Here is a 115,343-nt window from a genome sequence, read left to right as displayed (position 1 = left end):
TCATGGAATAGACATAAAGGAAAGAAGGGGAAATCCGTGCGTACGTGGATGGAAAAGCTATTTCACTTGCGCGCTTACGACACGACGTTTCAAAGGGAACTCATCGCCGGATTTATTGGCTTTGTCACCATTGTCTACATTGTTGCCGTAAACGCTTCGATTTTAAATGATGCTGGAATACCGATGGAAGCAGGCATTCTGGCGACTGTATTGACGGCATTTATCGGGTCACTTCTTATGGCCTTTTGGGCAAATGCTCCGATTATTCTGGTTCCCGGAATGGGGATCAACGCCCTGTTTACGTTCACGTTATGCCAATCGATGGGCCTCACTTGGCAGGAAGCATTAGCTGCAGTTTTTGTTTCGGGTCTGATCTTTACTGTGATTGCCTTTACCAAGGCTGCGACGATATTGTCCAATGCGATTCCCGCTTCGCTAAAAGAAGCGATTACTGTAGGGATTGGGTTGTTCTTGACCTTCATCGGTCTGCAAAAAGGCGGGCTGATCGTCATGAATCCGTCTACATTTGTTGCGCTGGGTGACTTGTCCAGCCCGCATGTGATCGTCACGCTGATTACTTTGATTGTTACGTTGATTTTGTTTGTTCGCAATGTGCCGGGCAACTTCTTGATCGGAATTACGGTTGGTACAGGACTTGGCTTTTTGTTCGGGATTGTCGAGCCAGGAGGAGGAGGATCGTTTTCGTTTGCGGATTACGGAAGCGTATTTGCGGGTCTTTCCTTTTCTGCCATTTGGGCGTTGCCATTTTGGATCGCGACCTTCTCATTGGCGATGGTCATCGTCTTTGAAAATATTGGCTTGATTCATGGGCATACCTCGATGCTTGGACAGCCGGAGAAGTTCGGCCGCTCGCTGCAAGCAAATGCGTTGTCGGCTGCCATCTCTGGCATTTTGGGAACCAGTCCGACGGTTTCGACAGTGGAGACCGCGGCAGGAATCGCAGCAGGAGGAAGGACGGGACTGACCGCACTTGTAACAGGTACCTTGTTCCTGCTCTCGCTCGGTTTGCTTCCTGTCATCAAAATGATTCCGGATGGAGCCATTGCCCCGGTGCTCATCATCATTGGCGCATTGATGCTGCAAAATGTACAGAATATCAATCTGAAGGACTTCTCGGAAGGCTTCCCTGCCTTTTTGATCATCGCGATTATCCCGTTGTCCTACAGCATTGTAGATGGAATTGCGTTTGGATTCGTGGCGTATCCGCTTATGAAGCTCGCATTGGGCAAACGTCGCGAAGTGCCTGCGCTCATGTACGTCATCGCCGGATTGTTCTTGCTGAATCTCATGCTGCCGATATTCACATAAAAGAGTAGTTTTCCCTCGACTTGAGTCGGGGGTTTTTTTGTTCTGTTCTCTAGAAAGTGGTGCAAGGATTGTGAAATAATGGATGGAAATTTCAGAGAACAGGAGGCCTTTCCATGATCCATGAGATGACGTTTCAATTGCGTACTTCTAATTTCACCAAAGGACAAGCCTGGTACCAGAGCTTTTTGCAAAGAGAGCCGGATTTTGTTCCACATGAAGGATTTGCTGAGTGGGAAGTACTGCCTGGGTGTTGGCTGCAGCTGGCAGAGGGGATACCAGCGGAAGGAAGCGGTCCGGTGCGATTTGCCGTGGTCGATATCGAGTCGGAAAGAGAAAGACTGATCAACGAGCTTCAAATCGAGCGGTTTGAGATTTTCCAACGCGAAGAAGTGCCGGTCAAGTGGGGGACGTTTGCCGATCCATGGGGGAATCGCATTGGTCTTTTCGAGTACCTGGATCCAGCTGAAAAAGAGGAGAAGCAAAAAAGACTTGAGAAGCTGAGGTGAAAAAAGAGAATGGTTTTGCCTCGTAAAAACTCAATAAAACGAAAACAATCCCTTTGCCAATGAGAGTGGCAAAGGGATTGTTCGTGGAGAGAAGCGTATGAATTATCGTTTTACCAGCGTAAACGCTTGTTTTACTTGGTCCAGAGACATCATCAGAGGGATGAATTTCTTCCCTTCTTTGCTTGCTGGATCAAATACCGTATCTTGTGGCAAGCTTGCTACATAAACCGTGTTGGTTGCTTGGTTACGTGCAATTTCGGTGCCGACTGGCGGCTCGTCCGGGTTGTTCAGTTTTTTCCAGTCATTCAGGTCAAACGCGGTGATAACCACAACAGGTGTACGATCTTCCGCTTTGTCAGCATTGAAAATGAAGCGGGTTACACTGTTTGCTTCTGGCAAGTATTCGTCTGCATTTGGTCCAGTTTTTTCCTCAACAAGGATGTTGCCGTTCCAAGATTTTGGACCTTTAAAAGCAAAGGCAGAGTCTTGGCTTTTGAAAGTATCATGATAGACTTCGAGTGGTTTTACAGCTGGTTCGAAGTTGGCACTCATCAATTCCCATTTGGTTTGGTTCCACTTCCATTTGGATTTGAGGTAGCCGCGAACATCTGCATTGTAATCACCAGTCAGACGCTCTGTGCCTTCCAGTACATAGAGACCATTTTTGTTTAGATCGATTGGTTTCAGTTCTACGAAGTCCGCTCCGACTACACCCGCTTTGTTTTTATCCAGACCTGGCAGGCTGAGCTCTTTCGCTTTTCCATCTTTAATGTTGTAGATGTGATTGGTTGTGTAGCCACCGCTTCCGCCAGTGCTTGCAGTAACCATGATCTCGCCTTTTTTATCGTAAGTGAAATCTTGAACGGAGAGCTTCGGCTCGTAGCCGTTGTCCTTCACGTCGATGTTAAAAGATTGCTTCGTTTTGCCATCTGTTACTTTGATAGTGAGGTCCTTAACGTATGGGCTGTTTTTCTCTTTTTTCCCGTACAGAACGACTGTGTCTGCGGTCTTGTCACCCGTTACGTCTGCTGTTTTTTTCGTAATCTCTTGCAAGCCTTTTGTTGTAGCAGTTGTGTTGCTTGCATCTGCTGTAATTGCATAACCTCCAGTGAAAAGTACGGAAGTAAGTACAGTTCCTGTTACGAGTTTGTTCAAGTGTTTCATGTGTTTCATGTGATGAATCTCCTCCCCAGTCTTGCTGACTGATCATGATGTAATGTGTAGTGTGCTGTATCTTATGCTTGTCCTTGCTACACGTTCATTATGTACGATAGTGTGGATGCATTGGTTACAGACTATCGACATAAATCCTACAAATCAGTAACAGGTAAATGCTAGGGTGCGAGGAGGTTGCTCGCTTCTAGGATTAATGGACGAGAAAATATTATTTGATTTTAGACAGACCTGTCTGTATACTATAATCCAAGGAGAGCGGATGCGCCTCCACCAACATTCAACAAACGAAGGGAAGATCGACCATGAGCAAAGACATTCGACCACCGTTTACAAAGGAGTCTGCATTGGCTAAAGTGCAGTTTGCTGAGGATGCTTGGAATTCTCGCAATCCGGAGCGGGTATCTTTGGGATACTCCGTTGATTCCAATTGGCATAATCGCACAGAATTCTTTACCGGCCGAGAAGCTATCAAGACGTTTTTGACAAATAAGTGGGCTAGAGAACTGGACTACAAACTTAAGAAGGAACTTTGGTGCTACACGGACAATCGGATTGCAGTGCGTTTTGAGTACGAATACCGTGATGCAAATACAGGTCAGTGGATGCGATGCCATGGAAATGAATACTGGGAGTTTGCCGAGGATGGTCTCATGAAGAGACGGGATATGACGGGGAATGATTTTCCTATCAAAGAGGCGGATCGTAAATTCAAATAATGATTTGAACTATAAAAAATAAAAAGGATGATAAAAAATGAGTAAAGACATTCGACCACCGTTCACACTTGAATCCGCGTTGGCAAAAGTAAAATTTGCCGAAGATGCTTGGAACTCTCGCGATCCGGAACGCGTGTCACTAGGGTATACCGTTGACTCCAACTGGCGCAACCGCACAGAGTTTTTTACAGGCCGCGAGAATATTAAAGCTTTTTTGACGAAGAAATGGGCAAGGGAGCAGGACTATAAACTCATGAAAGAGCTTTGGTGCTACACGGACAACCGGATTGCGGTTCGTTTTGAGTATGAGTACCGTGATGCAGAAACTGGTCAATGGATGAGATGCCATGGAAATGAGCTTTGGGAGTATGACGAAGACGGTCTTATGAGAAGACGGGATATGAGTGGAAACGATTATCCGATTAACGAAAATGATCGGCGTTACAAATAACCCTCGGGAAATAGCAGCGTGTTCCAAAACCACCGGAAATGAGGTGAAAACGATGACAGTATATTACAAAACAGAATGTGTGGACGGTCTCGCCATTTTTTATCGGGAGGCTGGGAATCAAGAGAACCCGACCATTTTGTTGCTCCATGGGTTTCCATCTTCTTCTCACATGTACCGCAACTTAATTGACGAGCTCTCTGATGAATACCATATCATTGCACCTGACTATCCTGGTTTCGGTAACAGTGATCAGCCTTCTACGGCCGAATTTGCCTATACCTTCGACAAATTGGCCGATGTAATGGACGTATTTGTCGAGCAGCTCCAATTAAAGAAATACAGCATTTATGTCCACGATTATGGGGCGCCAGTCGGATTCAGATTGGCTGTCAAACATCCAGAACGAGTCCAAGCCATTATCTCTCAAAACGGAAATGCATACGAAGAAGGCTTGCTATCTTCGTGGGCTCCCGTACGGACGTATTGGGAAAATCCGGCTGATGATGCCTCTATCAACAATGTTTTAGGTCTGCTGAAACCTGAGTTCACAAAACATCAGTATGTAAACGGGACACGCAACCCGGAAAAAATCAGCCCAGACAGTTGGAATTTGGACCAATATGTGCTGGAGCAACCTGGGAATAGTGAGATCCAGCTTGCCCTGCTCTATGATTATCAAAACAATTTGAAACAATATCCGAGTTGGCATGAGTATTTCCGGACCTACCAGCCTCCGACATTGGTTGCTTGGGGAAAAAATGATATGTTCTTTGGTCCGGATGGGGCGTTGGCTTACCAAAAGGACTTAAAAGATGTTGAGGTTCATCTGCTCAATACGGGTCATTTTCCTTTGGAAGAAGATTTGGAAATCAGCGTAGCGTTAATTAAGCGATTTTTAGGTGAGCGAATAAAGGAATTGGAAAACGGCGTGCAATAACAGCTGAACGGTGACCCGTGGGATGGCCCCTTTGAAAAACTGGCTCTCTTGCGGGTCCGTTCAAAGATTTTTATAGATCATGAATGACACATATACTCCAGTTGGATCAACAAATGAATAAAATTGGACTTTGCATACGAAAAATAGATGTAATCCACCAAAAGACTAATAATGGAGGAGCCATATGAAAGCGAGCGACCTTGTGGTGCAATGTCTGGAGGCTGAGGGAGTTGAGTACATTTTCGGCATCCCGGGTGAAGAGACTATTGATCTTATCGACTCCTTATCTCGGTCATCGATTCAATTTGTAGTTACGCGGCACGAACAAGGGGCAGCCTTTATGGCAGATGTGTATGGTCGACTCACGGGAAAACCCGGCGTGTGTCTCGCTACGTTGGGGCCTGGCGCGACGAATCTGATTACAGGTGTGGCTAATGCTCACTTGGACCGCTCGCCATTGATTGCCATTACCGGTCAGACAGATCGTAGCCAGCTGCACAAAGAATCACATCAAAATATAGATACGATACAATTATACAAAGGAATTACAAAATACAATCAGCAGATTGCATCCGCGCACACAATTCCAGAGATCATCCGTAAGGCGTTTGCTCTGGCAACAACCGACAGTTTTGGCGCTGTGCATCTGCAGCTGCCTGTAGATGTTGCTCGGGATACGGTAGTCGGCTCACCACTTCCCATTGGAAGAAAAGCAAAAGTTTGTCCCGACAAGTCATCGCTGCACACAGCCGCACAATTAATCATGGAGGCAAAGAGACCAATCATCCTTGTAGGCAATGGTGCGGTTCGTAGTCGAGCTTGGAAAGAAATTCGACAATTAGTAGAGAAAGCGAATTTGCCATTGGTCAATACTTTTATGGCCAAAGGTTTTCTGCCTTTCGATCACCCGCTGAACCTGTTCACAGTCGGCGGTAGTTTCGATCCTGATGGTTTGCTTCCTCTACATGAAGCAGATTTGGTCATCGCTATTGGATTTGATTTTGTTGAATTTGATTCGAAATTCTGGAACGAGGATAAATCGCGTAAAGTACTGAGTATTAATACCACCTATGCTGAAACTGATGCTCATTTTCCCGTTGAATTGGACCTTGTGGGTGATTTGCGAGAAACGATTAAGGCATTATCAAACCTGTTAAATCGAAGACCCGAACCTGTAGACTATGAGAAGATTCGTGTACGTAGAATGAAGAAGTTGCTGGCCATCCCATCAGAACAGGATCTGCCTCACAAGGTAATGTGGACCTTAAGCAAAAAGCTGCCGAAGGAAAGCATCGTGATTTCTGATGTCGGCTTGCATAAGATCTGGGTATCATTCTGGTACCAGCCAAAACTTCCAGGGCAAACGATTATTTTCAACGGTCTTGCATCAATGGGAGCATCGCTGCCTGGCGCTTTGGCAAGCTGCTTGGTCAAGCCAAACTGTCCTGTTGTTATCATAACGGGAGACGGTGGCTTTCTCATGAATGCTCAGGAGCTCGAGACCGCAAAGCGCTTGGGTCTGAGCTTTACTATCATCATCTTTAATGACCAGCGGTATAGCTTAATAGAGAAGCACCAATGCAATGCCAATCTAGCGGTTACACAGATTTCTTTTACCAATCCGGATTTTAACCTTTTTGCCCAAAGCTTTGGAGTTGCATACAGGCGTGTTACAAATACAGAGGAGTTTCCTCAAGCACTTACAGAGGCAGTAGATAGTGGAGAACTGAATTTAATGGAGATCGTTATAAGGAACCCAATTATAGAGATAAAATAACGTTATTCGCAGAAAAAAGGCCGAAAAATTAAATTTGAAATTATATATACTTGTCTGTATAGTAATGGCGTGGAGACAGAAGGATGAGGGGGGACCAAATAATGAGTGACTTCATTTTAGAACAATTAGGATTTGCTCGACGTCAAACGATTAATTATGTGAGAGAAATGAATGACCGCGATGCTGAAATCATTCCTGTTGGGTTGAAAAATAGCATAAAATGGAATTTAGGACACATATATGTCGTTCAAGAAAAATTCGCTTTTCAACTTTCTGGAAAAGAAGTTCAAATGCCCTCAAATTTCAAGACTTTATTTGACCCAGGAACTCAACCTTCTAACTGGGATCTTGAACCTCCAGCATTGTTAGAGTTGATTGAACTATTGACGGCGCAAATGCTAAGGATCGAATCGACACTTTCGAACAATTTGAAAGAAGCGGTAGAGCCTTCCTATAAATCATCTACTGGACTTTCTTTCACAACAGTTGAGCAATTACTTGGCTTTTCCTTATACCATGAGGCAATGCACTTTGCAACGATCAAAAATATTGGGAAATTAATCGCCAACCTTCGCGGTTATTAATGGAGGAGGAGAAGGCATGAGACAAAGAAAAAAAGAGCAAATACTGGATGTTGCCTCATCCTTGTTTTATAAACAAGGAATTACTGCTACGGGGGTCGATCAAGTTGTAGCAGAATCCGGAGTAGCCAAAATGACGCTGTATAATAACTTTCCTACTAAAGAGCATTTGGTGATAGCTTATCTTGAGACAAGAGACTCCCTTTGGAGAGACTGGTTCGAAACTACAGTTTATAAGAAGGAAGTTACCCCGTCGGAGCGTTTGGTTGCTCTATTTGATACATTAGAAGAGTGGTTCTTGCAATCTGACTTTCGTGGGTGTTCCTTCATAAATACGGCTGCAGAATTTAATGAACCTACTCATTCGTTTCATCAAGTATCTTTAAGGCATAAATCACTATTAAAAAATTTTATCAAAAAACTTGTTCAAGAAGCTGGAGTACGGGAGGAAGAAGAACTAACCAATGCGTTGTATCTTTTGGTAGAAGGCAGCATTGTTACTGCAATGATCGAGGGAAATCACGAAACAGTTCATCATGCTCGCAGAACGGCTCAGAAGCTCGTAAGTATCTTTCTAAAAGAAGCTTCAAGTGGCGTGGAAGAGGGGATTCATTGAGAATCGGCGGACATCGATTTTCATTAATGCCATATCCATAAAAGGTAGTTTTTACATCAAATTCAGGATGAAATCGACTAGAGGCCTATGCATGGTGATGCTGGTCTCTACTATTACCCATTGATAAGACCATCGCCCTTAGTGATGGCTTTTTTGCTTGCGCTTTGTCTTTACGTGCCGGCGACGAACCGTGATTCTCTGGCTTTTCATTGTTGATAAAATAAGAGAATGCAAGTAAAATGATTGAATGCTCAAAACGGGCCGCGGTTCGTAAACTCCCGCGTTATCAAAACTAGGAGGAAATCATATGTTTAATTTTTGGATCGGAGTGCTTTTTGCTCTGGTGAACTTCGGGCTGTTCCTGCTCTGCTACCGATTGTTCGGCAGAATGGGACTGTACGCGTGGATCGGGATGGCAACTGTGTTAGCCAACATTCAGGTGGTCAAAACAATCGAGATGTTCGGTCTGGTCATGACGCTCGGCAATACGATTTATGCTTCTATTTATTTGGTAAGCGATCTATTGAACGAGAAGTATGGGGAAAGAGAAGCGAAAAAAGCTGTATGGTTTGGCTTCTTTACCTTAATTGCGGCAACGATCATCATGCAGCTCGTGCTGGTGTTTGAACCACAGGAAACAGATATTGCCCAAGGTTCCTTAGAGACGATTTTTGGCTTGATGCCAAGAGTGGCATTGGGGAGCTTGTGTGCGTATTTTGTCAGTCAATTTGTCGACGTGAAAATCTATTCGTGGTTGAAGAAAAAATGTCCAGGCCGCAACCAGCTCTGGATTCGCAATAATGGAAGCACGCTCTTCAGCCAGTTGCTTGACTCCATTACTTTTTGTACGATTGCCTTTTTGGGTGAATTCCCGATGGACGTATGGTGGCAAATCCTGTTGACTACCTACCTGATCAAGTTCGTCGTATCGGCAGCTTCGACGCCGATTCTATATATCGCACGCAATATGAAAGTAGACGAAAGCTAATTGACAAAAACAAAGAAAAACCGCCAAGGACGATGGAGCTTGGCGGTTTTTGTTTTTACAAGTTTAGAAGGATTATACAAACTTTACATCAAATTTACATAAGGTTCAGGTTATACGTTTACCATCTTATAGTAGTTACTTCGGAATGATGTGAGGAGGAATGATGCAAGAATGTTGAAAAAAAGAGGAATTGCCTCCCGGTGGTCGAAGCTGGCGCTAATAGCCGCGGTCATGGTGGGAACTGTTTTACCGACGGGGTGGATGCCACAGGCAAAAGCCGCGCGCGCTGATCATGTGGTGATCAGTGAGGTGTATGGGGGTGGGGGAAACACTGGTGCCCTGTACAAGAATGACTTCATTGAGCTGTACAACCCGACAGACACGGCTGTTTCGGTTGGAGGCTGGTCTGTGCAGTATGCTTCTGCTACGGGAACGACGACGTGGCAAAAGGCAGGGCTGACGGGAAGCATAGCCCCTTACGGCTTCTATTTGGTTCAGCTAGCAACATCGGGTGCAACAGGGGGGGAACTGCCAACTCCTGACGATAGCGGGACTCTGAACTTGTCAGGGACGAATGGGAAGGTTGCGCTGGTCAACGACGGTGTCCCGTTAACAGGGGCGGATGTCACCTCCCAGGCCAGTGTCGTGGATATGGTCGGCTTTGGTACTGCCAATTCATCTGAGGGCAACTCACCAGCACCGGCTCCCTCGAATACGACCAGCGCCCAACGCATTAGCGACGCCAGCGGCATTGTGCCGAACAGAGGAAATGGCTGGGATACCAATAACAATGGCAACGATTTTATCACAGGGGCACCTACCCCAAAAAACTCGCAAAGCCCAGTAGAACCGCCGCTACCAACAGACGTGACCGAAAAACTGAATGCCACAGAACTTATTTTTGATCATACTGATCCTATCCAAGCAACAATTCGCGGCTATGTCGGTCAAGGACGGACTATTAAGGTTTATGCGAGTCAGCCTACAGGAACAGGTAGCGACACGCCTTTGGCACAGCAAGATTCGGATGCTTCCGGACTAATTGAGCTGACTTTTACTAATCCCGATCCAAATTCGCTGGGAGTCTATCTCACAGCAACGGAAGGGAGTAAGAAAGAAAGCACGAGTATTGAGCTGAGGCCAGCGGTAGCCAGCACAGCTTTGATCCAGGAAAAAGTCAGCCTGCAAACATTGAACGGTGTGGGCGAGCTACGAGGAGAAGTAGGTGCGGCAGCAGGGAATGCGATACTGCGCGCATACGATCCGCAAAAACAACCGCTGATGCTTAGTAACAAAGAAACAGGAACAGCACAGGCAAACGGGTCATTTTCCTTCACGATTCCAAACATCGACCAGCTGGATCATATTCTCGTAACGCAGCAAACAGTTGGGGAATATGGCAAGTCGTTTGAGAGCCCAGAAGTTAGCGTTACCAAGTCAGCCGTAGGTTCGACGACGATTGCTGAAGCAAGAAGCACCCCGGTAGGAACGAACGTGATTGTCGTCGGAACGGTGACGGCGATGTTTGAAGCGGGCGGACAAAACAACGTGTATTTCCAAGATGAGACGGCAGGACTCGTACTTCGTGCGCCAGGGCTGACTGGCAAAATTGAGGTAGGAGACAAGATCCGAGTTACCGGAAAAATGAGTGATTATTATGGACTGGCTCAACTCGAAGCGCTCACCAATAACGTGGAAATTGTGCAAAAGCAAGCAGGTGTGCCTAACCCACAAATCGTGACGTCGACTGACTTTGCTGCTGCTACAGGAGAAGCGTTGGAAGGCAAGCTGGTGACTGTGAAAGTGGTTACTGTCAAATCAGCATCGAGCAGTAACAATTATTTGCTGGAGGATCAGCACGGTACATTTGGGTCGCGTCCTGCTGAAACACTCCTGCTCCCTGTGGGGAAAAGCTATGCAGCTATTACAGGCGTGGTGAACTACGACCGCAATGTATACAAGCTGGTGCCGCGCACTGTCGCTGATCTCGTAGAGGATGAGAATAAAGTCCCTATGGTCACAGCGAGCCCAGCAGGCCCTATGGTGGCAAAAGGAACAAAAGTCACGTTCTCAACGACAATGGCTGACGCCACGATCTTCTATACGATAGATGGTTCAACGCCGAGCAGCGGAAGCATCAAGTATACAGGACCGATCCAGATTGACGTGGATACGACCCTTTCAGCCATAGCTGTCAAGGATGGTTACACAGACAGCAATGTAGCGACCTTCCGTTACATGATTCAAAAAGAAAACGTTCGGATTCATGATATCCAAGGAACGTCGCACCGATCAGAGATGGCCGATGGAACGGTGAACAATGTTCCGGGAATCGTAACGGCTATCGTCAGAAGCGGCAGCAATGTACAAGGCTTTTATATGCAAGACCCGCAACCGGACGCAGACCCATTTACCTCCGAAGGCATTTACGTTTACGAGCCAAAAGCAGCGGTCAACCCTGGCGATGAAGTAACCGTTAGCGGCACGGTCAAGGAATACGTACCATCGAATAGAGCGGGTACAGACCTCACCCAAACGCAAATTGATGCGATCTCGTACGCCGTTGTCAAGCCAGGCCAATCACTCCCAGACCCTCTCATCCTGGGCAAAGACAACTACAAATATCCGGAAGGGATCATCGACAACGATAGCCTCGGCAAATTCGATCCGGATCAAGACGGCATCGATTTCTGGGAAAGTCTCGAAGGCATGCTGGTGCAGATCGACAATCCAATCGTCGTTGGCGAAACCAAGACGTTTACCAATCCACGTGCAACGGAATTTGTCGTTATTGATGATCAAGCCCATCCGAGTCAACCACGTACACCAGCCGGTGGAGTGGTGCTGGGAGCCAATGATTTTCACCCTGAACGCATCACGGTATCGGACAAACTCGAATCGATTACTGGTGAAGTAAAAGTCGGCGACAAATTTGATGGACCACTGGTAGGCATCATTGACTACGGCTTTGCGAATTACAAGCTGTTCCATACAAGACCATTTACGGTACAGGCAAGTCAATATGTGCCGCCAGTAACGAGTATTTCCCCAAAAGACGATAAGCTGACAATCGCTACGTACAACATCGAGAATTTCTCGGCAAAAACCGATTCTGCCAAAATCAATCGCATCGCCGAGACGATCGTGGACAACATGAAGGGGCCGGATATTATTGGTGTGGTGGAAATGCAGGACGACAATGGGCCGACGGACAATGGGCAAACAGATGCTACGCAGTCTGCGGACGCATTGATCAAAGCAATTGAAAACAAAAATGGCCCGACTTACCGATATACCGATATCGCGCCACAGAACAATCAAGATGGTGGACAGCCTGGAGGAAACATCCGTGTCGGCTTCTTCTACAACCCACAACGAGTACAGCTGGCAGAAGGAACGGCAGGAGGTGCGACAGATGCGGTGCAGATAGAGACGCGAGATGGTGTAGCGCATTTGTCACACAATCCAGGACGGGTCGATCCGACAAACGCGGCGTTTGCTTCGAGCCGTAAGCCGTTGGCAGCGGAGTTCATTTTCCAAGGCGAGCCTGTCATTGTCATTGCCAACCATTTCAACTCCAAGGGTGGGGATCAAGCGCTGTTTGGAAAAGATCAGCCGCCACAGCTGGTGAGTGAAGTACAGCGAATGAAAATTGCCCGTGTGTTAAATAACTTTGTAAAAGAAATCCATGCGGCGGAAGCGAAAGCAAATGTTGTGGTGCTTGGCGATCTTAACGATTTCCCGTTTTCGAATCCGGTGCAGGAATTGGCAGATGGCGTTTTGACCAATATGGTGGAGAAACTGCCGAAGGGTGAGCAGTATACGTACGTGTACCAAGGGAACTCTCAAGTCTTGGATCAAATTTTGGTCAGCAAACATCTGGAGGACGACACAAAGGTTGATATCGTTCACATCAACGCTGGCTTGACTGAGAACGAAGGACGTGTGAGTGATCATAATCCTGTCCTTGTACAACTGGACTTGAAGGATCGCGGCACGCCGGAAAAAACAGCACAAGAAGTGGCAGAAAGCATCACGCAGCTTACTCAGCCAGCAGCGGGTGAGACGCGCTTGAAGCTGCCAGAAGTACCTACAGGCTTTACTATCGCAATCAAGTCTTCTAGTGATCCAGCAGTGATTGCGCTGGACGGCAAAATTACGCCGCCATATCGCCAGACGAATGTAGACCTGGTTTTTGAGGTCACAAGAGCATCCGATCAATCGACAGCAGAAACTAAAGTATTGACCGTGCAGGTTCCAGCCAAGCCGGACTCACCACCGCCAGTTACACCGCCGGACAGAACACCGACACCGGACTCGCAGCGAGAGTTGAACAAGCAAGCAGCTCAAGTCATCTCTGCAAGTAGCGAGGAGAACGCCATTTTAGGACAGGTGGATCAAGTACTCAGCCATCTGGAAAAACTTCTGGATGCCGAGCAATGGACGCCGACTGAGAAATGGGAGACAGTCACCGATACGATCACGACTGTACTCGAGGCAGTGGCCGAGCAGGCTGAGCGAGGAACCATTAGTGAAGAGACACTCCAAGATGTGACGAAGAGCTTTTTGGACAAAGCATTTGACCCGCTCACAGAAGATGGCATCAAGGATGAAGAGATTGCCCGCCTGGCACTTGCCTCCTTGACGAGCTTGGCGAAAACAGCGCTGGAGCCGCTCGATGAAAAGGATATTTCCAAAGAGGTAGCCAAGCATGTCCGTACACTGGCAGAAGAGCTTTTGAAAAAGCTTGGCACTGTCGTCATTGAAGATGGGGATGAGATCAAGGCAGATGACGAACAAGTAGATGAACTTCTAGACGTACTCGGAGAATTCATGAAAGCAATCGAGTCAGTGAAAGACAAGATTGGCTTTGCTCCGGTGCTGTTCATTCAAGTGGAAGAAAGCGATGACGATGCGAGCGACACGCGTTCTCGCAAAGGAGAATCAGCTGATCGGACAGTGACCCTGGAACAGAAGCTGGTTGAACAATTGAAGGAAAAAGAGGTAGGCATTCGCGTAACCTTGGACAGCGAAGCATGGGTAGAGGTGCCTAGCGCATACTTTTCCGCTCAGCGTGCAAGAGAGTTTGCCCTCTCTTTGACGGAAGCAAATGGGGACGGGTGGAAAGGTGTGACTAACCCTGGCGAAGCCTATCTATTGCAAGTGTGGAGCAACGGCAAAAAAGTGACAAATCTCGGCAAGACAGGCTTTACACTTGGTCTGCCAGTCGCTGATGACGCAAGCGAAAAGCTCCAGGCGTATTCGTACCGGAGCAATATGTGGAGAGCAGCTATTGGACTCAAGGGAAAAGCGATCCAGGTGACGAAAGAAGGCGATCTGGGGAGCTTTACAGTAGCGACGGTGGCCACTTATGTCGTCGGTGAGAGTGCCCTGAAAAGAATCGAGATCGATCCGAAATCTCTCAAGCTAGCCCAGGGCGAGGAAGCACAGCTCAAGGTGATGGCGATTCTCGGTAATGATGCGGAAGAAGACGTTACTGAAGCGGAGGGAATCGAGTTCACATCAAGCAAGCCCGAGCAGGTAGAGGTTGATGAGACGGGGCGTATTCTTGTCTTGGATGATGCCAAACCAAGAACAAGAGTGACCATCACGATCAGCTACGCTGGCAAGACAGCGAAGGTAACTGTCACGGTTAAGAGCAATTGACGAAAAGAAAACGGGTTGGGAGACAGCTTCCCAGCCCGTTTTTTGTTGTGGAAATGGATTAGATACGTGCCATCCCCATCACTTTTTCCACTTTGTACAGCATCTCGTTCGCGACCTTATTCGCTTTGTCTGCCCCGGCAGTCAGGATATCATCCAGCTCAGAGGAGTGGAACAGCTGCTCGAAGCGTTCTTGAATCGGACGAAGTGTTTCTACGACAACTTCAGCCAGCTCGGTTTTGAATGCGCCGTAGCCCTTGCCCTCGTACATCGCTTCGATCTCATCCAGTGTTTTTCCGGAGCAGAGAGAGTAGATGGTCATGAGGTTAGAGACAGCAGGCTTTTCAGCTTTGTCATAACGCACAACGCTGTCGGAATCCGTTTGCGCGCGCTTGATTTTTTTCGTGATGGTGTCCGCATCATCCAGCATGGAGATGAAGGCGCCTTGGTTTGGATCGGATTTGCTCATTTTCTTGGTGCCTTCAGCAAGGGACATGATGCGTGCACCAGTCTCAGGCAGGCGAACCTCTGGAATGGTGAAAATGTCGCCATAGCGGTTGTTAAAACGAGCGGCTAAATCACGAGTCAGCTCCAGATGCTGCTTCTGGTCTTCGCCAACAGGGACGAAATCAGTGCCGTACAGCAAAATATCAGCAGCCATCAATGGAGGATAAGCCAGCAGACCGCCTGGAATGGATTCGCCGCGTCCATCGGATTTGTCCTTGAATTGGGTCATGCGCTCCAATTCACCCAAGTAAGAGGTGCACAGCATGATCCAGCCGAGCTTGGCATGGGCCGGTACTTCCGATTGGACGAACAGTGTCATTTTGTTCGGATCGAGGCCAACGGACAAATAGAGAGCTGCGAGACGACGGATGTTTTCGCGCAGGACAGCAGGCTCTTGTGGAACGGTGATCGCATGCTGGTCTACGATGCAGTAAAAGCAGTTGAACTGATCTTGAAGCGGAACGAAGTGCTTCATTGCGCCCAAGTAGTTGCCGAGTGTCATAATGCCGCTCGGTTGAATGCCGGAAAAGATGGTTTTCATGGGAAAGCTGCTCCTTTCAATCGTGAAATATGAATGTCCGAATTACATACAAAAAGGTCCATCCGCCCTGGACAGGGACGAATGAACCGTGGTGCCACCCTTGTTATTTCGCGAAAGGAATCATCCATACGCAAAATCTCTTTGATCCGTACCGTTTCTGTGTAAAACAGCTTGATACGGTGTCCATTGTAACGTACGGACGTAACGCCAAAGCCTACTGCCGCCATGTGAGCGGGTTCGGTTTGGAGCTCGGAAGCCCATTCATCATTTCCTTAACACTGATTCGCACCAACCATCAGCTCTCTGAAGTCTCGAAAAATGACTACTCTTCTTCCTCATTGCCATCAAAAGATACCCTTTGAGCAAACATTTTACGCACTGTCGAAAGAAAAAGCAAGTGGGTCTTGACAAGAAAATCCAAAAGTTGTAAAAATAACTCAATAGTTATATAACTGATGAGTTACTTTCGGGGTGGGAAAATGACCAATGACAAATTGTCGAAAGGGGAGTTGAGTCGCAGTCGGTTGCTTGCGGCGGCAGCTTCTGAGTTCGCAGTAAAAGGCTTTCATCGTACACGGGTGAGTGACATCGTGAAAACAGCAGGCTTGACACAGGCGTCGTTTTACCAGTATTTCGACAGCAAGGAAGGCTTGTATCAGCAGTTGACGGACACATTCGTCACCAAGCTATGGGAATTGGCGGATAGCGGTCAAAAGGTAACGGCTGTGACGAAGGAAGATGTTTTCCTTCAGGTACGGGAGAATCTGCTCGCTTTGTTCCGATTTTTTCAGGAGCAGCCTGATTTGACTCGGATCGTGCTGTATCAGGCAGAAGAGGGCGAAGAGCTGCATCGTAAGTTGGCTTCGATTGTTGCTGTCAACTTGCGACAAAATCAGAATGCTGGGCACGTCCGTGTTGAGTTGTCTGTGGAGGTGGCGGCAGAGGCAATGATCGCAGTCGTAGACCGCATGACGACGCGGTATTTGCTGACGGGTGAGAAAACAGCGGAGCAGCTTGCGGACGACACGGTATCTTTTTTGGCATATGGAATTTTGCAGGCAAACGAATAGAAAGAGGGTGCTTGTATGCTGGAGCTGTCCCATCTGATTTGGCTGTTTTTGGTCGTTTTCATGTTTCATGATTTCGAGGAGATCGTGATGGTAGAAGGCTGGGTGCGAGCAAAAAAAGACATCATTAGACAGACTGTGTCAGAACGGCTTATGAAGATAATAGAGCCTTCACTTTCGATGAACACGGCGCAATTTGCGGTCGCAGTCTCTTGTGTTTTCGCGGTTTTATCGGCAGCGGTCATCCTGACTGTCACGACACTTTCGGCTGGAACGTACCTCCCGTTTTTTCTGGTTTGTTTGCACGTGATGTTTCTCCATGTGTTCATGCATGTTGGTCATACCGTTGTCCTTCGCACCTACACACCTGGTGTGGTGACGGCTGTGGCATTGGTTTTACCGTATAGTTTGTACACGTATGATCGTTTGCTTGAGGCTGGGCTTGTGACGTGGCCGTTGCTATGGAGCACGTTGCCGTACAGCTTGTTGATCATACCTGTTTTGTACGTGGCACACCAGATTGGGGAGGCAGCAGGTAAAGTGATCCCCCGATGAGAAAAAGAAAAGGAGTATGTTATCCTAGTAGAGGGTGTTCAAAAAATCGTTTATTGATCACAGAAGCAGTTCACGAGTAGGAAGAGATTGGTGTGAAAGAGGGAATTTTGTTGAAGCTGCGACTAGGCGTAATAGGCGCGGATGATTCACTTGCCATCATCGAATCAGTCATGCGAGAGTTTCCCGAAATTGAATACTTGCCGATTGTTTATTGGAAGGAAGAAGAGATCCTCGATCTGATCATGCCGCATGTGGATGAGGTGGATATGTGGCTTTTCTCCGGACAGGTCCCTTATGCCATGGTGAGCGAGTCAGGCAAGGTCCAAGTGCCGATGGCTTATGTGCCTCATCTCGGTGCGAGCTTGTACAGAACCTTGCTTCACCTGTCCCATCAATTGGGAATCCGGGTGGATGAAGTGAGCTTTGATACATTTTCACCAGAAGAACTGGTGCATTTTATGGATGAAGCGGGTATCGCTGGTGGTTACAAATGGCTTAAGCATTATGAGGGAGCAATCTCAGCCGATGAACTGGCGGATTACCACGAACAGCTTTGGAGGACAGGCAAGACAAAGGTGGCTGTCACCTGCTTGCGGACAGCAGATGTAGAGCTGGCACGGAGAGGTGTCCCTGTACATCGGGTTGTGCCGACACGTGCAGGCGTGATTTCGGTTATTCACATGCTTTTGAGAACGCACGAAATGCTTCACTTCAAAGATACCCAAATTGCCGTGCAGATGATGGAGATTGATCCATTTCGCGAGCTTGCGGGTGGCAACTTTTCCACAGATGAATGGCAAAATGCCGAGATCAAGACGATGGAAAAGCTGTTGCGCTACGCGAAGCATTTGCAAGGCTCACTAAAGACAGCAGGTCCCGGACGCTACGTCATTTTTACAACGCGGGGCAATCTGCAAGAAGTGACCCGTGACTATGCGACCATGCCGGATTTGGAAGAGCTGTTTGGCATTCGCGCTGATCTGGTGACGTGCGGAATTGGGATCGGCAAGACTGCTTATGAAGCAGAAATCCACGGTGGCGCGGCTTTGCTGCACGCCAAAGAGCGCGGGACAGGCAACTGGATGGTCTTCTTTGATGACAAAAGCGTCGTAGGGCCGCTTGGTCGTGATGAACAGATCACCTATCGGTATGACTCAGAAAAGCTGCAAGAGCTTAGCCAGCTTACCTCTTTAAGTGTCATGACGCTCGCCAAGCTTTACTCCATACTCAAAAAGCGAGGCTCTCAGGAAATTCATGCGACAGAATTAGCCTCATATCTACAAATTCTGCCACGAAGCGCCAGACGAATCCTGATTGAACTGGAGTCAAAGGGACTAGCGCAGGTGATCAGAGAAGAAAACCCACACCCGCGGGGCAGACCGCGAAAGGTGTATCGGATCGTATGGCAATCGCAATTGTAATAAATTTACCAATTAATCATTTCTTTCGGGAAATGATTTTTTTGTCGTTAAAAAATTGTTCTCAAATTCACATTTATGACAAATAATAAGAGATGTAAACAACTATGAACTTACATAAAAAACAATATTTTCCAAGGAGGAGTTAACAAGTATGAAAAAATCGGTTTTTGCAGTAACACTCAGCTTCGCATTAGGTACTTCTACCTTCCTGCCGCTAGCTGCGCAGGCCGAATCCGAAAGCATCGTCTATAGCGCTGAGTGGGATACCCCCGAATTTATTGGAGAAGAGTTCGAGGCAGAAGATCTGGATGGCGAAGACAAAGTTTGGGGATTCCTGGAGCAACATCAAGATTCCTTCCGCATTGACGGAGAAGTGAGAGATCACTTTAAAGTGCTTGATGAAGTGACAGACAGAGAGACAGACATGACTCACTACCGCGTACAAGAAATGTACGAAGGCATCCCGGTCTATGGTTATCAGCAGACGATTCACGTAAACGAGGATGGAAATGTAACGGCATTCCTCGGTAACTACGCGCCTGACCTGTCAAACAATGATAAGCTGACGGAAAAACCAAAACTCAAAGCAGATAAAGCGGTCAAAGAGGCCATCAAGGATTTGGAGGATGAGATTGACAAAGAAGTGGAGAAGTTCGAGGTGAAGCCAAAAGGGAACCTCTATATCTACATCCACGAAGAGGAATCGTATTTGGCTTACGAAGTGGAGCTGAATTTCCTCGATCCGCAGCCAGGGCGTTGGAAGTATTTCATCGATGCAAACACTGGTGACGTGATCAACAAATACAATATGCTCCATGAGATTACAGGAACGGGTACGGGGGTACTTGGTGACTCTAAGTCCTTCGAAGTAACGAAAGTAAGCAATACAAACTACACGGCGAAAGATACGACGCGCGGCAAGGGAATTGAGACGTACAATGCACGGAACAGATACACCCTCCCAGGCACGCTTGGCTCTGATACCGATAACAAATGGACAGATGGAGCACTTGTTGACGCTCATGCCTATGCACAGAAAACCTACGATTACTACAAAAGTGCACATAACCGCAACAGCTATGACAACAACGGTGCGAAATTGATTTCTACTGTCCATTACGGTACCAACTACAACAACGCATTCTGGAACGGCGTGCAAATGGTATACGGGGATGGAGATGGAAGCGTATTCCGCCCATTGTCTGCTGGCTTGGATGTCGTTGCACATGAATTAACACATGCTGTTACAGAAAAAACAGCCAATCTGATCTATCAAAATGAGTCCGGTGCGTTAAATGAATCCATCTCTGACATCTTCGGGGCAATGATTGACAACGATGATTGGCTGATGGGTGAAGATGTATACACACCAGGAACGCCTGGAGATGCACTGCGCTCTCTCGAAGATCCAACAGTTGCTGGTGATCCTGACCACTACAGCGATCGCTATACGGGTCCAAATGACAACGGAGGCGTACACATTAACAGCGGTATCAACAACAAAGCGGCATATCTCCTCTCAGAGGGTGGTTCACACCACGGTGTAACGGTCACAGGCATCGGTCGCAATGACACAGCAAAAATCTACTACTACGCTCTAACAAACTACCTCAATCCAAACTCTAATTTCTCCGCTATGCGACAAGCAGCTATTCAATCCGCTACAGTTCTTTTCGGTGCTAATTCCCAACAAGTAGAATCAGTAAAAGATGCGTATGATGCCATTGGAGTGCAATAATCAAATAAAGTATTTTGTTACACGAAATATTTGTCATACTATTTGAAAAATTGCTTTGCTCCTATTGTGGGGGCAAGGCAGTTTTTTGTATGTTGGTGGTAATTGAAAGGTGTATCGAATCGTAAGGGAAGTATAATTGTAATAAATTTACCAATTAATCATTTCTTTCGGGAAGTGATTTTTTTGTCGTTAAAAAATAGTTTTCAAATTCAGAATTTTGATAAATAATAAAAGATATAAACAACTATGAATTTACATAAAAAACAATATTTTCCAAGAAGGGGTTTAACAAGTATGAAAAAATCGGTTTTTGCAGTAACACTCAGCTTCGCATTAGGTACTTCTACATTCCTGCCGCTAGCTGCGCAGGCCGAATCCGAAAGCATCGTCTATAGTGCTGAGTGGGATACCCCCGAATTTATCGGAGAAGAGTTCGAGGCAGAAGATCTGGATGGCGAAGACAAAGTTTGGGGATTCCTGGAGCAACATCAAGACTCCTTCCGCATTGATGGAGAAGTGAGAGACCACTTTAAAGTGCTTGATGAAGTGACAGACAGAGAGACAGATATGACTCACTACCGCGTGCAAGAAATGTACGAAGGTATCCCGGTCTTTGGTTATCAGCAGACGATTCACGTAAACGAGGATGGAAATGTAACGGCATTCCTCGGGAACTACGCACCTAACTTGGCAGATAATGATAAGCTGACGAAAAAACCAAAGCTCAAGGCAGATAAGGCAGTCAAAGAGGCCATCAAGGATTTGGAGGATGAGATCGACGAAAAAGTGGAGAAGTTCGAGGTGAAGCCAAAAGGGAACCTCTACGTATATATCCACGAAGATCAATCGTATTTGGCTTACGAAGTGGAACTGAATTTCCTCGATCCGCTACCAGGCCGTTGGAAGTATTTCATCGACGCGCATTCGGGTGATGTGATTAACAAATACAATATGCTCCATGAGATTACAGGGACGGGTACAGGAGTACTAGGTGACACCAAATCATTCGAAGTAACGAAAGTAAGCAATACCAACTATACGGCGAAAGATACGACGCGCGGCAAGGGAATCGAAACGTACAATGCACGCAACAGATTAGTCCAACCTGGTACTCTTGGTTCTGACTCGGATAACAACTGGACAGATGGAGCACTTGTCGACGCTCATGCCCATGCTCAGGCAACCTACGATTACTACAAAAACGCACATAACCGTAACAGCTTTGACAACAAGGGTGCGAAAATCATCTCTACAGTCCATTACGGTAGAAACGATAACCGCGCATTCTGGAACGGCGTACAAATAACATACGGGGATGGAGATGGCCGCTTATTCCGCCCATTTTCCGCTGGCTTGGATGTCGTTGCTCATGAATTAACTCACGCTGTCACAGAACGAACAGCCGGTCTAATCTATGAAAACGAGTCTGGTGCGCTGAACGAATCCATGTCTGACATCTTCGGGGCGATGATTGATAATGACGATTGGTTAATAGGTGAAGATGTATACACGCCAGAAACGCCAGGAGACGCACTGCGCTCTCTCGAAGATCCAACAGTGGCTGGCGATCCTGACCACTACAGCAATCGATACATCGGTCAAGCAGACGAGGGAGGCGTTCACACTAACAGCGGGATCAACAACATAGCGGCATATCTCCTCGCAGAGGGTGGCACACACTCCGGTGTAACGGTCACAGGCATTGGACGAGATGACACAGCAAAAATCTACTACTACGCACTGACAAACTACCTCAATCCAAACTCTAACTTCTCTGCTATGCGACAAGCAGCGATTCAATCTGCGACAGCTCTGTTCGGCGCCAATTCCCAGCAAGTAGAATCTGTAAAAGATGCGTATGACGCAATTGGCGTACAATAATCAGGTCAACTATTTCGTTATTCGAAACAATTGACGTACTATTTGAAAAATTGCTTTGCTCCTATTGTGGGGCAGGGCAATTTTTTGTATGTTGGTGATAATTAATTGCGTGTGTATAGGGAGTTAGAAAGGAGTACCACATGGATCATTTCAAAACCATATTGAGACACCATTACGATATAGACGCTGTTGATGTTACCCCTCAGCAAGGAGGATGGTCGGCGCTTGCTTATAAAGTCATCAGCGACCAGCAAGCCTATTTTTTGAAGGTCTATGAAAAAAGCAGAGCATCTACGCCCAAGTGGACTGCACTGATCGATAAGTATGTTCCCATTATCCAGTGGCTATCACGTCAGACTAGACTACAAGGCAAACTTCCAGTTCCGCTACTGACTAGAAACGCTGCGTATAAACATGAAGATGACATGGGTATCTATCAACTGTTTGCCTATATTGAGGGGAAAACCATTGGGAATCAAGCGTTAAACTCGTTGCAAGTTCGCCAGCTAGCAGAAATCGTAGCGGAGTTGCATTTGTATGGGGAAGAAATCCCGGTCAGTACGGCTGCCATCAAGGAAGACTTCCGTATCCCATTTGCCAAGCAGTTTAGAGAAATGCTGAACGAAGCTATCCACCGTCTGCCTGATGATGTGGATGAAATCGTCAAACCTTTTGCCAACATACTGGCTACGCGTATGAATGATTTGGAGATGATTGCTGAGGAATTGCGAGGCAGTGAGGTAAAAATGAAGCTTTGCCATACGGACATTCACAACTGGAACCTGATGCAATCTGGTCAGCAGCTCATTCTCATAGACTGGGAAGGATTAAGGCTGGCTCCGGTAGAAGCCGATCTGATGTTTTTGGTAGATCAGCCTTTTTTTGAGGAGTTTATGGCTATCTATCAGATGACACATACAAATTATGTGGTCAATCGACAAGCGTTGGAATTCTATCAAATCCGACGTAGGTTGGAAGATATATGTGAACTACTAGAGCAGCTTTTGTTTGATGAGCAGGAGGAACAGGATCGAGTAGGGACGATCGGGCATTTGAAAGGGGAATTGAGGAAGATAGAGGTAGAGATTTAATTGTAGGAGGAAGAGTGAATTTGAACTACTCTATTCTAGATAACGTAGAAGAATCTCCATAAGGAAAATGAAGAAGAATGTTGAGGTTTGTGGCGCTTCTTGACAGATTGTATCGGTATAGTTATTGTGGATACTCAAAGTCTTTAATTAATATGTATCTCCCAAGAGGGCTTCAGGCGCTAACGGAGTCCTTGTAATTGTCTAGGACAGCGCCAATTCTTTCGAAAATTACAGATATTATCTATCTGTAAAAACTTTATACCTAGAATACTTTTCGTGTATCTCATACTGAAACAATGGAGGTTACCGATGAACGAAGAAATTACATTCAACTCCAAAATGGTTCTTGCGTACGATGCTAACACGAGAATCTCGATTCCCATCTATGATTTTTTATTCACAATGGTCCAATCCTATTTTCGAGCTCAATTGGGAGAAAAAGCGGCATCATTGCTCGTCATTGGTGCGGGCGGTGGAAATGAACTTGCAGCATGGGGACCGTCTAACCCAAAATGGACGTTCACCGGAGTCGATCCTTCTGCCGAGATGCTTGCGATGGCGAAAAACAAAACCGTCCAACTGGGGTTGGAAAGCCGCGTCCAACTCATTCAGGGAACGATAGACGATGTGCCACATCCAGAATCGAAGTACGATGCGGCGAGTTGTATCTTGGTTCTGCACTTCATTAACGATGAGCAAGAGAAGCTGAAGCTGCTCAGGGCCATTAAGGAGCAATTGAAACCGGGGGCTCCCTTCGTACTGGTTAGTGCGTACGGAGACCTCGATGATGCCGAACTTCGAAACAGATTAAACATATGGAAAAGCTTTTTTTTGGATGTGGGATACGAATCAGCGAAAGTAGAAGAGATGGGTAATACCATCATGACAAAAGCTTCTTTTCTATCTGAACCTAAAATCGAACAGCTATTGAGAGAAGCTGGCTTTACGAATATAGGCAGGTTTCATTCTACGGGACTTTTTGGGGGATGGATTTGCCATGCGGAATGAATAGCGGCGGAAGTCTTGGACTTTATTTCGGGGTCCATGGCTGCAGCCTTTTCAAAATAGACAGACTATTATACAATTAAGGACATAACCGTTAATCAGCCGTTATTGGCTCTGCATAGAAGGAGGAGTGGCGCGTCATGATCAATTCGGATCGATTGTGGGATCGATTGGGACAGCTTGGCAACATTGGGAAGCAAGAGGCGGGCGGCATCACGCGGTTGTCTTTTACGCCTGAGGAACGGGCAGCAAAGGATCTCGTCACAGGCTTTATGAAGGAAGCAGGTCTCACCGTTCGCGAAGATGAGGTTGGGAACTTGATTGGGCGAAAAGAAGGAAAAAATCCGGCCGCTCCTGTCGTTTTGGTTGGCTCGCATATCGACTCCGTACCAAATGGCGGCGATTATGACGGCCCACTTGGCGTACTGGCTGGCGTAGAAGTTTTACAGACGATGCAGGAACAGGGGATCGAAACAGAGCATCCGATCGAAGTCATCGCGTTCACGGATGAAGAAGGAACGCGTTTTGGTTACGGGATGATCGGCAGTCGCGGTATCGCGGGTCTGATCAAGCGTGACGAGCTGGAACAAGCAGACAAGAATGGGGTCACGATTGCTGAAGCAATGCGGCAAACGGGGCTTGATCCGGACCGCACCAGTCTCGCCACGAGAACTCCCGGAAGTGTGAAAGCGTATGTGGAGCTACATATCGAGCAAGGCAAGGTACTGGAGAGCCGTGGGCTATCTGTTGGGATCGTGACAGGAGTGGCGGGACCGCTCTGGTTGAATTTCGTGCTAGAGGGGGAAGCCGGTCATGCCGGGGCAACGCCGATGAATTTGCGCCGTGATCCGCTGGCAGCCGCCGCTCAAGTGATGCTTGCCATCGAGGAAGAAGCCGGACGGACAGGAACCAGTGTAGGGACGGTTGGAAGGCTGCAAGCTTTCCCAGGCGGGGTGAACGTCATTCCTGGACGAGTCGAGTTTTCACTTGATTTGCGAGATGTGGACGAAGCAATCCGCGATGAAGTGGAACAGCGCATTTACGAACGGGCAAGAGCGATCTGTGATAAGCGCAATGTGACGTTGAAAGTAGAGCTGCTGCAACGCATAGCTCCTGCTGTATGCTCGGACGATATCCAGAATGCTGTAGCCGAAGCGTGTGAGGCAGAAGGCTTGGAAGCATTTAGACTGCCGAGTGGGGCAGGGCATGATTGCATGCAGCTAGTTGAGCTGTGCCCGGTTGGTATGATCTTCGCTCGATCCAAGGATGGCATTAGCCACAACCCGGCAGAGTTCACGACAAAAGAGGATTGTGCGAACGGAGCGCAAATACTGTACCGCACCGTTTTATCCTTAGCAAACTAGGCATAAGAGATAGTAAGTGGGGGAGCCACGTAAATCAGGAGGAGAGCGGCATGACAGCAACGGCAGTGGTAACGCTTAATAAGGCGGTCGAAGAAATCAAGGATCAGGTAATCGCGTGGAGACGGTATCTGCACGAAAACCCTGAATTATCCTTCCATGAAGAAAAAACAGCACAGTTTGTATACGAGACACTGCTTACCTTTGGCAATCTGGAAGTGTCCAGACCGACGAAAAACAGTGTGATGGCCAGATTGATCGGTTCCCAGCCTGGGAAAGTGCTCGCCATGCGCGCTGACATGGACGCATTGCCGATTACGGAAGAGAATACGTTTGAATTCGTATCGAAAAATCCTGGCGTCATGCATGCGTGCGGACACGACGGACATACTTCTATGCTGCTCGGAACGGCAAAGCTGCTGTCCGGGATGAAGGATCAGATCAAGGGAGAGGTTCGTTTCTTCTTTCAGCACGCGGAGGAAGTATACCCAGGCGGAGCAGAGGAAATGGTACAGGCAGGTGTCATGGACGGCGTAGATATGGTGATTGGTACGCATCTGTGGTCGACGATGGAATTTGGGACAGTGGGTATCTGTCCAGGTCCAATGATGGCAGCTCCTGATACATTCTGGATCACCGTTCTTGGAAAAGGCGGACATGCGGCGCTCCCGCATGAAACGATTGACAGCATCGCGATTGCAGCACAAGTGGTGACCAATCTCCAGCACGTCGTATCCCGCAATGCGGATCCACTCGATAATCTGGTTCTCTCTGTCACACAATTTGTGGGGGGAACGACACATAACGTCATTCCGGGTGCTGTAGAGATTTGCGGGACAGTCCGCAGCTTTGACAAAAATCTGCGCGAGTCCGTTCCGGGACTCATGGAACGCGTGATCAAAGGCATTACAGAAGCACACGGCGCGGGGTACAAGTTCAAGTACGAATTTGGCTATCGCCCGGTTATCAACGATGCCGAAGTGACGAAATTGATGGAAGAGGTCGTCGAAGAATCACTGGGAGCAGAATGGGTAGAGCATATGCGTCCAACCATGGGTGGTGAGGATTTCTCCGCCTTCCAGCAAAAAGCGCCAGGTTGCTTCTTCTACGTCGCTGCTGGAAACAAAGAAAAAGGCATCACATATCCGCACCACCATCCACGCTTTACAATCGACGAGGATGCGCTCGAAGTCGGCGTAAAAATGTTCGTCAACGCGGCAAGAAAAATCGTGATGTAACGAGAGTGGCACACATACAGAAGAGCTTCCAGTCAAGAGAGACGGGAAGCTCTTTTTGGCGTGCGAAAGGCTGTATCAAACCTTAGTGGGTGAGTTCTTTTTCTTTGGTGTGAAATGATTTTTGAATCTGCGAAATTTGTCCGGCATGGATACCCGTGTGATACATGAGGCGACCCAATGCTTCTAAAGGAGTAGAAGACCCCAATGGCGTTTCAACGGGCTTGTGCCAAGCTTCCTCTGGTAAGTCACGCATCGCATCGATCAAGTGTTGGTTGGAAGCGGACATGAAATCAGCGAGCTCTTGCACGTTGGTAAAGGCAACTTTGGTTCCGGTAGGACCGTTTTTCGTCAATAGCTCTACGTCAGCTGGGATGCTCCGACCGAAAAACCATTCGGCAAACATGTACTCGACCTCAGCGCTATGGCGCAGCATATACCCGATGGAGACTGCATTCATGCTCAAACGTAAATCTTGTTCAGGCAAGCTTTTCGCAGTCTTGTGAAAACGTTCCTGGATGGTGAGCCAAAGTGTCAATGCGGTTGAATAGGTCATGAATGATGCCCCTCCGTTATTTTTTGGATGTGTGACCATCTCGGTTGACGTGGACAAATTTATCGGCTGTCAGGTCAATGTCGTAAGCCTGACCGAACCCAGCTACATAGCGTCCCTCTGATGGTGTCAATTCGAACAAGGAAAAATCAAGGCCGCGCAGCATATCCATCATGTTTTTTCCGAATGACTGTGCAAACAGCTCGAAAATCTCTTCGTACCCAGCATTACCCAAATTCAGGGCCGAACACACGAAGCGAGCGCGTTGGCGAGCAAACAGATTGGTGGCTTTCGACTCGTCTTCAATGAGCATGGCATCGACTGCCGGATTTTCTTCCATGTAGCGATAGTGATTCGCAATTTTACTAATGTAGATGTAGAACTTTCCATCGTATTTGACGAACGGGGCGTAGGAGAGAAACGGTTTTCCATGCTCGTCGACCGTGCTTAACATGAGTGTTTTCATGTTCGCAGCAAACGATTGGTACTGGGCCTTCATCGCTTCCTTATCCATCGCTTTCATACGAGCACCTCACTTGTTTAGTTTGCTTTTTTCAAAATGTGAATCCGTGGGCTACCGCTGTCTGGCGTGTACTGAATCTCGGTTTCGACACCGTACACGCTGCGAATCAGCTCCATCGTAAGTACATCTTGAGGTTTTCCAAAAACACGCAGGCTTCCGTCTTTGATCACACAAATTTTATCGCTGTAGGCGCTAGCGTGATTCAAATCATGCAGCACCATGACAACCGTCAGCTTCAAATCCTGATTGAGCTTGCGAACGAGCTCAAGCACATCCAGTTGATGGGCGATGTCCAAATAGGTAGTTGGCTCATCGAGCAACAAGATTTTCGGTCGTTGAGCCAAAGCCATTGCGATCCATGCACGCTGTGCTTCCCCGCCAGACAGAGAGACGAGGTAGCGGTCCTTGTAGCTGAGCATACCGGTTTGTTCCAAAGCCCACGTGACGATCTCGTAGTCTTCGCCACTCAGGCGCTCAAACCATTTTTTATGGGGAACCCGACCGTATCCGACTAGCTCTCCTACGGTTACGTCTGACGGGCACGTGTTGGATTGGCAAAGCATGCACATGATGCGAGAGATTTGCTTCATACTCAGGCTGTTTAATTCTTGATCTGCAATACAGACACGGCCGCTTTCACAAGGAATCAGCCGTGAAATTGCTTTGAGAATCGATGATTTTCCTGAACCGTTTGGACCAATGATCGAAACAACCTCTCCTTCTTGGATATCGAGGGAAAAGTCATGGACGATGGCCTTCGGACCGTAGCTGATGTTTAACGATTGCACCTGTAACATGTCACATGCCCCCTTTTCGCATCAAGTAAAGGAAATAAGGTCCACCCACGATTGCCATCACGATCCCGGCAGGAATCTCCAAAGGAGCGAATGCAGTTCGACCAAACGTATCGGCAACAAGCAAGACAAGAGAGCCAAGCACGAGGCTAAACGGCAAGCCCAGACGGTAATCAGAGCCGACGAGCATGCGAGCCATGTGCGGCACGACTAGTCCGATAAACCCAACAAGGCCGACAGTCGATACCGAAACAGCTGCTAGATAGACCGCGATGATAGAGAGAGAGAGGCGCAAGCGATGCAAGTTCTGCCCTAAATTGTGAGCGACTTGTTCTCCGAGGCGTAATATGTTTGCCTGCAGGATCGATAATAGCGCTGCGATCCACCCGACGATCGAGTAGGGAAGCATCACCATGACATCGACCATGCCTTTTCCGGACAGACTGCCATTCATCCATTGTAGCGCACCCGGTAGCTTGTCACTGTACAGGATGGACAATAACCCGATTGCTCCACCGAATACAGCATTGACGGCAACTCCCGATAATATGATGCGCACAGGTGTTAATCCGCCCTGTTTTTTCCAAGCCATGGAGTAGACCATGCCTGCTGCTACTCCGCCACCAATGATGGCAGCTAGGGGTATCAAGTAAGAATAGTCGGGCATGACCAGCATGATGAACAACACCGTAACGGCTGCCCCGCTGGATACGCCCGTCAAGCCTGGATCGGCAAGCGGATTTTGCATGACTGCTTGCAGGAGGGCACCCGATGCAGCGAGATTGGCCCCAATCAATAGTGCGAGAAACACACGCGGAATCCGGATATCCCACAGGATGGTTTGGCTGGCGGCATCGCCGTGTCCAAGTATGGTTTCTATTGTTTCGGCAAGCGTGAGGCGCACGCTCCCCAGACCAATGGAGAGCAGTACAGCTACAACGAGCATGACACAAGCTGTCACCAAGAGAGCTGCTTTCCTGTTCGGAATGTTCTGGGTCACTGGAAAAACTCCTTATTCGGTATACAGGATGTTTGCGAGCTCCTCGTAGGCAGCCGGGACTTTTACTAGAGAGGCGATCCCGAATGTGCTGTAGTCGAGTGCTTTCATTTTGCCATTTTTGAATGCGCTCAGTTTTTCCCATGCGCCGTTTTTCTTCACGTCTTCTTCGAACTTTTTGGTCACTGCACTCGGATCGCCATGCGCTACCAGTAAAATGACATCGGGATTGGCAGCTACGATCGATTCCATGTTGAGCGGCACGTATGTTTCGGTTTGTTTCAGGACATCGGAAGCGACGTTGGATGCGCCGAGATTGCGGGCGAGGCTTCCGACAAATGTATTTTCATTCATGACCATAAGGGCTTCGGCTGAACCGAACAAGAACAATACTTTGGGAGCGGGTTTCCCTTTGGTTGCGTCTATGATGGTTTTTTCTTTTTCCACGATGGATTGGAGAAAGGCTGTTGCTTTCTCTTCCTGCTTGAACAGGCGTCCGAGTACGACGGTAGACAGTTTGAGCTCGTCGATTGAGTCTACAGGAAAGTACGCGGTAGACAGCGCGGCGGGCTTGAATTTTTTATCGATGCTCGCTTGGATGGAGGTAGGGCCGAGAATGACGTCAGGCTGAAGCTTCGCGACCTGCTCCAAATCAGGCTGGTGAGAAGTGCCGATACGCGGAACAGTGTCGAGGGAGGCTGGCAGTTTGCTGCTTGTCGTCGGTACGCCTACGGGAGTGACACCCAGTTCGTTCAGTATCTCGGTAATCGCTACGGAAACGGTCACGACTTTTGTAGGTGACTGGGTTTTGAATTGGGTGAGTAGCTCTTCTACCTTCTTTTCATCTACGCTGATTGTAGGAACGGCTTGTTGGCTTGATGTCGACGAGTCCGACTGTGAGCTGGTAGCTGCTTGTTGTGTGGCAGCTTCGGGGGACGCGGAATTGCTGCATCCAACTACACCTGTCAATAGCAAAGCAATCATCCCGGTTTTCCATCCTGCATGTTTCAATGTACGTAGCCTCCTGAAATTTATGATAATGAGAATCAATCTCTATTGGATCGATTATGATTATATAGAGAATGATTACTATTATCAATAGAAAATTTCCATAGAAAAGAATGGCGAAAACAGGAGAAAAACCGCGGAAAAAGAGGAAAAGTAGAGGCGTTTTGTGATAAGCGCGAAGGCTGCCCGGAGCAACTGTATGGAGCGTATATCATGCGGATCTGGCCATTTCGTAAGCGAGACGTCCGGGCATCCTAAGTCAGCTGGCAGCAAGAAAAAGAAAGCAACCATTTAAATCTTGCAGCCTTCTAGCGAATCCGAAAAAGCTTCTGCCAGATCGATGTTTTCCGTTCAGCGTCCCTGATTTTGGCTAACTCGATTTTGGCATCCATAATGTCATTCATTGCCTTGGTCAAGCGGCGATCACGTTCCTTCAGGTTGTTGGTAATATAGGTTTCCTGCTTTTCTACACGCGCTAACAGCGCAAAGTACGCGGCGTCTTGTTGCTGGACATGGGAAGCCAAGGCATGTAGCTTTTCATCCAGCTCTTCAAGTGCAGCAGTATGGTTTAAAGCCGGATGTGAGGAAACAGGGGGGAATGCAACCGCAACGGCCGTTTCCTTTCGGGCAGGTTCAGGTGAGCTTTGCGTAGCAACCATTCGGGCAGCTTCATCTTGCGGAATGAGTTGATCCTTGGTTAAGCTATAGAACCGCTGAAGACACGTAATATCTACCTGCCTGTACTCCCGACGATTCTGACTATCCCGTAAAAACCAGTAGCCGTGCTGTTCTAAGAGCATGCTCCACTTGCGCAAGGTGCTCGCCCCAATACCTAACAGACCCGCAACATCTTTGCCACTGTATGTTCTCTCCCGTGCCAATAATTCGATAACCTCTCCCATGGAAATCCCTCCTCTGCGTAAGTCTGCTCATCTCTTGCTATACCGTTTCTGTACGTGAAAATGGTTTTCCTTGTGGAATCGTGCGACAAAATCTCACAGTGTTCGTAAACGGAGGGCTATTTTGGCGTCAATTTGTCACCAGACGACAAAGTTGTTGAAAATGGGGACAAATGACGGACGGGTACAAGTACATTTTCTCTTTGACTCCGCTTTTGCTCAGTAGGGCTATGCCAAATGTTCATAGGATGCATAAGAAGGAGGGATTAACCATGGCATTCAAAGACCAGGTAAAAAAATTCGAAGGCAGAAATGTTAGGGTTGCCACTGTAGAAGGTACTTTTTTCGGTCGTCTGGTACAAGTAAAATCGACCACCATTATTTTGGAAGAGCGCAATGGTAATCGCCGCACCATTATTCGTGATTCGAAAATTATTGCCGTTACAGAGCATGACGGCGACGATTGCTAAGTACTGATTGTAGAAAATTAGGATTTGTTTCTCAGGCTGTCGAGTGATCGACGGCCTTTCCTATTCTTTACACCCTGCGGCATGGTAACATAAAAGGGACTGAAAAAATGCTGCGAATAGAGGGGGTACCACAATGTTGGATATTCGTTTTCACGGACATTCTTCCGTGCAGGTAACAAGTGAAGGGCATTCAATTATGATTGATCCATTTATTTCAGGAAGCCCAGTAGCAGCAACCAAGCTGGAAGACATCTCGGTTCAGTACATCCTTCTGACACATGGACACCAAGATCATATTTTGGATGCGGTAGAGTTGGCCAAGAAAAACGATGCGACAATCGTTGCAACCCATGAGCTTGCTACCTATTTGAGCTGGCAGGGAGTCAAGACCATCTCGATGAATCTGGGAGGCTCTGTCCAACTGCCATTTGGAAAAGTGAAAATGACACAGGCGTTCCACAGCTCCGGTGTCGTGCTGGATGATGAGAAACAAATCGTGTACATGGGAATGCCAGGGGGCTTTGTGATCGAGCTGGGTGGAAAAACGATCTATCACGCAGGGGATACAGGACTGTTCGGTGACATGAAGCTGATCGGAGAGCGTCATAACATCGATTTGGCGTTCCTGCCGATTGGAGATGTGTTCACAATGGGACCTGAGGATGCACTCGTGGCTGCCGAGTGGGTACAAGCCGATTTTGTTGTGCCCATTCATTACGATACATTCCCGCCGATCAAGCAGGATGGGGAAACTTTCGTAGCCGAGCTGGCTGAGAAAGACATCAGAGGCAAGGCATTGAAGCCAGGGGAGACATTGCGTCTGCCATAACACGATCTCGATACATAGAACCGCTAATCTACGGAAGATGAGATTAGCGGTTTTTTTATGGAGTTTCTATGTATGTGGCTGCGGTGGGGAGAAGAATATTTCCAGTCTAGGCTCCAGGCTCCGTCCTGCTGAGGGCTAAGACTGTCCGCTCCGAAGGGATTCGCGGGGAAACGCAAAAGTGGTAGCCGCTTCGACGCAGGGGCACGCCTAAGTTTCTGTTGCCCGCAAATCCCTTCTCCGCTCGGTAGGACTCCACAAGTCGCTACGTCTGGAAATATTCTTCTCTGTCGTAACTGATTAGGTTCTTCTATCTTTTCAGGTATTAAAAACTCGGATCACACGGAAAGCTCGTAGAGGAAACAGGAGAAATAAGCGAAGATCTTTGGTACACCGACCGAGACGCAATGAAAAAAAGAGAAACAAGCTCTTAGCGTCCACCTCTGAGACGCCTCTTGAATGGACCACTTTGGACGCGGGTTTCGCTTTTTTTCATGGAGTCGGGCAGTCAATCGCCCAGCGGGTGGCCCAAGAAGCTGAGCGTTTTCTCCTGTTTTCTCCCAGCACTACAGCAGCAACTTGAGGTTCCTAGTATGTGGCTACGGTGGGGAGAAGAATATTTCCAGTCTAGGCTCCAGGCTCCGTCCTGCTGAGGGCTAAGACTGTCCGCTCCGAAGGGATTCGCGGGGAAACGCAAAAGTGGTAGCCGCTTCGTCGCGTGGGCACGCCTAAGTTTCTTTTGCCCGCAAATCCCTTCTCCGCTTGGTAGGACTCCACAAGTCGCTACGTCTGGAAATATTCTTCTCTGTCGTAACTGATTACGTTCTTCCATCTATTAAGGAATTAAAAACTCGGATCACATGGAAAGTCCGTAGAGGAAACAGGAGAAATAAGCGAAGATCTTTGGTACACCGCCCGAGGTGCAATGAAAAAAAGAGAAACAAGCTCTTAGCGTCCACCTCTGAGACGCCTCCTGAATGGACGACTTTGGACGCGGGTTTCGCTTTTTTTCATGGAGCCGGGCAGTCAATCCCACAGCGGGTGGCCCAAGAAGCTGAGCGTTTTCTCCTGTTTCCTCTCCGGCACTACAGCAACGTACAAGTTTTCTCCCATACGATAAAGAAATCTCTGAAACTAGCATGAAAAGAGAACGACCACTCATAGATATAGAAGAGAAAGAAAAGAAAGAAGAGGAAAGGGTGACTTCCTGGATGAGATTGGTGCACAATATTCTTCTATTTCTTGCAGGAGTGGTCGTTTATTCACTAGGTGGTCTTGCTTTTCCAGACGGTGGGGCCTGGTATGATTCCCTTGCCAAGCCCGATGGAACACCGCCAATCTACTTGTTTCGTATCATCTGGCTCATTTTATACGCGCTCATAGCATGGTCGTTACTGATCTTGATTCAAACGAGGCAGATAGACCGGGAGCTTTTGCTTCTATATGGAATCAATTGGTTTTTTCATCAACTTTTTTTCGTGTTGTTTATTGGCTATCAACTGCTCGTATTGGCTGCGCTGGATACCATTCTGGTGATGTATTCGACATGGGTGCTGATTCGCGCCATTCGTCCCCACCACAAAATCGCATCCTCACTGCTCATTCCCTCTTTCATGTGGAGCATGTTTGCGATGTGTCTCGCAATTGGCTTCTGCCTTCTCAACCTGTGAGCACAATAGCAATTACAGACCCTCGACGAGTCGGCTGGCTCGTGCTGTCGCTTCTCTCTTTATTTCCTCCCAATGGAGGGTTTGGAATTGGCGCTGATGCATCAAAATTTCTCCGTTCACAATGGTTGTATCCACATCGGCTCCTGTCGCGCTGTATGCAAGCAGGGCAGGGATGTCATGGACAGGCTGCAGGTGCGGTTTATCTAGATCGATCAGGATGAGATCAGCTCTCTTCCCAACTTCCAGAGTTCCGACTTCGTGATCGATCGCAAGCAGCTTCGCACTTTCGATGGTAGCCATGCGCAAGGCAGCTTTGGCAGGCAGTACCGTCGGATCGCCGTGCTTGAGCTTTTGCATCCAAGTTGCGGCTTTGATCTCGGCAAACATATCGAGAGTCGTAGCACTGCCAGCACCATCTGTTCCCATCCCGACAGTGACCCCAGCCTCGATCAGCTCTCTGACAGGGGAGATGCCGCAGCCGAGCTTCAAATTGCTGACAGGATTATGTGCGACGCCGCCTCTCATCCCGCGAAGAAGCGCGACATCGGATTCATTCAAATGAACAGCATGAGCGAGCAAGACGTGGGTGTCGTGGAACATGCCCAGTTCATGCAAATACTCCGTGGGAGTCTGATTGTACTTGGCCCGGATTTTCTCTCCTTCTTCAATTGTTTCAGCCAGATGGATGTGGAGCGGGATTTGGCGCTCGCGGGCAAGCTCGATGACTCCTTGCAGAGGCTTCGGCGGGCATGTATAAGGAGCGTGCGGACCGAGCATCGTCGTGATTCTGCCATCGCCAGCCCCCGTCCAGTTGTCGATGAGGTCTAAGGCTTCTGCCATTCGTCGTCCTCCGTCATCCTCGAAAAAGACCATGCCGCGAGTCAAGGAAGCGCGTATCCCGGAATCAAGTACCGCTTGGGCAACCGCATCCATATGCACGTACATATCGGCAAAAGCGGTCGTGCCAGAAGCGATCATTTCCGCGATCCCGAGTGTCGTCCCCCAGTACACATCTTCTCTTGTCATCCGGGCTTCAGCTGGCAGCATCTTTTTGTCCAACCAATCCATCAACTTGAGGTCATCGGAAAAAGCACGCAGCAAGGACATGCTGGCATGATTGTGCGCGTTGATGAGACCAGGCATCGCTACCTTATTTTTAGCCAGTATGACACGGTCTGCTTCCTCTTCAAGGGAGGGGCCGATTTTGGCGATTCGACCATCCACGATCCAAATATCCCCGAGAAATGGCTTCTCTCCCTTAACCATCGTCAATATCATGCAGTCTTTAATCAGTAACGTTTTCATGGGAAAATCCTCCTTATTATTCCTGTTAGCGATGCAAGCGTAAAGCTTGACGCCGCGAGAAAGTCAAGGAGGGAATTTTTAGAAAAAAAGAGAACAAATTCAGAAGAGCTGTGCTGAGCTTCGTGATTTTGAAATATTGTTTATTAGATAACAATTGACGAGAGAAATAATGCTACATAAAATGTAGATAAGATTTGGGGGAAGAAAGCGATGTCACATATGTTAAATGGAGGGCTAGTCAGCCTACAAGCAATCTTGGATCAATTGAAGCCTTCGGAGCGAAAAGTCGCTGATTATATCCTGGCTCACCCGGAAGATGTCGTGAAGCTTTCTGTACAAAAACTGGCGGAATTTAGTGGGGTTTCCGAGGCGACGATTATCCGTTTAGCTCGCTCTCTTAACATGAAGGGATATCAGGAGCTAAAGCTGCGCGTCGCGGGAGATTTGACGAAGCAGACGGCGATGGGCAGCTATCAGGAGATTATGATGGAGGGTTCAGTTGAATCGATTATGCAAGCGGTCAGCTGGAACAATATTCAATCCATCCAGGATACGCTCTCCGTCTTGTCCAACGAAGAAGTAAAGAAAGCAGTCGACGTGCTGTCGGTAGCCAGGAAGATCGATGTCTACGGCGTCGGTGCATCGGCAGTCATTGCTGACGATATCCGGCAAAAATTTTCGCGGATTAACTTGTGGTGTGAGGCTTATTCGGATTTTCACGCACAATTGACGTCGGCAGTCACTTTAACGGAAAAAGACGTGGTCATCGGCATATCTTATTCAGGACAGACCGAAGACATTATTCAATCGTTGACGGAGGCCAAGCAGCAGGGAGCGACCATCATTACCCTGACCAAATTCGGTCCCTCACCAGTAGCCGAACTAGCCAACATCCGGCTGTTCACCAGCTCGGTAGAAAAAAGCATTCGCAGTGGAGCCATGGCTTCACGCATTGCTCAATTGAACGTCATCGATATTTTGTTTATTACCATGATCAGCAGGATGCAAGAGCAAGTCATACCCCTGTTGGAAAAATCAAGGCTTGCTGTGAGTCGAACGAAACGCTCATCGACGTAGGAGAAGGAGGGAAGACATGGACGATCTGGAGCTGCTATTGCAAGGATGGGTGGACAACGGTTTGCTGCCGGGAGCTGCCTTGCGAATCGTACGTGATCGTCGTATCTGGTATGCGTGTGATGTCGGGACGACGAGTATCGCCAAAGACCAGCGGGTGACGCCGGATACCATGTTTGACCTGGCGTCGCTCACCAAAGTGACAGCGACGCTGCCTGCTATCCTTTTGCTCATGCAGGAGGGAGTGGTAGCGCTAGATGATCAGATGGGTCGATTTTTTCCCGATTGTCCCGCTGATAAAAAGCGGATCACACTCGCGCAGCTGCTTGCGCATACCTCAGGAATGCCGGCAGATTTGGCAGAAAGAAGGCGCGATAGCGAGATCGATTTGCCAGAGTTGTTGTATGCGCAAGAATTGAATCACGAGCCAGGGGCCCAGGTAGTTTACAGTGATTTGGGCATGATCTGGTTGGGCCTTGTTATCGAGCAAGTAACCGGAGAGCGCTTGGACCAGTTTGTTACCCGGCGTATCTTCACCCCATTGGGCATGGCACATACCGCCTACTGTCCAAATCGACAAATTTATCGGAATATTGCGTCTTCTGAATATTGTAGCCTCACCAACGCCTACATTACAGGCGAGGTTCATGATGAGAAAGCATTTGCGATGGGAGGGGTTGCCGGACATGCTGGACTATTTTCAACGGCTGACGATTTGTGCCGATACGCGATGAGCTGGTTGTACCAAGATCCTCGAATACTTGCGAGCGAATGGTACGAACTGGCGATTCGCAATCATACAGAGCAAGCAGGGGGGAGTAGAGGGTATGGCTGGGAGCTCAATCAAGCGTCCACCACCTTGAGCTGTGGAAGCGGCTTGCATCGTAAGAGCTTCGGGCATACGGGCTTTACTGGAACCAGTATGTGGATCGACCCGGAGCAACAGTTTGCTGTCATCTTTCTCACTAACGCTGTTCATCTAGGCCGCAATCATCAGCTTCGGCAATTACGACCGATTTTGCACGATGCTGTTACGGCCCAGCTTTTGCAGACCTAAGGGAAGAAAAAGGGGAGGGTTTCGCATGAAGCAATTTCGTTTTCGCTATGTAGCTTCAATCGTGTTGGCTGCGGTTATGGTAGTGACAGGATGTAGCAGTGGAGGAACCGAAACACAGTCTGGCGGCGGGCAGGGTGGAGGACAGCAGGTAACACTCTCCATGCATAGCTGGCGTGTAGAAGACACAGAGGGCTACAAAGCCATCATCAAGGCTTTTGAGGCAGACAATCCGAATATCAAGATCGACTTCAAACCATTCAAAGCAACGGAGTACAATACCATCTTAAACACGGCGCTCCAAAGCGACAGTGGTCCAGATATTTTGCAACTGCGTCCCTACGCTCCAGGGATTACCCTGGCTGAAGCTGGACATCTGGAGCCTCTCGACAATGTGCTAGGCCTATCCACCATACCAAAAGACGTCCTCGCAGCGGCCACAGGTAAAGATGGTAAAGTCTACGGTGTCCCACTATCCCTAAACTCCACGCAATTTTACTACAACAAGAAAATCTTCGAGCAAAACGGGCTCCAGGCACCGAAAAGCTGGGATGAGCTAATCGCGACAGCCAAAACATTGAAAGAGAAAGGAATCGTTCCGATCTCTTTCGGAGCAAAGGAAGGCTGGCTTCTTTCTCTTAGTCATGGTGTGATTGCTCCAGCTAGCTACAGCGGAACGGACTATCTCGACAAGCTGCTAAAAGGAGAAAGTGACCTAAAAAGCGCCGAGTTCCTCCAATCCGTGCAGCGTATGCAAGAACTTATCCCTTATTTCCCGGAAAATTATGTAGGTCTCGAATTGAATGATATGCGGACGTTGTTCGCCACGGAAAAAGCAGCGATGTTCATCAATGGTAGCTTTGAACTGGAAGGCATCAAAAAGCTCAACCCCGATTTGCCACTTGATTTCTTTCCGATGCCAACCGATGACGGTAAACAAGTCCTGACAACCTGGGTCGATGGTTCCTATGCCGTCAATGCCAAGTCCAAACACAAAGCAGAGGCATTGAAGTTCATGGAATTCATGGCGACGAAAAAGTTTGGGGAGCTATTCGCGAATCAATTCAAACGAATCAGCGCGGTACCAGGTGTATCGACAGACGATCCGTTGGTAAACAAGATGGCAGAGCTGTCCCAATCAAGCGCCACACCCTATTTGATGGTCGTCAACTTCGCGGAAGGAAAACCGACCACGAAGCAAACATTGGAAAACGCCCTCCAAGGCATGTATTTAGGGAAGCTCACCCCTGAGCAGGTCGTAGAAGAAGTACAAAAGTCGGCGGCTACCTGGTTTCCTCCCTTTAAGAAGTAGAAAATAGCAGACGGAAAGGGGAGTGGGACCCGAGTTGGGCTCACTCCCGGCTTCTGAACAGGCCGCGATGATTTTCGTGAAAAAGGGGTGGGTATCATCGAGACGGTAAACAGGAAAAGCATTCGAACAAAGGGGCAAGTGCGCTGGCTGATTCACTTGTTTCCGCTGCCCGCGCTTGTTATTTATACGTTGTTTGTCGTGTATCCGATCTTTTCGGCATTCTTATACAGCTTGTACGACTGGAATGGCATCAAGCGCGGGGTTTTTGTCGGACTACAAAATTTCATCACGCTGTTTACGGTGGAGCCCTTCAACGAAATGTTCTGGAATGCTTTTCGGCATAATGTCTTCTACTTTGTGATCGAAATGATTGTGCAAAATGGGATCGCTTTCGGACTGGCTTTTCTCATCTATCGCAAAATACGAGGTTCCGGGTTTCTCAAGATCGCTTATTTCATGCCAAGGCTGTTGTCTGTAATTGTTATTGGGTTTTTATGGAAGTTGATTTTAAATCCGAATTACGGGGCACTCAATACCGTGTTGGCAAAAATTGGTTTAGGTGAGTGGGCCAGACCATGGCTCGGTGACCCGGATACAGCGCTTCTCGCGATTATTTTGATTAACTGCTGGTTTGGCATAGGCTTTGCCATGCTGATCTTTTTGGCGGGACTTCAGTCGATCCCGGAGGATTTGATCGAGGCGGCGAGGTTGGATGGGGCAACAGGCTGGCGGATGCTGTGGAAAATGATTTTGCCGCTGTGCATGCCAGCAATCACGATTATGACGATATTTACGTTCATTCAGGCGTTTGAAGCGTTCGAGCTCGTCTACGCCATGCAAGGCTCGATGGGTGAGCCGTTTTATTCGACGGATACGCTGGCTGTTTACTTTTATCGCATGGCGTTTAGCAGCGGAGCTGGGGATGTCACACTTGGACTCGGTTCGGCATTGGCTGTCGTGTTGTTTTTCATCGTCGGATCTGTGTCGGCGCTGTCACTCTATTTGATGAGGAAACGAGAAGTCCAACACTAGTTGCGTGTTCCTGAGTGGAAAGGAGGATGCGGTGTGAAGATGACTGTGGGTGGGAGAGCTGTATCTTATGTGCTGGCGTATTTATTTGCGTTAATCGCGCTATATCCGATCGTACTGATGATTTCTTCTTCCTTGAAAACGAATATGGAGATATTTGCGAGTCCGCTCTCCCTTCCGAAGACGTTTAGCTTGGATACGTATAAGAAGCTGTGGGAAGCCGTGCCTTTTGCTGATTTTTTATGGAACAGTGTATTCGTCAGTGCCATGTCTGTCTTGTTGATTACGGTTTTTTCAGCGATGGCGGCCTTTTACTTGTCGCGATTTTCCTTTAAATGGACAGGGGGGCTATACTTCTTTTTCATTGTTGGCCTGATGATTCCGATCAAGTTGGGGATCGTTCCCTTATTTTTGCTGATGAAGAATCTCGGGCTCTTGAATTCACTGTGGTCGCTGATTCTGATTTATACGGCGAGTGGCATTCCGATCTCTGTTTTTATTTTGACGGGCTTCTTTCGGACGTTGCCGATTGAGCTGGAGGAAGCGGCGCGGATCGATGGGTGCAGCCATTTTCAGGTGTTTTGGCGCGTGCTCTTGCCGCTGATTCGTCCGGCCTTGGCTACGGTGATCATTATTAATTTCATCCATGCGTGGAACGACTTTTTCTTTCCGTTGATTTTCATTCAAGAGGAAGCACTCAAGACGATTCCGGTAGGCATGATGGTGTTGTTTGGAGAATATGAAACGGATTGGAGCCTGCTGTTTGCTGGGCTCACGTTGTCTGCCTTACCGATGATCGTCGTGTTTTTGATGGCATCGAGGCAGTTTATGGAAGGGTTGACGGCAGGTGCAGTCAAGTAATGGGGAAAAGTGGTTTATCGGGATCGATGGAGGCGGAAGCAAAACCAGTGCAGCGATCTGCAATGAGGCGGGACAGGTTCGCGCAATTATGGTAGGGGAATCATCAAATCCGCTCTCCAGGAGCTGGGGGGACGTGGAGGCTACTCTGCGCCAACTCATTGATGCTGTGAGGATAAAGGCAGGAGCCAAAGAAGAGGAAGTCGCCGGTCTGTTTATCGGGCTTGGTGGTGCAGATCGTCCGCAAATCAAGGAAAGAATTCAGCATTCCTTTGCCGATGAGTGGGGAGAACGGCTGTTGATTGATAACGATGTCGTCGCAGCTCTTTACGCGGGGACATGGGGGCAGCCAGGCGTCGTTCTCCTTGCCGGTACCGGCTCGATTGCCTGTGCCTTTTCAAAAGAGGGGGCGCGGCACCGTGTAGGTGGATGGGGGTATCTGGTAGGAGATGAGGGCAGCGGGTTTGATTTGGGCAAAAAAGCGGCAATTGCCGTATTGCGCGAATACGATGGGCGCGGTGAATCGACAGTACTGACGCGACTGTTTATGGACCACTATGGCGTAGAACGTCCTGATGAGCTGATCAACCTGATCTACGGAGGAAGCAATCCGCGAATGGAGCTGGCAAAAACGAGTCAGCTCGTGGAACAAGCCGCAACACTAGGCGATCCGGTGGCGAATGCTTTGATCATGCAAGCAGTGGAGGATTTGCTAGAATTGGCCGATGCTTGCTTAAAAAAGGTCCAGGAGCCTATGCCGGTCGTTTTGGCGGGAGGATTGTTAACTGCCGGTACAACCCTTCGGGAACAACTGGTTGCGAGAGCTTCATTTCAAACAGTGATACCCACCGTTTCACCTGTCGTCGGAGCACTGGTCGCGGCAGTTGCGAGGCAGGGCTTGGCTGTTGACGAAAAAATGGCAGAGCAACTGCGTGTCAGCGCAGCGGTACTGGAAAAATTGCACATTTAAATTATCCGGGGGATGGAAACAATAGAGCGAATAGGGTAAAATTGGGTGAGAATAGGATTTGAGAACGTTGTAGGCTATTTCCGTAATTTGGAGTAGCCGTTTTCTCGTCCCAGGAGGGAGGGGCACGATGAAAAACTTATTGGACAGTGGATGGAGAAGTGGTCATCTCTATCGTTCCTTCTTTGATCAAATGATTCAGGCCACTTTTCTGCTCGATCAATTTGGTAGAGTCTTTAAAGGCAATCCTGCCTGCCAAGTGTTAAATGGCTACTCCGTAGAAGAATGGGAAGGGTCCTCATTTTGGAAGCTGGCTGTTTCGGAAGAACAGGAAATGGTACGCCTTCAAACACAGTTTGCGATGAATGGCGATCCGAGACCTTTTTACACCGCTTTTCGTCATAAGGATGGGACAAGTATTCCCGTGTATATTACATATGGAACCTTTTGGGAGGAAGGCACGTCTATTGGGTATTATTCGATGGTGCAGAAGCTTCCGGCCTCGTTTGGGAACAGCTATGGCTCCAAACAGTGCAGAGTATTGGATATTTCCGGTGAAGGTGCGTTCATCTACCATTCTGGGGAGCTTCAATACGTCAACCAAGCAGGGATGCAACTAGTTGGGGCTTCCGGCTTGGACGAGCTGTTATGGTATCCTTTTCAGTCGTTTTTCCATCCCCGTGATGTACCGAAGATCAAGGGACTCCTCCGCATTTTGGAGGAAGGGGAAACGGCTGCGCCGATTGAGGTTGAGCTGATCCGCTTGGATGGAACTCGGACGGAGGTAGAAGTGTGTGGAACATCCGTGCCGATGCAGGACAAGCCCTCCGTGTACATACTGATCCGAGATATCACGGAACGCAAACGGGCGCAAGAATTTTTGCAAAACTCGGAAAAACTCGCGCTAGTCGGGCAATTGGCGGCAGGGATCGCACATGAGATACGCAATCCGCTTACCTCGCTAAAAGGTTTTGTGCAATTAATGCAAAAGGATGGCATGAGAAAGCCAGAATACTTCTCGATCATGAGCTCGGAATTGGCGCGGATCGAGATGATTGTCACAGAGCTGCTGGTCTTGGCGAAGCCGCATACGGCCGTGTTTGAAGCCCGCGATCTGTCCAACCTGATCACGCATGTGGTGACGCTCTTGGAGACGGAGGCGATTTTGAAAAAGGTCATGATTCAGGTCGTTTTCGAATCGGAAGTCCCCTTGATCCATTGCGATGAGAATCAGTTGAAGCAAGCCTTCATTAACTTTTTGAAAAATGGAATCGAAGCAACAGCAGGGAATGGAGAAATTGTGATTCGACTGCGGTGTGAAGATGACCGAGTCGTCATTCGGTTTGAAGATAATGGAGTGGGTATTCCGGCTCATCAGATTGCGAGATTGGGAGAGGCTTTTTTCACGACGAAGGAAACGGGGACGGGCCTGGGATTGATGGTGAGCCGCAAAATCATTGAGAACCATCGAGGGACTCTGCGGTTGATCAGCACCCCAGGTAACGGAACGGCAGTCGAGGTATGCTTGCCGATCAGCAGCTAGGAGGACGACTGGATGAACAAAAATACGGTACTGACAGCAGGCTTCGCCCAAATCCCCAAGGGAACTACCTTGTACGAGGTTTCTACCATGGTTGGCTGTGTACTCATCATTGATGTAGACGCCGAAGTGATTTGTGACGCCAGCTTTACCTTTGTCATGGACAAGACGAGCGAGTTTTTGGTTAGCTTGCTTGTAGGCAAGACAGTTGCAGATGGCATGCAGGAGATCACAAAGGCGATCCAAGAACGTTTTTTAGCACCTGGTCAGGGAGCTGTCTTGCAAGCCATCCGTGCAGCTATTGAGCGATATCATGAAAAAAAAGCGTAAAGCTACCCAATAGCCGGAGGGTTGAATATGCATGAGAAGCACGACGTTAGAGAAGCGTATGCAAGACAGTTGTTGGAGCGTTATAGCCAATGGCTCGGAAACATAGAAGAAGTCGAGCTTGGCGAGGTCGAAGCGTTATCTCGTGAGGTAGACAGTATGCTGTCGGAGCAGGACAGTGTCTTGCATGCAGAATTGCTTAAGAAGATTGTGGAGCTGCGAAATAAGGTAACCGAAATGATGTGGATCTCCGAGCACATGAAGATTTTACATGACCTTAGCCACATTTTTGCGAAAACGTTTGAGGAAAGCAAAATTTTGTGGAAAGCATTCGAGCTGGTCTCGCGTGTGATGCGTGCAGATGCTTTCTTTATTGCCTTTTATGATGAAGGCGACAGTGAGATCAAAATTCCGATCAGCATAGATAATGGGGTCAATTACGGTCCGCTCACGATTCCCTACGGGCAAGCGATGGTGTCCAAAGTAATCGATACAAGGGAAACAATCCACATCAAGACGATGAAGAACGAGCCAAGCGAGCCAGAAATGATCCGCTGGGGAAGCCCGGAAATTGATACGAATACATGCATTTTCGTTCCACTCATGCTGGGGAATCAGATCAAGGGCGTTATTTCTGCCCAGTCTTATCGCGAGTTCGCCTATAAAAAAGAGCACGAGGAACTACTGAAAATCATTGGTTTTCAGGTAGCAAGTGCTATCGAAACGGCGCGTTTGTATGAGCGAATGTATCAGATGTCGTTTCAGGATGAGCTGACAGGGATTGCGAACTATCGTGCGTTCCATCGTGATTTGGAAAAGCTGCTGAGTGAAGAGGATGCGTCTGTCTCTTTGATCATGCTGGATTCAGACAGCTTAAAAGCGGTGAACGACCATTATGGTCATCACGCAGGGGACGCACTGATTAAGCAAATTGCCGAAGCGATGAAAGAAGTGTCGGGACCAGAGGATACTGCGTATCGTTATGCGGGAGACGAGTTCATGCTGCTCTGCCCAGGATCGTCTATGGAGATGGCGGAAGAAAAAGCGCATGCCATTCGGGAGTATTTGCGCTTGCGCCCCTTAACACAGGACGATTGCTGCATCTTGATTGCGGTCAGTGTTGGCATTGCGCGCTTCCCTCAAGACGCAAACACGGCAGATGGCTTGAAGCGGGCAGCAGATGAGGCACTGTACCGCTCCAAGCGCAAAGGAAAAAACTGCACGACCGTGTATGCAGCTGGCTAAGCTTTCTGCCGACGCATGGCGAATAGAAACGTCAAAATTGGCGAGATCCACAGGTAGATGACATAAGGCAAGTATTCCAGTGTAGATACATGCAAGGTAGCAGTAAAGAATGCACCACTTACCCCCCATGGAATGAGTGGGTTGACGAGTGTCCCGCAGTCTTCTAGAGTACGAGACAGTCGTCTGCCCGCCATTCCGCGAGCCTCGAATGCTTCGCGAAACATCTGTCCAGGGAGCAGGATGGACAAGTATTGTTCTCCTGTCAGCAGATTCACGAGAATAGAAGAAGATCCGGCAAGACCGACCATCTCAGAGTCTCGTTTGATTCGATTGATGAATCCGGAAAAGAGTGCATGAAACACACCGCTGTATTGCAGAATGCCCCCTAAAGACAAGGCAATCAAAATCAAGGCGAGGGACCAGGTCATCGACAACAGTCCACCGCGGTCCACAATTGATGCAACGGCTTCATTGGCGATATTGCTGACGAAGCCTTTTTGCATGACAGTCATCCATTCGACCGGAGAAGTAACTCCTTCCGAAAGAGCAGCTGTAACAATCCCGCTCAAAATCCCGAATACCAATGTAGGCAAAATCGGTTTTCGCAGCGCTGAGCATAACAGGACGACGAATGCTGGCAGCAGCGATAAAAGGCTAAGCGAGAAGTTTTGTTCCAAAGCAAGCTGGATTTCTTGAATGGCGTCTAGATTAACACTGGCACTTTGTCCTTGAAATCCGAAGAAAATCGCGGTAATGACAAGGGCAGGAACGGCAGTGCGTGACATGAACTTGACGTGCTCCGACAAGGAAACGCCTGCAATGGCTGCTGCAAAGTTGGTCGTGTCGGAGAGAGGCGACATTTTATCCCCGAAACATGCTCCACAAATAATGGCTCCGGCTGTAATCAAGGGATCAAGTCCGAGTGCAGTCGAGACCCCCATCATAGCGACCCCTACCGTACTAATTGTGGTAAAAGAGCTTCCTGTAACGGAAGAAACGATTACCGTCAGAAACAGGGCGGAGAGTGTGAAGTACTCCGGTGAGATGATCGAAATGCCGAGGTGCAGAATCATCGGAACGGTTCCACTCATCATCCAAACCCCGATCAAAATTCCGATTAAGGATAGAATCAGCATGGGGGCGATCGCAGTTTGAATTCCTTTGATCAAGCCCTCCTCCATTTGCTTCCACGGAACGCCGAACAGGAAGAGAAGAGTAGAAGCTCCAATGGTTGCGAGGAAGAGCGGCATATGCGGCTCAACTTTGCCCCAGAAAAGGGCGGGAAATAAGATTCCGAATACGGTGACAAGCACCCAAATACTTTGCGAAAAAGATAATGGCTTGTTCATAATGGCAACTCCTTGTTAAATCAGGCTGAAGCAGTGAGAAGGTACATTTTTACTTTCGTACTTTTGTGCTTTCTTGCTTTTTTGCTTTTGTGCGTTCAAGTGTTAGTGGTACTTTATCCTGAATTACTTGTTTCGTCAACGAAATCGGGTGAATTCGGAATCGTAAAATAATTCAGGGCAGTGGGGCGGACTTTTTCGTACTTCTTTTTATAATAAGACCTTATTTAAAATGATTATAAAAAGATATTGACTTTCAAATTATATCAAGTATAATGATAATTGTTCCTAGTTGATAATAATTATAATTTAATAATAAGGAAAGGGGGAGCGTTCATGTATGATGTCATCATCATCGGCGGAGGACCAGCTGGTGCTTCCGCTGCCATTTATACAGCTCGTGGAAATCTAAAAACGCTCGTCATCGATAAGGCACCCGGAACTGGGGCGCTTGCCCTGACACATAAAATCGCCAACTACCCAGGGGTAGAAGGCGAGATGACTGGGAAGGAACTATTGGATAAAATGCGCAGACAAGCGGAGGGCTTCGGTGCAGAATTCATCCAGACTATGATTTCTGCGGTAGATGTAGAGGATGAGGAAAAAAGCATCTTCACGGCTCATGGTACTTTCCAAGCGAAGGCTGTGATCATAGCGACTGGTTCCAAAGGACGTAACCGTATGCTTCCAGGAGAAGAGCAATTGCTCGGGCGAGGCGTGAGCACTTGCGCGACATGCGACGGAGCTTTTTATGAAGGCAAGCACGTTGCGGTCATCGGTGATACGGAGGAAGCATGGGAAGAAGCGCATGCACTGACCAAATTTACGGACAAAATCACTTTCTTGGTGCCGCGCGCTGATCTTCAAGGGGTAGAAGGACTACCTGAGCTACCGAACACGGAAATGCGTTTCCGTACGCGCCCATTGGAAATCGTGGGAGAGAAAGCGGTCGAAGGGTTGCGCATTCGCACGGCAGAAGGAGCAGAAGAAATGCTGTCCGTAGACGGAGTCTTCGTCTTCCTGTCTGGCAGCAAGCCGGGTACCGATTTCTTGGATGGACAAGTTCGCCTCGATGAGGAAGGATTTATGATTCTAGATGAGTTCATGCAGTCTTCTGTTCCAGGCGTATTTGGAGCGGGTGAGGTGCGCAAAACACCTGTGAAGCAAGCAGTAGTCGCTGCGGCAGACGGTGCCATTGCAGCTATGGCTGTAGACAAATACATCAACAAGCGTTCCAAAGTTGTCCCCCAATACAAATAGAAGAAAAGGAGAGAAACAAACATGGCACAAGCAATCGTATACTCCAGCACAAATTGCAACTTCTGCAAGCAATTGAAGACGTATTTGACAGAACAAAACATTTCTTTCGAAGAGCGCAACATCGATGAAAAAGAAGAGTACGGCCAAGAACTGAGCCGTTTAGGCATGATGTCTGTTCCACTGACAGTCATCGGTGAAAAGCAAATTTTGGGCTTCAACCCGACACGTATTAAAAAAGCACTGGCAGCATTGGAAGAGGCTGCGAAGTAATTTTCATCAGACACCATATAAAAGGAGAGATTTATCATGACAACACAGCAAACAATTCAACTTCAAGTAGGAAAACCAGCACCTGACTTTAACATGCTCACGACCAAAAACCTCGAGACACTGGAAGAACGTGTGTCGCTGGCTGATTACAAAGGAAAATGGCTGATTTTGTTCTTCTGGCCGTTCGACTTCACATTCGTTTGCCCAACAGAGGTAACTTCGTTTAGTGACAACATGGAAGAGTTCGAGGATTTGGATTGCGAAGTACTGGGTGTATCCACGGATAGCGTACATACGCACCGGGCATGGATCAAAACACCGCGCGATGAAAATGGCATCGGTGAAGTAAACTTCCCGCTCGCGAGCGACTTCAAAAAAGAGACGGCACGAGCTTATGGTGTCCTGGACGAAGAGACTGGTGCAGCTCACCGTGGCTTGTTCATCATCGATCCAGACGGCATTCTGCGCTACCAAGTGGTAACTGACATGAACGTAGGTCGCAGCGTGGCAGAGACGACTCGTATTTTGCAAGCCCTGCAAGCTGGCGGTCTGTGCCCGGCGAACTGGAAGCCAGGACAGAAGACGTTGTAATCAAAGAAAGAGCATTGCTTCTATAATATAGAAGAGGGACAGTCCCACCCGTCTAGTGAAGACGGAGGGATTGTCCTTTTTTTATGGAAGGAACACGCGGAGATGGAGCTAACGTTGACCATTCCATTCCTCTAAAAGCAGTTCGTTGTTGATACTCATACCAGCCGCAGAGCCCAGAGCAGCGGCAGTGATCACCTGGTAGTGTGTAGTTGCTGCATCGCCTGCACTGTAGACACCCGGTACGCTCGTTTTCCCAAAGCTGTCGACGATAACCGTACCTGCTTCCGTTACCTGGCAGCCTAATGCTTGCGGCAAGTCAGATCCAGCCACGAGCTTGGGAGCAAAAAAGATCCCGGTGCACGATATGAAGTTGCCATTTGTAAGCTCAACGCGCTGCACCATCCCATCGACAGATACAATACGCTCAATCGGGGAGTCAAAGACAGGAACGCGATGCTGCAACAGCTCCAACCTTTGTTCTTCCGTGAACTCATCTGGTCCATTGGTGCAGACGGTGTATTGATTGGTCCAACCAGACAGCATTTTTGCCAAATGCAATGCCTTCTCTCCGTTGGCGATCAAGACGAGTGGCTGGTCGCGTAATTCCCATCCATCACAATAAGGGCAGACAAAAGCACTTTTTCCATACACTTCTGCTAATCCGTTAACAGGCAAAGGAAAATCCTTCATTCCCACTGCGAACAGCAGCTTTTTGCTCTGATAAGTCGTTCCCTGTGCAGTCGTAATGAGAAAATTTCCATCGTGTCCCGTGATCGTTACAGCTGTATCCTCCACAAAGTGAACGGAGGGGTAGGCGCTGATTTGCTCCCTTGCAATGTGACGAAATTCGCTCGGAGTGATGCCGTCTCTCGTAAGAAAGCCATGTGACTCACGTGTAACGCGATTACGTGGACGGCCTTCATCGATAACGACCACACTTTTTCTTGCCCTGCCAAGTGCGAGAGCGGCACTCATACCTGCTGGTCCGCCGCCAATAATCCCTACATCGATAAGTTGATTCATGTTTATATACCACCTTTATAGATCCTTTATGTCTATTATAAATAAACCTTCCTCAGAATCAAGGTGCGAAACACTTTGTATTCTTTTTGTAAATAATCCCTTATCTCGAAAAAATCCAACGCCTTCCAAATAGTAGCAACCTACCATTTTCACTAGCGAAAAGGAAAAAAAAGGAACGAGTAAATGTACCTAATTGAGAAAAAGTGTGGGCCAGAAGACCGTCCCGGTTGCAGGACTTCTCTACAAAAAACGTAGGTCAATGGAGGCGAATCCGTCCCAACATTACAATTTCATGACAAATCTGAAAAATGCACAATAGTGATTTTTGTCTATGGGAACGATTCGCTCCCTATGTTTACAATGACTGTGACGTGGCAACATATCGGAGGTTGACGAGGAATGGAGCCAACAAAAAAGAGAAGATGGCGCTGGATGAGCCTGACCATGCTGATCGTGGTGGGGGCAAGTGCCTTCTGGTGGTTTTGGGCAGCAGATCGTGTCGAAAGCATGGAGACGACTACAGGTGCTCAATTAAAATTTCGCGCGAATGGCGAGCTGTTCGAAGTCTATCAGAATGAGAAATGGCAGCCCTTTTTTGCGAAAGGTGTCAATCTGGGGGCATCATTACCGGGTCATTATCCGGGTGAGCTTCCCATAACAAGAGAGGATTACATGCGCTGGTTCGCGATGATCGACGAGATGGGAGCGAACGTCATTCGTGTGTATACCATCCATTCTCCTGTCTTTTATGAAGCTCTGGTCGATTACAATCGGCAAAAAGAAGGAGACCCTCTCTATTTGATGCAGGGCATTTGGAGTCCAGAAGAGCTGTTGATTGAAAAGAAAGACGCTTATCTGCCAGAGATTCGCGAGGAGTTTCGACAGGAAATCAAGGATGCAGTCGGCGCTGTTTACGGGGACATCACCCTGCCGGAAAAACCGGGGAAGGCAAGTGGTACATACCGTGCCAATGCGGGCAAATACTTGATCGGCTGGCACACAGGGACCGAGTGGGACCCCGTGATGGTGAAAAACACCAACCGCCTGCATCAAAAAGTTGCTCCCTATCAAGGGAAGTACTTCCACGCGACACCGAATGCAACCGCTTTTGAGACATGGATTGCTGAAATGGTGGATACCGTCGCAATGGAGGAGAGCAAATACGGTTGGCAGCATCCGATGACCTTCACCAATTGGGTGACTACAGACCCCTTATCGCATCCGGGAGAGCCGATCCATCATGAGGATTTGGTCAGTGTCGATCCTACCCATATAGAGCCAACACAGTGGGAGGCAGGCTACTTCGCTTCCTATCACGTGTACCCGTATTATCCGGATTTCTTCCGCTACGACACTACCCTGCAACAGCTGAAGAACGATGTAGGGCAAATCGATACGTACAAAGCGTATTTGCGACAGCTGAAGCAGTATCACAAAAACATGCCGATCATGGTGACAGAATTCGGGGTCCCGGCATCGGTGGGAGTCGCCCATCTGGGCAATTTGGGGCGCAATCAGGGTGGTCATTCAGAAAAGCAGCAGGGAGAGATCGATGTCGAGCTTTTGCAAGAAATCCATCAGGAAGGTTATGCAGGAGCAATCGTATTCGTCTGGCAGGACGAGTGGTTCAAAAAAACGTGGAATACGATGCGCTTTGAGTTGCCGGAAGATCGGCGCTCCCTGTGGATCAACGTGTTGACCAATGAGTCTCTGTTTGGAGTCCTCGGCATGTACCCGAACAAAGAAGGCGTGCTGACCATCGATGGGAATCGCACAGATTGGGATCAGCTCGTGCCGGAAGAGAAGCAACGCCTCGATGTTCAAGTCCCAGGCGTCGACGAAATCTGGATGACACATGATGAAGGGTACGTCTATTTCCTTGCTCAGTTGAAGGAAGAGTTTGACCCGGCAAAACAACAGCTCTATGTGGGCGTTGATACGCTTCCTGGCGGGAACAAGCATGCTGCTCAGCTACCAGGCCTGACGCTGGATGAGGGTCTAGAAACGCTGATCGCGTTGGGAAAAGCAGACGAGAGCCAGATTCAAATCGCTGCCAATTACGACTTTCATGCACGCTTATACGGAAAACGCTACGGCATGCTTGCGGTCAAGGAAGCGGAGAAAAAAGACAATTCCGGGATATTCAAGCCGTGGAAGCTGGCCGTTAGCCTGGAGATGGATCCGCCAGACAGCAAGAAGTACTATCCGTTGGAGGAAGTCGAGGTCGGCAAGCTAATCCGGGGAACGACAGATGCCCAAGACCCGCAGTACGACTCACGAACTGCGTGGCAAGCGAAGGGCAAAGTGGTAGAGCTGAGAGTACCGTGGATGCTGCTTGGATTTACAGACCCGAGCTCCTTGTCCGTCATGAGCTATGAAGATGATGGCAAAAGCTTCACGACGAAGAAGACGAAAGGCATTCGCATTCTGCCGCTCCTGGTGGATACAGCGACGAAACAAATCGTCGGGCAAAACGCTTACGCAGTGACGACGCTCCCGATGTATACATGGCAAGGATGGGAGCAGGTAGGCTATCACGAACGCAAAAAACAGAGCTATTCCATACTAAAAAAAGCATTCCATGAGATTGAGGCTCCGGTGAAGATCGGGACTCAGCCTTGATTGGATAGGAGAGTGGCAAACGTGCAAACACCATTGGCGACGGCAATTGTTTTTCTGTACGCGCTATGTGGATTGACAGTACTAGGCTTGCTTGTCTTGTTCGCACTGAAGCTGCGCAACATTTCGGTGGAGAAACAGACCATGCGTTGTTTGGAAAAATATCGCGACTACTTCGTTTACCTCCAGGCACACGGGGAAGAAGAGGAGCGTTTGCAAGTGCCTTATGGCGCTGTGACACAAAAAGAAAAGCAAATCATTCAGAAAAAGCTGTTTGAGCTGATGGAGCGGGTTACTGGCATTCATCGGGACAAGCTGATCTGGCTCTGCGAGGATATGGGACTCGTAGAGCTGGACATGCAAAGACTAAATGGCTGGTGGAAATGGACGAGAGTGGATGCCGCTTACAATTTGGGGATCATGCGCTCCAAGCTCGCCGTACCTGCTCTCTTAACCCTCCTGCAAAAAAGCACAAATGACATTAGTGTTTTTATCATTGCTCGCTCCATCGCCAAATGTGCACGCAATACAGAAGATTTGCGGGAAATGGTGACCCACGTTGTTGGAGCGAAGAAAAATGTCCACCAGCTCATCGTGGACATCATCAGTGATGCGCAGGTGGATACGGCACCGCTTTTTGCACAGTTTTTACAAGAATCCGATGCTGAACTGGTCCAAATCGGACTGATTGGCTACGGCGTGCATGCACAGCCCGGCATCGAGCCTGCGCTATACCAGCTCATTCAATCGCCTGACAAGGAAGTCCGAATTAAGGCAGTCAAGCTCATGTGTCGGGATATCCGCTATATGAATGAGCAGACAGTCACTGCTTTTATGAATCACAAAGATTGGGAAATTCGGGCAATGACAGCGAAGGCAATTGGCTCACTGAAATTGCATTCGTACATCCCCTCGCTGAAAAAGGCGGTGGGCGATGCGAACTGGTGGGTTCGTCATCACAGTGCACGTAGCCTGGCGCAGCTAGAGGTCGAAGGCTTTGCTGCCCTGTGTGAGATTTTGCAGGAAGAGAGAAACGGTCATAAGAGCGAGATGGCTCATCAAGTGATCCAGGAGGAGCTGGAAAAAGAGAAGCTGGTTCTACACGGTGCAACAGCGACCGAGAAGCTCGTGCAATACAACGAAAAGCTGCATCTGTACCGCAAGTCGTATCGCAAAACGATCTCCACGGTTCAGGCACTGGAAAGATAGAGCGAAAGGAGGCTGCCATGAGAGATTTTCTACTTTACTACGGAGTATTTGCAGTCTATTACGTCATCGCGATCAACTCTTTGTACTTCATCATCATGCTGTTCTCGTTCAATAGCATCGTGGGAATTTTAAAAAGCTCCATCTATTCGAGATTCCAGACACTTTCAGGCTCTGAGCACGTTCCGCCGATTTCGATTCTCGTGCCAGCATACAACGAGGAGCTGACGATTATTGAAAATGTAAGGTCGCTCTTATCCTTGAACTATCCACGCTACGAGGTGCTCGTGATCAACGATGGATCGAAGGATGATACCTTGCAGGTAATGATTAACGAGTTTTCGCTAGTTTACTCCGAGCACATGCCGGTGCAGCCGCTTCTTCATACGTCGAAGATCAGGGGAATCTACCACAATCCGGCTTTTCCGAATCTGTATTTGATCGACAAAGAGAACGGAGGAAAAGCTGACTCGCTCAATGCGGGGATCAATCTCTCCCACTATCCGTTGATCGCTTCCATTGATGCAGATTCCTTGCTGGAAAAAGACGCGCTGATTCGCATTGCGAAGGTGTATATGGAAAACCCGGATGAAACAGTTGCCATCGGCGGAGATATCCGCATTGCCAACGGCTGCAAGATCGAAGACGGTGTCGTGAAGGACATTCGTTTGCCAGACAAGTTTTTGCCGATGATGCAATCCGTCGAATACCTCAAGGCGTTTCTCGGGGGACGCATCGGCTGGAGCGCGATCAACGGATTGATTATCGTCTCAGGCGCGTTCGGTGTTTTTCGCAAGGATTACATCATCAAGGTAGGCGGTTATCGCGAGGGGTACCCGGGTGAAGACATGAACATCATCATCAAGCTGCACAAGTACATGCTGGAAAACAAGCTACCATACCGAGTGGCATTTTGCCCCGATGCAGTCTGCTGGACACAAGCGCCGGATACGCTCAAAATCTTGGGCAGTCAACGGCGCAGATGGGGACGCGGCAATCTGAAAAACATGATTGAGTACGGCAGACACATGGCGTTTCGCCCCAAGTACAAGCTGTTCGGGATGCTCACGCTACCGTTCAATATCTTGTTTGAAACCTTAAATCCGTACTTTCGCATCACGGGTCTATTGGCCCTCATCGGTTATACCTTGCTGGATATGACCAACGGCTACGTCCTCTTAATCTACGGCTTGCTCAATGTGATGTATGGCATGCTGCTTGGCATTGGCTCCTTATTTCTGGAGGAAATCGCATTTCGACGGTATCCGCGTTTTCGAGACATCGTCAAAATGCTTTTCTATACGATACTGATGTTCTTCGGCTATCGGCAAATCGGTGTCATCTGGAGATTCCTCGGTCATATTGAATATTTGCGCAACAACAACTCCTGGGGAACGATGACACGGACGAGCTGGCAGACGAAGAGCAGCGAAAACATTTCAAGTTTGGAGGCTAGATCATGAGTAATCTCGTACCTGTTTTTTACGAGCATCTGAGCAAGATGGAAGAGAAACAATTGGCGTGTGGGGTTATTCTGGCGGCTTGCAAAACCCTCACGAAAGAGTCAATGGAGCTGATCAAGCAAGACCTGGGCACTCGTTCAGGTGACGGCTCCGAGATTGTTTTGCACTACGCGTATGACAAAAACAAGCAGCTTTTCGGAATACTGCTTGAAGGACAGAAGCTTTCGAGCACCCATTTCTATGCTTTGCGTGTCAAAGACTATTTGCAAGAGCACAAACTGGTAGCAGGCAGCCTCTTGATTGCGAGTTTTCCCGAAAGCTCGCGCTCGTCCGGTCAAATGCTGATGCGGATGATCCAAGAGATGAGAGAGCCGGGCGCTCATGGGGAGATCAAGATTTACGAGCAGAATCCCGCTCAAAAAGAGGAGCCGGCAAGTATTTTGCTGGTTAACCATGATGAGACTGTCAACGAGTTTTTGAGCATCTACTTTCAGCGCAAAGGGTATCTCGTTACGGTAGCCAATGACGGGATGGATGGCATGGAAAAATATCAGGAGGTCGCCCCTGATCTTGTGATTACCGACCTGAATCTCCCTATCCTCAATGGATACCAGCTGATGGAAAAAATCAAGCATATCAGCGCTTCCATGAGCAAGATCATGGTGCTCACAGACAAACGTCTGGAAGAAGATGTGCAAAAATCGTTTGCGATGGGAGCATCTGACTACATTACCAAGCCATTCTCCCCGGTAGAGCTAGAAGCCAGGGTGAAAAGGCTGATTTCATAATTCTAGAAAGAGAAAGGGAGAGAAACGAGGATGGCGAGATACGAGGAACTGCAACAAAAGATTCAAATGAAGACAGCGAGAGTAGGTGTCATTGGGCTTGGGTATGTAGGGCTGCCGCTGGCGGTAGAGACGATCAAGAGTGGTTATACCGTAATCGGAATCGATCTGCATGGCGGAAAAATCGAGAGCCTGAAAAGAGGAGAGTCTTACGTCCAGGATATTTCTAATGAAACCTTGCAGGAATGCCTCGCGACCAATCGCTTTTTTCCGACGACTGATTATAGCGTCATCGAGGAGTTGGATGCGATCAGCATTTGCGTTCCTACTCCACTTAGTCCCAATCAGGACCCGGACACCTCTTACATTACAAACGTTGTCGAGCAAATCAAGAGATTCATGAAAAGAGGAATGCTCATTACGCTAGAGAGCACAACTTATCCGGGAACGACGGAAGAACTAATCCAGCGTGAATTTGAAAAGCTGGGCTATCGGGCTGGCATCGACTTCTTCCTCTGCTACTCGCCGGAGAGGGTCGACCCGGGCAATCGCAAATACAGTACGTACAATACGCCAAAGGTGATCGGCGGGACGACAGAACGTTGCATGGAGTTAGGCACGCTCTTGTACGGCAGCCTGGTTAAAACTGTCGTGCCGGTCTCTTCGCCAAAGGTGGCGGAGATGTCCAAGCTTTTGGAAAATACCTTCCGTAGCGTCAATATTGCCTTCATGAATGAGATGGCAATGATGTGCGACAGAATGGGCATCAATGTTTGGGAAGTAATCAAGGCCGCATCGACCAAGCCTTTCGGGTTCATGCCGTTTTACCCGGGACCCGGAATCGGTGGGCATTGCATACCGCTCGATCCGATGTATTTGTCGTGGAAGGCCAAGGGCTTTCGTTTTCACAGCCAATTTATTGAGATCGCCCAATCGATTAACGACAACATGCCGGACTATGTGCGCAATAAGACAGCACAGGTGCTCAACATTTACGCCAAAGCGATCAACAGCTCACGCATCTTAATTCTTGGCATGGCCTACAAGCCGGAAGTTGATGACCTGCGGGAATCACCTGGGCTGGAGATTTACGAGCTGTTCACCAATAGCGGAGCAACTGTCGACTATTTCGACCCGTATGCGCAGAGCTTTGTGAATAAAAAAGGTGAGATCATCCACTCCATCGCCAATGACTACGAGGCGTTCAAGACTTACGATTGCATGGTGCTTATTACGAATCACCAAAGCTTTGCCTATCAGGAGCTGGCGGATTTGGGAGTGGCCATTATCGATACACGCAATGCGTTTGAGGGCATCACGAATTCGAATGTGTATCGCATCGGAACCTCAGTCGCTATCAAGCAGGAGAAGGAAGTCGTCAGCTTGCTCGCATAATACAAAGTCCGAACATTATACGCAACAAGGGAGGAACCGAAGACATGTGCGGAATTATGGGATATATCGGGAACAGGGAAGCGCAGCCGATTCTAATCAATGGGCTGCGAAAGCTGGAATACAGAGGCTACGATTCAGCTGGTATTGCGATTTGTGATGGAGCAACCATCGGCATTCGCAAGGCAAAAGGCAGAATTGACGTACTGGAGAGCCAAACCCAAAAGTCAGGCTTGCAGGGCTCCATTGGCATTGGTCATACGCGCTGGGCGACACACGGACGACCGTCTGACGAAAACTCTCATCCTCATTTTGATCAATCCGGCAAGTTTTCGATCGTGCATAACGGCATTATCGAAAACTATCTGGATCTCAAGCAGGAGTTGATGGAACAAGGCGTGACGTTTACTTCGGAGACGGACACGGAGGTCATCGTGCACCTTTTGGCGCAGGAATACGACAACAACCTGGTTGCGGCAGTGCAGAAGGTCGCTGGTAAAATTCGCGGAGCATTTGCTCTCGGTGTGATGACGGAGCATGAGCCTGACAAGCTGATTGCAGTTCGTATGGCGAGCCCGTTGATTATCGGGGTAGGGGAGAATGAGAATTTCATCGGTTCTGATATCCCGGCGATCCTGGAGCATACGCGCGATGTGTACGTTCTCGAGGACGGAGACCTGGCGATTCTGACCAAAGATTCAGTTCACGTCATGCGTCTGGATACGACGGAGCCAATCGAGCGAGAGCTGGTGCGAATTGAGTGGGACAAGGAGCAAGCGGAAAAAGACGGCTTTGCTCACTATATGCAAAAGGAAATTTACGAGCAGCCGCGTGCCCTGCGAAATACAATGACAGGTCGAATCGATGCTACACAGCAAAAGGTTATTTTTCCTAATCTTCAGTTATCAGAAGCGAGTGCCAAGCGTGTGGAGAAAATCTACATTGTCGCATGCGGTACCGCTTATCATGCAGGCTTGATAGGCAAGCATGTGATCGAACGACTGGCACAGATTCCGGTAGAAGTAGATGTAGCGTCGGAGTTTCGTTACCGTCGCCCACTCTTTCAACCCAATACGCTTACGATTGCCGTCAGTCAATCAGGGGAAACAGCAGATACATTGGCAGCCATGCGTGAAGCCAAACGAAACGGTTCAGCAGTACTCGCTATTACGAATGTAGTCGGTAGCTCGATTGCCCGTGATGCCGATGACGTGATTACGACAAATGCAGGTCCGGAAATCGCGGTTGCTTCGACGAAGGCATATACCTCGCAGCTGATTGCGTTTTACTTGCTCGGCATCTATTTGGCGCAAGCGAAGGGAACACTGGACGCTGACACCCGTGCCTCACTGCTTGACCAACTGACCGGTCTCCCGGATCAAGTCGAGCATATTCTCGAGCATGCAGATGAGATACGTCATTTTGCTGAATCGATCAAGGACGAGCAGCATCTGTTTTTCATCGGACGAGGACTTGATCATGCAGTATCTATGGAAGGCTCGCTCAAGCTGAAGGAAATCTCGTATATTCACTCGGAGGCGTATGCGGCAGGGGAGCTAAAGCACGGCACGCTGGCGCTGATCGAAGAGGGAACGAGAGTCATTGCCTTGGCTACACAGGATGAGCTGCATGAGAAAATGATCAGTAATATTACAGAAGTGAAAGCCCGTGGAGCAAAAGTTCTCGGTATTACCTTAGATGGACATGTAGAGCTGCATCGCTCGGTTGATGATGTTTGCCTGATTCCGCAGACGGATGCCTTGCTTACACCGGTTCTAGGCGTTATCCCCCTCCAGCTTATTTCGTATTACACTTCTGTTGCGCTCGGCAATGACGTAGATCGTCCACGAAATTTGGCCAAAAGTGTAACAGTTGAATAAACACAAACGTCAGTCGTAAGGAAGTTCAAAAAATCGACTTTTTGAACAGGCATTGATAGCAAGAAGGGGGAAGGATGAATGAACACCTCGAAGCGGACGTTGAATCAGGAGAAATTACTGGAGATTATGCTTCAGGCCTATCAGCTGGGCGTGCAGAGGAAAGACATTGATTTGACCATGATGATTGACACACTGACCTATGAATTGAAACCATACTTCGATCAACAAATCCAACAAGGTCAGCTTGCAAAAGGGGAGCTGACCAAGACGGAGGCGATAGGATGAACATACATGCAGTAGTACTCGCAGCAGGAAAAGGAACCAGAATGAAATCTTCGCTCTACAAGGTCATGCATCCAATCTGCGGGAAGCCGATGATTGAACATGTTGTAGAGACATTGGAAGCATTGTCACTTCGCCACTTAGTCGTCGTTGTCGGTCACGGAGCCGAAGTGGTCAAAGAGCAGCTGAAAAACCGCGTTCAGTATGCGTATCAACCGGAACAGCTTGGGACCGCTCATGCTGTTTGGATGAGCCACGAAATTCTCGGGGCGCAGGATGGCGTAACGATTGTCATGAATGGTGATACACCGCTTGTACAAGAACAGACGCTACGAAGCTTGCTCGAGTATCACCAACTAAAACAGGCAGCAGCCACGGTTTTGACCGCCATTGTGGACGAGCCTACAGGCTATGGCAGGATCATTCGCGACGAGAACGGCGATGTCCGAAAAATTATCGAGGAAAAAGACGCGACCTTGGGACAAAAAAAGGTGAATGAGATCAGTACCGGAATCTTTTGCTTCGACAATCAAAAGCTGTTTTCAATGCTGCCGATGGTCTCAAACGAAAACGCGCAAGGGGAGTTTTACTTGCCGGACGTTCTGGGGCTTTTGCAAGAACAAGGTCATTTGGTAGCGGCGTTTGCAACGGATGATCCCGAAGAAGGCAATGGCGTCAATGATCGTGTGCAGCTCGCTGATTTGGAGCAGCTGATGCGCAAGCGAATCAACGATTTCCATATGCGAAACGGAGTTACAATGATAGATCCGAGCTCGACGTACATTGATTCGGACGTAATGATCGGGCGTGATACGGTGCTCTATCCAGGCACCTGCCTTTTTGGCGAAACACAGATTGGTGAAGGCTGCCAAATCGGGCCGCACGCGCTGATCAAAAACAAGAGCATCGAGGATTACACGAGAATTCAACCGTTTTCAGCGGTTGACGGCAGTACGTTTGGTGAGCGGGCTTTTGCTGGAGTGGGAGCGACGACACAACAGTATGGTATCGACCAGCACTGATGCAGGTATTTCGTCGATATAGCTGGCTTTGGATAGCGCTGCTCCTTGTGACAGTGGCTTCGATCATCATGCTGTCGTTGGCAAACACCCGCTCCGCCCTGACAAAAGCAACTTGGATATGGGATGCCAAGCAAATGGAGACCCAAACCGATGAAATGATCGAGTTTGCCGAGAAAAACGACATCAACCTGATCTATCTTCACGTTGAACCAGCAGTAGTTGCGCCAGAGACGTATCGTACTTTCATTGAAAAAGCCAACCAAGTAGGCATTAAGGTAGAGGCGCTTGGCGGTGACCCAAATTGGGCGTTAACCGCGAATCGCCAGAGCATCGACGATCTCATCTCCTGGGTGAAGGCGTTCAATCGCAATGCCAAGTCAGATGAACGATTCTCGGGAATTCACGTCGATATCGAGCCGTATTTGTTGCCTGCATGGAAGGAAGACCAGGAAAAAATCGTCCGGCAATGGCTGAAAAATGTCAGCTATCTGGCAGCAGAGACGAAGAAGGATACGGATCTCGCTGTCGGTGCCGACTTGCCTTTTTGGATCGACTCCGTAAACGTTCCTGGCAGTGATGAGAAAGTGAGCAACTGGATGGTGCAGCGACTCGACAGTATTACGTTAATGGCCTACCGCAATCAAGCCCTTGGGCAAAATGGGATCATCGAAATAGTAGAGAAGATCGTCGATGATGCCAATGTACACAAAAAAGGGTCGGTTATCGTAGGCGTCAACATCATGGAAACGATGGAAGGCGCTCATGTGAGTTTTTATGAAGAAGGCACTGAAGAGATGAACAACCAGTTGGCCATTTTACAAGAGGAGCTGTCAAACAATCCGGCGTTTGCGGGAAGTGCGATCCATGATTACGAGAGCTGGAAGCACGCAAGTCAACGAGAGGAGCAACTTTGAAGAATGAAAGCTGCGCGCATCTATTTGAGTGTTCTCTGCCTGACTGTCGGCTTTCTGTTCGGCTTTTCCCCCGCGGAGAAGAAGAGTAAAGCAACGTGGATCTGGCAATCCGAAATGATCGGGAGAGAGAAACAAGAGATTCTCGATTTCTGCAAAAGTAACGATATTAATCTCGTCTACTTGCGAATTGAAATGAACAAGCCCTATGATTACTACCGCGATTTTATCCGCGAAGCAACAGAGATGGGGATCGAGGTTCATGCGGTTGCTGGCCATCCGGCATGGGCACTCAAGAGCAATGAAAAGCGGATGATGAATATCGTCCACTGGGTAAAAAGCTACAACCGAGAAGCGGAAAAGAATGAGCGAATTCGCGGGATTCAGTTAGACATCGAGCCGTATCTCCTGCCGTTTTGGGAGGACGATCAGAAGCGGATTATCCGTGAATGGCAAGCCAATGTGCAGGCGTTCACAGCCGAGGTGTCAAAAGATGAGGATTTGGTTGCCAGTGCAGCCATTCCATTTTGGCTGGACGATATCCCCGTTCCGGGACAAGAAGAGATGTCCTTGTCCAAATGGATGATAAGCCAGTTTGATACGGTATGTATCATGGCGTATCGTGACACACTTTCCGGTCAAAACGGCATCCTGAATTTGATTGATCAGGAAATGAAGGAAGCGGATGAATTAGAGACGCGTGTCTTGGTTGCTGTAAATATGAAGCCACTTGATGAAGACCATGCTTCTTTTGCAGAGGAAGGTTCGGCTCTTATGAAACAGCAATTAGAGCAATTGCCTGCACATTTGGCACAGCATCCGTCCTTCTCTGGTGTCGCGATTCACGATTATCGCTACTGGAAGGAGGCGACGCCACTGCCCCCGGTAACGAAGCAACGCTACAGAGGCACCTACATATGGCGTGCAGAATTGATTGGCACGGAAAAGGAGGAAATTCTCTCCTTTGCGGAACAAAACGGGGTGAATCTCCTCTATGTTCGTCTTGATTTGGAGCAGCCGACTTCCTATTATCGCGATTTCGTGAGAGAGGCTCGTGAAGCGGGTATCGAGGTTCATGCGATGGGCGGTCATCCGATTTGGGCGATGGCTGAAAATCGGAGCAAGATCATGAAGCTCGTGAATTGGGTGAAAGACTACAATGAGTCTGTTTCGACAGAAGAGCAATTTCACGGCATTCACTTAGATATCGAGCCGTATGTCCTTCCTGTCTGGCGTGAGGATAAAGAGGAAGTCTTGCGCCAGTGGATGGACAACATCGAAGCATTTGTCGAGGAGACCAAGGACGGGACTTCCTTGGAAGCGAGCGTCGATCTCGCTGCATGGCTGGACAAGACACCGACTCCAGGTCAGCCCGAATTGCCGTTTTCGCATTGGATGATCAAACAGGTTGATCACACGACCTTGATGGCATTTCGCGATCGTGCTCCCAGCATCATCGGCTTGGTTGAAAATCAGATGAAGTACGCAGAGAGCCTCCAGAAAAAGCTGGTCGTCGCCGTGGAGACGAAAGAGAGCCACGAAGGGAATGGGATCACCTTTTACGAGGAAGGCATGGGCGAAATGGATCGGCAGCTGGATCTGGTGACAAAAGCGCTGGATCGGTACTCCTCTTATTGGGGGCTCGCCATTCATGCTTATGACTACTGGAAAAACGGGAAAGAGTAGGCTGCCTGCATCGTGCACCATTGTTGTACAATAGAAGAAAACGAGCGTCGGAAAGAGGAGAACAAGCCATGCGAGATGTGCAAAACCGACATCGAAATCTTCCGCAGCGTACGCCAGAGATGTTGTACAACGTGGTGCGCAAGTTTTACCGTGGAGCAGTCAGTCATTTTGACCTGATTCAGGAGAAAAAGCAGGAAGCACGTGCAGCCTTGGAAGCTGGTGACCACGACATAATCCGTGCAGCCGTACACACGTTATTTTTGGAGTTTCATTTTTATGTGACCTGCTGGCTCCAGATTGAGCTTGCCCTGTATCGACTGGCGCGTCAGGATGAACGCCTTGCGCAAGTGATGGAAAGATATCGACCTTCGTTGGAAAAGCATGTAGCGGTACGGCAACAGCTGGATCAGACGGAGGTGTGTGTGGAGGCGCAGTTTCAACCAACCGGGGATGGATGGTCCTGTGTGCAGAAGGATGCCTACGTGTTTGGTAGCATCATTTTTACAGTGGATGAAGAGAGTCTGCAAGATTTGCATGCCGTGTATCAGGCGATTTGGGAAAATGCAGACCGTTGACTCATAACAAAAAGCGTGACCGTCGCGATGGATGGTCACGCTTTTCTCATTTAGAAAGTGCCAGGGAAAATGGAGCCTGTGTGAGGAGCCATCTGGCCTGGGGTGTTTAATTGGTGAACCTCTTGTGTGTTTGTGCCAGCAAAGCCGGGAGAGAAGATCGATTGTGCTCCTGCGCCAGCCTGATTGCTGTACGCCTGATTGGCATATGCCTGTGGCTGTAGCTGAGGTTGTAGCTGAGGTTGCAGCTGAGGTTGCTGCTGCTGACCTTGTTGCGCTTGCATGCCATAGCCAGTGTTATTCAACTGGCGAACTTCCTGGACATTGGTATTGGCAAAGCCAGGCGCAAAAATACTACCAGTCATCGCTGGCGGCGGATACGCTGCTTGATTCGTATAGCCAGCTTGTCCTCCGTAGCCGCTATAGCCAACTTGATTGCGAGCTTGAACCGCTTGAACATTTGTGCCGGCAAAGCCCGGAGAGAAAATGGAGCCTTGTCCAACCGATTGCTGATAAGAAGGCTGTGCTTGTATGTAGCCAGCTTGCTGGCCTTGTGCATAGCCGGAGAATTGGTTTTGCATAGGGAGAAGCGCTTGATTTTGCCCATAGCCATATTGCTGCTGTTGTTGTTGAGGATAACCAGCTTGATTGAGCTGTCTTACTTCCTGGACATTGGTATTCGCAAAGTTAGGGGAAAAAATCGATTGTGCCCCGCCGTAGGACATGCCCGGTGTAGGGGTCCCGATGGATTGGGCATGCCCGCCGTGGTTCCAATGTTGTACTTCCTGTACGTTTGTTCCGGCGTATCCTTGTTGGAACATCGCGCCTGCAGGGCTCATTGCTCCAAAAAATTGCGGTTGTTGTTGGGATTGCATCATATGGTTGATTGTATGGGTCATGGTTAAGACCACCTCCATGGAGTATTTTTTCCAAGGTCGATCATGTCATGCATCCGATAACGAAAAAAACATGCCGGAGTCTAAACGGCATGTTCCTTTAGATCAAAACGTGTGACTTGCCTCATTGTTCAGTGCTACCCGCACGTACAGCCAGCATGCCGATTCACCTATTGCGGTAGCGTTTATCTACAATCAGGAAGGATTGACCCATTATGAGCCAACAGCCTGGGGGTCAATCGCGTCAGCCAGTCGTTCGTTGGGTGATGCGCCGTTCCCCTTCCTGACGGGCAAATCGCACCAAGGTCGTCTGTGAATCAGCCAGTGCTGTTCGACTCCCTTATCCTGCGGCATTCCCTCGCTTGCTTTGCAAGTGGGAGACATGTTGTGCGTAGTGGATCAAATTGGCTAACGATAATCGTCGAATCGATGGTTCATCGAATTTCTCCGGCTTTGCATTCGCTTCAAAAAGCCATAGCTTTCCTTCTTCTGTCAAGCCAAGGTCCATCGACATCTCAGCCAAATCCGTCCATTCTGCATTTAATGATCGTGCGATGGCGAGTGCCGTATCGTGAATATGTCTTTCCATTTGCTCGTGATTATTAGTAAACAAGGCTTGCGTAACGGTTGATAACGAGTGGATCGAGCCGCCGCGTGGCACATGAGTGGTGATGCTTTGCGAGCCAGACCTTCTAATGCCAACTCCGGTTACGCTCCACTCGCCCTCGCCATCTTTCTGTACGAGGACGCGCACATCAAAAGGTTTGCCGTTGTAACGGGCACGATGGATACCTTGCTGCATGATGTACTTCTGCTGTTTGACATGAAGTCTAATATGCTTCCATACGTCATTCAAATTGGAAAAGCGGCGAGTAATGGCCTTTTGCTCCTTTAACCGTTGCAGGAACCACTTATCGTTTTTGAACTCAATGCGCATAATCCCCTGACCAGCTCTACCGCGCACAGGTTTCAAGTAGACAAAGCGATGTTCAGTGCAAAAGCTTCGAAAGCGAGCCAAGGTGTCCAGCTGTTTCGTATCTGGTAGAAAAGCTTGCACCTCCAGGTGGGACTCAAGCATCGTAAACAGCTTTTGCTTGTCAAAAAAGCTGCGATTAAACAATGTGACATTTGGCATCTCATGAATGCGGTTCAATGCTCTTCGGACTTCAGGGCGCCGTTCTGCTTTTCTCGTCGGAATTCGGTTGTAAACCACATGGGGGAAAGGTAGAATCACCTCTTGCCACGAGTTAAGACGATTGTTGTACAAATAGCCGCGCACCTTTTTCTTCTCCCAATTGATTCCTTGAGGAGTGAACACATATACGAGTGCACCCCATTGTTTTCCCGATTGAGTAATATCCTTGAAGTTCTCGCGATTTCCTAAAAATGTTGCCCCTTCACCAACGGTCAATATGCCAAATAATGGGCCAAGCTTCAGGGAGTCGTCCGCCATTTTCCAGTTAATGCGTGTACGAATACGGCTTGCTTGCACGCGGGGTAAACCAGCGTATATCCGTTTCGTATGAGAAAAGGGACCGAGACTGGCGACCAGTGGCTTTGGCGAGCGTTTAAGGACTAGCCGAGGTAACTGTACGAACCATCTACCACTAGGGAGGATCGTCAGCCACCCGGAGCGCTGCTGAAGCATGGTGTTCCTCCTTCCTGAAAAACGGTACAGATCGCGTGCGACTAGAAATTGGCCAAGTAACAGCTATAATCGACGAGCAACTTGCGTGATTCGTGATCAGCTTCCTTGAGTCGGGCGTGCTTGAATATAGAACGGCCAGGCTTGGAATTCGCTTCGAACATCCAGACATGGCCTTGCGTATCAATCCCCATGTCCAGCCCCAATTCTCCTAAATCAATCCCTTTTGCCAGTTCGATTGCAGTAGCGAGTCGGATCGACGCGTCAGAAATGCGCTGAGTCATGAGGGGTTTTTGTCTGCCAAACAGGTGCTGCAACAGGTCATCGCCGGGGATGACAGTTCCACCCGTGCGTACGTGGGTAGTTACGCTGCCAGAACCGGCAACCTTGGCTGCCGTGCAGGAGACGACCCACTCGTTTTGCTGATTTTTATGCAAGTGAACACGGAAATCAAACGGTCGTCCATGGAATGTCATGAGCGAAATGCCCTGTTGTGCCAGATACGCACTGACGCGACGACTGCGGAAGACATGCTGATAAAGGCTGGACAGCTTGGAAAATTGTCTTTTTACATTGCCGCTGCCTGTATGATAGGAGGCAGTAAAGCCACCGCCTGCCTGGTGAACAACTTTGACAATGCCGTACCCGAGACTTCCATTTTTGGGCTTCAAGTAAACGATGGGGTATTTACGCAGCAAGTTTCGAACAGTGGTAAGAGAAGGAGAGGTGTAAGTCTCCGGGATATGCTCATTCACTTCTGGATTCGGATACAGCAGTTGGTGCACGCCCCATTTGTTAAAAAAGCCCTGATTGAACATTGGTAAATTGGGGTAACTGGCGAGTCGAAACTTGAATTCCTGGACGGCTTCATGTTTTTCTGCCGAACGAGAGGGAATACGATCATAGACGACATCGGGCATGGCGGTCACATGCTTTTTCCAAAAGTAGCCGCCTGACTTGTTTCTGCGCAAAAACCACGCTTTGACCGTACTGGATTCCCAGTCCACATCGGTTGGGGAAAATATATAGTAGAAAACGCCTTTCCCTTCTTGAGCTTGTAACAGATTGTAAAAAAACGAGGTGCGAGGGCCAATTGGCTGCTTGGGATCTCGTCTTATGCCAGTCGTAACGATCCCGATTGAAGGACCGATCCGGAGTGCAGAGCCTTCTAGTTTGAGCTGGATCAAGCCAGGGTGAGGAATGCCCAGCTCCGTTTGCAAGAGCGTCGTCACTTTCAAGACGTTCGTATCCGGATTGCGTTTATCTTGTAAGACAGTTGCGACTACTTCCTTTTTACCCAGTAAGACCTTTATTTTTTGGCGTTGCCGTAGCTGTAGCTGTTGGAAGAGAGTAGCTGGTAGGATAATCCCACTGATACGGGGGTTGGAAAGGAAGCGAAGCCGCATTCTGAACGTTTCCATGCTTTAACCTCCTACACGCTCTTTCATGAGATAGTGGGCGTAGCGAACAGGCTGAGTAATCGAATGCAGTTGTGCAGTCGGGTCGTCAATCATGCGAAAAACGGTTCGCCCTGGCCTGCTGTTTACCTCAATGATCCAAACATTACCTGCGGTGTCGATGCCAATATCGATTCCCAGCTCAACGAGTCTGCCGTGTGACTCTTCCAAAAAACGGGGAAGTTCTTCTGCCACTCGCTTGATTGTTTGCTCGATGCGTGCCGCTTTTGCGGATGTGAAGTGAAGGGGCAGGAAAGAGGCCAGAGGTGTTGCTTTCCCTCCTCCGTGCAAATTGGAGGTGATACTGCGTTTATCTCCCAGTCGCACAGCTTTGCCAGTCGTCCCCCATTTACCCAGCCCGTTTTTTTGAACCAGAACACGGACATCGAATGGGGTACCATCCGGGGTATGCAACTCCAAATAGGGCTGTACCAGGAACTTGCGGCCGGCAGTAAAGACAGACACAAAACTTTTTAATCCGGCAGTGTCACGAATTCGCCTGGTGAAAGGCTTATTGTCTCGGTTTCGTCCAGAAGCTTCATAGCCACTGCGCACTTCTTTGATTCTCACGACGCCAATACCGTGAGTTCCCGCCATCGGCTTGATGATGGCTGCCCCGTATTTTTGCAAGGTTGCATGGAGCACAGGATATGAGAATATTTCAGTAGGCGGGAGCAGCGGGGCGAGGAGAGGGGACTTAACGAGCATCTGGTGCACCTGCCATTTTCCAGACAGACCATGCCCCAAAAACGTAATGTTGCGATCGTTTTGCAACTTTTCCACAAATGGTTTATAGTGGCGATAAGATGGGCCCACAAAGCAACGATCATAGATAAAGGCGGGGATTGGGAAGTCTTTCGCGTGCCAGGACCCATTGCGATATTCGAAGCCTTTTACCATTCGGGTGGAAAAGTTAACCTGACGTGGTGAAAAAACGAAGACGCGAATGCCGTGCTTGCGTCCATAGAGCGTAAGCTTTTTGTAGTACCCTTTGTCTACAAAGTGGGAGCCTTGGCACCGGGCCATGATGCCCAGACTTCTCTCGGATGCTGTCATGTAGGTCACCTTCGCCTGTTTTTGTTGCGCTTCGGTCTTCTTTTTATCGTCTTTTGTGGTTGAATGGTCCGGGGAAAACCACTTAGAAAGGCGGAATAATCCAGCATGCGAATGACAGAAGGGCGAGCACGCCGAGGCAGCTCTTCGGCACCCTCAGGCAACGGAACGGTTTTGGCTGTCTTGGATGGCTTGCTGTTGACCTCCAATAGCCACACACGTCCATGGACATCGACTCCCAGATCAATTCCGAATTCTGCGTACTGCCCAGGCAGTGATTCTTCTAAAAGGATCGCGAGCTTAAGTGCTACTGCGCGTAACGTTTGAGGGGATGGTCGAATCGCGCTCGCCCGTGGTCCACAAACTCGCAGCGCCTGAAGGGGAGTCATCATTTGCCCGCCTCTGGCTATATTGGAAACAATGTGGTTTAATCCCAGGCGAGCTACCATGGAAGTGATGGACCATTCGCCTTTTCGGTCTTTTTGTACCAATACACGAAAATCTGTCGGTCGTCCTTGGATGCCGATTAACGTTAACCCTTGTTGCAGCAAATAGGATGTGCCTTTTGCCCTTTTTTGCAAATACTGATGTAAGCTCTGAATGCTAGCAAATGATTTGCGCAATCCTCCGGGGAACGCGAGCTGGTATCCCTCAGGCGAACTGCGAACTCGAATGATCCCGCGCCCCATGCTGCCGTTAGCTGGTTTTGCATAAACGGTGCGATACGTAGATAGCATTTGCCGTAGGTCTTCCTGTTTCAAATAACGAACCATACTAGGAAGATGTTCGGAGGCTGTTGGTTGATTCTCAAGAGCGGCGTGTACATGCCACTTATTCAAAAAACGCTCGTTAAAAAAGGGAATGGAAGCGTCCTTGCAGCGTTGAACCCAGTTGACCATCTGTTCACTTCGTTCGCGTTGGCGGGATACGAGCCGGTTGTAAATGCATTGCGGAAGAGGAAGTAAGGTTTGTCTCCAGACGCCTCCTCTTCTAACGATGCCGCGCACGATTTCCGCATCCCAGTTGACATCCTGAAGCCGAAATACACAAAGGATACCTCCGCGTTTACGGGTGATATCAGACATCTCCTGGAAGAAAGAGTTTAGGTGTCCAAACGGTGCTTGCGAGAACGCTGCATTGTAGGTCGAAACAAGAACACCTACATACGGTCCGAAAACGATTGTTTTCTGACTCGCATCATAACGGATTAAGAGTGGAACGCCCCTGGGCAGATGTAGTGATTGAGCTAAAGATGGTCGTATGAAGGTTTTACCCGAGGTTTTGCCTCCCCGTTCCCAACTGCCTAAGCGTGCGGAAACGGTTTTGCTTCCAAATTGAACCGCAATGGTGGACGGTGTTGAAAGATTCCATTTGCGCAAGTGCGCCTGGGGCAGGTAAAGGTCTACTTCCGATATTATCTCGTTTTCGACAACGATTGTTGGAACGTAGGACATGAGTATCCCCTTCCCATCAGGCAAAAGTTAGTCTATGGTATGAGCATCCAAAACGTTTGGTGCCATGTAGAGAAGAGAGGTTGTTAGGATTTATGAACGCTTGGATACTATTAGTGAATATTGCAGTAGGCTCTGTCATCGGTGGAGTGACGAATGATTTAGCCATCCGAATGCTGTTTAAACCAGTAAAACCGTGGTATATAGGCAGATGGAAAGTGCCTTTTACTCCGGGATTGATCCCGAGGAGACGGGACGATATCGCGATACAAATGGGCAGACTCGTCGAAGAACATTTGCTGACGACAGAGGGGGTCAAGCGTGCGCTGAACCAGAGTGGTTTGGAGAGCACACTGACGGGATGGATGAACACCATCGCTCGCGACTGGATGACAGATGAGCGTAGTCTACGTCAAGCATTGCTCACGGTGATGCCACAGTTATTTAAGGAAGACGGAACGTGGAGTGAGGGTGTCCGCGCGCCTATCGAGGCGAAATGGGGTACTTTTGTTGAACAGGTTCTGGCACAATATGAAGAGAAAAAACTGCGAGAGTTCGTTACGGAAAACGGACGAGAGCGCCTGGATGTTGCACTTGGCAGTGTGAGCGAACTGCTTTTGAAACGTTTCCGCGAATATTTACATTCCCCGGAAGGTCAGCAAACCTTGCAAAACATGGTTCGCGGATTGCTCGGTGGAGGCGGAGGCATGTTTGGTGGCTTGGTCGGGATGTTTCTTGGGGATGACAAGATTTTGGGCAAGATTCTCCCGTATCTCGATGAGCTATTGCAAAGCAGAGAGCTTTCCGAGCGCGTGCACTACTTTTTGCATAAGGAAGCGGACAAGCTCTTGGACAAAAATGTGGGCGAAGTGGTTGCCTGGATTGGGCGAGATCAAGTGGACGACTGGGCGCGGAAGCTTTTTGCAAAGCTGGAGGAGCAAAGCCTGCGTATCGTGGACGAGCCTCTGTCTCGTTTGACAGCGCCTTTTTCTGAGACGGTGACAACGGAACTCGTTCCTCGTTTGGCAAAGTGGATGGTGGACACGCTGCAACAAAACATAGAGAGAATATTTTCGCGCCTGACCATCCGGGATATTGTTACCCGGCAAGTAGAGGGTTTCCCGATTGAAAGAATTGAAGAGATGGTTGTCGGGATCTCAGGCAAGGAATTCCGCATGATTACCGTGCTCGGATTTATCCTTGGCGGGATTATAGGGCTATTCCAAGGATTATTGGCAAACTTCTTCGGTTAAGAAAAAGGAAGTTCAAAGAGTCGTTTTTTGAACACGTACTAAAACTGAAAAGAAACTGTAACTGTGTTGTAATAATCCTGTAATATTCCTTGGGTATGATAAAAGCACGATGAAAACCCCCTTAATGATATACTTTCTGGTCGGTAGCTTTCGAAAAAGCTACCCTTTTTTTTTGCCCCGCCTTCGGGTATATTGGTCGAAGGAGCGCACGTACATGGAACGGGTGGGAGAAAAGGAAGGGGGAATAGCAATATGGCAACGAAACATGAACAAATCTTGCAACATATTGATCGCCTTCCGATCGGTTCGAAGATTTCCGTGCGGCAGATCGCGAAAGACCTGGATGTGAGTGAAGGGACTGCATATCGCGCGATCAAGGAAGCGGAAACACAAGGATACGTCAGCACGATTGAGCGTGTCGGCACGGTGAGAATCGAGAAGAAGCAAAAGGAAAATATTGAACGTTTGACCTTTGCGGAGGTTGTGAACATCGTCGATGGTCATGTGCAAGCCGGACGTGAAGGCTTACACAAGACCTTGAATAAATTTGTAATAGGGGCCATGCAGCTCGAAGCCATGATGCGCTATATCGATGCCGGAAGTCTCTTGATTGTCGGTAACCGCTATCAGGCGCACAAGATCGCTTTGCAGCAAGGGGCTGCTGTATTAATTACCGGGGGATTCGATACAAGCGAGGAAATCAAGCAGCTGGCTGACCGCTTAGCTCTGCCAATCATCTCCTCCAGCTACGACTCCTTTACGGTAGCATCGATGATTAACCGAGCCATTTATGATCGCCTCATCAAAAAGGAAATCGTAATGGTAGAGGATATTTTGAAGCCGCTTGCAGAAACGCCTGTCTTATTGACATCAGATTCTGTTGCCAAGTGGCACCAGTATACGGAGCTGTATCAGGACACGAGATTCCCCGTCGTTGACGAGCAGATGCGCCTGATCGGGATTGTTACCTCTAAAGACATCATCGGTCACGAGGAAACGGCGACGATCGATAAGGTCATGACGAAAAACCCGATTACGACCTCGCCGCGGGTATCCGTAGCGTCATCTGCGCACACCATGGTGTGGGAAGGAATCGAGCTATTGCCTGTCGTAGACAACCATCGCAAGCTCGTAGGAGTCTTGAGCCGCAACGACGTGTTAAAAGCACTGCAATTTACAGCTAAGCAACCCCAGATGAGTGAAACGTTCCCGAATCTGATCATGTCCCATTTCCGTGAGGAGCGACAAGCAGATGAGATGGTCTATCTTGGGGATGTGAGCCCACAAATGACCAACCATCTCGGTACGATTGCCAGCGGAATTATGACGACGGTCATGGTCGAGGCTGCTTGTAACCTGCTGCGTCATCATCGTCGAGGCGACATGGTACCGGAAAATATCACCGTCTATTTCCTAAAGCCAGTCCAGATGGAAAGTCATATCGAAGTTAAGCCGCGCCTATTGGACATCAGCCGCCGCTTCGGAAAAGTCGAAGTATCCGTATTCCACGGGGATCAGCTCGTGGGGCAGGCCATGATTACTGCGCAAATTATTGAGCGTTAAAGGAACAGTCTCTTTATGACTGTTCTTTTTTTTGGAAAAGTGGCTGTAGTGGGGAGAAGAAGCGCATTTCCAGTCTACGCTTCGGCCTCCGCCCCGCAAGGGGGGAAGACTGTCCGCTCCGGAATGAATGACGGGAGCGCTTCAAACCAGAAAACGCAAATGCGTTTTTGTATGTAATAAAAGCTGAAATTCCCCGTCATTCATTCCTACGCTGAGTAGGGCTCCAGAGGCGCTTGACTGGAAATGCGCTTCTTCTACGCAGCTTTATTAAACATCATTGAAGGTGAATGCAAGACGCTTCAATCATCCTGATTAACTGACAAAAACCAGTCACAACTACAGCGAGAGCCGCTTCGAGGAAAAAGGAGAAATAAGCGAGGCTCTTTGGGACACCAGCCGAGGCGCAGTGGAAAAAGGGAAACACGCCTTTAAGCGTCCACCTCTGAATATGCTCCCTGAGAGGACTACTTTGGACGCGGTTTCCCTTTTTCCACGGAGCCGTGCAGGAATGACCCCATGCAGGGGGCCCAAGAAGCTCGAGCGTTTTCTCCTTTTTCCGCTGCCCCCAACAGCAACGGCTAAGGTGTTTTATACGCCCTCGAATTGACAGCCAAAGAAATCCAACTTATCATCTAATTAGAATATCATCTAATCGAAACGAATAGACAAAGAAAGGAGCGCCCCGTTTTGCAATTAAACCAACTCGTCACCTTTTACAAAGCACTCGGAGACCCGACGCGCGTACGCATTCTCGCGATTTTGGCAAATGGTCCCCTGCACGGACAAGCGTTGGCAGGCAAGCTCGGCGTAACACCTCCCACCATCACCCACCATATGGCAAAGCTTCGAGAAGCAGGTGTCGTTTACGAACGTCGTGATAAAAACACCATTTACTTTTACCTGCACGAAGCCAATGTAAAACGCCAGTCGCAGGCAATCGTGAACGTCATGGAAAAAGCAAAGGATTCGACAACAGAGGACATTTTTGCGCAAGACAACTCACATGTTCAGAGGAGGCACCAGATGGCAGCGGAAAAAATGCAGGTCATTCGCAGCTTCATTACGCCAGATGGCAAGCTGAAACAAATTCCGTCCCAGCGGAAGAAAAAGCTGATCGTCTTTGAATACATGGTCCGTGGGTTAGAAAAAGATCGCAAATACAAGGAACAAGAGATCAACGAATACATTCGCCAATTCCACGAGGATTATGCTACGATTCGCCGGGAATTCATCATGAATCATTATATGTATCGAGAAGAGGGCATCTATGAGCTGAATCCAGAGGAAATGTGGGCAAAAGCCGAAGACCTGCAATAGCAGGAAATCGTTTCCTTCTGAATTGAACAGAAAAAAGGACAACCTTCGGCACTGCCGCTCAGGTTGTCGAAGCAATAGAATGTCACACAAATTCATTATAGCGAGTGCTCTATCAGGTTTGTATGATAAACAGCTGGGAATAGAGGAAAAGTATTTCCAGTCAACGTTTTCCCAAAAATAAAAAAGGCATGCGGAACGTAAAACTGTTCCCATGCCTTTTTCTTATTGAGGTTTTTGAACACTTATACCCCTTTTTTCAATTCTGCCTGCCAAGCTGTGCGATAACGGAAATAATTGCGAGTTCCCAAAAATAAATTCATAGCCCCTACAATCAACATGATCAACGCGACAACAATGCGGATCGTATCGAGAGAATCAAAAGTAAACTGATTAATGCCGAACAAAGACACGAGTATCCCCAATGACACATTCATTTTCCCTAGCAACATACGCGATTCAAGCGGATGGATGCCTCGTCTGCGCGCATGGATACTATAGTAGACGCTTGCTACCAGGGAAGCGAGAACACCGGTCATGTAAAAGGCAAACCACATAGATGGATTCATCCTTTCTAGCCATTCTGGTATTACCCATCCTACCAAAATCAGGGGAGAACGGTCAAATACAAGCGAGAACGTTTGTTCTTAACGTCCGGATGCGCTATACTTCCGGTATAATGTAAGAGAGATAGTTTCAATCGTGAAAAGTGAGAGGGGTAATATCATGACCTCCTTTGTCCATTTGCATGTTCATACGGAGTACAGTCTGCTGGACGGAGCAGCACGTATCGATGCGCTAGTGAAGCGAGCCAGCGAATTGGGCATGCATGCACTGGCTATGACAGACCATGCCAATCTATACGGGGCGATCCCGTTTTATAAAGCTTGTCTGGAGGCAGGCATCCAACCGATTATCGGAATGGAAATATACGTAATAGAAGGAAATCTTCAAGATCGCGTGCGAAATGCACCGCCACCTAGTCATCTGATCGTTCTCGCTGAAAACGAAATGGGCTACCGGAATCTCCTGAAGCTGGCGACAATCGCGAATACAGACGGCAACTACATTCTTCCGCGTCTCAACAAAGAGGTGTTGGCAAAGCATACAGACGGACTCATTGCACTAAGCGGCTGCCAACAAGGGGAAGTAGCCAAGCTGTTACTGGCTGGAGAAGCGGACGCTGCGAAAGAAGCAGCCCGCAAGTATCAGCGAGTGTTTGGTGAACAGCATTTTTATCTGGAACTGGCTGATCATGGCCTAGAAGTGGAGCGCAGGCTGAATACTCGTCTAGTGAAACTGAGCCAGGAGACGGGGATTCCGCTGATTGCGACGAACAATGTTCACTACATCCACAGGGAGGATCACCAGCAGCATGATATCTTGTTGGCGATCAAAGAAGGCAAGACGATTGGCGAAGAAAATCGTTTTCGCTACGAGACGGATCAATACTATCTAAAAAGTGCCGAGGAAATGGCAGCGCTCTTTGCCTTTGCTCCCCAGGCGTTAGCGAATACGATAGCCGTTGCAGATAGGTGCAAGCTGGAGCTTACCTTTGGTGCGCATATTTTGCCGGAATTTCCTTTGGCAGAGGGACAAGCTTCCACACAGTATTTGCGTGAACTGTGTGAAAAGGGCTGCCTGGAGCGATACGGTGAGATTACGCCAGAGGTGCAAGCGCGCCTGGATCACGAGCTGGCGATTATTACAGGGACGGGCTTCACCGATTACTTCCTGATTGTATGGGATTTCATGCGGTACGCTCACGAAAACGGGATACCGACTGGACCAGGACGAGGGTCTGCGGCAGGTAGTCTGGTCGCGTACGTTTTGAAAATCACGAATGTCGATCCACTTCGCTTTCAGTTGCTCTTTGAACGCTTCCTCAACCCGGAGCGGGTGACGATGCCCGATATTGATATCGATTTTTCCGTAGAGCGCCGTGACGAAGTCATTCATTATGTAGCGAGCAAGTACGGTCATGATCGTGTCGCCCAGATCATTACCTTTGGAACGATGGCGGCTCGTGCAGCAGTGCGTGACGTTGGGCGGGCGTTAGGCTTGTCTTTGGGCATCGTGGATCGCGTGGCCAAAATGATTCCACAATCGCCAGGTATGACGTTTGAGCGGGCGATGCAGATCAACCCGGATATCGGCAAGCTGTGCGCGGAAAACAAACAGGCAGCACAATTGATCGAAACGGCAAGGGGTGTAGAAGGCTTGCCGCGCCACGCCTCCACACATGCGGCGGGTGTCGTCATTTCGCGTGAACCGCTGACGAATTACGTTCCATTACAGACGGGTAATGAAGGCTTGGCGCTCACGCAGTATCCGATGGAGATTCTCGAAGAAGTCGGTCTATTGAAGATGGACTTCCTCGGCTTGCGCAATTTGACAATCATTCAGGAGACATTGCGTCATTTGCAGGAGCAGGGAATATCGCTTGATCTGGATAAGTTGCCGACAGACGATGAGAAAACGTTTCGTATGCTCTCCCGTGGAGAGACAACCGGCATTTTCCAACTGGAATCTTCGGGGATGCGCAATGTGCTGCGAGATTTGAAGCCGAGCAACCTCGACGACATCATTGCGGTTCTGGCGTTGTATCGCCCGGGGCCGATGGAGATCATCCCTCAGTACATCGCCGCCAAACACGGACAGAGCAAAGTACAGTACGCTCATCCTGTTCTCGAGCCGATTTTGCAGGAGACACACGGTTTTATGATTTATCAGGAGCAAATCATGCAGATTTCCTCGACACTCGCAGGCTTCAGTCTTGGTGAGGCAGATATTTTGCGTCGAGCAGTCGGGAAAAAGAAACGGGAGCTATTGGCGGAGCAGCGGGAGAAGTTCGTGGCTGGTTGTGTCCGGCAAGGGTACGGAGAAGAGCTGGGCAATCAAGTCTACGATTTGATCGTGCGTTTTGCCGATTATGGCTTCAACAAAGCCCACTCGGTGGCTTATGCGGTCATTGCCTATCAGATGGCTTATTTGAAAGCAACTTATCCGCTTGCGTTCATGGCAGCGCTACTCTCGTTGTCCATTGGCAGTCAAACGAGAATTGCCGAGTACACGGAAGAAGCGCGGCGACTACAGCTTACCGTGCTTGGGCCTGACGTGAATAAGAGCCTGGCCTACTTTACAGTGGAGCAGGATGCGATTCGCTTTGGTTTGGCCGCAGTGAAAAACGTCGGCTACGGTGCCATCGAATCAATCGTGAAAGAGCGAAAAGGCAGACCGTATCGCGACGTCTTTGATTTTTGTGCCCGCGTGGATGCGCGGTTAGTCAATCGCAGAGTAGTAGAGTCGCTCACTTTATGCGGCGCGTTGGACTCGTTGCCAGGACATCGCAGTCAGCTTTTGCTATTGCTAGATGAAGCGGTAGGAAAGGCAAACAGCAAGAGAATTGAGCGTGACGCCAACCAGCTCAATCTATTTGCGGGTGAAGAAGATGCGGCACCACTGCGTGAGCTGGCAGAATATCCCGAGGTACCGCCGCTCTCACATACGCAGCAATTAAAAGAGGAGCGGGATTTGATCGGGGTATACATCTCCGGTCATCCACTTGATCAATTTGCCCATGTCGCCAGTCGCCCGGAAGTAGCAGTTATCTCTTCATTGGGGGATGCGCCGCGCGACAAGACGGTGAAAGTATTCGGAATGATAACGGAAGCCAGACGCATCCAAACGAAAAAAGGGGACCCGATGGCGTTTATTACGCTAGAGGACAAAACGGCACCCGTAGAGCTGGTCGTTTTCCCACAGGTATATGCGAAGTATGCACCATTGCTCGAGCGCGAACAAATGGTCGTGGCAGAAGCCCGAGTCGATCATCAGGACGACATGGTCAAGCTCTTGGCTTCTCGTTTCTGGGATGCACAAACGCTGCCGCAGCCGAAGGCCGAGACCGTATTATTTGTCAAAATATCGGCAGAGCAAGAGCACGATTCGACGCTGCAAAGACTTTCACGCTTGTTTGTCGAAAAAAAAGGAACGATTCCTGTTATCCTCTTCTACGAAGGAAAAAGACAGACAATTCGCCTGCCAGAAGCAAATTGGGTAGACGTAGATGAGTCATTTTTGGAGCAAGCGCGAGAAATTGTGGGTCCTGACAGCGTAATTCGGAAAGAAATGCCTATAAATTGGGGAGGATGAGGAATGTCCTCCCTTTTTCGCCGTTTTCGGCAGGTTTACAGGAGAACAGTTTTTTATTATATTGAGAGCATAACTCAAAAAGTGGTCAGACCACTTGGAATAACCCAGGCATTTTTTGCTGCCTACAAGCCATCATAGAAACTATTATCGTGAAATGGAGTGGGATCTCATGTCCAACCTGAGAGAGGAAGCACTGGAGCTTCACAAAAAACATCAAGGAAAATTGGAGGCAGTGACCAAGGTACCCGTTCGCAATGCTTACGATCTGAGTCTTGCCTATTCTCCTGGGGTTGCTGAACCTTGCAAAGATATTTTTGATGACAAGTCCAAAGTGTACGATTACACGATGAAAGGTAATCTGGTTGCAGTAGTCAGCGACGGTACTGCTGTACTGGGTCTCGGAAACATCGGACCAGAAGCAGCAATGCCGGTTATGGAAGGGAAAGCAGTTCTGTTCAAATCCTTCGCAGGTGTAGATGCATTCCCGATTTGCTTGAATACAACAGATGTAGATAAAATCGTAGAGACAGTAAAACTGCTCGAGCCTACTTTTGGTGGCGTTAACTTGGAAGATATCGCAGCTCCTGCATGCTTCGAAATCGAAGAGCGTCTGAAGCGCGAAACAAACATCCCAATTTTCCATGATGACCAACACGGTACCGCAATCGTTACAGCGGCAGGTCTGATCAATGCTCTGCGCGTGGTTGACAAAAAGCTGGAAGATATCCGTGTAGTAGCGAACGGTGCAGGTGCAGCTGGTATCGCGATCATGAAGCTTTTGATTTCTATGGGCGTTAAAGAAGTAATCATGGTGGATACAAAAGGAATCGTGTACGAAGGCCGTCCATTCGGTATGAACCCAGTGAAGGAACAAATGGCAAAAATTACAAACCGCAGCATGCTGCAAGGTGACCTGGCTGATGCAATGAAGGGCGCTGACGTATTTGTCGGTGTATCCGTAGCTGGCGCTGTTACACAGGACATGGTTCGTTCGATGAACCGCGATCCGATCATTTTCGCTATGGCAAACCCAGTACCAGAAATCATGCCACAAGAAGCAAAAGAAGCAGGTGCGGCAGTAATCGGTACAGGCCGTTCCGACTTCCCTAACCAAGTAAACAACGTTCTGGCATTCCCGGGTATCTTCCGTGGCGCTTTGGATGTACGTGCAACGGAGATCAACGAAGAAATGAAGCTGGCTGCTGTATATGCAATCGCAGACCTGATCACGCCAGAAGAGCTTACTGCGGATAAAGTGATTCCTTCCGCATTTGATCCACGTGTAGCGCCAAACGTAGCTGCGGCAGTAGCAAAAGCAGCGATGGAAACGGGTGTTGCTCGCATCACAGTTGATCCGGAAGAAGTAAAACAAAAAACGACGAAATTGACAGCTATCTCTTACCAAGAAGCGTAAAATACTCTTTATCGAGGCACCGACGACACCCTCCGCGCAAAAACGTAGGCTTCTTACAAACGTGGAGGGTGCTCCTCGTTAAAGGTACGAGTAAGGAGGATAATCGTGCTCGACTCTTCTCAAGATCGAAAGGTTTACGAAGGAATTCTCCTGCAACTTCATGAAATCATTCAGGAGCAAAACTTGCGACCCGGGGACAAGCTGCCGTCTGAGCGCGAGCTGTCCGAGCAACTGGGAGCAGGTCGCTCCTCTGTACGAGAGGCTCTTCGGGCTCTGGAGCTGCTCGGACTCATTGAGACGCGTCGCGGGGAAGGCACCTTCCTCAAGCATTACCGACACAATCGGCTGATCGATATTCTTGGCTTTTTTATCCTACGGGATACCAAAACCAAGAAGGACTTGATCGAGATGCGGCGAATGCTAGAGCTGGATGCTGTCCGCTTAGCCTGTAGACGGGCGACTGACAAGCATTTTGATGAAATGGAACGCATCCTGGCCATTGCGGAGGAAAGAGTAGCAAGAGGCGAGGTACCTGCGGAGGAAGACTATCAGTTTCATCGTGTCATATGTCGCTCCAGCCGCAACTCGATTCTGCATCGCATCTGGACGCCTTTGGTTGAGTACAGCAACAGTATCCGTATTGAATCACTGTCGCGCGAAGGCAGAGCGAGTGCAGCACTCGTAGAGCATCGACAGATTATGGAAGCCATTCGCGAAGGCGATGTGAACGTCGCATTAGAGAGAATGAAGAAGCATTTGGAGAACAGCAAGCTTTAGTTTTCCCCCAATTTGCGAGGGGCGCTGGCGCTGTGATATGATGATGCAGTCCTGTATTGGACGATTGAGGAGGAAGCCAGCATGTGGACGGTCATCTACATCGCTCCTAGCGCTAGAATTGCAGAACGGATACAGCAACGTTTGACAGATGAAGGGTTTTTGGTAAAGGTTCGCGAAGGTAAGGTCTCGAAGCAATACGAGATTCTTGTGCCGGAGAGCGAACTAAACGAAGTCCGGGATGTACTCGGCACGATCCTTCACTGAAGAGAAAGGTGGGTGTACCTGTGCTTAAAGATCTTTTTGGGAAAAAGCGCAAATTCGCTACAGTTCCTTCAGAGACACTAGCACGTGTCCCTGCTTCCACCGAAACTAGCAAGGAAGCGGGTACGAAAGAAAAGGAAGTCCCTGAGGGATTAATGAATAAATGCCCACATTGTGGGACGATTCACTACTCAAAGGATTTGGAGAAGAACTTGCGCGTCTGCAAAGGCTGCCAGTTCCACTACTCCATGTCCGCTCCAGAGCGTCTGCAAGCGCTTCTAGATGATGGGGTTCTGACAGAAGAATTTGATGCCAATTTGATTACCGCCAATCCACTCGGTTTTCCTGGTTATCTGGAAAAAATGGAGCAAGATATGGCCAACACCAATTTGAACGAGGCGATCATTACAGGCGAAGGTGTTCTGGGTGGAAGCCGCATCGTGATTGGGGTCATGGATTCTCGTTTCCGTATGGCGAGTATGGGATCAGTCGTCGGGGAAAAAATCACGCGCGCAATTGAGCAAGCGATCGAACGGCGTTTGCCTTTCATTCTGTTCAGTGCATCTGGTGGAGCACGTATGCAAGAAGGCGTATTGAGCCTGATGCAAATGGCGAAAACCAGCGCAGCGTTGTCTCGATTGGATCGCGAACGCTTGTTGTTTGTCTCGGTCATGACGAATCCTACATATGGTGGCGTATCAGCCAGCTTTTCTTCGTTGGGAGATTACAATATCGCAGAACCAGGAGCTATGATCGGTTTTGCTGGGCGTCGAGTCATTGAGCAAACGATCCGTCAGGAGTTGCCAAAAGACTTCCAAACAGCGGAATTCTTGTTGAAAAACGGGCAACTCGATATGGTGGTACACCGTAAGGATATGCGTAATACGCTGTCCAAACTGGTAGAGATGCACACGTCTCGGGAAGGAGTAGAAACATGGCAGGCGAGCTCTCCTTTGAAAAGCCATTAGTAGAATTACAAGATAAGATTAAGGAATTGCGCCGTTTTACTGAGGAAAAGGGAATTGATTTCTCTGATGAAATACAGCGTCTCGAACAAAAATCAAAAGAGCTTGCTGTGCAAATTTACGGCAACCTGACTCCATGGCAACGCGTACAGCTGGCTCGTCATCCGGAACGGCCAACGACTTTGGACTATATACAACTACTTTTTACTGATTTTATCGAGGTTCATGGAGACCGTTTGTTCGGAGACGACCATTCTATTGTGGGTGGAATTGCCAAGCTGGATGGGCGCCCTGTTACAATCATCGGTCACCAAAAAGGGAAAGACACAAAAGACAACATCAAGCGCAACTTCGGGATGGCTCACCCAGAAGGCTACCGGAAGGCATTGCGCATTATGCAGCAGGCGGACAAGTTCGGTCGCCCGATTATTTGCTTTATCAATACATCAGGTGCTTATCCTGGAAAAGCGGCAGAAGAGCGCGGTCAGAGCGAAGCGATTGCCCGCAATCTGCGTGAAATGGCGACATTTGGCGTGCCGATTATTTGTATTGTTATCGGGGAAGGCGGAAGCGGTGGAGCCTTGGCGATCAGCGTAGGCAACCGCATCTATATGTTGGAGAATTCCTATTACTCCGTGATTGCACCGGAGAGTGCCGCTGCGATTCTCTGGAGAGACTCCAGCTTGGGTATGCGTGCAGCGGAGACGATGAAAATTACGGCTCCTGATTTGTTGGAATTAGGAGTCATTGATGGAATTATTGATGAACCATTCGGAGGAGCCCACCGTGATTTGATCGCGCAGGCAGGGATGGTCAAGGCGGTCATCGCGGAACAACTAGAACAGCTGGGCCGTTTAACTCCAGAAGAATTGATACAGGACCGTTACGAGAAGTTTAAACAGATCGGAGAATTCGCCACCCTGTAAGAAACAGGGGGCGTTTTTTTCTTTTTTCTCCGAGGAAAATCTGCTACAATCGAAGTCGAATGAAAGAGTTATCAGAGCTTTCAAAAAGTATGGCACATATCTTTTCAGTGTATAACAGATATGAGGAATTGAGTGATACAGCATGTTTCATACAAAGTATGGTACATACTGTTTCCGTTAAATGACATGCTAAAGACGATATGATTGGAGAGGTGGATTCCATGCGAAAACTTGCAGTTCTCACTAGCGGTGGAGATTCTCCTGGAATGAATGCCGCAGTCCGGGCGGCTGTACGTCGTGCTCATTTTCACGAATTACAAATGTTTGGGGTTTACCACGGATACGAAGGGCTGATGAGGGGAGATATCAAGGAGATGTCTCTAGGCTCTGTTGGGGATATTATCCAACGGGGAGGAACCATTCTCTACTCCGCTCGCAGTGAAGCGTTCAAGACGGAAGCCGGACAGCAAAAAGCAGTGGAGCAATTACGTGCTCATGGAATTGAGGGTCTGATTGTGATTGGGGGAGACGGGTCGTTTCGCGGTGCACAGAAGCTGACCGAAAGAGGTTTCCCGACCATTGGCGTACCGGGTACGATTGATAATGATATTCCGTGCACCGATTTCACGATCGGGTTTGATACCGCATTGAATACCGTTGTGGAAGCGATCGATAAAATCCGCGATACGGCCACCTCGCATGAACGCACGTACATTATTGAAGTAATGGGGCGAGATGCTGGCGATCTGGCATTGTGGGCAGGGCTTGCAGCTGGTGCCGAGTCCATTATTATCCCGGAAGCGTCGCAGGAGCTGGACGATATTATTGAGCGTCTGCATGCTGGACAGCGCCGTGGTAAAAAGCATTCCATCATCATTGTGGCGGAAGGCGTAGGAAGTGCAGCTTCTTATGCCGAAGCGATCACGAAAGAGACGGGCTGGGAGACTCGCGTAACGGTACTGGGTCATATTCAGCGTGGTGGTTCCCCTACTGCGATGGACCGAATGCTGGCGAGCCGAATGGGTGCAGCAGCTGTCGATTTGTTGCTGGAAGGCAAGCAGGACCGAATGGTTGGGATTCAGAACAACGAGATCGTTGACGTTGATTTTCAGGAAGCATTGGCGAAAAAGCATCAATTGGATTTATCCATTTATCAATTGGCGCGCACGCTATCTATATAAAACTAACAGTTTTCGGAGTGTAGAGGAGGCTTACATCCTATGTTAAGGAAAGCAAAAATCGTGTGTACCATTGGACCGGCGAGTGAAACGGTTGAAACACTGAAAAAATTGATCGAAGCAGGAATGAACGTAGCGCGTTTGAATTTCTCGCACGGTTCCCATGAGGAGCATGCGGCGCGAATTGTAAACATTCGTCAGGCATCAAAAGAAACCGGGAAACCTGTTGCAATCCTGTTGGATACAAAAGGTCCTGAAATTCGTACGGGTACGCTCGCAGTAGATGCAGTCGAGCTCGTAGAAGGAAATACGCTGATCCTCACCACTGAGGAAGTACCAGGTACTGTTGAGCGCGTCTCCATTACGTATCCGGAATTGCCTCGTGATGTAAAAATCGACGATACGATCTTGATCGACGACGGTTTGATCGGGTTGACTGTACAGGAAGTGAGTGACACCGAAATCATCTGCTTGATCAAAAACGGTGGAACACTGAAGAGCAAAAAAGGCGTCAATGTTCCGGGTGTCAAAATCAACTTGCCAGGTATCACAGAAAAGGATGCACAGGATATCGAATTCGGTATTGAACAAGGAGTCGATTTCATTGCGGCTTCCTTCGTACGAAAAGCATCGGATATCTTGGAGATTCGCAAAATCCTGGAGCGCCATAACGTGCGTATCGATATTATCGCGAAAATCGAAAACCAAGAAGGCGTCGATAACGTAGACGAAATTCTGGTAGTAACAGATGGAATCATGGTTGCGCGCGGTGATTTGGGCGTAGAGATTCCGGCAGAAGAAGTACCACTTGTTCAGAAGAAGCTGATCAAGAAGTGTAATGAACTCGCGAAGCCAGTTATTACGGCGACACAAATGCTTGATTCCATGCAGCGCAACCCACGTCCGACACGTGCGGAAGCGAGTGACGTTGCGAACGCCATTTTCGACGGTACAGACGCAATTATGCTCTCCGGTGAGACGGCTGCCGGTAAATACCCGGTTGAGTCTGTCGAAACCATGGTGCGTATCGCTGTACGTGCAGAGCAAGAGCTGAATTATCGTGAGATCTTGTACGCACAAGCACAGCTCAAACAAGTGACGATTACCGATGCCATCAGCCAAGCTGTATCCAATGCAGCATTGGATCTGGACGCAGCAGCAATTATTACTGCGACCGAAAGCGGACACACAGCTCGCATGGTATCAAAGTTCCGTCCAAAAGCACCGATCGTGGCTGTAACGCCGCATGAAGCGATTATTCGCCGTCTTGCACTCGTAAATGGCGTGTATCCGGTGAAGGGCGAAATGGCGAATACAACTGATGAAATGTTGGAGATGTCTGTCCAGGAGGCGCTTGATGCAGGCTTCGTCCGTCATGGCGATCTCGTTGTGATCACAGCAGGCGTACCTGTCCGTGAAGTTGGGACAACAAACCTGATGAAAATCCACGTCATTGGCGATGTGGTAGCAAAAGGACAAGGAATCGGCAGAAAAGTTGTCACAAACAAGGTAGTTATTGCTAGATCCGCTGAAGAGGCGCTGGCAAAGGTAGAAGAAGGGGCGATCCTCGTAACCATCGGTACCGACTCCGATATGATTGAAGCGTTTGGCAAGGCTGGCGCAGTGATTTGCGAAGAGGGTGGACTTACCTCTCACGCAGCCATCGTAGGCTTGAATCTCGGCGTTCCAGTCATCGTAGGTGTGCAATTTGCTACGGATGTATTGAAGGACGGGCAAATCGTAACGGTGGATTCTGAACGTGGGCATATTTACTCAGGGCATGCCCGGATTCTGTAGGTAATACTATTCATCTTTCATACAGAATACCTCTGAAGGGTGACCAAGCGTCACCCTTTTTTGGCTTGGGGAAAAAGGATTAGCCGACGAACTACCTGATAAGTTTTACCAGTTAACGGTGATTATTAGGTGGTGCAAAGCGAGTGGGAATCTGTTAAAATCGGTCGGTGGCTTTGTGTCAGGACGGATTAAATCCATACGTTCGGGGTTTCCAAATCATGACAGAATGGGTGTTGTAGCGCTCGTTGCCAGGAAAAGGCTGAACATAAAAGGGTCCTTCTGTACGTCCAATGTTCGGGATTTTGTGTCAAGTGTTTTTTTAGAGCAAACACAACATCTAGTATTGTCGAAAATTATTTCGCACAATATATAGGTAAAACTATTGAGTTTTACAGATAAAGATAGTTAAACTAGAGAGGAAAGATTCGAAGGAGGAACGATATGCTGGCGACCGAAACCGTATCCCGAACTCAATTTTTGCGGGATGAATTCTTAAATCAATATCCTGATTTTCCGATCCATATGAGTCCTCTGGGACAATTTGTTTACTACCGTACTTATTCTCGCTTTGTACCGGAAAAGGGAAGACGAGAAACGTGGAAAGAAACTTGCCGCCGCTCGGTGGATTACAATATTAAGCTGGCTTATCAGCATTTGAAAAAAATCGGAATGTACGCCGATTCTCGCACAATGGAAAAAGAGGCAGAAGGTTTGTTTGACAACATGTTTAACCTTCGCCAGTTTTTGTCTGGCCGTACCTTGTGGGTTGGCGGTGCAGACAACGGCGTAGCGGATTTGTATCCGTTGGCGAACTTCAACTGCTCCTTCCTGAACATCAAGTCTTGGGATGACTTGGGCGATTTGTTCTACCTTCTCTTGGTAGGAACTGGCGTAGGCTTCAAATGCACGAAGGAAATGGCTGCTGGACTGGGCCCGATTCGCACGAATGTTTCGCTGCTTTCTTCTGAATACAGACCGCTGCCAAAGCATCAACGCCTGGAGCGTTCTGAGCTGAATGTACTGGATAACGGCTTTGCCAAAATTTATGTGGGAGACAGTAAAGAAGGCTGGGTAGAATCCCTCCGTCTCTACCTGCAAATTTTGACAGATTCCACTTATGAACACATTCACACCGTGAAAATCTCTTACAACAGCGTGCGTCCGAAAGGCGAGCGACTGAAGCGTTTTGGCGGTACTGCTAGTGGTCATGAACCACTTCGTGAAATGTTTGAAGGAATCGATAAAGTGTTGAAAAACCAAATCGACCAGCATTTGGCACCAATCGAGAGTGATGGAAAAGGATACGGTAAAATCCGTCCGATACATATTCTCGACATTGGAAACCTCATCGGAGCAAACGTCGTAGTAGGTGGCGTACGCCGTACAGCGGAAATTTTCCTGTTCGATCACGATGATTACGAGTGCATGCTGGCGAAATACGGCATCAATGGCTTCTGGACAGAGGATCAGCTGAACCACCACCGTCGTGTAGGCGAGCTGTTGGGAGAGCATAAGCCTGTATGGTTTGACAGCATCCAAAATGTAGGAGATGGACGCTCCGGTCTAGATCATCGCCGCATGTCCAACAACTCGATCGCCTTTACCAAACAACCGACCAAGCCATTCTTGAACCTTGTGTTCACCTTGATGCAATTGGAAGGTGAACCAGGCTTCATCAACTTGGAAGAAGCAAACCGTCGTCGTCCAAATGCAGAGGGCTTGAACCCTTGTGCAGAAATCCTGCTCGATTCTTATGGCGTCTGCAACCTGACGACAGTCAATCTGGTTGAATTCGTGAAGGATCGCGAGGATGGCTCCAAGTATCTGGATCTCGATGGCTTGCTGGAAGCACAACGCAAATCTGCTCGTGCTGGTCTGCGTATGACGCTGGTTACGTTGGAGCTGCCGCATTGGGATACCGTTCAACAGCGTGACCGATTGCTCGGAACTTCCCTTACTGGTGTGAAGGATGCGCTGGCATCCCTTGGCTATACAGAAGAGCAAGAGCTCGAACTGTTGCGCAAGCTGGGCGATGCTGCTCGTGACGAGGCGAACCGTTATGCGTATGAGCTGCGAGTGAATTCTCCACTCCTGGTAACGACCGTGAAGCCGGAAGGTACGCTGTCTCAGGTAGCTGGTGGTGTCTCCAGTGGTCTGCACTGGTCCCATTCGCCGTACTACATCCGCCGCATTCGTATCAATGCTGAGGATCCATTGGCAAAAGCAGTACAAGCTCTTGGCTGGACAGTAAACCCAGAGGTAGGATCACCAGGTGAAACGTATGAAGAGCGCATGGCAAATGCACGCACACTCGTTATCGATTTCCCTGTAGCATCAGGTGCAGAAGAAACGAAGAACGAAGTAAGTGCAAAACGCCAATTCGATACGTACTTCCGTTTCCAGAAAGAATATACCGAGCACAACTCTTCGAACACCATTACGGTTCGCAAGGAAGAGTGGGTAGAAGTAGAAGACATCGTTTACGAAAACTGGGATAATTTCGTAGGTGTATCCTTCTTGCAATTGGATGGAGGAAACTACCAATTGGCTCCATATGAAGAGTGCACCAAAGAACAGTACGAGGCATTGAAGCAGTCCATGAAGCCATTTGATCCTGCGATTTTGCAGCAGTACGAAACCGGCGGAGAGGCTGATCTGTCCACGGCTGAATCTTGCGAAGGCGGCGCTTGCCCGATTCGCTAAGCGATCCGAATAATAAGAGGCAGAGGTAGACTGAAAAAATCAGTCTGCCTCTGTTTTTTATGTTTCTGTAGTGGAGAGAAGAATATTTCCAGTCTAGGCTCCAGGCTCCGTCCTGCTGAGGGCTAAGACTGCCCGCTCCGAAGGGATTAGCGGGGAAACGCAAAAGTGGTAGCCGCTACGTCGCACGGGCACGGTTGCGTTTCTTTTGCCCGCTAATCCCTTCTCCGCTCGGTAGGACTCCACAAGTCGCTACGCCTGGAAATATTCTTCTCTATCGTAACAGATGCGATTCTTCAATCTATTAAGGCATTTAAGACCCATCTAACACGGAAAGCTCGTAGAGGAAACAGGAGAAATAAGCGAAGATCTTAGGGACACCGACCGAGACGGAATGCCAAAAGCGAAACACGCCCTTAAGCGTCCACCTCTGAAAAACCTCCTGAATGGACCACTTTGGACGCGGTTTCGCTTTTGGCATGGAGTCGGGCAGTCAATCCTGCAGCGGGTGGCCCTAGAAGCTGGAGCGTTTTCTCCTGTTTCCTCTCCACCACTACAGCAACGTATATACTGTCTATATCAATGAGCCTTGAGTAGGGGGACTATGGTACAATTATTGATATAGAGAAAGGAGCGATCCAAAATGACTCCCATTATTCATTCCCATCGATTGCGCGTCCGCTATGGCGAAACCGATCAGATGGGTGTGGTCTACCATACGAATTACTTGAACTGGTTTGAAGTAGGAAGAACAGAATTGATTCGCCATGCGGGGATCACCTATCGTGAGCTTGAGGAAAAAGGCGTACTTCTGCCTGTTACAGATGCGAACATCTCTTACAAACAACCCGCCCGCTATGACGATGAGGTAGAAATACGGACGCGAGTAAAAGAGATGAGTCCTGTCCGCCTCACTTTTGCTTACGAGATTGTTAGATTGCCTGACCAGCAGCTGTTGGTTTTAGGAGAGACGATGCATGTATTTACCAACACAGCTTTGAGGCCGATTCGCTTGTCGCGAGCGGAGCCTGACATCTATGATTGGTTGGACTCCCAGCATAAAGGAGGGGAATAGGCATGTTCCGCTTTTTTGCCATTCTGTTTGTCGTCGCGTTTGGATTAGAGCTTTGGGGGCTTATTACCATTGGATCGTGGATCGGTGGTTGGAACACAGTCGTGCTGGTCATTCTCACGGGGATCTTGGGAGCTTGGCTCGCGAGGCAGCAGGGGATGCGAGTATTCCGGATGGTCCAGCATCAGTTGTCGCGTGGGCAAATGCCTACGGATTCGCTCATCGATGGTGTTTTGATCTTGATCGGTGGCATTTTGCTCTTGTTGCCTGGATTCGTCACGGATGTGATTGGACTGGTCTTCCTCATTCCGTACACACGGATGATTATTCGTCATCTGTTGAAGCGCTGGCTGTGGAATCTCATCTCGTCTGGTCGTGTTCAATTGTTTTTCCGCCGCTAATACAGATATTCCCTATAAAAAAGAACCGCTCCGAGCTGTGTGACATGCTGCTCGCAAGCGGTTCTTTTTATGTTGGGTCAGGTTTTCTTTCCACGGATATAGCCCCATACATCGACGAAGACGTTGGCTTTTACCAAAGCATTGATCATGACGAGTGAAACAGGTCCGATGATCAAGCCCAAGAATCCAAACAACTGGAGGCCGACAAACAGCGCAACCAGCGTGAGGAGAGGATCGAGACCGACGTTTTCCGCAACGACTTTTGGCTCGATAATTTGACGGAAAATCAAGACGACCCCGTACAAAATGGACAAGCCGATGACCATCGTGTAATTGCCTTTAAAAAACATGTAGATGATCCAAGGGACAAAGACGGTCCCTGTCCCAAGATAAGGCAAGAGATCGACCAAGCCCGTGATCAAGCCAATCGTAATTGCGTATTCGACACGCATGAACAGTAGACCAATAATCACGATGGCAGCGGTTAAGGAGATGAGAGTCAACTGCGCCTTGACGAACCCGAACAAGGCATTGCGCAAATCGATAAAAATTTGATCGAGACGGCTGTTTACCCCTGTTGGCAAAAGACGGCGAGCCCGCGCTTCCCAAAGAGCAAAATCTTTGGAGATAAAGAAGGCACCCATGATGGAAATGACAGAAACCGTCGCCATATTTGGGAGTGAAACAAGAAGGTTTTTCAATCCATCCAGGAATTTGACGATCAAGTCCTGCCCGACATTCGTGATGGTCGAGATCGCACTGCCTACCGTACTGGTAAGCTTATCCTTATAGCTTGGATCGAGCTGATCGTAAAACCACTGAATCTGATTGTAAATGCCCATCAAGAAGTCTTGAGAAATCGTATTTTGCAAATAATGGGCCAGCTCCTGTGAAACGACTGGCAAGCGTTTGGCCAGCTCTCCGATTTCCACGACCGTTTCCGTGATGATCAGAGTGACCACTCCACCTGCGAGCAGCATCAAAACCAAGAGCGCGATTATGACCGAAAGCCAGCGTGGAATCCGGAACTTTCTGGTCATGAACGTAACTGGTTTGTTGATGATGAGCGCAATGACTAAAGCGATTATAAATGGGTACAGTAAGGGTGTTGCGTACTGGAATACCCAAATCCCTACATAGACAAGCAGGCAAACCCATAACAAGCGAATGATTTGAAAGAGGCGCTCTACCCAGTTTTCCTGATTCAAACGATTTCTCCTTTCCGCCGCGAAGGTGCGAACAAAATACTGATGTTTCTATTATGCAGCATGCCTGATGGGTGGAGCAAGAATCGCGAAAAAACAAAACTCCGTTTCACCCTTCGAAACATTTTTTCGCCAACCTTATTCACAAAATCGCAATAATCTTTTATAATTGGGTCGTCTTAGTGGATTCTTTTCTCTCGCCTCTCCCCTTACACGAGCGTCATTTTGATGTACGACCTTGTGAGGATTTGCGTGGATACATTCCCTGTCAAGAGTGGTGGATGAAAGAAACCGCTGCTTACAATTGCATAGATAGGATGTTCAAAAAGTCGTCTTTTTGAACGTGATCAGGTCGTTTATCAGTCATGGCGGACAAGCGAAGACTAGATAAGCACTACTACTTGAGTGGAAAAGGAGAGGGAGTTCAATGACAACTACTCGTGGACTTGAAGGCGTTGTTGCCGCTCAATCATCCATCTGTTCGATCGTCGATGGGGTTCTTTGCTATGGCGGGATCAACATCGATGAGTTGGCAGAACATGCAACTTTTGAAGAGGTTGTATATTTGCTCTGGCATGGAGCGTTACCGAAGCGTGATCAGCTAGACGCTTTGAAAAAACAATTGGGTGAAAATGCAGCAGTGGCCCAAGAAGTGCTGGAAAGCATTCGCCACTATCCAAAAGGCGTACACCCAATGGCGGCGTTGCGCACAGCTGTCTCTTCGCTAGCGCTCTACGACACAGAAGCGCAAGATATGTCTTCTGAAGCCAACTATCGGAAATCTATCCGTCTGATGGCACAAACTCCTACCTTGATCGCTGCTTATGAGCGTATGCGTAAAGGTCTGGAGCCAGTTGCTCCACGTGCAGATTTCACGATTGCACAAAACTTCCTCTACATGCTCACAGGCCAAGAGCCAACAGAAACGGCAGTAAAAGCGTTTGACGTTGCTCTGATCCTGCATGCTGACCATGAGTTTAATGCATCTACATTCTCTGCTCGTGTATCTGTTGCGACCCTGACTGATATTTATTCCGGTATCGTGTCCGCAATCGGTACGCTCAAAGGCCCTCTGCATGGCGGCGCTAATGAAGCAGTAGCGAAAATGCTCAACGAAATCGGCGGCATGGCTAACGTAGAATCCTACATCCGCACCAAGCTAGATAACAAGGAAAAAATCATGGGCTTCGGACACCGTGTATACAAAGACGGTGACCCACGTGCGAAATGGCTGAAAGAAATGTCCAAAGCACTGACCGCGCAAATCGGTCGCCCTGAGCTGTATGAGATGTCTGTGAAGATCGATGAAATGATTTCCGGCGAAAAAGGCTTGAAGCCAAACGTTGACTTCTACTCCGCATCTGTTTACATTTCTCTCGGTCTCGAAACAGACCTGTTCACACCGATCTTTGCCATCAGCCGTATGTCCGGTTGGACGGCACACATCATGGAACAGTATGAAAATAATCGCCTGATCCGTCCTCGCGCGGATTACACCGGTCCGGTCAACCAACACTACGTTCCAATTGACCGCCGCTAAGAACTAGCTATTTTCGAGCGTGGAGGGCAGGTGGTCAGCCAAGCTGATCGCACCTGAGCGCAAGCTTGAGAACTACCACGAGTGAGTGGTAGTTCTCCTACGTCTGGAAATATTCATAATCACCGAATATATATAACACTGGAGGGATTTTTTGTGTTTAAAAACCTGACGCAACCAACTGTAGGCGAAAAAATTACTGTGGATAACGGTAAACTGGTAGTTCCAAACAATCCGATCATTCCTTTCATCGAGGGTGATGGTACTGGCCCTGATATCTGGAAAGCTTCCGTTCGCGCTCTGGATGCAGCTGTAGAAAAAGCTTACAAAGGCGAGAAGAAAATCGCTTGGTTCGAAGTATTCGCAGGCGAAAAATCCTTCAACCAATACAGCGAGTGGCTGCCAGAAGATACGCTGACTGCTGTTCGTGAATACCTGATCGCAATCAAAGGTCCTTTGACTACACCAGTAGGCGGCGGTATCCGTTCTATCAACGTAGCACTGCGTCAAGAGCTGGATCTGTATGCTTGCGTACGTCCTGTTCAATACTTCGATGGTGTTCCATCCCCAGTGAAACATCCTGAATTGACTGACATGGTAATCTTCCGTGAGAACACTGAAGACATCTACGCTGGTGTAGAGTGGGCTGAAGGTACTCCAGAAGTGAAAAAAGTAATCGACTTCCTGCAAAACGAAATGGGCGTGAAGAAAATCCGCTTCCCAGAAACATCTGGTATCGGTATCAAGCCTGTTTCCAAAGATGGTACAGAGCGTCTGGTTCGTGCAGCGATCGACTATGCAATCGAAAATAAGCGCAAATCTGTTACCCTCGTACACAAAGGCAACATCATGAAGTTCACAGAAGGTGCTTTCAAAAGCTGGGGATATGCACTGGCTGAAGCAGAATACGGCGACAAAGTATTCACTTGGGCACAATACGATCGTATCAAAGCTGAAGGCGGCGACGCTGACAAAGCACAAAAAGAAGCAGAAGCAGCTGGCAAAATCATCGTGAAAGATGTTATCGCTGACGCGTTCCTGCAACAAATCCTGACTCGTCCAGCTGAGTACGATGTAGTAGCAACACTCAACCTGAACGGTGACTATGTATCTGACGCACTGGCTGCACAAGTAGGCGGTATCGGTATCGCTCCAGGTGCAAACATCAACTACCTGACTGGCCATGCGATCTTCGAAGCAACTCATGGTACAGCTCCAAAATATGCTGGTCTGGACAAAGTAAACCCATCCTCCGTGATCCTGTCCGGAGAAATGATGCTGCGTCACCTGGGCTGGAACGAAGCAGCTGATCTGATCATCAACTCCATGGAAAAAACCATCTCCGCGAAAACAGTAACATACGATTTCGCTCGTCTGATGGAAGGCGCACAAGAACTGAAATGCTCCGAGTTTGCTGACGCTCTGATTCAAAACATGTAAGATAGATTTGGGTACAAATTTTTACACTTACATTTTTGGAGGGGAATAGTTCATGGCATTCAACCGTAAAAAAATCGCTGTTATCGGTAGTGGCTTCACTGGTGCAACAACTGCATTCATTTTGGGGCAAAAAGAGCTGGGCGACGTAGTATTGGTTGACATTCCGCAACTGGAAAACCCAACAAAAGGTAAAGCGCTCGACATGATGGAATCCTCTCCAGTATTAGGCTTTGATGCGAACATCACAGGCACTGCGAACTATGAAGACATCAAAGATGCTGATCTGGTCATCATCACAGCAGGTATTGCCCGCAAGCCTGGCATGTCCCGCGATGACTTGGTGAACACCAATGCTGGCATTATGAAATCTGTTGCAGAGCAAGTAAAAACATATGCACCTAACTCTATCGTGCTCGTACTGTCCAACCCAGTTGACGCGATGACGTACACCTTCTTCAAAACGTCCGGCTTCCCGAAAGAGCGCGTAATCGGTCAATCCGGCGTTCTGGATTCGGCTCGTTTTCGTACCTTCGTGGCTATGGAGTTGAACGTATCTGTAGAAGACGTAACGGGCTTCGTTTTAGGTGGTCACGGTGATGACATGGTTCCTTTGGTTCGCTACTCTTATGCTGGTGGTATCCCATTGGAAAAATTAATCCCGAAAGACCGTCTGGATGCGATTGTAGAGCGTACTCGCAAGGGCGGCGGCGAGATCGTAAACCTTCTGGGGAACGGTTCCGCTTACTATGCACCTGCGGCTTCCTTGGTACAAATGGCTGAGGCCATCCTCAAGGACAAAAAACGCATTCTGCCATCCATCGCTCTTCTGCAAGGAGAGTACGGCTACAACGATCTATACCTGGGTGTACCGACTCTGCTCGGCGCAAACGGGATCGAGAAAGTGATCGAATTGGATCTGACTGACGAAGAGAAAGCAGCTCTCGATAAGTCTGCTGACTCTGTACGCAGCGTAATGGCTGTTTTGAAATAAGATCAATACATGTAAGACGCCTTTCTTTGGGAAGGCGTCTTTTTTGCTTGATAAAGTGGCTCTAGTGGGGGAAGAAGCGAATTTCCAGTCTACGCTTCGGCCTACGCCCCGCAAGGGGGGATTGACTGTCCGCTTCGGAATAAATGGCGGGAGCGCTTCAAACGTAGAAGTTTCGAGGAGATAGTCCATAAGTGAAGCTGAAATTCCCCGCCATTTATTCCTACGCTGGGCTGGGCTCCAGAGGCGCTTGGACTGGAAATTCGCTTCTTCTACGCAGCTTTTTCTTTATCTTAAAGTAGAATCTAAGAAGTGGCTTCAAAAGCTCCGCTGTGTTGACTTGCAAAACGTACTAAAAGCACGAAATACATCCACAGCTGTACGGAAGCACTGTCACATGTTTAGAAGGAGACCGCCCGAACGAAGAGAGGATACAGGCGACTGGAAAACATGTGGAAGGGCTTCTCCCGACCACTATAGCTGGAAGACAACTAAGATTTTTAAAGTAGATACCTTTACCTAAAAGAGGAATACTATTGCCAAGCAATAAGTTCTATATGCCCTTTCAGCATGTCTTTACAAAAAAATTACTTGTTTTCCGCAATGAGCATTGGCAGACTGAGTATTGTAGAGAGAAGCATTTTTTAGGGGACGTAGGTTAGAAAATCGAGCGCAAGCATTGCAACGCTAGGGGGAAACAGACAGATGATCAAAGTATTGGTAGTGGATGACGAAGCTTCCATTGTAAAGCTATTGCAATTTAATCTTGAAAAATCAGGCTTTCAGGTCGTAACTGCTTTTGACGGAAAACAGGCCTTGGAAATGGTTAAGAGCGAGCAGCCTGATTTTATCATTCTTGATTTGATGCTTCCCAAGATGGATGGAATGGATGTATGCAAAACCTTGCGCCAGGAACGCAATAATACGCCGATCTTGATGCTTACAGCGAAAGATGATGAGCTCGACAAGATTTTGGGGCTTGAGCTTGGTGCCGATGATTATTTGACAAAGCCATTTAGCCCGAGAGAAGTAATTGCCCGCGTAAAAGCCATTCTGCGGCGGTTTCAGAACACGCCAGAAGCGACTACAGCGCCTCAAGAGGTGTTGCTCCAATTTGGGGATATTCGCATCTACCCGGAGAAGTACGAGGTGTTTTGTAAAGACGTCAAGGTCGAGCTGACACCAAAGGAATTCGAGCTGCTGAACTATTTAGCGAGCCACCAAGGGCGTGTACTGACGCGCGATCAATTATTGAACGCTGTTTGGAACTACGATTTCATCGGGGATTCTCGAATTGTAGACGTGCACGTCAGCCATTTGCGCGAAAAGCTTGAGGATGACACAAAGAACCCGAAATACATCAAAACAGTTCGCGGATTAGGATACAAACTGGAAGGATAACGGAGGATTTACCTTGACTCGCTTTCGAATCAAACTCACTTTGACTATTTTGGGTTTAATCTCCCTCGTACTATTGGTGATGGGCATGTATTTTGCCAAAGTGCTGGAGAATTCCTACCTCCAATCACTGAATGAGCTATTGTCCCGCGAGTCGAAGCTCATCTCTCAGGCGGTCCGTTTCCCGAACGTCTTTACCGATAAGGCGACATTAGCGGATCGGGTCACACAAGTAGCGCCAACGGATGAAGTACGGATTACCATTATCGACAAGGATGGTCAGGTGATGTACGACAACTCCTCCCACTCGGAAGAGATGGAAAACCACCATGACCGACCGGAGATGATGGCAGCGTTAAAAGGAGAAACAGGGATTTCCCGCCGTTTCAGTGAGACGCTCGGCTATGACATGATGTACGTTGCAGTACCTGTTGAACTGAACAACGAAATATTCGGTGTTGTTCGTTCAGCGATGTCGATGAAAGATATTACCGATACGATCCACAAAATGTGGTACAGCTTGCTCACCGGTTTATTGGTTACTTTGGTAGTCGGATCGATTGTCGTTTCCCGCATTTCCTTTTCCATTATTCGTCCGATCGAGGAGATCACCCGGGTAGCCCGCAACATTACACAGCGCCAATACGAGAGCCGTGTGAGAATCAAAGCAAAGGATGAGATCGGTCAGCTGGCAGGAGCGATCAATTTCATGGCATCGAGCCTGGAGCAGCAGATGTACGAAATCTCGGAGAATCAGCAGCGCCTAGCAGGGGTGCTGACCAATATGACGAGTGGCGTGATCTTCATTTCAGAGCAACGTCGGATCATGCTGGTCAATCCAGCCGTTGAAAAGCTGTTGGGGACTGCTGGACATGAGATCGTAGGGAAGCTGCATATCGAGGCAGGCAAAAGCTTTGGGCTCAGCCAATACATCGACAGGTGCCTCGACAGAAGCGAGAAGTTCCGCCAAGAGGTACACATCTATTACCCACAGGAACGCATCCTTGACGTGAATTTTGCTCCCTATATTAACTTCAAGGGGGAGTCGAGGGGTGTCGTCGTGGTGCTGCATGACATCACCGACATTCGCCGCCTGGAGAAGATGCGCAGTGACTTCGTGGCAAACGTATCGCATGAGCTACGCACGCCGATTACCTCGATCAAGGGCTTCACGGAGACCTTGCTTGAAGGGGCGATGCAGGACGAGGAAACATGTCGTAACTTCTTGCAGATCATTTCAGATGAGAGCGAGCGACTCTACCGGATGATCCGCGATATTTTGGAGCTGTCTAAAATCGAGCAGAAGCGAATCCCGTTGCATCTGAGTCAGGTTCACTTGCAGGATTTAATCAGTTCGGCAGTTGCCATCATGCATGACCAGGCACAGCGCAAGGAATTGACGATCACGCTTCCTTCACCGAAGCCAGATATTTGGCTCATGACGGATAAGGATTGCTTGCAGCAGATCATCTTGAATCTGTTGACAAATGCGATCGCTTATACGCCAGAAGGTGGAAAAATCAACGTCAAGACACAGGCAGACAGCGAAAACATCACCATTCAAGTGATGGATACCGGGATCGGCATTCCGGAAAAGGAACTCACGCGTATCTTTGAGCGGTTTTATCGCGTAGACAAGGCGCGTAGCCGCGATTCAGGTGGAACAGGTTTGGGCCTCGCAATTGTGAAGCATCTCGTGGAAAACTTGCACGGACATATCAGTGTGGAGAGCAAGGAAGGAAGAGGGACAACCTTCACAGTTACACTTCCCCTTACCTAAAAAAGCTACTGCAAAAACATTTACACAAACAAAATAGTAGCTTTACTTCTACAATACAATCGCCTTGTACCATTTGACATGTCAGACACTAGAAGGGGGAAGAGGGAAATGTCACGGCACGCTTTTGAAGAACAGCAGGATGTACTGCACCGTAAGCTCATGACGATGGGCACATTGGTGGAAGAAGCTATTCATAAATCCATTAAGAGTCTGGTTGAGCGAGATGCTGAACTGGCTGAACAGGTTATCGCAAGCGATCCTGTGATCAATGAGTTGGAGCAAGAAATACAGAGCGATTGCTTCCGTCTCATTGCACTGCAGCAGCCAGTCGGAGGTGACTTGCGACGCTTGGGAACAATGTTGAAGCTGGTGACGGATTTGGAGCGAATGGGTGATCATGCCGTTTCCATTGCCAAGACGACCCGACGCTTGATGGCGGACCCGTACGTGAAACCCCTCATCGATATTCCGATGATGGCTGATCACGTCAAGGCTATGGTACGTGATTGCTTAAATGCGTATATTGCACGCAACAAAGATGCGGCAGAAGAGATTGCGGCACGCGACGACATTGTTGATAAACTGTACTCTACGATTTTCCATGATCTGATTGAATTGATGACGAAAAACAGTCAGGCCATTTCGCAAGGAACGCATTTGCTCTTGGTCGCGCAATATTTGGAACGGATTGCCGATCATGTTACGAACATCTGCGAATGGATTATCTATATGTCTACTGGTAAAATGACGGATTTGAATAAATAATACCCGAATGACAAAAAGCCGCTGTGAGCTATGAATAATAGCTTGCAGCGGTTTTTGTAGACAGACGCCTATTTCTCCTGTTGTGCATACAATACATCGTTTCAACCGCAGCGAGAAGATGCACAGGAGGGAAAAGCAATGACGAAAAAAGTGCGCCATATATATGCCGCAGGGAATACTGCGCGAGGATACAAGACTTTTTATGACTCCGTATTGGAAGGCTTGGAGCGCGTTTATATTTTGACAGGGACAGTGGAAGGAATTACATCGCCACTGATCGAGTCGATTGGAAATCAAATGGCACGAAAAACAGATGAAGTGGAGTGGATTCACTCCCCATTTGTGAACGGACAGTTTGATGGTGTCATTTTTCCTCGCTATAAAGTAGCGATCATGGACGGAAGTTATCCGCGCCTGTGGAGACCAGCTTCCCCTGGCGTAACTGAAATTCAGATCAATTTGCAGGCGATGGTAGACGTTGATCAGCTCGTGGATGACAAAGACCGGATCGCCGTCTGGTACGAAGAGATTTTTAAGAAGAGTGAAGAAGCTTATCAAGCTTTTGGCGAAGCACTGCGCATCCATGATGAGTGGGAAGCCCCTTACATTGAAAACCTAGACAGAGAAGAAGCCAATCTTGTCACGGAAGAAGTCATCGGGCTATTCTTCAGGGATGAGCAGCTAGAGAAGAAAGCAAAAGTTCGGCGTATGTACTTGGGGGCTGCCACTCCACAGGGACCAGTCGATCATATCATGAAGCTGACAGACCAATTGGAGAAGCGCTACTTCATCAAGGGCAGACCAGGCTCTGGCAAGTCAACCATGCTGAAAAAGCTGGTGAAGGAAGCCCAGACACGTGGCTTTGATGTGGAAGTGTACCACTGTGGTTTGGACCCGCACAGCCTCGATATGGTGATTGTACCTGAGAAGAGCCTCGCAATTTTTGACAGCACGGCTCCGCATGAGTATTTTCCTAGCAAAGATACGGATGAGGTCATTGATATGTATGAACGTGCGATTACCCCAGGAACCGATGAGAAATACGAAGAAGAATTATTGGATATTAAGGTAAGATATACCCAAAAAATCAAAGAGGCCACAGCCAATCTAGTGGCAGCTAAGGAGCTGCGTGACCAGTTAAACACCACGTATCAGGAAGCCGTTGACCAGCAGCGTTTAAAGGCTGTCTCGCAAGCTCTCGTAAGCAGACTAACAAAGATGAGTTAATGGTATTTAGATCGTAGAATGAAACCCGTTCGACTGCTCATACTACAATAACGGAAGATGATCGTTGTTGGAGAATGGAGGTGAGCAGCCGGATGGGTTTTGCTATGAAATTAGCTCTGTTACTGTTAATCAATCCCCTCGACCCAACGAATTTTTTGCAGATAGAGATGGGAGACAAGACGGTAGCTATTCTCAATCGTGCTGATTATTCTCTTCCCTTTGATGGCGTTCCTTTGGTTGATGAAAGCAAGCTTGCGCGAATGGTGGAAGAGGTGGCGAAAAAGGCCCATATCGAGCCCATCAATGCGACGATTAATAACGCCGGGGCCATTGTTCCAGAAACCAAGGGAAGAAGGTTAGATGACCTGGCATTTCGCGCACGTTTTTACGATTATTTTTACGGTACGGGAGCCGCAAGCATGAATGTCAGCTACAAAGAGGTATTCCCGAAGGTAGACAAGGCTCTCATGAGTCAGGTTCGGAAAAAAAGGATCGGACAATATGCGACCTATTTCAATGCAGGCAACCGGAATCGTGTACACAACATCAAGCTCGCCTCGCAGGCGATTAACAATTACGTGGTATTGCCAGGAGAAATTTTTTCTTTTAATAAGGTAGTGGGCCAGCGTACGAAAGAAAAAGGGTATTTGCAGGCGCCTATTATTGTCAGAGGAGAGCTGTCGGAAGGCATCGGGGGAGGAATCTGCCAAGTATCGTCTACTTTGTTCAATGCGGTAGACCAGGCAGGTTTGCATATTATGCAGCGCTATTCTCACAGTCGAAACGTAGCGTACGTACCTCCAGGCCGTGATGCAACCGTGAGCTGGTACGGCCCTGATTTTGTGTTTCAAAACAAATACGCTTATCCAGTCTTGATCCGGGCGATCGCGAGCAATGGCAGCATGTACGTGACAGTTCACTCTTTTCCAGAAATTGAGCATGAGCCACGAAATGTGCCAAGCGTACGCCGCACGACCCCTGAAGAAGCACCGGATGCTCCATCTATTTTGAATGGAAATGGACCGACAATCCCTTGATGGTAAAGGGGGTGTCGGTTTTTTTTATGTCTAAGGTACGAGGCTGCGGTTGGGGAAGAATATTTCCAGTCTAGGCTCCAGGCTCCGTCCTACTGGGGGCTAAGACTGTCCGCTCCGAAGGGATTTGCGGGGAAACGCAAAAGTGGTAGCCGCTTCGTAGTTCGGGCACGGTTGCGTTTCTTTTGCCCGCAAATCCCTTCTCCGCTCAGTAGGACTCCACAAGTCGCTACGTCTGGAAATATTCTTCTCTGTCGTAACTTTCTATAGAAAATTTTGAAAAAATTTACACTTCATCATAAAATCGTCTTGTCAGTACTTTTTGATTGGGGTGATAGCATTGAAATATATTGTTTATTTTCTCCTAATTGCTCTTGCGACGTATCTCATTTTCACTTGGCTTGCAAGTACTGCAGTTTTTATCTGGATAATATCAAGCGTAATTATTACATTGCAATTATTCATTATTGGATTAATAAAACAGAAATCAAATAAGTAACAAATCTTTTTAGCATCGAACATTACTCAGTTCGTCAAGGAAACAGGAGAAATAAGCGAAGATCTTAGGGACGCCGACCGAGACGGAATGCAAAAAGCGAAACACGCCTTTAAGCGTCCACCTCTGAAACACATCCTGAACGGACCACTTTGGACGCGGTTTCGCTTTTTGCATGGAGCCGGGCAGTCAATCCCACAGCGGGTGTCCCTAGAAGCTGGAGCGTTTTCTCCTGTTTCCTCCCCACCACGACAGTCCGACTAACGACTGCTTTTAAAAGGTTACCTAATTAAAGTTTAACCTAAAGAAATAGTTGCCACGGGTAAAAAAACATCGTATAGTTTTCATGTGATAAATTTCGTACACGAAATATTACTTAAGAAAGGAGTGCACTATGAATAAATCACTGCATATTAGGGACTTGTTAAAACGGTTGAACAAGACATTTGGAACAATGGCCACAAAAGAACTGTCCCAATATGGTGTGACTGTCCCGCAGCTAATGGTCATTCGAGAAATACATCCTGATCCCAAAACGATCGGTCAGATAAGCAAAGCCGTAGATTTATCGTACAGCACCGTTTCTGGCATCATAGATCGTTTGGAACGAGAACAACTCGTAGAGCGCGTACGTGATGAGAATGACCGGCGTGTTGTCTGGATTCGTAAAACACCGAAGATTTCTGAGCTGTTCGCAAAGGTTGATTTTTTTTCAGAGAACTTTTACAAGCGTATTTTCCATGGATTTTCCGATGAGGATTTAGACATCATTATTCAGTCGATGGAAACATTGATTGCGAAACTAGAAGAACGAGAAAGTTGAGGAGAAACCATGAAGCGAAAACTGGTTTTGTATGTCATTTTGCTCCTGATCGTGGCAGGTGGTGGAGGAATCGGTTACTACTTTTGGTATCAAGGTGCACATTATGTGTCCACACAAGATGCTCGGATTGCGGGAGACATTTATCGCGTCATGCCAAAAATGACAGGCAAACTGACCGGACTCGCTGTCAAAGAAGGCGACACCGTTATAGCGGACCAAATCGTAGGACAGCAAGATACAACTAACGTAGCAACGACGATGCTGGAAAACAGCGTGTTGCGTTCTCCCATTACAGGTACTGTGATTAAAACGCAAGCAAAAGAGGGAGAGATTGTTTCGACAGGGCAATCGGTAGCTCTCGTGATTGACGAAAACAAATTGTACATCTCCGCTAATTTGGAAGAGACTGAGATCGAACGGTTGAAACTCGGCCAAAAAGTAGATTTTACGATTGACGCTTACCCAGGTAAGAAAATGGGCGGTCATTTGATGGAGATCGGAAAGGCGACGAATTCTACATTTTCCTTGATGCCAGCGACCAATACGAGCGGGAACTTTACCAAAGTAACTCAGCGTATCCCGATCAAAATCGCCATAGATGACACAGCAGGTCTGGACCTGGTGGCCGGATTGAACGCCGAGATCAAAGTGCACGTGAAGGAGATGTAATCAAGCATGAAAAAGACAGCACAATGGAAAACAATCGCTGCAGTCATGGCGGCCGTTTCACTTATTACGGCGGGCTGTAGCGAGACATCTTCTGCATCGCAAGCGAGCGAGAACGTCCCTGTCGTGAAGACGTGGAAGGTGACCTCTGCCTCTACGGGTGTCATCGCCAATGGTAAGGTGGCAGCGTCTGAGGAGATCCAAGTCGTTTCTAAAGTATCTGGGAAAGCAGCGAGCGTGAAGGTAAAAGAAGGAGCAGTCGTCAAGCAAGGCGATGTTCTGGTCACGCTGGAGGCAGCCGATTATCAGCAGCAGATCAATCAGGCACAGGCAGCCATTGCAGGCGCTCAGGCAAAGCTGAGAGATACGAAAGCAGGTGCACGCAATGAGCAGCTGACGCAGCTTGGAAGTATTGTTACCCAGGCAGAAGCCAGCCTGAAGGTGGTCGAGAGCAACTACAACCGGATGAAAGCACTGTTTGATGCGGGCGCATTGTCCCAGGCTGAGCTGGAGAAATCTTCGCTCGAATTGGAAAAGGCGCGCACAGGTCTTGAACAAGCGCAAGCCCAATTCGATCTGGCAAAAGCAGGCCCAACTGCCGACACGGTAGCGGCACTGCAAGCAGAAGTAAGCCGTTTGGGCTCCAATCTGGAGCTGGCGAAAAGCAATTATGACAATACCATTATTCGTGCGCCAATCACAGGTATCGTAGCCAAGCGCTCAGTTGACCCGGGAGAAATGGCAGCAGCGGGGACACCTCTTATGGTGCTAGTGAATATGGCAGACGTCAAAGTAGAAGCAAGCGTACCGGAAAACCAAATCAACCAAGTGAAGGTCGGCTCTACAGTTGATGTGAAGGTAGGCAGTCTGGGTGGAAAAGTGCTGAAAGGTACCGTTGAGTTTGTCTCTCCGATTTCGGATACCAACAGCAGTTCTTTCCCAGTTAAAGTGAAGGTAAATAATCAGGACGGCTTGCTACGCGCAGGGATGGTAGCAGAAGTCATGCTCCAAGGCCAGGCAACGCCAGGAACAAAATTACCGACGTCAGCCGTGCTGGAAAAGGACAGCAAGCATTACGTCTATACCGTAAACGACAACGTGGTACACCAGGTAGAAGTTACGGTGGAGAACGCAAGCGGCGAATGGTCAACTGTCACGAATGGCGTCCAAGACAATGATCAAATTGTGCTGAACCCGACAGACAAACTGTCCGAGGGCAGTAAGGTGATCGCAAACTAACGGGGGTGTTGACACATGGCGGAAGCGGTGGCACACCGAGAGGAGAAAAGCGGGAACGGCGGCATGTGGCTGTCTCTTCTCGCCATCCTCTCAGGAACCTTCGTTGCGATTCTGAACAATAGCTTGATTAACGTTGCCCTACCTGCCATGGTCAATATTTTTGGTTCGTCTACCGAGACCATGCAGTGGGTATTGACCGGATATATGCTGGCAAACGCCGTCATGATTCCGATGAGCGGCTCGTTGTCTGCCAAATTCGGGGCGAAAAAAATATTTGTACTCTCCTTATCCGCGTTTACTTTTTCGTCCATCCTTTGTGCCTTGGCGTGGAGTGATTCTTCGCTGATTGCCTTTCGCGTCGTGCAAGGTGTCAGCGGGGGGATGATCATGCCAATCGGGATGTCGATGATTTACATGATCGTTCCGCGTGAAAAGATCGGAATGGCATTGGGGATATTCGGGATTGCTTCCATGACTGCCCCTGCGCTGGGCCCGACATTGGGTGGATATCTCATCGAATTTTTAAGTTGGCAATTTCTTTTTCTGGTCGGTGTACCCTTTGGTATTTTTGCGGTGATCATGAGTATCGTGCTGCTCAAGGAAACGCCGAAAAAGCCAGAGTTAAAGTTCGACTTTTTGGGAGCATTTCTTGCTATCGTCGGTTTTGGGACTCTGTTGCTCGCTTTAAGTAAAGGGCAAGCAGAGGGCTGGACCTCCTTTTTCATCGTCAGCTTATTTTTCATTGCCGTGATGAGTTTGATCCTGTTTGTTTGGGTGGAGTTGGGTAAAGAAAGTCCGTTGCTCGATTTGCGACTTTTGAAGATTCCTACCTTCACCATCAGTATTTTGACATCCGGCTTCGTCATGATGGGGATGATGGGCGGTATCTTCCTGATGCCGATTTTCCTCCAAAACATTCAGGGATTGACGGCTATGGAGTCAGGAATCCTGCTGATGCCGCAATCGATTGCCATGGCGATCATGATGCCAATTAGCGGAAAGCTGATGGATAAATACGGGATCGGACCGATTGGGCTGATCGGCTTGACCATCATGAGCATCTCGACGTATGAACTGCACAATCTATCTGCTGACAGCATGCATTCGTGGATCGATATGATCTTGACCATTCGCGGGGTTGGAATCGGATTGTGTATGATGACCCTGTCTACTGTAGGGATGAACGCCGTTCCGCGTACAAGTGTGGGGGATGCTTCTCCGCTGTCCAATGTATTGCGTCAGGTCATGAGCTCGTTTGCCATTGCGATTTTGACAGTGATCATGCAGGCGCGTCAAAATTTCCACATGGCTTCAATCTCTGAAAACTTGAATACGGATATGGCGATGCAGTTTATCAGTGGCATTTCAGGCATGTATGCACAAGTAGGGGTAGATGCAGCGAGTGCGACAGGGGGAGCCAGCGCGATTTTGTACGGAATGATGGCAAAAGAATCGTTGGTTCAAGGCATCGGGGATACTTTCCTCGTCTCCGTTATCCCTATTGTCCTCTCGATTCCACTTCTGTACTTCCTGCATAAAAAGCCGAAAAAACCGCAACAGTTGCCAGCAACCGAAAAGGCAACAGCCTAATAGCAAGGGGCAATTCCGCTAGTCTTATCGAAGACTTCTTAGGAATTGCCCCTTTTTTCTGTTAGGACATCATTTTAAATAACCAGTACACAATCCGTCCTACGATGTAGCCAAGAAGAATTGTCCAGCCAATCTTCGCCCAAATACTCAGTCCCTTGACGAACTCACGCAAGCTTTTTCGGTTCTCCGGTTGCTTGTTCAATGGAGGACACTCCTTTAGCAGGTTGGTTAAAACGAATGAACACATAAATACCGGCGATAATGATCAAGCCGCCAATCCATTGCGGAGGCGTTACTACTTCACCCAAGATGAAGTAAGCGAGAATCGCAGTCCCGATCGGTTCTCCCAAAATCCCCATGGATATCGTAGTCGTATTGAGCCATTTAATGATCCAGTTAAAAATAGAATGTCCAAGCAAGGTCGGGAACAGGGCGAGACAGAAGAACCAGCCCCAATCTGCCGCAGGGTAACCAACGAGCGAATACCCGAGAGCCAGATCATAGGCGAGCAGAATCACGCTGGTGGCTGTATAGACGACGAGTGTGTAGGCAAAGGAGGACATATGTTGACGAACGTACTGCCCGACCAGCCAGTAGCCCGTCACAGTGACAGCTCCCATTAATGCGAGGAAATCACCCCACAGAGCCATGCCGCCTACTTGAAAATCTCCCCAGCCAATCACGAAGCTTCCCGCAATCGCCAGCAAACCGCCGGATAGAGCTAGAAATCGAACTTTTTCACCAAAAAAGAAATAACCGCCGATGAATGCAAATAATGGCTGCAACGTAACGAGCACAGTAGAACTGGCCACAGACGTGTAGTTCAGCGATTCAAACCACAACAGAAAGTGGCTTGCCAAAAAGGCTCCGGATAAAATGCAGAGTAGCCACACTTTTTTGGACATTTTTCCAATCTCTGCGATGGCACCACGATTCCAAAATAAAAAAGGAAGCGTTAAGAAAACGGAAAAAATGAGGCGATACGTAGCGATAATCGGAGCAGGCGCATCCGATAGCTTTACAAAGATCGCAGAAGAGGAAATGGCGATCACCCCGATTAAGAGAGCCAAATACGGGGGGAATAACGGTTTTTCCAAAGATTGATTCATCAGTACACCTTCTTATGCGGGTAAGGTCATGTTTCATTATTGTAATTGTACAGTTGGATTAAAAAATTCACAATGTTATGTGTACCTCGCCGACTGAAAGGTTTCTTTTCAATCCGGTTATCCTACAGGCATGAGAAACTTACAGGCTATCTTCCGTATCGCTGCTTTCATACTTATCCTCATCTGTATCCCGACGCGAAGCGAGGCATTGCCGCTCACCCCATTTCACATTTTGATTGATGTAGGTCATGGGGGTGTAGATTCGGGAACTTCTTATGGGGATTTGTATGAAAAAGACATCAATCTGCAAATTGCCAAGCAACTATACCAACAGTTGACAGAAGCTGGCTATACGGTGGCCTTGAATCGGAACAAAGATATCGCACTGAGCGATGAGAATCGGTGGTTGGACAACCGATCAAGGCATATTCGGGATTTGGCGCAGAGGAAGAATTTGGCGAAAGAGATCGGTCCCCAGATGTTGCTCAGCCTGCATGTAAACTGGGCGTCTAATTCGCGGCGACGGGGTGCCATTCTTTTGTACCAAGATACCGAACAAAGCTATATGCTGGCAGAACTGCTGCAAAACTCGCTGAACAAGCTGACAGGGACGAACAACCAGCCAGTCAGGGGGAAGACGTACTACATGCTGCGTCATAACTACTGTCCGTCTGTCATCGTGGAGATGGGTTTTATCAGCAATGCACATGACCGCGATATGTTAACGAATCCCAAAGCACAAGAAAAAATCGCTCAGGCTATTACAGAAGCCGTGAGCGAGTACGTAAAGCTGTCGGGAAATCTGAAAACGGAGGCTCGTGTGAAGGAGAGCTGGTGGCGAAAATTAATGAGCAGCTTGCTGGATAAGCTTTGAAATGGTTACAAATTCGGCCTCCTTCTGAATTCGCGGGATGTACTGGCGCAGAACGGAGGCTGTTTTCTTGCCCGGAGGCCCAACATGGCCTATCGCGATACATAGGGGATGGTTGTGGATTCGTTTGCAGACGAGCTCCATTTGCTTCGTAATATGTGGGACAGAGTACACGTCATCGAGAAAAATTTGATTCACTGCATGGGGCACGCCCATTTCTGCTGCTATTTTCGCCGCCACACTTTTATCGGTGGTCTTGCTATCCAGGTAAATGAGCCCACGCTCCTTCACTACCTTCATGATGATGCGCATGATTCGCTCGTCAGCCGTTATTTTAGAGCCCATATGGTTGTTCATGCCAATCGCATGTGGTACTTCGTCAATCGCTTTCTCCACGCGACTGCGAATCTCATCGTCGGACAGATCAGCCGTAATGGCTCCAGGACCAAGCCATGAGCGTTTTCCTTTCATCGGCTCCATCGGCATGTGAACGAGTACATCATGTCCTTTTTGATGGGCGACCTCGGCATCCTGCTTCGTGCTTGGCAGAAACGGCATGACGGCAACGGTTAGAGGAACTGGCAACGATAATATTTCCTCCGTCCCTTGCATGTTGTTCCCGAAGTCATCAATGACAAATGCCATCAGCTTTTTGCCTGCGGGCTCAGGCTCTGCATGTGGGGTCGCTGTTGCTGGTATAGACCCGAAGGAAAGAAATAGCGTGAGCAAGAGCGGAATCATTTTCCTCCCATTCATAGGTTCACCTTCCTTGTCCATTTTTTTTCATAGTCTGTTCAATCACCTTGTTCTTTACCCGTCATATCTACGGCTTGGCTTTGATGTTTGCCCTATGTTACGATTAAAGATAGTAGTTTTGTAACGAGAGGGGTCGAATTCCTTGAGTCATTTTGTGTTGATTGATGGAAACAGTGTTGCGAACCGGGCGTTTTATGCGCTCCCTTTATTGTCCACATCGGCAGGACTGCATACGAACGCAGTGCTGGGCTTTACGACTATGCTGTTAAAAGTGTTGGAGGAAATGAAGCCAACGCATATCATGGTTGCTTTTGACGCTGGAAAAGTCGTGTTTCGCCATAGCGAGTATGCAGAGTACAAAGGGGGACGCAGCAAAACTCCGCCGGAGCTGTCTGAACAGTTTCCATTGATTCGGGAGCTGTTGGATGCCTTCTCGATCAAACGCTTCGAGCTGGAAGGCTACGAGGCGGATGACATTATCGGTACATTGACGAAGCAGGCTGATGAGCAAGCTTGGAAAACGACTGTCATTACCGGAGACAAAGATATGCTGCAGCTCGTGTCTGAGCATGTATCCGTCGCTTTGACGCGCAAGGGAGTCAGCGAAATCGAGCTGTACACTCCACAAGAAATTCACGAAAAGTACGGCCTTAAGCCGCTGCAAATAATTGATCTGAAAGGCTTGATGGGCGATTCGTCCGACAACATTCCAGGTGTCCCGGGTGTCGGAGAGAAAACAGCGCTGAAGCTGCTGCACGAATACGGCTCTGTTGAGCAGGTACTGGAAAACATCGATAAAGTGTCAGGCAAAAAGCTGCAAGAGAACCTGCGTGAGAATGTAGATAAGGCGAACATGAGTAAAGCCTTGGCAACCATTTTGCGTGAAGCGCCTGTGGAGCTGGATGTGCAAGAGACTGGCTTTGAAGGCTATGAGGGTGTACCTCTAAGCGAGTTCTTTAAAAAGATGGAGTTCAAATCGCTGCTGTCCAAGATCAAAGTGGCAAAGCCAGTAGATGGAAGCGGACAAGCAGACGCCAAGCCGTTTTCGTTTGAGATGATTTCAGAGGATAACAAAGCGGCGTACGAGTCCAAGCTGACTTCGCCAATGGCTCTTTACATCGAAATGGATGGGGAAAACTATCACCATGCGCCATTCCTCGGAATTGGACTGGCTGTGGAAGATACGGTGATGTTCGTTCCGTGGGACGTAGCCAAGGAATGGAAGGCACTCTGTGAGTGGCTGGCTGATCCGACGAAGGAGAAGTGGGTATTTGACGGCAAGCGAGACACGGTTGGACTCGTTTGGCATGATTTGGCGATAAAAGGCATCAGCTTTGATGTGTACCTCGCTTCTTACCTGCTGAATGCGGCTGAGAGCAACCCAACCTTGGATAGCATTGCGGCTCAATACGCACAGACACGGGTATTGTCAGATGAAGAGGTGTACGGCAAGGGTGCCAAACGTCTTGTTCCTGAAATGGACGTGCTGAGCGAGCACGTGGCGCATAAAGCGGCAGCAATCTGGCAAAGCGTGCCTGTATTGCGTGAGCAGCTGGCGGAAAACGAAATGGAAAAGCTGCTCGGTGAATTGGAAGCCCCGCTGAGTATGGTACTGGCTCTCATGGAAAAGCAAGGCATCAAGGTAAACAGTGAGCGCCTCGTACAAATGGGGGAAGACTTGGACCAAAAGCTCGCGGGTCTGACAGATCAGATTTACGAGCTGGCGGGTGGGGCATTCAACATCAACTCGCCAAAACAATTGGGTGAGATTTTGTTTGACCGCTTGTCTCTGCCTGTATTGAAAAAGACCAAAACAGGGCCTTCTACCAGTGCAGATGTATTGGAGAAGCTCGCTCCGTACCATCCGATCATCGATGCGATCCTGACCTTCCGTCAGCTCGGCAAGCTCCGCTCTACGTATATTGAGGGCTTGACCAAGGAAATCCATACGAAGACGAGCAAGGTGCATACGCTTTACAACCAAGCGACTACGGCGACAGGGCGCCTGTCCAGTACGGACCCGAATCTGCAAAATATCCCGATCCGCATGGAAGAAGGACGCAAGATTCGCGAGGCGTTTATTCCGTCGGAGGGCGGCTGGTACATGCTGGCAGCCGACTATTCCCAGATTGAGCTGCGGATTTTGGCCCACATTTCGCAAGACGAAAATTTGATTGACGCCTTCCAAAAAGGAATGGATATTCATACCCGCACCGCCATGGACGTATTTGGTGTGAGTGAGGAAGAAGTGACTTCGCTGATGCGCCGTCAGGCCAAAGCGGTCAACTTCGGGATTGTATACGGCATCAGCGATTACGGTCTGTCGCAAAACCTCAATATTACTCGTAAAGAAGCAGGGGACTTCATTGAGCGTTACTTTGATGTCTTTTCCGGTGTGAAGCGCTGGATGGACGAAATTGTCCAACAGGCGAAGGCGGATGGCTATGTGACGACCTTGTTGAACCGCCGTCGCTACCTGCCTGATATTCGCAGCAGCAACTTTAACCTGCGTTCGTTTGCCGAGCGTACTGCGATGAACACGCCGATCCAGGGTACTGCTGCCGATGTGATCAAGCTGGCGATGATTCGCATGCAAGAGGCAATCGAGGAGAAAGGTCTTGCTAGCCGCATGCTTTTGCAAGTGCACGATGAGCTTGTATTTGAAGTGCCAGAAAATGAGCTGGAGGTCATGCGCAAGCTGGTGCCAGAAGTGATGGAAAGTGCGTTGTCCCTCAACGTGCCACTCAAGGTGGACGTCAGTGACGGACGTACCTGGTACGATGCGAAATAGGCATGCCTAGAACATAAAGATGGATAGACAGCGAGAGGAGGAGGGCATATGCCAGAATTGCCGGAGGTAGAAACCGTCGTACGGACTCTGCGTGGCTTGGTTATGGGAAAAACGATCGAGAGAGTAAGTGTTCATTTGGCGCGTATTGTGCGTCAGCCAGATGACGTGGAAGCTTTCAAATCTCTCTTGGTGGGACAAACCATCCAGGATATCCAACGGCGGGCAAAATTCATTCAGTTTTTCTTAAACGAGGATGTGCTCGTGTCCCATCTGCGTATGGAAGGGCGCTATGGCATGTATCAGGCGGATGATCCCGTTGAGAAGCATACCCATGTCGTCTTCCATTTTACGGACGGAACGGAGCTGCGTTATCGGGATGTTCGCCAGTTCGGGACGATGGATCTGTTCCCTAAGGGGAAGGAAACAACAGTCGGACCTTTGGCAAAACTGGGAGTAGAACCGCTAGATAAAAGTTTTACTCCTGAAGTTTTGGGGAAATTGTTAAAAGGACGGTCAACAAAAATTAAGCCGCTTCTCCTAAACCAGGAATGTATTGTAGGACTGGGGAATATTTATGTGGACGAGTCACTCTTTAAAGCAGGCATTCATCCGGAGAAACCAGCAGGAAAGCTGACAGATAAAGAAGTTATCCGACTGCACGAAAGCATTGTCTCCACTTTGCAAGAAGCGGTAGAACAAGGTGGTAGCTCCATCAAGTCGTATGTGAACGGACAGGGCGAGATGGGAATGTTCCAGCAATCGCTTTTAGTGTATGGACGAAAAGACGAGGCGTGCACGAAGTGCGGGGCCGAAATCATTCGGTTTGTAGTCGGCGGCAGAGGGACGCATATTTGTCCCGATTGCCAAAAGAACCAGTAACTTCGAGAAGTTTTTCACAAAGCAGTTATAACAGTTCGACCAAGGGAGGAGGATGGGCATGATACTAGGATTAACAGGCGGAATTGCTACTGGGAAAAGCACAGTGACAGGTATGCTTCGAGAGCGCGGAATTCCTGTCATTGACGCTGACCAGATCGCCAGAGAGGTCGTAGAACCAGGTAAACTGGCCTATGAAGCGATCGTGCGCCATTTTGGAAGAGAAATCCTATTGGAAGATGGTCAGATTGATCGGAAAAAACTAGGTGAGATCGTATTTTCGGACGAGTCCGAGCGTCAAAAGCTGAACGCCATCGTCCATCCCGAGGTACGCCGCGTCATGCGGGAAGAGGCCGAAACAGCAGAAGCGAATGGAGCCGAGATCGTCTTTATGGACATTCCTCTGCTGTATGAGAGCAAGCTTACGCATATGGTAGAAAAAATCGTGGTTGTCTATGCGCCCTATGAGATGCAATTGGCGAGAATGCTGGAGCGCGACGAATTGGAAGAAGAACAAGCACGAAAAAGACTGCGGGCGCAGTTTCCTATTGATCAGAAGAAGCAGGGCGCAGACTTTTTGATCGATAATTCTGGTTCGCGTGAAGAAACCGAGCGTCAAGTGGAGGCGGTATTGGCCGCGATTCGATCGGAGCGTCAATCATGAGTTTTGGCAAACGTGCAGCATTGATTTTGCTCGTTTTGGCGAGTGTATTTCTGCTGCTAAACACGCCATTGGTGTGGAAATGGATGTACCCGATCAAATATGAGCAACAGATTGTGACGGCTTCACTGAAATATGAGGTGGACCCTCATTTGGTATTGGCCGTCATCCGTTCCGAGAGTGGGTTTGCGACAGATCGCGTTTCGAAAAAAGGTGCGGTCGGGCTCATGCAAATCATGCCGGATACTGCGCAGTGGATCGTCAAGGAGGCAGGCTTCCGTCCAAAGGACAGCGAATACTTGTACGACCCCGTCATGAACATCGAGATTGGGACATGGTATCTCGATTTTTTGCTGTCCCGCTATGATGGCGATATCGTCAAAGTCATTGCAGCCTACAACGCGGGTCCGGGCAAAGTAAACGGATGGCTCGCGAGTGAGCAATGGAACGGAACTCGCGAGACGATTGAGGACATTCCATATGGGGAGACCCGTCAATATGTCCAGCGAGTGCTCTATTATCATGATCGTTACAAAAATATATACGACTTTCAATTACGTTAAAAATCATGAAAAGCCGCTTCTCTTGCTGATAAGAGAGCGGCTTTTTTCTCTTTTTTTGGGTAGGGTAAATCGTCCAAATATTTATTTTTCAGTAAAACACATTGATAATTGTGTCATACTTATTATAATAAAAGTATCAGATAAGCGTAACTCAATTCGGAAGGGGTTTCTATATATGACAATTAAAATCGGTATTAATGGTTTCGGACGTATTGGCCGCATGGTATTCCGCCGCGCTATCCAGGACCCCAACATTGAAATCGTTGCAATCAACGCCAGCTATCCAGCGGAGACGCTTGCGCATTTGTTGAAATATGACACGATCCACGGACGCCTGCAAAATAAAGTGGAAGTCCAAGACAACAAGATTATCGTAGATGGAAAAGCAACAGTTGTACTGTCTGACCGTGATCCGCTGAAGCTGCCTTGGGGTGACCTCGGAGTCGAGATCGTTGTAGAGGCTACAGGTAAATTCAACAATCGCGAAGGCGCTGGCAAGCACCTGCAAAGCGGTGCGAAAAAAGTTGTGATTACAGCACCAGCGAAAGAAGAAGACGTCACGATTGTGATGGGTGTAAACGATGGCACTTACGACCATGCCAATCATCACATTATCTCCAATGCTTCCTGCACAACCAACTGTCTCGCACCTGTGGCAAAAGTGCTCAACAATGCATTCGGTATCGAACAAGGTCTCATGACTACAATTCACTCGTTTACAAACGATCAGGTGAATCTCGACAATCCGCATAAAGACCTGCGTCGTGCACGTGCAGCTAGCGAGTCCATCATTCCAACGACGACAGGAGCTGCTCGTGCAGTAGGAATCGTTTTGCCAGAATTGAATGGCAAGCTAAACGGTTTTTCCTTGCGCGTACCGACTCCAAACGTTTCTGTAGTAGACTTGGTGGTCAATACGAAGAAGCCAGTTACATTGGACGAAGTAAACCGCGTCCTGCGTGAAGCGAGCGAAGGCAGCATGAAAGGCTACCTCGAGTTCTGCGACGAGCCGCTCGTATCCAGCGATTTCAATGGCAACGATCACTCCTCGATCATCGACGGTCTGTCTACGATGGTAATGGGAGACAATCAGGTAAAAGTGATTGCTTGGTACGATAACGAGTGGGGCTACTCCTGCCGTGTCGTAGACTTGGTTCGCCACGTATCCGAGCAGAACAATCAAGCTGTAACAAAAGAAGCAGCTGCTGTGGGTGTAAAATAAGTAGCATAAACAAAACCCCTTTGCCGAATTGTGGTCAAGACCCCATTTCGTAGACAGTAAGAAAAACCCTGGCCGTTAGGCCGCTAACTGACGTCTAAATTCACTAGGCGTCAGTTTTTTTAATTT

Annotated in this window: 99 protein-coding genes and 1 other annotated feature; of the genes, 78 read left to right on the top strand and 21 right to left on the bottom strand. The window is 48.5% G+C overall.

Annotated features, from left to right (window positions below; all coding sequences use genetic code 11):
* Positions 1–36 precede the first annotated feature (36 nt).
* Both ACFVS2_RS22765 and ACFVS2_RS22760 read left to right on the top strand, forming a co-directional pair.
* Positions 37–1,329, top strand: coding sequence for an NCS2 family permease (locus tag ACFVS2_RS22765; RefSeq protein WP_390237975.1), 1,293 nt, complete (start codon positions 37–39; stop codon positions 1,327–1,329).
* A 113-nt stretch (positions 1,330–1,442) separates the two neighbouring features.
* Positions 1,443–1,835, top strand: a complete 393-nt coding sequence (locus tag ACFVS2_RS22760; RefSeq protein ID WP_390237974.1) for a VOC family protein — start codon at positions 1,443–1,445, stop codon at positions 1,833–1,835.
* Positions 1,836–1,937: 102 nt separating this feature from the next.
* On the opposite strand, the gene ACFVS2_RS22755 is transcribed toward ACFVS2_RS22760, so the two are convergent.
* On the bottom strand, positions 1,938–3,008 hold the full coding sequence (locus ACFVS2_RS22755; protein WP_390237973.1) for a hypothetical protein: 1,071 nt from the start codon (positions 3,006–3,008) through the stop codon (positions 1,938–1,940).
* A 305-nt stretch (positions 3,009–3,313) separates the two neighbouring features.
* Between ACFVS2_RS22755 and ACFVS2_RS22750 the strand changes: the two genes are divergently transcribed.
* The 8 genes from ACFVS2_RS22750 to ACFVS2_RS22715 all read left to right on the top strand — a co-directional run bounded on the left by ACFVS2_RS22750 (position 3,314) and on the right by ACFVS2_RS22715 (position 14,744).
* Complete coding sequence (locus tag ACFVS2_RS22750; protein WP_106839119.1) at positions 3,314–3,727, top strand: nuclear transport factor 2 family protein; 414 nt, start codon at positions 3,314–3,316, stop codon at positions 3,725–3,727.
* A 37-nt stretch (positions 3,728–3,764) separates the two neighbouring features.
* Positions 3,765–4,178: a nuclear transport factor 2 family protein gene (locus ACFVS2_RS22745; protein ID WP_017247339.1), complete on the top strand. Its 414-nt coding sequence runs from the start codon at positions 3,765–3,767 to the stop codon at positions 4,176–4,178.
* A gap of 52 nt (positions 4,179–4,230) precedes the next feature.
* Complete coding sequence (locus ACFVS2_RS22740) at positions 4,231–5,115, top strand: alpha/beta fold hydrolase (protein ID WP_390237969.1); 885 nt, start codon at positions 4,231–4,233, stop codon at positions 5,113–5,115.
* Positions 5,116–5,299: 184 nt separating this feature from the next.
* On the top strand, positions 5,300–6,892 hold the full coding sequence (locus ACFVS2_RS22735; protein WP_390237967.1) for an acetolactate synthase large subunit: 1,593 nt from the start codon (positions 5,300–5,302) through the stop codon (positions 6,890–6,892).
* Positions 6,893–6,993: 101 nt separating this feature from the next.
* Positions 6,994–7,476, top strand: coding sequence for a DinB family protein (locus ACFVS2_RS22730; protein WP_390237964.1), 483 nt, complete (start codon positions 6,994–6,996; stop codon positions 7,474–7,476).
* A 16-nt stretch (positions 7,477–7,492) separates the two neighbouring features.
* Positions 7,493–8,089, top strand: coding sequence for a TetR/AcrR family transcriptional regulator (locus tag ACFVS2_RS22725; RefSeq protein ID WP_390237961.1), 597 nt, complete (start codon positions 7,493–7,495; stop codon positions 8,087–8,089).
* Between the two features lie 307 nt (positions 8,090–8,396).
* Positions 8,397–9,077 (top strand): queuosine precursor transporter, encoded by a 681-nt coding sequence (locus ACFVS2_RS22720; protein ID WP_390237959.1) that lies wholly within the window; start codon positions 8,397–8,399, stop codon positions 9,075–9,077.
* Between the two features lie 171 nt (positions 9,078–9,248).
* Positions 9,249–14,744, top strand: coding sequence for a chitobiase/beta-hexosaminidase C-terminal domain-containing protein (locus tag ACFVS2_RS22715; RefSeq protein ID WP_390237956.1), 5,496 nt, complete (start codon positions 9,249–9,251; stop codon positions 14,742–14,744).
* A 58-nt stretch (positions 14,745–14,802) separates the two neighbouring features.
* Here the strand turns inward: ACFVS2_RS22715 and trpS are convergent, their stop codons facing one another.
* On the bottom strand, positions 14,803–15,789 hold the full coding sequence (gene trpS / locus ACFVS2_RS22710; protein WP_017247332.1) for a tryptophan--tRNA ligase: 987 nt from the start codon (positions 15,787–15,789) through the stop codon (positions 14,803–14,805).
* A gap of 70 nt (positions 15,790–15,859) precedes the next feature.
* Positions 15,860–16,137 (bottom strand) — a binding site (T-box leader).
* A 131-nt stretch (positions 16,138–16,268) separates the two neighbouring features.
* On the opposite strand from trpS, the gene ACFVS2_RS22705 reads away from it, so the two are divergent.
* The 9 genes from ACFVS2_RS22705 (at position 16,269) to ACFVS2_RS22665 (ending at position 27,146) form a co-directional block, all read left to right on the top strand.
* A complete protein-coding gene (locus ACFVS2_RS22705; protein ID WP_390237954.1) occupies positions 16,269–16,859 on the top strand; it encodes a TetR/AcrR family transcriptional regulator in 591 nt (196 codons plus the stop codon).
* Positions 16,860–16,874: 15 nt separating this feature from the next.
* Complete coding sequence (locus ACFVS2_RS22700; protein WP_390237951.1) at positions 16,875–17,411, top strand: HXXEE domain-containing protein; 537 nt, start codon at positions 16,875–16,877, stop codon at positions 17,409–17,411.
* Positions 17,412–17,503: 92 nt separating this feature from the next.
* A complete protein-coding gene (locus ACFVS2_RS22695) occupies positions 17,504–18,832 on the top strand; it encodes a helix-turn-helix domain-containing protein (protein WP_390237949.1) in 1,329 nt (442 codons plus the stop codon).
* Positions 18,833–18,983: 151 nt separating this feature from the next.
* Positions 18,984–20,570, top strand: coding sequence for a M4 family metallopeptidase (locus tag ACFVS2_RS22690; protein ID WP_390237946.1), 1,587 nt, complete (start codon positions 18,984–18,986; stop codon positions 20,568–20,570).
* A gap of 294 nt (positions 20,571–20,864) precedes the next feature.
* Positions 20,865–22,451, top strand: a complete 1,587-nt coding sequence (locus ACFVS2_RS22685; RefSeq protein ID WP_390237944.1) for a M4 family metallopeptidase — start codon at positions 20,865–20,867, stop codon at positions 22,449–22,451.
* A 140-nt stretch (positions 22,452–22,591) separates the two neighbouring features.
* Positions 22,592–23,542, top strand: coding sequence for an aminoglycoside phosphotransferase family protein (locus tag ACFVS2_RS22680; protein WP_390237941.1), 951 nt, complete (start codon positions 22,592–22,594; stop codon positions 23,540–23,542).
* Between the two features lie 309 nt (positions 23,543–23,851).
* A complete protein-coding gene (locus ACFVS2_RS22675; protein WP_390237938.1) occupies positions 23,852–24,550 on the top strand; it encodes a class I SAM-dependent methyltransferase in 699 nt (232 codons plus the stop codon).
* Between the two features lie 137 nt (positions 24,551–24,687).
* Positions 24,688–25,911 (top strand): Zn-dependent hydrolase, encoded by a 1,224-nt coding sequence (locus tag ACFVS2_RS22670; protein WP_390237936.1) that lies wholly within the window; start codon positions 24,688–24,690, stop codon positions 25,909–25,911.
* 50 nt (positions 25,912–25,961) lie between these two features.
* Complete coding sequence (locus ACFVS2_RS22665; protein WP_173620048.1) at positions 25,962–27,146, top strand: M20 family metallopeptidase; 1,185 nt, start codon at positions 25,962–25,964, stop codon at positions 27,144–27,146.
* Positions 27,147–27,228: 82 nt separating this feature from the next.
* Here the strand turns inward: ACFVS2_RS22665 and ACFVS2_RS22660 are convergent, their stop codons facing one another.
* The 6 genes from ACFVS2_RS22660 to ACFVS2_RS22635 form a co-directional block, all read right to left on the bottom strand.
* Positions 27,229–27,699, bottom strand: a complete 471-nt coding sequence (locus ACFVS2_RS22660) for a DinB family protein (protein WP_390237934.1) — start codon at positions 27,697–27,699, stop codon at positions 27,229–27,231.
* A 16-nt stretch (positions 27,700–27,715) separates the two neighbouring features.
* Positions 27,716–28,219, bottom strand: a complete 504-nt coding sequence (locus tag ACFVS2_RS22655; RefSeq protein WP_390237932.1) for a HugZ family pyridoxamine 5'-phosphate oxidase — start codon at positions 28,217–28,219, stop codon at positions 27,716–27,718.
* Between the two features lie 17 nt (positions 28,220–28,236).
* Positions 28,237–29,016 (bottom strand): ABC transporter ATP-binding protein, encoded by a 780-nt coding sequence (locus ACFVS2_RS22650; RefSeq protein ID WP_390237931.1) that lies wholly within the window; start codon positions 29,014–29,016, stop codon positions 28,237–28,239.
* A gap of 1 nt (position 29,017) precedes the next feature.
* Positions 29,018–30,013, bottom strand: coding sequence for a FecCD family ABC transporter permease (locus ACFVS2_RS22645; protein ID WP_390237928.1), 996 nt, complete (start codon positions 30,011–30,013; stop codon positions 29,018–29,020).
* Positions 30,014–30,025: 12 nt separating this feature from the next.
* Complete coding sequence (locus tag ACFVS2_RS22640; RefSeq protein WP_390237925.1) at positions 30,026–31,021, bottom strand: helical backbone metal receptor; 996 nt, start codon at positions 31,019–31,021, stop codon at positions 30,026–30,028.
* A 305-nt stretch (positions 31,022–31,326) separates the two neighbouring features.
* Positions 31,327–31,920, bottom strand: coding sequence for a MerR family transcriptional regulator (locus ACFVS2_RS22635; protein ID WP_390237923.1), 594 nt, complete (start codon positions 31,918–31,920; stop codon positions 31,327–31,329).
* Positions 31,921–32,189: 269 nt separating this feature from the next.
* On the opposite strand from ACFVS2_RS22635, the gene ACFVS2_RS22630 reads away from it, so the two are divergent.
* The 3 genes from ACFVS2_RS22630 (at position 32,190) to ACFVS2_RS22620 (ending at position 34,883) form a co-directional block, all read left to right on the top strand.
* Positions 32,190–32,387 carry a hypothetical protein gene (locus tag ACFVS2_RS22630; protein ID WP_007726095.1) on the top strand — a complete coding sequence of 66 codons (198 nt, stop codon included), beginning with the start codon at positions 32,190–32,192 and terminating at the stop codon, positions 32,385–32,387.
* A gap of 133 nt (positions 32,388–32,520) precedes the next feature.
* Positions 32,521–33,216: a metal-dependent hydrolase gene (locus tag ACFVS2_RS22625; protein ID WP_390237920.1), complete on the top strand. Its 696-nt coding sequence runs from the start codon at positions 32,521–32,523 to the stop codon at positions 33,214–33,216.
* Between the two features lie 1,208 nt (positions 33,217–34,424).
* Positions 34,425–34,883, top strand: a complete 459-nt coding sequence (locus ACFVS2_RS22620; RefSeq protein ID WP_390237918.1) for a TspO/MBR family protein — start codon at positions 34,425–34,427, stop codon at positions 34,881–34,883.
* 12 nt (positions 34,884–34,895) lie between these two features.
* Here ACFVS2_RS22620 and ACFVS2_RS22615 read toward each other — a convergent pair whose 3' ends face one another.
* Entirely contained in the window at positions 34,896–36,188 is a 1,293-nt protein-coding gene (locus tag ACFVS2_RS22615; protein ID WP_390237917.1) for an amidohydrolase, read from the bottom strand.
* Between the two features lie 219 nt (positions 36,189–36,407).
* Between ACFVS2_RS22615 and ACFVS2_RS22610 the strand changes: the two genes are divergently transcribed.
* The 9 genes from ACFVS2_RS22610 to ACFVS2_RS22570 all read left to right on the top strand — a co-directional run bounded on the left by ACFVS2_RS22610 (position 36,408) and on the right by ACFVS2_RS22570 (position 45,594).
* Entirely contained in the window at positions 36,408–37,265 is an 858-nt protein-coding gene (locus tag ACFVS2_RS22610) for a MurR/RpiR family transcriptional regulator (RefSeq protein ID WP_483862255.1), read from the top strand.
* Between the two features lie 16 nt (positions 37,266–37,281).
* The gene (locus ACFVS2_RS22605; RefSeq protein ID WP_390237915.1) at positions 37,282–38,319 is read left to right on the top strand and encodes a serine hydrolase domain-containing protein; all 1,038 of its coding nucleotides are present in this window, start codon (positions 37,282–37,284) and stop codon (positions 38,317–38,319) included.
* A gap of 25 nt (positions 38,320–38,344) precedes the next feature.
* The gene (locus ACFVS2_RS22600; RefSeq protein ID WP_390237913.1) at positions 38,345–39,628 is read left to right on the top strand and encodes an ABC transporter substrate-binding protein; all 1,284 of its coding nucleotides are present in this window, start codon (positions 38,345–38,347) and stop codon (positions 39,626–39,628) included.
* 138 nt (positions 39,629–39,766) lie between these two features.
* Positions 39,767–40,660: a carbohydrate ABC transporter permease gene (locus ACFVS2_RS22595; RefSeq protein WP_390238322.1), complete on the top strand. Its 894-nt coding sequence runs from the start codon at positions 39,767–39,769 to the stop codon at positions 40,658–40,660.
* A gap of 33 nt (positions 40,661–40,693) precedes the next feature.
* The gene (locus tag ACFVS2_RS22590; protein ID WP_390237911.1) at positions 40,694–41,518 is read left to right on the top strand and encodes a carbohydrate ABC transporter permease; all 825 of its coding nucleotides are present in this window, start codon (positions 40,694–40,696) and stop codon (positions 41,516–41,518) included.
* Positions 41,505–42,485, top strand: a complete 981-nt coding sequence (locus ACFVS2_RS22585) for an N-acetylglucosamine kinase (protein WP_390237909.1) — start codon at positions 41,505–41,507, stop codon at positions 42,483–42,485. Before ACFVS2_RS22590 ends, ACFVS2_RS22585 begins: the two co-directional genes overlap by 14 nt.
* A gap of 127 nt (positions 42,486–42,612) precedes the next feature.
* Complete coding sequence (locus ACFVS2_RS22580; RefSeq protein ID WP_390237906.1) at positions 42,613–44,025, top strand: ATP-binding protein; 1,413 nt, start codon at positions 42,613–42,615, stop codon at positions 44,023–44,025.
* A gap of 12 nt (positions 44,026–44,037) precedes the next feature.
* Positions 44,038–44,352, top strand: a complete 315-nt coding sequence (locus ACFVS2_RS22575) for a DUF3870 domain-containing protein (RefSeq protein ID WP_007725309.1) — start codon at positions 44,038–44,040, stop codon at positions 44,350–44,352.
* Between the two features lie 27 nt (positions 44,353–44,379).
* Positions 44,380–45,594 (top strand): sensor domain-containing diguanylate cyclase, encoded by a 1,215-nt coding sequence (locus ACFVS2_RS22570; protein WP_173620033.1) that lies wholly within the window; start codon positions 44,380–44,382, stop codon positions 45,592–45,594.
* Here ACFVS2_RS22570 and nhaC read toward each other — a convergent pair.
* Positions 45,591–46,943: a Na+/H+ antiporter NhaC gene (nhaC, locus tag ACFVS2_RS22565; protein ID WP_173620032.1), complete on the bottom strand. Its 1,353-nt coding sequence runs from the start codon at positions 46,941–46,943 to the stop codon at positions 45,591–45,593. The genes ACFVS2_RS22570 and nhaC overlap by 4 nt on opposite strands.
* 333 nt (positions 46,944–47,276) lie before the next feature.
* Here nhaC and ACFVS2_RS22560 point away from each other — a divergent pair, with 333 nt between their 5' ends.
* From ACFVS2_RS22560 to ACFVS2_RS22550, 3 genes are read left to right on the top strand one after another with little or no spacing between them, the layout of a single operon-like run.
* A complete protein-coding gene (locus ACFVS2_RS22560) occupies positions 47,277–48,200 on the top strand; it encodes an NAD(P)/FAD-dependent oxidoreductase (protein WP_390237902.1) in 924 nt (307 codons plus the stop codon).
* Between the two features lie 21 nt (positions 48,201–48,221).
* Positions 48,222–48,470 carry a glutaredoxin family protein gene (locus ACFVS2_RS22555; RefSeq protein ID WP_173620030.1) on the top strand — a complete coding sequence of 83 codons (249 nt, stop codon included), beginning with the start codon at positions 48,222–48,224 and terminating at the stop codon, positions 48,468–48,470.
* 36 nt (positions 48,471–48,506) lie between these two features.
* Complete coding sequence (locus ACFVS2_RS22550) at positions 48,507–49,061, top strand: peroxiredoxin (protein ID WP_007725301.1); 555 nt, start codon at positions 48,507–48,509, stop codon at positions 49,059–49,061.
* A gap of 108 nt (positions 49,062–49,169) precedes the next feature.
* Here the strand turns inward: ACFVS2_RS22550 and ACFVS2_RS22545 are convergent, their stop codons facing one another.
* On the bottom strand, positions 49,170–50,084 hold the full coding sequence (locus ACFVS2_RS22545; RefSeq protein WP_390237900.1) for an NAD(P)/FAD-dependent oxidoreductase: 915 nt from the start codon (positions 50,082–50,084) through the stop codon (positions 49,170–49,172).
* 399 nt (positions 50,085–50,483) lie between these two features.
* On the opposite strand from ACFVS2_RS22545, the gene ACFVS2_RS22540 reads away from it, so the two are divergent.
* From ACFVS2_RS22540 to ACFVS2_RS22490, 11 genes are all read left to right on the top strand, one after another.
* Complete coding sequence (locus ACFVS2_RS22540; RefSeq protein ID WP_390237898.1) at positions 50,484–52,706, top strand: hypothetical protein; 2,223 nt, start codon at positions 50,484–50,486, stop codon at positions 52,704–52,706.
* 21 nt (positions 52,707–52,727) lie between these two features.
* A complete protein-coding gene (locus ACFVS2_RS22535) occupies positions 52,728–53,912 on the top strand; it encodes a HEAT repeat domain-containing protein (protein ID WP_390237895.1) in 1,185 nt (394 codons plus the stop codon).
* Positions 53,913–53,929: 17 nt separating this feature from the next.
* Positions 53,930–55,372: a glycosyltransferase family 2 protein gene (locus tag ACFVS2_RS22530; RefSeq protein ID WP_390237893.1), complete on the top strand. Its 1,443-nt coding sequence runs from the start codon at positions 53,930–53,932 to the stop codon at positions 55,370–55,372.
* On the top strand, positions 55,369–56,160 hold the full coding sequence (locus ACFVS2_RS22525; protein WP_173620024.1) for a response regulator transcription factor: 792 nt from the start codon (positions 55,369–55,371) through the stop codon (positions 56,158–56,160). Before ACFVS2_RS22530 ends, ACFVS2_RS22525 begins: the two co-directional genes overlap by 4 nt.
* Before the next feature lie 30 nt (positions 56,161–56,190).
* Positions 56,191–57,552 carry a nucleotide sugar dehydrogenase gene (locus tag ACFVS2_RS22520; protein ID WP_390237890.1) on the top strand — a complete coding sequence of 454 codons (1,362 nt, stop codon included), beginning with the start codon at positions 56,191–56,193 and terminating at the stop codon, positions 57,550–57,552.
* 44 nt (positions 57,553–57,596) lie between these two features.
* Positions 57,597–59,429, top strand: coding sequence for a glutamine--fructose-6-phosphate transaminase (isomerizing) (gene glmS, locus ACFVS2_RS22515; RefSeq protein WP_390237887.1), 1,833 nt, complete (start codon positions 57,597–57,599; stop codon positions 59,427–59,429).
* A 78-nt stretch (positions 59,430–59,507) separates the two neighbouring features.
* Complete coding sequence (locus tag ACFVS2_RS22510; RefSeq protein WP_007728018.1) at positions 59,508–59,714, top strand: hypothetical protein; 207 nt, start codon at positions 59,508–59,510, stop codon at positions 59,712–59,714.
* Entirely contained in the window at positions 59,711–60,733 is a 1,023-nt protein-coding gene (glmU, locus tag ACFVS2_RS22505) for a bifunctional UDP-N-acetylglucosamine diphosphorylase/glucosamine-1-phosphate N-acetyltransferase GlmU (protein ID WP_390237884.1), read from the top strand. The genes ACFVS2_RS22510 and glmU overlap by 4 nt, the downstream gene beginning before the upstream one ends.
* 47 nt (positions 60,734–60,780) lie before the next feature.
* Complete coding sequence (locus tag ACFVS2_RS22500) at positions 60,781–61,647, top strand: hypothetical protein (protein ID WP_228088332.1); 867 nt, start codon at positions 60,781–60,783, stop codon at positions 61,645–61,647.
* Between the two features lie 3 nt (positions 61,648–61,650).
* Positions 61,651–63,330, top strand: a complete 1,680-nt coding sequence (locus ACFVS2_RS22495; protein ID WP_390237882.1) for a hypothetical protein — start codon at positions 61,651–61,653, stop codon at positions 63,328–63,330.
* A 68-nt stretch (positions 63,331–63,398) separates the two neighbouring features.
* Positions 63,399–63,905, top strand: coding sequence for a hypothetical protein (locus tag ACFVS2_RS22490; protein WP_390237879.1), 507 nt, complete (start codon positions 63,399–63,401; stop codon positions 63,903–63,905).
* A gap of 50 nt (positions 63,906–63,955) precedes the next feature.
* On the opposite strand, the gene ACFVS2_RS22485 is transcribed toward ACFVS2_RS22490, so the two are convergent.
* Positions 63,956–64,801 carry a hypothetical protein gene (locus ACFVS2_RS22485; protein WP_390237877.1) on the bottom strand — a complete coding sequence of 282 codons (846 nt, stop codon included), beginning with the start codon at positions 64,799–64,801 and terminating at the stop codon, positions 63,956–63,958.
* Positions 64,802–64,925: 124 nt separating this feature from the next.
* Here ACFVS2_RS22485 and ACFVS2_RS22480 point away from each other — a divergent pair, with 124 nt between their 5' ends.
* The gene (locus tag ACFVS2_RS22480; protein WP_157230928.1) at positions 64,926–65,114 is read left to right on the top strand and encodes a hypothetical protein; all 189 of its coding nucleotides are present in this window, start codon (positions 64,926–64,928) and stop codon (positions 65,112–65,114) included.
* 24 nt (positions 65,115–65,138) lie between these two features.
* Here ACFVS2_RS22480 and ACFVS2_RS22475 read toward each other — a convergent pair whose 3' ends face one another.
* The 4 genes from ACFVS2_RS22475 to ACFVS2_RS22460 are packed head-to-tail and all read right to left on the bottom strand — an operon-like array spanning position 65,139 to position 70,407.
* Positions 65,139–66,446: a YheC/YheD family endospore coat-associated protein gene (locus tag ACFVS2_RS22475; RefSeq protein WP_173620015.1), complete on the bottom strand. Its 1,308-nt coding sequence runs from the start codon at positions 66,444–66,446 to the stop codon at positions 65,139–65,141.
* 41 nt (positions 66,447–66,487) lie between these two features.
* Positions 66,488–67,864 (bottom strand): YheC/YheD family endospore coat-associated protein, encoded by a 1,377-nt coding sequence (locus tag ACFVS2_RS22470; protein ID WP_173620014.1) that lies wholly within the window; start codon positions 67,862–67,864, stop codon positions 66,488–66,490.
* Positions 67,865–67,867: 3 nt separating this feature from the next.
* Positions 67,868–68,956 carry a YheC/YheD family endospore coat-associated protein gene (locus tag ACFVS2_RS22465; RefSeq protein ID WP_173620013.1) on the bottom strand — a complete coding sequence of 363 codons (1,089 nt, stop codon included), beginning with the start codon at positions 68,954–68,956 and terminating at the stop codon, positions 67,868–67,870.
* Positions 68,957–68,961: 5 nt separating this feature from the next.
* Complete coding sequence (locus tag ACFVS2_RS22460) at positions 68,962–70,407, bottom strand: YheC/YheD family endospore coat-associated protein (RefSeq protein ID WP_173620012.1); 1,446 nt, start codon at positions 70,405–70,407, stop codon at positions 68,962–68,964.
* A 92-nt stretch (positions 70,408–70,499) separates the two neighbouring features.
* On the opposite strand from ACFVS2_RS22460, the gene ACFVS2_RS22455 reads away from it, so the two are divergent.
* The 3 genes from ACFVS2_RS22455 (at position 70,500) to ACFVS2_RS22445 (ending at position 74,537) form a co-directional block, all read left to right on the top strand.
* Positions 70,500–71,657 carry a DUF445 domain-containing protein gene (locus ACFVS2_RS22455; RefSeq protein WP_173620011.1) on the top strand — a complete coding sequence of 386 codons (1,158 nt, stop codon included), beginning with the start codon at positions 70,500–70,502 and terminating at the stop codon, positions 71,655–71,657.
* Positions 71,658–71,909: 252 nt separating this feature from the next.
* A complete protein-coding gene (locus ACFVS2_RS22450; RefSeq protein WP_173620010.1) occupies positions 71,910–73,220 on the top strand; it encodes a DRTGG domain-containing protein in 1,311 nt (436 codons plus the stop codon).
* A gap of 687 nt (positions 73,221–73,907) precedes the next feature.
* Positions 73,908–74,537, top strand: coding sequence for a DUF2087 domain-containing protein (locus tag ACFVS2_RS22445; protein WP_390237872.1), 630 nt, complete (start codon positions 73,908–73,910; stop codon positions 74,535–74,537).
* A 242-nt stretch (positions 74,538–74,779) separates the two neighbouring features.
* On the opposite strand, the gene ACFVS2_RS22440 is transcribed toward ACFVS2_RS22445, so the two are convergent.
* Complete coding sequence (locus tag ACFVS2_RS22440; RefSeq protein WP_106841697.1) at positions 74,780–75,091, bottom strand: YtpI family protein; 312 nt, start codon at positions 75,089–75,091, stop codon at positions 74,780–74,782.
* A 169-nt stretch (positions 75,092–75,260) separates the two neighbouring features.
* Between ACFVS2_RS22440 and ACFVS2_RS22435 the strand changes: the two genes are divergently transcribed.
* The 11 genes from ACFVS2_RS22435 (at position 75,261) to ACFVS2_RS22385 (ending at position 90,180) form a co-directional block, all read left to right on the top strand.
* The gene (locus ACFVS2_RS22435; protein WP_390237870.1) at positions 75,261–78,689 is read left to right on the top strand and encodes a DNA polymerase III subunit alpha; all 3,429 of its coding nucleotides are present in this window, start codon (positions 75,261–75,263) and stop codon (positions 78,687–78,689) included.
* A 169-nt stretch (positions 78,690–78,858) separates the two neighbouring features.
* Complete coding sequence (gene ystJ, locus ACFVS2_RS22430; RefSeq protein WP_007725350.1) at positions 78,859–80,103, top strand: NADP-dependent malic enzyme; 1,245 nt, start codon at positions 78,859–78,861, stop codon at positions 80,101–80,103.
* Between the two features lie 105 nt (positions 80,104–80,208).
* Positions 80,209–80,880 carry a FadR/GntR family transcriptional regulator gene (locus ACFVS2_RS22425; protein WP_012685105.1) on the top strand — a complete coding sequence of 224 codons (672 nt, stop codon included), beginning with the start codon at positions 80,209–80,211 and terminating at the stop codon, positions 80,878–80,880.
* Between the two features lie 81 nt (positions 80,881–80,961).
* Entirely contained in the window at positions 80,962–81,144 is a 183-nt protein-coding gene (locus tag ACFVS2_RS22420) for a hypothetical protein (RefSeq protein WP_007725347.1), read from the top strand.
* Between the two features lie 20 nt (positions 81,145–81,164).
* Positions 81,165–82,109 carry an acetyl-CoA carboxylase, carboxyltransferase subunit beta gene (gene accD, locus ACFVS2_RS22415; protein ID WP_173620006.1) on the top strand — a complete coding sequence of 315 codons (945 nt, stop codon included), beginning with the start codon at positions 81,165–81,167 and terminating at the stop codon, positions 82,107–82,109.
* A complete protein-coding gene (accA, locus tag ACFVS2_RS22410) occupies positions 82,076–83,032 on the top strand; it encodes an acetyl-CoA carboxylase carboxyl transferase subunit alpha (protein ID WP_390237866.1) in 957 nt (318 codons plus the stop codon). The genes accD and accA overlap by 34 nt, the downstream gene beginning before the upstream one ends.
* Positions 83,033–83,253: 221 nt before the next feature.
* Positions 83,254–84,213: a 6-phosphofructokinase gene (pfkA, locus tag ACFVS2_RS22405; RefSeq protein ID WP_390237864.1), complete on the top strand. Its 960-nt coding sequence runs from the start codon at positions 83,254–83,256 to the stop codon at positions 84,211–84,213.
* Between the two features lie 39 nt (positions 84,214–84,252).
* Positions 84,253–86,007, top strand: a complete 1,755-nt coding sequence (gene pyk, locus ACFVS2_RS22400) for a pyruvate kinase (protein ID WP_173620003.1) — start codon at positions 84,253–84,255, stop codon at positions 86,005–86,007.
* A gap of 441 nt (positions 86,008–86,448) precedes the next feature.
* The gene (gene nrdJ / locus ACFVS2_RS22395; protein ID WP_390237862.1) at positions 86,449–88,710 is read left to right on the top strand and encodes a ribonucleoside-triphosphate reductase, adenosylcobalamin-dependent; all 2,262 of its coding nucleotides are present in this window, start codon (positions 86,449–86,451) and stop codon (positions 88,708–88,710) included.
* Positions 88,711–89,350: 640 nt separating this feature from the next.
* A complete protein-coding gene (locus tag ACFVS2_RS22390; RefSeq protein ID WP_390237859.1) occupies positions 89,351–89,782 on the top strand; it encodes an acyl-CoA thioesterase in 432 nt (143 codons plus the stop codon).
* 2 nt (positions 89,783–89,784) lie between these two features.
* On the top strand, positions 89,785–90,180 hold the full coding sequence (locus tag ACFVS2_RS22385) for an FxsA family protein (RefSeq protein ID WP_173620001.1): 396 nt from the start codon (positions 89,785–89,787) through the stop codon (positions 90,178–90,180).
* Positions 90,181–90,257: 77 nt separating this feature from the next.
* On the opposite strand, the gene ytvI is transcribed toward ACFVS2_RS22385, so the two are convergent.
* A complete protein-coding gene (gene ytvI, locus ACFVS2_RS22380) occupies positions 90,258–91,388 on the bottom strand; it encodes a sporulation integral membrane protein YtvI (RefSeq protein ID WP_390237857.1) in 1,131 nt (376 codons plus the stop codon).
* A gap of 424 nt (positions 91,389–91,812) precedes the next feature.
* Between ytvI and citZ the strand changes: the two genes are divergently transcribed.
* The 12 genes from citZ (at position 91,813) to ACFVS2_RS22320 (ending at position 106,368) form a co-directional block, all read left to right on the top strand.
* Positions 91,813–92,925, top strand: coding sequence for a citrate synthase (gene citZ, locus ACFVS2_RS22375; RefSeq protein ID WP_007725337.1), 1,113 nt, complete (start codon positions 91,813–91,815; stop codon positions 92,923–92,925).
* A 153-nt stretch (positions 92,926–93,078) separates the two neighbouring features.
* On the top strand, positions 93,079–94,362 hold the full coding sequence (gene icd / locus ACFVS2_RS22370) for an NADP-dependent isocitrate dehydrogenase (protein ID WP_390237854.1): 1,284 nt from the start codon (positions 93,079–93,081) through the stop codon (positions 94,360–94,362).
* Positions 94,363–94,414: 52 nt separating this feature from the next.
* Positions 94,415–95,353 carry a malate dehydrogenase gene (gene mdh / locus ACFVS2_RS22365; protein ID WP_390237852.1) on the top strand — a complete coding sequence of 313 codons (939 nt, stop codon included), beginning with the start codon at positions 94,415–94,417 and terminating at the stop codon, positions 95,351–95,353.
* A 702-nt stretch (positions 95,354–96,055) separates the two neighbouring features.
* Positions 96,056–96,751 carry a response regulator transcription factor gene (locus ACFVS2_RS22360; protein WP_007725334.1) on the top strand — a complete coding sequence of 232 codons (696 nt, stop codon included), beginning with the start codon at positions 96,056–96,058 and terminating at the stop codon, positions 96,749–96,751.
* 13 nt (positions 96,752–96,764) lie between these two features.
* Complete coding sequence (gene pnpS, locus ACFVS2_RS22355; protein ID WP_390237849.1) at positions 96,765–98,528, top strand: two-component system histidine kinase PnpS; 1,764 nt, start codon at positions 96,765–96,767, stop codon at positions 98,526–98,528.
* Between the two features lie 108 nt (positions 98,529–98,636).
* The gene (gene phoU, locus ACFVS2_RS22350) at positions 98,637–99,293 is read left to right on the top strand and encodes a phosphate signaling complex protein PhoU (RefSeq protein ID WP_106841714.1); all 657 of its coding nucleotides are present in this window, start codon (positions 98,637–98,639) and stop codon (positions 99,291–99,293) included.
* Between the two features lie 138 nt (positions 99,294–99,431).
* The gene (locus ACFVS2_RS22345; RefSeq protein ID WP_390237847.1) at positions 99,432–100,520 is read left to right on the top strand and encodes a PRK06851 family protein; all 1,089 of its coding nucleotides are present in this window, start codon (positions 99,432–99,434) and stop codon (positions 100,518–100,520) included.
* Between the two features lie 92 nt (positions 100,521–100,612).
* Positions 100,613–101,557, top strand: coding sequence for a VanW family protein (locus tag ACFVS2_RS22340; protein WP_390237845.1), 945 nt, complete (start codon positions 100,613–100,615; stop codon positions 101,555–101,557).
* A gap of 887 nt (positions 101,558–102,444) precedes the next feature.
* Positions 102,445–102,873 (top strand): MarR family winged helix-turn-helix transcriptional regulator, encoded by a 429-nt coding sequence (locus ACFVS2_RS22335; RefSeq protein ID WP_012685124.1) that lies wholly within the window; start codon positions 102,445–102,447, stop codon positions 102,871–102,873.
* Between the two features lie 9 nt (positions 102,874–102,882).
* A complete protein-coding gene (locus ACFVS2_RS22330) occupies positions 102,883–103,542 on the top strand; it encodes an HlyD family secretion protein (RefSeq protein ID WP_173619993.1) in 660 nt (219 codons plus the stop codon).
* A gap of 6 nt (positions 103,543–103,548) precedes the next feature.
* Positions 103,549–104,778 carry an efflux RND transporter periplasmic adaptor subunit gene (locus ACFVS2_RS22325; RefSeq protein ID WP_390237840.1) on the top strand — a complete coding sequence of 410 codons (1,230 nt, stop codon included), beginning with the start codon at positions 103,549–103,551 and terminating at the stop codon, positions 104,776–104,778.
* A 15-nt stretch (positions 104,779–104,793) separates the two neighbouring features.
* On the top strand, positions 104,794–106,368 hold the full coding sequence (locus ACFVS2_RS22320) for a DHA2 family efflux MFS transporter permease subunit (RefSeq protein WP_390237837.1): 1,575 nt from the start codon (positions 104,794–104,796) through the stop codon (positions 106,366–106,368).
* Between the two features lie 61 nt (positions 106,369–106,429).
* Here the strand turns inward: ACFVS2_RS22320 and ACFVS2_RS22315 are convergent, their stop codons facing one another.
* Positions 106,430–106,570 carry a hypothetical protein gene (locus ACFVS2_RS22315; RefSeq protein ID WP_173619929.1) on the bottom strand — a complete coding sequence of 47 codons (141 nt, stop codon included), beginning with the start codon at positions 106,568–106,570 and terminating at the stop codon, positions 106,430–106,432.
* The gene (locus ACFVS2_RS22310) at positions 106,533–107,477 is read right to left on the bottom strand and encodes a DMT family transporter (RefSeq protein WP_390237834.1); all 945 of its coding nucleotides are present in this window, start codon (positions 107,475–107,477) and stop codon (positions 106,533–106,535) included. The genes ACFVS2_RS22315 and ACFVS2_RS22310 overlap by 38 nt, the downstream gene beginning before the upstream one ends.
* Positions 107,478–107,607: 130 nt before the next feature.
* Between ACFVS2_RS22310 and ACFVS2_RS22305 the strand changes: the two genes are divergently transcribed.
* Positions 107,608–108,351 carry an N-acetylmuramoyl-L-alanine amidase family protein gene (locus ACFVS2_RS22305; protein WP_390237831.1) on the top strand — a complete coding sequence of 248 codons (744 nt, stop codon included), beginning with the start codon at positions 107,608–107,610 and terminating at the stop codon, positions 108,349–108,351.
* Here ACFVS2_RS22305 and ACFVS2_RS22300 read toward each other — a convergent pair.
* Positions 108,322–109,104 (bottom strand): divergent polysaccharide deacetylase family protein, encoded by a 783-nt coding sequence (locus tag ACFVS2_RS22300; protein ID WP_390237829.1) that lies wholly within the window; start codon positions 109,102–109,104, stop codon positions 108,322–108,324. The genes ACFVS2_RS22305 and ACFVS2_RS22300 overlap by 30 nt on opposite strands.
* Positions 109,105–109,246: 142 nt before the next feature.
* Between ACFVS2_RS22300 and polA the strand changes: the two genes are divergently transcribed.
* The 5 genes from polA to ACFVS2_RS22275 all read left to right on the top strand — a co-directional run bounded on the left by polA (position 109,247) and on the right by ACFVS2_RS22275 (position 115,217).
* Complete coding sequence (gene polA / locus ACFVS2_RS22295; RefSeq protein WP_390237826.1) at positions 109,247–111,895, top strand: DNA polymerase I; 2,649 nt, start codon at positions 109,247–109,249, stop codon at positions 111,893–111,895.
* 48 nt (positions 111,896–111,943) lie between these two features.
* Positions 111,944–112,774 carry a DNA-formamidopyrimidine glycosylase gene (mutM, locus tag ACFVS2_RS22290; protein ID WP_173619986.1) on the top strand — a complete coding sequence of 277 codons (831 nt, stop codon included), beginning with the start codon at positions 111,944–111,946 and terminating at the stop codon, positions 112,772–112,774.
* Positions 112,775–112,826: 52 nt separating this feature from the next.
* Positions 112,827–113,435, top strand: a complete 609-nt coding sequence (coaE, locus tag ACFVS2_RS22285; RefSeq protein ID WP_039960162.1) for a dephospho-CoA kinase — start codon at positions 112,827–112,829, stop codon at positions 113,433–113,435.
* The gene (locus tag ACFVS2_RS22280) at positions 113,432–113,995 is read left to right on the top strand and encodes a lytic transglycosylase domain-containing protein (RefSeq protein WP_173619985.1); all 564 of its coding nucleotides are present in this window, start codon (positions 113,432–113,434) and stop codon (positions 113,993–113,995) included. The genes coaE and ACFVS2_RS22280 overlap by 4 nt, the downstream gene beginning before the upstream one ends.
* Before the next feature lie 175 nt (positions 113,996–114,170).
* The gene (locus ACFVS2_RS22275) at positions 114,171–115,217 is read left to right on the top strand and encodes a glyceraldehyde-3-phosphate dehydrogenase (protein WP_390237822.1); all 1,047 of its coding nucleotides are present in this window, start codon (positions 114,171–114,173) and stop codon (positions 115,215–115,217) included.
* Positions 115,218–115,343: the final 126 nt, after the last annotated feature.

This window comes from Brevibacillus sp. NPDC058079, from assembly GCF_042885155.1.
Taxonomy (GTDB): Bacteria; Bacillota; Bacilli; order Brevibacillales; family Brevibacillaceae; genus Brevibacillus.
The sequence above is the reverse complement of the archived record's forward strand: the minus strand, read 5'-3'. Positions and strand labels throughout refer to the sequence as shown.

Bases quoted from the DNA above. Each gene is read 5' to 3' on its own strand.
- ACFVS2_RS22760 (WP_390237974.1), top strand. From the start codon at position 1,443: ATGATCCATGAGATGACGTTTCAATTGCGTACTTCTAATTTCACCAAA.
- ACFVS2_RS22755 (WP_390237973.1), bottom strand. From the start codon at position 3,008: ATGAAACACATGAAACACTTGAACAAACTCGTAACAGGAACTGTACTT.
- ACFVS2_RS22750 (WP_106839119.1), top strand. From the start codon at position 3,314: ATGAGCAAAGACATTCGACCACCGTTTACAAAGGAGTCTGCATTGGCT.
- ACFVS2_RS22745 (WP_017247339.1), top strand. From the start codon at position 3,765: ATGAGTAAAGACATTCGACCACCGTTCACACTTGAATCCGCGTTGGCA.
- ACFVS2_RS22740 (WP_390237969.1), top strand. From the start codon at position 4,231: ATGACAGTATATTACAAAACAGAATGTGTGGACGGTCTCGCCATTTTT.
- ACFVS2_RS22735 (WP_390237967.1), top strand. From the start codon at position 5,300: ATGAAAGCGAGCGACCTTGTGGTGCAATGTCTGGAGGCTGAGGGAGTT.
- ACFVS2_RS22730 (WP_390237964.1), top strand. From the start codon at position 6,994: ATGAGTGACTTCATTTTAGAACAATTAGGATTTGCTCGACGTCAAACG.
- ACFVS2_RS22725 (WP_390237961.1), top strand. From the start codon at position 7,493: ATGAGACAAAGAAAAAAAGAGCAAATACTGGATGTTGCCTCATCCTTG.
- ACFVS2_RS22720 (WP_390237959.1), top strand. From the start codon at position 8,397: ATGTTTAATTTTTGGATCGGAGTGCTTTTTGCTCTGGTGAACTTCGGG.
- ACFVS2_RS22715 (WP_390237956.1), top strand. From the start codon at position 9,249: ATGTTGAAAAAAAGAGGAATTGCCTCCCGGTGGTCGAAGCTGGCGCTA.
- trpS (WP_017247332.1), bottom strand. From the start codon at position 15,789: ATGAAAACCATCTTTTCCGGCATTCAACCGAGCGGCATTATGACACTC.
- ACFVS2_RS22705 (WP_390237954.1), top strand. From the start codon at position 16,269: ATGACCAATGACAAATTGTCGAAAGGGGAGTTGAGTCGCAGTCGGTTG.
- ACFVS2_RS22700 (WP_390237951.1), top strand. From the start codon at position 16,875: ATGCTGGAGCTGTCCCATCTGATTTGGCTGTTTTTGGTCGTTTTCATG.
- ACFVS2_RS22690 (WP_390237946.1), top strand. From the start codon at position 18,984: ATGAAAAAATCGGTTTTTGCAGTAACACTCAGCTTCGCATTAGGTACT.
- ACFVS2_RS22685 (WP_390237944.1), top strand. From the start codon at position 20,865: ATGAAAAAATCGGTTTTTGCAGTAACACTCAGCTTCGCATTAGGTACT.
- ACFVS2_RS22680 (WP_390237941.1), top strand. From the start codon at position 22,592: ATGGATCATTTCAAAACCATATTGAGACACCATTACGATATAGACGCT.
- ACFVS2_RS22675 (WP_390237938.1), top strand. From the start codon at position 23,852: ATGAACGAAGAAATTACATTCAACTCCAAAATGGTTCTTGCGTACGAT.
- ACFVS2_RS22670 (WP_390237936.1), top strand. From the start codon at position 24,688: ATGATCAATTCGGATCGATTGTGGGATCGATTGGGACAGCTTGGCAAC.
- ACFVS2_RS22665 (WP_173620048.1), top strand. From the start codon at position 25,962: ATGACAGCAACGGCAGTGGTAACGCTTAATAAGGCGGTCGAAGAAATC.
- ACFVS2_RS22660 (WP_390237934.1), bottom strand. From the start codon at position 27,699: ATGACCTATTCAACCGCATTGACACTTTGGCTCACCATCCAGGAACGT.
- ACFVS2_RS22655 (WP_390237932.1), bottom strand. From the start codon at position 28,219: ATGAAAGCGATGGATAAGGAAGCGATGAAGGCCCAGTACCAATCGTTT.
- ACFVS2_RS22650 (WP_390237931.1), bottom strand. From the start codon at position 29,016: ATGTTACAGGTGCAATCGTTAAACATCAGCTACGGTCCGAAGGCCATC.
- ACFVS2_RS22635 (WP_390237923.1), bottom strand. From the start codon at position 31,920: ATGGGAGAGGTTATCGAATTATTGGCACGGGAGAGAACATACAGTGGC.
- ACFVS2_RS22630 (WP_007726095.1), top strand. From the start codon at position 32,190: ATGGCATTCAAAGACCAGGTAAAAAAATTCGAAGGCAGAAATGTTAGG.
- ACFVS2_RS22625 (WP_390237920.1), top strand. From the start codon at position 32,521: ATGTTGGATATTCGTTTTCACGGACATTCTTCCGTGCAGGTAACAAGT.
- ACFVS2_RS22620 (WP_390237918.1), top strand. From the start codon at position 34,425: ATGAGATTGGTGCACAATATTCTTCTATTTCTTGCAGGAGTGGTCGTT.
- ACFVS2_RS22615 (WP_390237917.1), bottom strand. From the start codon at position 36,188: ATGAAAACGTTACTGATTAAAGACTGCATGATATTGACGATGGTTAAG.
- ACFVS2_RS22610 (WP_483862255.1), top strand. From the start codon at position 36,408: ATGTTAAATGGAGGGCTAGTCAGCCTACAAGCAATCTTGGATCAATTG.
- ACFVS2_RS22605 (WP_390237915.1), top strand. From the start codon at position 37,282: ATGGACGATCTGGAGCTGCTATTGCAAGGATGGGTGGACAACGGTTTG.
- ACFVS2_RS22600 (WP_390237913.1), top strand. From the start codon at position 38,345: ATGAAGCAATTTCGTTTTCGCTATGTAGCTTCAATCGTGTTGGCTGCG.
- ACFVS2_RS22580 (WP_390237906.1), top strand. From the start codon at position 42,613: ATGAAAAACTTATTGGACAGTGGATGGAGAAGTGGTCATCTCTATCGT.
- ACFVS2_RS22575 (WP_007725309.1), top strand. From the start codon at position 44,038: ATGAACAAAAATACGGTACTGACAGCAGGCTTCGCCCAAATCCCCAAG.
- ACFVS2_RS22570 (WP_173620033.1), top strand. From the start codon at position 44,380: ATGCATGAGAAGCACGACGTTAGAGAAGCGTATGCAAGACAGTTGTTG.
- nhaC (WP_173620032.1), bottom strand. From the start codon at position 46,943: ATGAACAAGCCATTATCTTTTTCGCAAAGTATTTGGGTGCTTGTCACC.
- ACFVS2_RS22560 (WP_390237902.1), top strand. From the start codon at position 47,277: ATGTATGATGTCATCATCATCGGCGGAGGACCAGCTGGTGCTTCCGCT.
- ACFVS2_RS22555 (WP_173620030.1), top strand. From the start codon at position 48,222: ATGGCACAAGCAATCGTATACTCCAGCACAAATTGCAACTTCTGCAAG.
- ACFVS2_RS22550 (WP_007725301.1), top strand. From the start codon at position 48,507: ATGACAACACAGCAAACAATTCAACTTCAAGTAGGAAAACCAGCACCT.
- ACFVS2_RS22545 (WP_390237900.1), bottom strand. From the start codon at position 50,084: ATGAATCAACTTATCGATGTAGGGATTATTGGCGGCGGACCAGCAGGT.
- ACFVS2_RS22540 (WP_390237898.1), top strand. From the start codon at position 50,484: ATGGAGCCAACAAAAAAGAGAAGATGGCGCTGGATGAGCCTGACCATG.
- ACFVS2_RS22530 (WP_390237893.1), top strand. From the start codon at position 53,930: ATGAGAGATTTTCTACTTTACTACGGAGTATTTGCAGTCTATTACGTC.
- ACFVS2_RS22525 (WP_173620024.1), top strand. From the start codon at position 55,369: ATGAGTAATCTCGTACCTGTTTTTTACGAGCATCTGAGCAAGATGGAA.
- ACFVS2_RS22520 (WP_390237890.1), top strand. From the start codon at position 56,191: ATGGCGAGATACGAGGAACTGCAACAAAAGATTCAAATGAAGACAGCG.
- glmS (WP_390237887.1), top strand. From the start codon at position 57,597: ATGTGCGGAATTATGGGATATATCGGGAACAGGGAAGCGCAGCCGATT.
- ACFVS2_RS22510 (WP_007728018.1), top strand. From the start codon at position 59,508: ATGAACACCTCGAAGCGGACGTTGAATCAGGAGAAATTACTGGAGATT.
- glmU (WP_390237884.1), top strand. From the start codon at position 59,711: ATGAACATACATGCAGTAGTACTCGCAGCAGGAAAAGGAACCAGAATG.
- ACFVS2_RS22495 (WP_390237882.1), top strand. From the start codon at position 61,651: ATGAAAGCTGCGCGCATCTATTTGAGTGTTCTCTGCCTGACTGTCGGC.
- ACFVS2_RS22490 (WP_390237879.1), top strand. From the start codon at position 63,399: ATGCGAGATGTGCAAAACCGACATCGAAATCTTCCGCAGCGTACGCCA.
- ACFVS2_RS22485 (WP_390237877.1), bottom strand. From the start codon at position 64,801: ATGACCCATACAATCAACCATATGATGCAATCCCAACAACAACCGCAA.
- ACFVS2_RS22475 (WP_173620015.1), bottom strand. From the start codon at position 66,446: ATGCTTCAGCAGCGCTCCGGGTGGCTGACGATCCTCCCTAGTGGTAGA.
- ACFVS2_RS22470 (WP_173620014.1), bottom strand. From the start codon at position 67,864: ATGGAAACGTTCAGAATGCGGCTTCGCTTCCTTTCCAACCCCCGTATC.
- ACFVS2_RS22465 (WP_173620013.1), bottom strand. From the start codon at position 68,956: ATGACAGCATCCGAGAGAAGTCTGGGCATCATGGCCCGGTGCCAAGGC.
- ACFVS2_RS22460 (WP_173620012.1), bottom strand. From the start codon at position 70,407: ATGTCCTACGTTCCAACAATCGTTGTCGAAAACGAGATAATATCGGAA.
- ACFVS2_RS22455 (WP_173620011.1), top strand. From the start codon at position 70,500: ATGAACGCTTGGATACTATTAGTGAATATTGCAGTAGGCTCTGTCATC.
- ACFVS2_RS22450 (WP_173620010.1), top strand. From the start codon at position 71,910: ATGGCAACGAAACATGAACAAATCTTGCAACATATTGATCGCCTTCCG.
- ACFVS2_RS22440 (WP_106841697.1), bottom strand. From the start codon at position 75,091: ATGTGGTTTGCCTTTTACATGACCGGTGTTCTCGCTTCCCTGGTAGCA.
- ACFVS2_RS22435 (WP_390237870.1), top strand. From the start codon at position 75,261: ATGACCTCCTTTGTCCATTTGCATGTTCATACGGAGTACAGTCTGCTG.
- ystJ (WP_007725350.1), top strand. From the start codon at position 78,859: ATGTCCAACCTGAGAGAGGAAGCACTGGAGCTTCACAAAAAACATCAA.
- ACFVS2_RS22420 (WP_007725347.1), top strand. From the start codon at position 80,962: ATGTGGACGGTCATCTACATCGCTCCTAGCGCTAGAATTGCAGAACGG.
- accA (WP_390237866.1), top strand. From the start codon at position 82,076: ATGGCAGGCGAGCTCTCCTTTGAAAAGCCATTAGTAGAATTACAAGAT.
- pfkA (WP_390237864.1), top strand. From the start codon at position 83,254: ATGCGAAAACTTGCAGTTCTCACTAGCGGTGGAGATTCTCCTGGAATG.
- pyk (WP_173620003.1), top strand. From the start codon at position 84,253: ATGTTAAGGAAAGCAAAAATCGTGTGTACCATTGGACCGGCGAGTGAA.
- nrdJ (WP_390237862.1), top strand. From the start codon at position 86,449: ATGCTGGCGACCGAAACCGTATCCCGAACTCAATTTTTGCGGGATGAA.
- ACFVS2_RS22390 (WP_390237859.1), top strand. From the start codon at position 89,351: ATGACTCCCATTATTCATTCCCATCGATTGCGCGTCCGCTATGGCGAA.
- ACFVS2_RS22385 (WP_173620001.1), top strand. From the start codon at position 89,785: ATGTTCCGCTTTTTTGCCATTCTGTTTGTCGTCGCGTTTGGATTAGAG.
- citZ (WP_007725337.1), top strand. From the start codon at position 91,813: ATGACAACTACTCGTGGACTTGAAGGCGTTGTTGCCGCTCAATCATCC.
- mdh (WP_390237852.1), top strand. From the start codon at position 94,415: ATGGCATTCAACCGTAAAAAAATCGCTGTTATCGGTAGTGGCTTCACT.
- ACFVS2_RS22360 (WP_007725334.1), top strand. From the start codon at position 96,056: ATGATCAAAGTATTGGTAGTGGATGACGAAGCTTCCATTGTAAAGCTA.
- phoU (WP_106841714.1), top strand. From the start codon at position 98,637: ATGTCACGGCACGCTTTTGAAGAACAGCAGGATGTACTGCACCGTAAG.
- ACFVS2_RS22345 (WP_390237847.1), top strand. From the start codon at position 99,432: ATGACGAAAAAAGTGCGCCATATATATGCCGCAGGGAATACTGCGCGA.
- ACFVS2_RS22340 (WP_390237845.1), top strand. From the start codon at position 100,613: ATGGGTTTTGCTATGAAATTAGCTCTGTTACTGTTAATCAATCCCCTC.
- ACFVS2_RS22335 (WP_012685124.1), top strand. From the start codon at position 102,445: ATGAATAAATCACTGCATATTAGGGACTTGTTAAAACGGTTGAACAAG.
- ACFVS2_RS22330 (WP_173619993.1), top strand. From the start codon at position 102,883: ATGAAGCGAAAACTGGTTTTGTATGTCATTTTGCTCCTGATCGTGGCA.
- ACFVS2_RS22325 (WP_390237840.1), top strand. From the start codon at position 103,549: ATGAAAAAGACAGCACAATGGAAAACAATCGCTGCAGTCATGGCGGCC.
- ACFVS2_RS22320 (WP_390237837.1), top strand. From the start codon at position 104,794: ATGGCGGAAGCGGTGGCACACCGAGAGGAGAAAAGCGGGAACGGCGGC.
- ACFVS2_RS22310 (WP_390237834.1), bottom strand. From the start codon at position 107,477: ATGAATCAATCTTTGGAAAAACCGTTATTCCCCCCGTATTTGGCTCTC.
- ACFVS2_RS22305 (WP_390237831.1), top strand. From the start codon at position 107,608: ATGAGAAACTTACAGGCTATCTTCCGTATCGCTGCTTTCATACTTATC.
- ACFVS2_RS22300 (WP_390237829.1), bottom strand. From the start codon at position 109,104: ATGAATGGGAGGAAAATGATTCCGCTCTTGCTCACGCTATTTCTTTCC.
- mutM (WP_173619986.1), top strand. From the start codon at position 111,944: ATGCCAGAATTGCCGGAGGTAGAAACCGTCGTACGGACTCTGCGTGGC.
- coaE (WP_039960162.1), top strand. From the start codon at position 112,827: ATGGGCATGATACTAGGATTAACAGGCGGAATTGCTACTGGGAAAAGC.
- ACFVS2_RS22280 (WP_173619985.1), top strand. From the start codon at position 113,432: ATGAGTTTTGGCAAACGTGCAGCATTGATTTTGCTCGTTTTGGCGAGT.
- ACFVS2_RS22275 (WP_390237822.1), top strand. From the start codon at position 114,171: ATGACAATTAAAATCGGTATTAATGGTTTCGGACGTATTGGCCGCATG.